129 protein-coding genes and 6 pseudogenes (2 of these 135 only partly in view) are annotated in these 105,915 nt (G+C 62.6%); 88 read left to right on the top strand and 47 right to left on the bottom strand.

Translation table 11 applies throughout. The features are described from left to right. A protein-coding gene (locus ACSHT2_RS12640) for an ATP-binding protein (protein ID WP_440641843.1) crosses the window boundary here: on the top strand, positions 1 to 796 show its 3' portion. It extends 308 nt beyond the left edge of the window; 796 of the gene's 1,104 nt are visible here — the last part of the coding sequence; its start codon lies beyond the left edge, outside the window; its stop codon occupies positions 794 to 796. 559 nt (positions 797 to 1,355) lie between these two features. Here the strand turns inward: ACSHT2_RS12640 and ACSHT2_RS12635 are convergent. Together ACSHT2_RS12635 and ACSHT2_RS12630 are read right to left on the bottom strand one after the other, a co-directional pair. Next, a complete protein-coding gene (locus ACSHT2_RS12635) occupies positions 1,356 to 2,264 on the bottom strand; it encodes an NAD(P)/FAD-dependent oxidoreductase (RefSeq protein WP_440641842.1) in 909 nt (302 codons plus the stop codon). After that, a complete protein-coding gene (locus ACSHT2_RS12630) occupies positions 2,254 to 2,772 on the bottom strand; it encodes an Rrf2 family transcriptional regulator (protein WP_440641841.1) in 519 nt (172 codons plus the stop codon). The genes ACSHT2_RS12635 and ACSHT2_RS12630 overlap by 11 nt, the downstream gene beginning before the upstream one ends. A gap of 19 nt (positions 2,773 to 2,791) precedes the next feature. Between ACSHT2_RS12630 and ACSHT2_RS12625 the strand changes: the two are divergent. Continuing rightward, a pseudogene (locus ACSHT2_RS12625) lies at positions 2,792 to 3,684 on the top strand (IS110 family transposase); the annotation flags it as partial. 27 nt (positions 3,685 to 3,711) lie between these two features. Next, positions 3,712 to 3,902, top strand: a pseudogene (locus ACSHT2_RS12620) (transposase); the annotation flags it as partial. 364 nt (positions 3,903 to 4,266) lie between these two features. Here the strand turns inward: ACSHT2_RS12620 and ACSHT2_RS12615 are convergent. The 3 genes and pseudogenes from ACSHT2_RS12615 to ACSHT2_RS12605 form a co-directional block, all read right to left on the bottom strand. After that, positions 4,267 to 5,333, bottom strand: a pseudogene (locus tag ACSHT2_RS12615) (AI-2E family transporter). A gap of 204 nt (positions 5,334 to 5,537) precedes the next feature. Then, positions 5,538 to 5,702: a DUF3309 family protein gene (locus ACSHT2_RS12610; protein WP_338693358.1), complete on the bottom strand. Its 165-nt coding sequence runs from the start codon at positions 5,700 to 5,702 to the stop codon at positions 5,538 to 5,540. Positions 5,703 to 5,820: 118 nt separating this feature from the next. Beyond that, positions 5,821 to 5,967, bottom strand: a complete 147-nt coding sequence (locus tag ACSHT2_RS12605; protein ID WP_440641840.1) for a hypothetical protein — start codon at positions 5,965 to 5,967, stop codon at positions 5,821 to 5,823. A 353-nt stretch (positions 5,968 to 6,320) separates the two neighbouring features. Between ACSHT2_RS12605 and ACSHT2_RS12600 the strand changes: the two genes are divergently transcribed. After that, positions 6,321 to 6,545, top strand: coding sequence for a hypothetical protein (locus ACSHT2_RS12600; protein ID WP_354270426.1), 225 nt, complete (start codon positions 6,321 to 6,323; stop codon positions 6,543 to 6,545). A gap of 91 nt (positions 6,546 to 6,636) precedes the next feature. Here the strand turns inward: ACSHT2_RS12600 and ACSHT2_RS12595 are convergent, their stop codons facing one another. The 5 genes and pseudogenes from ACSHT2_RS12595 to ACSHT2_RS12575 all read right to left on the bottom strand — a co-directional run bounded on the left by ACSHT2_RS12595 (position 6,637) and on the right by ACSHT2_RS12575 (position 10,533). Next, on the bottom strand, positions 6,637 to 6,930 hold the full coding sequence (locus ACSHT2_RS12595) for a hypothetical protein (protein WP_440641839.1): 294 nt from the start codon (positions 6,928 to 6,930) through the stop codon (positions 6,637 to 6,639). Between the two features lie 30 nt (positions 6,931 to 6,960). Continuing rightward, positions 6,961 to 7,194 carry a hypothetical protein gene (locus tag ACSHT2_RS12590; protein ID WP_440641838.1) on the bottom strand — a complete coding sequence of 78 codons (234 nt, stop codon included), beginning with the start codon at positions 7,192 to 7,194 and terminating at the stop codon, positions 6,961 to 6,963. A 141-nt stretch (positions 7,195 to 7,335) separates the two neighbouring features. Next, positions 7,336 to 7,793, bottom strand: a pseudogene (locus ACSHT2_RS12585) (Hsp20/alpha crystallin family protein). Positions 7,794 to 8,148: 355 nt separating this feature from the next. Beyond that, positions 8,149 to 8,313 carry a DUF3309 family protein gene (locus tag ACSHT2_RS12580; RefSeq protein WP_440641837.1) on the bottom strand — a complete coding sequence of 55 codons (165 nt, stop codon included), beginning with the start codon at positions 8,311 to 8,313 and terminating at the stop codon, positions 8,149 to 8,151. A 159-nt stretch (positions 8,314 to 8,472) separates the two neighbouring features. Beyond that, on the bottom strand, positions 8,473 to 10,533 hold the full coding sequence (locus ACSHT2_RS12575; protein ID WP_440641836.1) for an ABC transporter ATP-binding protein/permease: 2,061 nt from the start codon (positions 10,531 to 10,533) through the stop codon (positions 8,473 to 8,475). 90 nt (positions 10,534 to 10,623) lie between these two features. On the opposite strand from ACSHT2_RS12575, the gene ACSHT2_RS12570 reads away from it, so the two are divergent. Next, the gene (locus ACSHT2_RS12570; protein ID WP_440641835.1) at positions 10,624 to 11,679 is read left to right on the top strand and encodes an HWE histidine kinase domain-containing protein; all 1,056 of its coding nucleotides are present in this window, start codon (positions 10,624 to 10,626) and stop codon (positions 11,677 to 11,679) included. Beyond that, entirely contained in the window at positions 11,669 to 12,046 is a 378-nt protein-coding gene (locus tag ACSHT2_RS12565) for a response regulator (RefSeq protein ID WP_440641834.1), read from the top strand. Before ACSHT2_RS12570 ends, ACSHT2_RS12565 begins: the two co-directional genes overlap by 11 nt. A 299-nt stretch (positions 12,047 to 12,345) precedes the next feature. On the opposite strand, the gene ACSHT2_RS12560 is transcribed toward ACSHT2_RS12565, so the two are convergent. From ACSHT2_RS12560 to ACSHT2_RS12540, 5 genes are all read right to left on the bottom strand, one after another. After that, on the bottom strand, positions 12,346 to 13,122 hold the full coding sequence (locus tag ACSHT2_RS12560) for a sensor histidine kinase (protein ID WP_440641833.1): 777 nt from the start codon (positions 13,120 to 13,122) through the stop codon (positions 12,346 to 12,348). Positions 13,123 to 13,474: 352 nt separating this feature from the next. Next, positions 13,475 to 13,675 (bottom strand): CsbD family protein, encoded by a 201-nt coding sequence (locus tag ACSHT2_RS12555; protein ID WP_239621453.1) that lies wholly within the window; start codon positions 13,673 to 13,675, stop codon positions 13,475 to 13,477. A gap of 159 nt (positions 13,676 to 13,834) precedes the next feature. Beyond that, positions 13,835 to 14,218 carry a hypothetical protein gene (locus ACSHT2_RS12550; RefSeq protein WP_440642779.1) on the bottom strand — a complete coding sequence of 128 codons (384 nt, stop codon included), beginning with the start codon at positions 14,216 to 14,218 and terminating at the stop codon, positions 13,835 to 13,837. 175 nt (positions 14,219 to 14,393) lie between these two features. Then, positions 14,394 to 14,654 carry a hypothetical protein gene (locus ACSHT2_RS12545; RefSeq protein ID WP_440642778.1) on the bottom strand — a complete coding sequence of 87 codons (261 nt, stop codon included), beginning with the start codon at positions 14,652 to 14,654 and terminating at the stop codon, positions 14,394 to 14,396. A 180-nt stretch (positions 14,655 to 14,834) separates the two neighbouring features. After that, positions 14,835 to 15,251, bottom strand: a complete 417-nt coding sequence (locus ACSHT2_RS12540) for a BA14K family protein (RefSeq protein ID WP_440640779.1) — start codon at positions 15,249 to 15,251, stop codon at positions 14,835 to 14,837. Between the two features lie 226 nt (positions 15,252 to 15,477). Here ACSHT2_RS12540 and ACSHT2_RS12535 point away from each other — a divergent pair, with 226 nt between their 5' ends. Continuing rightward, complete coding sequence (locus ACSHT2_RS12535) at positions 15,478 to 15,696, top strand: hypothetical protein (RefSeq protein WP_440640778.1); 219 nt, start codon at positions 15,478 to 15,480, stop codon at positions 15,694 to 15,696. A gap of 125 nt (positions 15,697 to 15,821) precedes the next feature. Here ACSHT2_RS12535 and ACSHT2_RS12530 read toward each other — a convergent pair whose 3' ends face one another. Further along, positions 15,822 to 16,685, bottom strand: coding sequence for a transglutaminase family protein (locus ACSHT2_RS12530; protein ID WP_440641832.1), 864 nt, complete (start codon positions 16,683 to 16,685; stop codon positions 15,822 to 15,824). A 327-nt stretch (positions 16,686 to 17,012) separates the two neighbouring features. On the opposite strand from ACSHT2_RS12530, the gene ACSHT2_RS12525 reads away from it, so the two are divergent. Then, positions 17,013 to 17,183 carry a hypothetical protein gene (locus ACSHT2_RS12525; RefSeq protein ID WP_440641831.1) on the top strand — a complete coding sequence of 57 codons (171 nt, stop codon included), beginning with the start codon at positions 17,013 to 17,015 and terminating at the stop codon, positions 17,181 to 17,183. Here the strand turns inward: ACSHT2_RS12525 and ACSHT2_RS12520 are convergent. After that, positions 17,167 to 17,340: a hypothetical protein gene (locus tag ACSHT2_RS12520; RefSeq protein ID WP_440641830.1), complete on the bottom strand. Its 174-nt coding sequence runs from the start codon at positions 17,338 to 17,340 to the stop codon at positions 17,167 to 17,169. The genes ACSHT2_RS12525 and ACSHT2_RS12520 overlap by 17 nt on opposite strands. A 228-nt stretch (positions 17,341 to 17,568) precedes the next feature. Here ACSHT2_RS12520 and ACSHT2_RS12515 point away from each other — a divergent pair, with 228 nt between their 5' ends. Continuing rightward, on the top strand, positions 17,569 to 18,120 hold the full coding sequence (locus ACSHT2_RS12515) for an aminotransferase class I/II-fold pyridoxal phosphate-dependent enzyme (RefSeq protein ID WP_440641829.1): 552 nt from the start codon (positions 17,569 to 17,571) through the stop codon (positions 18,118 to 18,120). 568 nt (positions 18,121 to 18,688) lie between these two features. Here the strand turns inward: ACSHT2_RS12515 and benB are convergent. From benB to ACSHT2_RS12500, 3 genes are all read right to left on the bottom strand, one after another. Beyond that, a complete protein-coding gene (benB, locus tag ACSHT2_RS12510) occupies positions 18,689 to 19,180 on the bottom strand; it encodes a benzoate 1,2-dioxygenase small subunit (protein WP_440641828.1) in 492 nt (163 codons plus the stop codon). Between the two features lie 173 nt (positions 19,181 to 19,353). Continuing rightward, complete coding sequence (locus ACSHT2_RS12505) at positions 19,354 to 20,094, bottom strand: SDR family oxidoreductase (RefSeq protein WP_440641827.1); 741 nt, start codon at positions 20,092 to 20,094, stop codon at positions 19,354 to 19,356. Positions 20,095 to 20,147: 53 nt separating this feature from the next. After that, positions 20,148 to 21,485: a Rieske 2Fe-2S domain-containing protein gene (locus ACSHT2_RS12500; protein WP_440641826.1), complete on the bottom strand. Its 1,338-nt coding sequence runs from the start codon at positions 21,483 to 21,485 to the stop codon at positions 20,148 to 20,150. Between the two features lie 252 nt (positions 21,486 to 21,737). On the opposite strand from ACSHT2_RS12500, the gene ACSHT2_RS12495 reads away from it, so the two are divergent. From ACSHT2_RS12495 to ACSHT2_RS12475, 5 genes are all read left to right on the top strand, one after another. Then, positions 21,738 to 22,688, top strand: a complete 951-nt coding sequence (locus ACSHT2_RS12495; protein WP_440641825.1) for a helix-turn-helix domain-containing protein — start codon at positions 21,738 to 21,740, stop codon at positions 22,686 to 22,688. Positions 22,689 to 22,887: 199 nt separating this feature from the next. After that, complete coding sequence (locus ACSHT2_RS12490; protein WP_440642827.1) at positions 22,888 to 23,652, top strand: response regulator; 765 nt, start codon at positions 22,888 to 22,890, stop codon at positions 23,650 to 23,652. 170 nt (positions 23,653 to 23,822) lie between these two features. Further along, the gene (locus ACSHT2_RS12485) at positions 23,823 to 24,518 is read left to right on the top strand and encodes a DUF1127 domain-containing protein (protein WP_440641824.1); all 696 of its coding nucleotides are present in this window, start codon (positions 23,823 to 23,825) and stop codon (positions 24,516 to 24,518) included. Beyond that, positions 24,515 to 25,456, top strand: a complete 942-nt coding sequence (locus tag ACSHT2_RS12480) for a cytochrome-c peroxidase (protein WP_440641823.1) — start codon at positions 24,515 to 24,517, stop codon at positions 25,454 to 25,456. The genes ACSHT2_RS12485 and ACSHT2_RS12480 overlap by 4 nt, the downstream gene beginning before the upstream one ends. After that, positions 25,453 to 27,957: a two-component system VirA-like sensor kinase gene (locus tag ACSHT2_RS12475; RefSeq protein ID WP_440641822.1), complete on the top strand. Its 2,505-nt coding sequence runs from the start codon at positions 25,453 to 25,455 to the stop codon at positions 27,955 to 27,957. Before ACSHT2_RS12480 ends, ACSHT2_RS12475 begins: the two co-directional genes overlap by 4 nt. A 204-nt stretch (positions 27,958 to 28,161) precedes the next feature. On the opposite strand, the gene ACSHT2_RS12470 is transcribed toward ACSHT2_RS12475, so the two are convergent. Continuing rightward, positions 28,162 to 29,367 carry an MFS transporter gene (locus ACSHT2_RS12470; RefSeq protein ID WP_440641821.1) on the bottom strand — a complete coding sequence of 402 codons (1,206 nt, stop codon included), beginning with the start codon at positions 29,365 to 29,367 and terminating at the stop codon, positions 28,162 to 28,164. Between the two features lie 84 nt (positions 29,368 to 29,451). Beyond that, positions 29,452 to 30,804 (bottom strand): glycosyltransferase, encoded by a 1,353-nt coding sequence (locus ACSHT2_RS12465; protein ID WP_440641820.1) that lies wholly within the window; start codon positions 30,802 to 30,804, stop codon positions 29,452 to 29,454. Positions 30,805 to 31,351: 547 nt separating this feature from the next. Here ACSHT2_RS12465 and ACSHT2_RS12460 point away from each other — a divergent pair. Continuing rightward, the gene (locus ACSHT2_RS12460; protein WP_440641819.1) at positions 31,352 to 31,972 is read left to right on the top strand and encodes a DUF1127 domain-containing protein; all 621 of its coding nucleotides are present in this window, start codon (positions 31,352 to 31,354) and stop codon (positions 31,970 to 31,972) included. A gap of 173 nt (positions 31,973 to 32,145) precedes the next feature. After that, positions 32,146 to 33,384 carry a cytochrome P450 gene (locus ACSHT2_RS12455; RefSeq protein WP_440641818.1) on the top strand — a complete coding sequence of 413 codons (1,239 nt, stop codon included), beginning with the start codon at positions 32,146 to 32,148 and terminating at the stop codon, positions 33,382 to 33,384. 576 nt (positions 33,385 to 33,960) lie between these two features. Here ACSHT2_RS12455 and ACSHT2_RS12450 read toward each other — a convergent pair. From ACSHT2_RS12450 to ACSHT2_RS12440, 3 genes and pseudogenes are all read right to left on the bottom strand, one after another. After that, positions 33,961 to 35,034: a YeeE/YedE family protein gene (locus ACSHT2_RS12450; RefSeq protein ID WP_440641817.1), complete on the bottom strand. Its 1,074-nt coding sequence runs from the start codon at positions 35,032 to 35,034 to the stop codon at positions 33,961 to 33,963. A gap of 73 nt (positions 35,035 to 35,107) precedes the next feature. Further along, a pseudogene (locus tag ACSHT2_RS12445) lies at positions 35,108 to 35,457 on the bottom strand (ArsR/SmtB family transcription factor). 37 nt (positions 35,458 to 35,494) lie between these two features. Further along, positions 35,495 to 35,867 (bottom strand): annotated as a pseudogene (locus ACSHT2_RS12440) (thioredoxin). An 88-nt stretch (positions 35,868 to 35,955) separates the two neighbouring features. On the opposite strand from ACSHT2_RS12440, the gene ACSHT2_RS12435 reads away from it, so the two are divergent. Beyond that, on the top strand, positions 35,956 to 36,687 hold the full coding sequence (locus tag ACSHT2_RS12435) for a cytochrome c biogenesis CcdA family protein (protein ID WP_440641816.1): 732 nt from the start codon (positions 35,956 to 35,958) through the stop codon (positions 36,685 to 36,687). 2 nt (positions 36,688 to 36,689) lie between these two features. On the opposite strand, the gene ACSHT2_RS12430 is transcribed toward ACSHT2_RS12435, so the two are convergent. Further along, complete coding sequence (locus ACSHT2_RS12430) at positions 36,690 to 37,409, bottom strand: hypothetical protein (protein WP_440641815.1); 720 nt, start codon at positions 37,407 to 37,409, stop codon at positions 36,690 to 36,692. 86 nt (positions 37,410 to 37,495) lie between these two features. On the opposite strand from ACSHT2_RS12430, the gene ACSHT2_RS12425 reads away from it, so the two are divergent. The 14 genes from ACSHT2_RS12425 (at position 37,496) to ACSHT2_RS12360 (ending at position 48,255) form a co-directional block, all read left to right on the top strand. Continuing rightward, positions 37,496 to 38,077 carry a SoxW family protein gene (locus tag ACSHT2_RS12425; RefSeq protein WP_440641814.1) on the top strand — a complete coding sequence of 194 codons (582 nt, stop codon included), beginning with the start codon at positions 37,496 to 37,498 and terminating at the stop codon, positions 38,075 to 38,077. Positions 38,078 to 38,203: 126 nt separating this feature from the next. Continuing rightward, complete coding sequence (soxX, locus tag ACSHT2_RS12420; protein WP_440641813.1) at positions 38,204 to 38,659, top strand: sulfur oxidation c-type cytochrome SoxX; 456 nt, start codon at positions 38,204 to 38,206, stop codon at positions 38,657 to 38,659. 19 nt (positions 38,660 to 38,678) lie between these two features. Then, complete coding sequence (soxY, locus tag ACSHT2_RS12415; protein WP_271530169.1) at positions 38,679 to 39,131, top strand: thiosulfate oxidation carrier protein SoxY; 453 nt, start codon at positions 38,679 to 38,681, stop codon at positions 39,129 to 39,131. Between the two features lie 17 nt (positions 39,132 to 39,148). Beyond that, positions 39,149 to 39,475: a thiosulfate oxidation carrier complex protein SoxZ gene (gene soxZ, locus ACSHT2_RS12410; protein ID WP_271530168.1), complete on the top strand. Its 327-nt coding sequence runs from the start codon at positions 39,149 to 39,151 to the stop codon at positions 39,473 to 39,475. A 28-nt stretch (positions 39,476 to 39,503) separates the two neighbouring features. After that, positions 39,504 to 40,325: a sulfur oxidation c-type cytochrome SoxA gene (soxA, locus tag ACSHT2_RS12405; protein ID WP_440641812.1), complete on the top strand. Its 822-nt coding sequence runs from the start codon at positions 39,504 to 39,506 to the stop codon at positions 40,323 to 40,325. A gap of 27 nt (positions 40,326 to 40,352) precedes the next feature. Continuing rightward, positions 40,353 to 42,044: a thiosulfohydrolase SoxB gene (gene soxB / locus ACSHT2_RS12400; RefSeq protein WP_440641811.1), complete on the top strand. Its 1,692-nt coding sequence runs from the start codon at positions 40,353 to 40,355 to the stop codon at positions 42,042 to 42,044. Positions 42,045 to 42,050: 6 nt separating this feature from the next. After that, positions 42,051 to 43,322: a sulfite dehydrogenase gene (soxC, locus tag ACSHT2_RS12395; RefSeq protein WP_440641810.1), complete on the top strand. Its 1,272-nt coding sequence runs from the start codon at positions 42,051 to 42,053 to the stop codon at positions 43,320 to 43,322. Next, on the top strand, positions 43,306 to 43,998 hold the full coding sequence (locus ACSHT2_RS12390; protein ID WP_440641809.1) for a c-type cytochrome: 693 nt from the start codon (positions 43,306 to 43,308) through the stop codon (positions 43,996 to 43,998). The genes soxC and ACSHT2_RS12390 overlap by 17 nt, the downstream gene beginning before the upstream one ends. A gap of 38 nt (positions 43,999 to 44,036) precedes the next feature. Next, positions 44,037 to 44,459, top strand: a complete 423-nt coding sequence (locus tag ACSHT2_RS12385) for a DsrE family protein (RefSeq protein ID WP_440642826.1) — start codon at positions 44,037 to 44,039, stop codon at positions 44,457 to 44,459. A 14-nt stretch (positions 44,460 to 44,473) separates the two neighbouring features. Beyond that, complete coding sequence (locus ACSHT2_RS12380) at positions 44,474 to 45,379, top strand: alpha/beta hydrolase (RefSeq protein WP_440641808.1); 906 nt, start codon at positions 44,474 to 44,476, stop codon at positions 45,377 to 45,379. An 8-nt stretch (positions 45,380 to 45,387) separates the two neighbouring features. Then, positions 45,388 to 45,831, top strand: a complete 444-nt coding sequence (locus ACSHT2_RS12375) for a DsrE family protein (RefSeq protein ID WP_440641807.1) — start codon at positions 45,388 to 45,390, stop codon at positions 45,829 to 45,831. A gap of 107 nt (positions 45,832 to 45,938) precedes the next feature. Further along, complete coding sequence (locus tag ACSHT2_RS12370) at positions 45,939 to 47,030, top strand: YeeE/YedE family protein (protein WP_440641806.1); 1,092 nt, start codon at positions 45,939 to 45,941, stop codon at positions 47,028 to 47,030. A gap of 110 nt (positions 47,031 to 47,140) precedes the next feature. After that, positions 47,141 to 47,692, top strand: a complete 552-nt coding sequence (locus tag ACSHT2_RS12365) for a YeeE/YedE thiosulfate transporter family protein (protein ID WP_440641805.1) — start codon at positions 47,141 to 47,143, stop codon at positions 47,690 to 47,692. Positions 47,693 to 47,703: 11 nt separating this feature from the next. Next, entirely contained in the window at positions 47,704 to 48,255 is a 552-nt protein-coding gene (locus ACSHT2_RS12360) for a YeeE/YedE thiosulfate transporter family protein (protein WP_440641804.1), read from the top strand. 31 nt (positions 48,256 to 48,286) lie between these two features. Here ACSHT2_RS12360 and ACSHT2_RS12355 read toward each other — a convergent pair whose 3' ends face one another. From ACSHT2_RS12355 to ACSHT2_RS12340, 4 genes are all read right to left on the bottom strand, one after another. Continuing rightward, entirely contained in the window at positions 48,287 to 48,604 is a 318-nt protein-coding gene (locus tag ACSHT2_RS12355; RefSeq protein ID WP_440641803.1) for an ArsR/SmtB family transcription factor, read from the bottom strand. A 106-nt stretch (positions 48,605 to 48,710) separates the two neighbouring features. After that, positions 48,711 to 49,493, bottom strand: coding sequence for a sulfite exporter TauE/SafE family protein (locus ACSHT2_RS12350; RefSeq protein ID WP_440641802.1), 783 nt, complete (start codon positions 49,491 to 49,493; stop codon positions 48,711 to 48,713). A 103-nt stretch (positions 49,494 to 49,596) separates the two neighbouring features. Then, positions 49,597 to 49,908, bottom strand: coding sequence for a rhodanese-like domain-containing protein (locus tag ACSHT2_RS12345; RefSeq protein ID WP_319334803.1), 312 nt, complete (start codon positions 49,906 to 49,908; stop codon positions 49,597 to 49,599). A gap of 13 nt (positions 49,909 to 49,921) precedes the next feature. Next, positions 49,922 to 50,251, bottom strand: a complete 330-nt coding sequence (locus ACSHT2_RS12340) for an ArsR/SmtB family transcription factor (protein ID WP_440641801.1) — start codon at positions 50,249 to 50,251, stop codon at positions 49,922 to 49,924. 86 nt (positions 50,252 to 50,337) lie between these two features. Here ACSHT2_RS12340 and ACSHT2_RS12335 point away from each other — a divergent pair, with 86 nt between their 5' ends. After that, positions 50,338 to 51,222, top strand: a complete 885-nt coding sequence (locus ACSHT2_RS12335; protein WP_440641800.1) for an MBL fold metallo-hydrolase — start codon at positions 50,338 to 50,340, stop codon at positions 51,220 to 51,222. Positions 51,223 to 51,242: 20 nt separating this feature from the next. Here ACSHT2_RS12335 and ACSHT2_RS12330 read toward each other — a convergent pair whose 3' ends face one another. From ACSHT2_RS12330 to ACSHT2_RS12315, 4 genes are all read right to left on the bottom strand, one after another. After that, entirely contained in the window at positions 51,243 to 52,067 is an 825-nt protein-coding gene (locus ACSHT2_RS12330) for an IclR family transcriptional regulator (RefSeq protein WP_440641799.1), read from the bottom strand. A 113-nt stretch (positions 52,068 to 52,180) separates the two neighbouring features. Beyond that, positions 52,181 to 53,275 carry an extracellular solute-binding protein gene (locus ACSHT2_RS12325; protein WP_319334793.1) on the bottom strand — a complete coding sequence of 365 codons (1,095 nt, stop codon included), beginning with the start codon at positions 53,273 to 53,275 and terminating at the stop codon, positions 52,181 to 52,183. Between the two features lie 32 nt (positions 53,276 to 53,307). After that, the gene (locus ACSHT2_RS12320) at positions 53,308 to 55,098 is read right to left on the bottom strand and encodes an ABC transporter permease subunit (protein WP_440641798.1); all 1,791 of its coding nucleotides are present in this window, start codon (positions 55,096 to 55,098) and stop codon (positions 53,308 to 53,310) included. Continuing rightward, the gene (locus tag ACSHT2_RS12315; protein WP_440641797.1) at positions 55,095 to 56,249 is read right to left on the bottom strand and encodes an ABC transporter ATP-binding protein; all 1,155 of its coding nucleotides are present in this window, start codon (positions 56,247 to 56,249) and stop codon (positions 55,095 to 55,097) included. Before ACSHT2_RS12315 ends, ACSHT2_RS12320 begins: the two co-directional genes overlap by 4 nt. Before the next feature lie 245 nt (positions 56,250 to 56,494). Between ACSHT2_RS12315 and ACSHT2_RS12310 the strand changes: the two genes are divergently transcribed. From ACSHT2_RS12310 to ACSHT2_RS12240, 15 genes are all read left to right on the top strand, one after another. Beyond that, on the top strand, positions 56,495 to 57,304 hold the full coding sequence (locus ACSHT2_RS12310; RefSeq protein ID WP_440642825.1) for a CoA transferase subunit A: 810 nt from the start codon (positions 56,495 to 56,497) through the stop codon (positions 57,302 to 57,304). Next, positions 57,304 to 58,062 carry a CoA-transferase gene (locus tag ACSHT2_RS12305; protein WP_440641796.1) on the top strand — a complete coding sequence of 253 codons (759 nt, stop codon included), beginning with the start codon at positions 57,304 to 57,306 and terminating at the stop codon, positions 58,060 to 58,062. The genes ACSHT2_RS12310 and ACSHT2_RS12305 overlap by 1 nt, the downstream gene beginning before the upstream one ends. Beyond that, positions 58,059 to 60,371, top strand: a complete 2,313-nt coding sequence (locus ACSHT2_RS12300; RefSeq protein ID WP_440641795.1) for a molybdopterin-dependent oxidoreductase — start codon at positions 58,059 to 58,061, stop codon at positions 60,369 to 60,371. The genes ACSHT2_RS12305 and ACSHT2_RS12300 overlap by 4 nt, the downstream gene beginning before the upstream one ends. Before the next feature lie 14 nt (positions 60,372 to 60,385). Further along, positions 60,386 to 60,955 carry a peroxidase-related enzyme gene (locus ACSHT2_RS12295; protein ID WP_440641794.1) on the top strand — a complete coding sequence of 190 codons (570 nt, stop codon included), beginning with the start codon at positions 60,386 to 60,388 and terminating at the stop codon, positions 60,953 to 60,955. Positions 60,956 to 61,081: 126 nt separating this feature from the next. Beyond that, positions 61,082 to 61,741 (top strand): hypothetical protein, encoded by a 660-nt coding sequence (locus tag ACSHT2_RS12290; RefSeq protein ID WP_440641793.1) that lies wholly within the window; start codon positions 61,082 to 61,084, stop codon positions 61,739 to 61,741. 19 nt (positions 61,742 to 61,760) lie between these two features. Next, on the top strand, positions 61,761 to 62,453 hold the full coding sequence (locus tag ACSHT2_RS12285) for an L-fuculose-phosphate aldolase (protein WP_440641792.1): 693 nt from the start codon (positions 61,761 to 61,763) through the stop codon (positions 62,451 to 62,453). Between the two features lie 132 nt (positions 62,454 to 62,585). After that, on the top strand, positions 62,586 to 63,548 hold the full coding sequence (locus tag ACSHT2_RS12280; RefSeq protein ID WP_440641791.1) for a carbohydrate kinase family protein: 963 nt from the start codon (positions 62,586 to 62,588) through the stop codon (positions 63,546 to 63,548). Between the two features lie 51 nt (positions 63,549 to 63,599). Next, a complete protein-coding gene (locus ACSHT2_RS12275; RefSeq protein ID WP_440641790.1) occupies positions 63,600 to 64,346 on the top strand; it encodes an SDR family NAD(P)-dependent oxidoreductase in 747 nt (248 codons plus the stop codon). A 138-nt stretch (positions 64,347 to 64,484) separates the two neighbouring features. After that, complete coding sequence (locus tag ACSHT2_RS12270; RefSeq protein ID WP_440641789.1) at positions 64,485 to 64,577, top strand: hypothetical protein; 93 nt, start codon at positions 64,485 to 64,487, stop codon at positions 64,575 to 64,577. After that, positions 64,574 to 64,717 (top strand): hypothetical protein, encoded by a 144-nt coding sequence (locus ACSHT2_RS12265; RefSeq protein WP_440641788.1) that lies wholly within the window; start codon positions 64,574 to 64,576, stop codon positions 64,715 to 64,717. The genes ACSHT2_RS12270 and ACSHT2_RS12265 overlap by 4 nt, the downstream gene beginning before the upstream one ends. A 289-nt stretch (positions 64,718 to 65,006) precedes the next feature. Then, entirely contained in the window at positions 65,007 to 66,239 is a 1,233-nt protein-coding gene (locus ACSHT2_RS12260) for a branched-chain amino acid ABC transporter substrate-binding protein (protein ID WP_440641787.1), read from the top strand. Positions 66,240 to 66,348: 109 nt separating this feature from the next. Then, the gene (locus ACSHT2_RS12255) at positions 66,349 to 67,296 is read left to right on the top strand and encodes a branched-chain amino acid ABC transporter permease (RefSeq protein WP_440641786.1); all 948 of its coding nucleotides are present in this window, start codon (positions 66,349 to 66,351) and stop codon (positions 67,294 to 67,296) included. Continuing rightward, the gene (locus ACSHT2_RS12250) at positions 67,293 to 68,591 is read left to right on the top strand and encodes a branched-chain amino acid ABC transporter permease (protein WP_440641785.1); all 1,299 of its coding nucleotides are present in this window, start codon (positions 67,293 to 67,295) and stop codon (positions 68,589 to 68,591) included. The genes ACSHT2_RS12255 and ACSHT2_RS12250 overlap by 4 nt, the downstream gene beginning before the upstream one ends. Next, on the top strand, positions 68,588 to 69,337 hold the full coding sequence (locus ACSHT2_RS12245) for an ABC transporter ATP-binding protein (RefSeq protein ID WP_440641784.1): 750 nt from the start codon (positions 68,588 to 68,590) through the stop codon (positions 69,335 to 69,337). The genes ACSHT2_RS12250 and ACSHT2_RS12245 overlap by 4 nt, the downstream gene beginning before the upstream one ends. Continuing rightward, on the top strand, positions 69,337 to 70,032 hold the full coding sequence (locus ACSHT2_RS12240; RefSeq protein ID WP_124161889.1) for an ABC transporter ATP-binding protein: 696 nt from the start codon (positions 69,337 to 69,339) through the stop codon (positions 70,030 to 70,032). Before ACSHT2_RS12245 ends, ACSHT2_RS12240 begins: the two co-directional genes overlap by 1 nt. 227 nt (positions 70,033 to 70,259) lie before the next feature. Here ACSHT2_RS12240 and ACSHT2_RS12235 read toward each other — a convergent pair whose 3' ends face one another. Next, on the bottom strand, positions 70,260 to 70,478 hold the full coding sequence (locus tag ACSHT2_RS12235) for a (2Fe-2S)-binding protein (RefSeq protein WP_440641783.1): 219 nt from the start codon (positions 70,476 to 70,478) through the stop codon (positions 70,260 to 70,262). Further along, a complete protein-coding gene (locus ACSHT2_RS12230; protein WP_440641782.1) occupies positions 70,475 to 71,311 on the bottom strand; it encodes a xanthine dehydrogenase in 837 nt (278 codons plus the stop codon). The genes ACSHT2_RS12235 and ACSHT2_RS12230 overlap by 4 nt, the downstream gene beginning before the upstream one ends. A 318-nt stretch (positions 71,312 to 71,629) precedes the next feature. Here ACSHT2_RS12230 and ACSHT2_RS12225 point away from each other — a divergent pair, with 318 nt between their 5' ends. Further along, positions 71,630 to 72,469 (top strand): SDR family NAD(P)-dependent oxidoreductase, encoded by an 840-nt coding sequence (locus tag ACSHT2_RS12225; RefSeq protein WP_440641781.1) that lies wholly within the window; start codon positions 71,630 to 71,632, stop codon positions 72,467 to 72,469. 18 nt (positions 72,470 to 72,487) lie between these two features. Here ACSHT2_RS12225 and ACSHT2_RS12220 read toward each other — a convergent pair whose 3' ends face one another. After that, positions 72,488 to 72,631 (bottom strand): hypothetical protein, encoded by a 144-nt coding sequence (locus ACSHT2_RS12220; RefSeq protein WP_440641780.1) that lies wholly within the window; start codon positions 72,629 to 72,631, stop codon positions 72,488 to 72,490. A 93-nt stretch (positions 72,632 to 72,724) separates the two neighbouring features. Between ACSHT2_RS12220 and nifA the strand changes: the two genes are divergently transcribed. From nifA to ACSHT2_RS12185, 7 genes are all read left to right on the top strand, one after another. Then, the gene (gene nifA, locus ACSHT2_RS12215; RefSeq protein ID WP_440641779.1) at positions 72,725 to 74,464 is read left to right on the top strand and encodes a nif-specific transcriptional activator NifA; all 1,740 of its coding nucleotides are present in this window, start codon (positions 72,725 to 72,727) and stop codon (positions 74,462 to 74,464) included. Between the two features lie 147 nt (positions 74,465 to 74,611). Then, positions 74,612 to 74,806, top strand: a complete 195-nt coding sequence (locus tag ACSHT2_RS12210) for a 4Fe-4S dicluster domain-containing protein (protein WP_319334729.1) — start codon at positions 74,612 to 74,614, stop codon at positions 74,804 to 74,806. 63 nt (positions 74,807 to 74,869) lie between these two features. Then, a complete protein-coding gene (sufB, locus tag ACSHT2_RS12205; protein ID WP_440641778.1) occupies positions 74,870 to 76,366 on the top strand; it encodes a Fe-S cluster assembly protein SufB in 1,497 nt (498 codons plus the stop codon). Between the two features lie 34 nt (positions 76,367 to 76,400). Next, the gene (gene sufC / locus ACSHT2_RS12200) at positions 76,401 to 77,159 is read left to right on the top strand and encodes a Fe-S cluster assembly ATPase SufC (RefSeq protein WP_440641777.1); all 759 of its coding nucleotides are present in this window, start codon (positions 76,401 to 76,403) and stop codon (positions 77,157 to 77,159) included. A 4-nt stretch (positions 77,160 to 77,163) separates the two neighbouring features. After that, positions 77,164 to 78,483 carry a Fe-S cluster assembly protein SufD gene (sufD, locus tag ACSHT2_RS12195; RefSeq protein WP_440641776.1) on the top strand — a complete coding sequence of 440 codons (1,320 nt, stop codon included), beginning with the start codon at positions 77,164 to 77,166 and terminating at the stop codon, positions 78,481 to 78,483. Between the two features lie 4 nt (positions 78,484 to 78,487). Beyond that, on the top strand, positions 78,488 to 79,729 hold the full coding sequence (locus tag ACSHT2_RS12190) for a cysteine desulfurase (protein WP_440641775.1): 1,242 nt from the start codon (positions 78,488 to 78,490) through the stop codon (positions 79,727 to 79,729). Further along, positions 79,726 to 80,079, top strand: coding sequence for a nitrogen fixation protein NifZ (locus ACSHT2_RS12185; protein WP_440641774.1), 354 nt, complete (start codon positions 79,726 to 79,728; stop codon positions 80,077 to 80,079). The genes ACSHT2_RS12190 and ACSHT2_RS12185 overlap by 4 nt, the downstream gene beginning before the upstream one ends. A 13-nt stretch (positions 80,080 to 80,092) precedes the next feature. On the opposite strand, the gene ACSHT2_RS12180 is transcribed toward ACSHT2_RS12185, so the two are convergent. Then, positions 80,093 to 80,545 (bottom strand): SufE family protein, encoded by a 453-nt coding sequence (locus ACSHT2_RS12180; RefSeq protein WP_440641773.1) that lies wholly within the window; start codon positions 80,543 to 80,545, stop codon positions 80,093 to 80,095. Positions 80,546 to 80,899: 354 nt separating this feature from the next. On the opposite strand from ACSHT2_RS12180, the gene nifD reads away from it, so the two are divergent. The 9 genes from nifD to hspQ all read left to right on the top strand — a co-directional run bounded on the left by nifD (position 80,900) and on the right by hspQ (position 88,967). Then, positions 80,900 to 82,402 carry a nitrogenase molybdenum-iron protein alpha chain gene (gene nifD, locus ACSHT2_RS12175; protein ID WP_440641772.1) on the top strand — a complete coding sequence of 501 codons (1,503 nt, stop codon included), beginning with the start codon at positions 80,900 to 80,902 and terminating at the stop codon, positions 82,400 to 82,402. A 78-nt stretch (positions 82,403 to 82,480) separates the two neighbouring features. After that, a complete protein-coding gene (gene nifK, locus ACSHT2_RS12170; RefSeq protein WP_440641771.1) occupies positions 82,481 to 84,040 on the top strand; it encodes a nitrogenase molybdenum-iron protein subunit beta in 1,560 nt (519 codons plus the stop codon). A 116-nt stretch (positions 84,041 to 84,156) separates the two neighbouring features. Further along, positions 84,157 to 85,824, top strand: coding sequence for a nitrogenase iron-molybdenum cofactor biosynthesis protein NifE (gene nifE, locus ACSHT2_RS12165; protein ID WP_440641770.1), 1,668 nt, complete (start codon positions 84,157 to 84,159; stop codon positions 85,822 to 85,824). Between the two features lie 9 nt (positions 85,825 to 85,833). Next, positions 85,834 to 87,216, top strand: a complete 1,383-nt coding sequence (gene nifN / locus ACSHT2_RS12160; RefSeq protein ID WP_440641769.1) for a nitrogenase iron-molybdenum cofactor biosynthesis protein NifN — start codon at positions 85,834 to 85,836, stop codon at positions 87,214 to 87,216. Between the two features lie 22 nt (positions 87,217 to 87,238). Further along, positions 87,239 to 87,634, top strand: coding sequence for a nitrogen fixation protein NifX (gene nifX / locus ACSHT2_RS12155; RefSeq protein WP_025037822.1), 396 nt, complete (start codon positions 87,239 to 87,241; stop codon positions 87,632 to 87,634). Between the two features lie 12 nt (positions 87,635 to 87,646). After that, positions 87,647 to 88,117 carry a NifX-associated nitrogen fixation protein gene (locus ACSHT2_RS12150; RefSeq protein ID WP_440641768.1) on the top strand — a complete coding sequence of 157 codons (471 nt, stop codon included), beginning with the start codon at positions 87,647 to 87,649 and terminating at the stop codon, positions 88,115 to 88,117. 9 nt (positions 88,118 to 88,126) lie between these two features. Continuing rightward, positions 88,127 to 88,327 carry a CCE_0567 family metalloprotein gene (locus tag ACSHT2_RS12145; RefSeq protein ID WP_440641767.1) on the top strand — a complete coding sequence of 67 codons (201 nt, stop codon included), beginning with the start codon at positions 88,127 to 88,129 and terminating at the stop codon, positions 88,325 to 88,327. A gap of 15 nt (positions 88,328 to 88,342) precedes the next feature. Beyond that, positions 88,343 to 88,630, top strand: coding sequence for a ferredoxin III, nif-specific (gene fdxB, locus ACSHT2_RS12140; protein ID WP_188096640.1), 288 nt, complete (start codon positions 88,343 to 88,345; stop codon positions 88,628 to 88,630). A gap of 19 nt (positions 88,631 to 88,649) precedes the next feature. Then, a complete protein-coding gene (gene hspQ / locus ACSHT2_RS12135) occupies positions 88,650 to 88,967 on the top strand; it encodes a heat shock protein HspQ (protein WP_440641766.1) in 318 nt (105 codons plus the stop codon). Positions 88,968 to 88,992: 25 nt separating this feature from the next. Here the strand turns inward: hspQ and ACSHT2_RS12130 are convergent, their stop codons facing one another. Both ACSHT2_RS12130 and ACSHT2_RS12125 read right to left on the bottom strand, forming a co-directional pair. Continuing rightward, positions 88,993 to 89,307 (bottom strand): hypothetical protein, encoded by a 315-nt coding sequence (locus tag ACSHT2_RS12130; protein ID WP_440641765.1) that lies wholly within the window; start codon positions 89,305 to 89,307, stop codon positions 88,993 to 88,995. Continuing rightward, a complete protein-coding gene (locus tag ACSHT2_RS12125; RefSeq protein ID WP_440641764.1) occupies positions 89,307 to 89,753 on the bottom strand; it encodes a hypothetical protein in 447 nt (148 codons plus the stop codon). Before ACSHT2_RS12125 ends, ACSHT2_RS12130 begins: the two co-directional genes overlap by 1 nt. Positions 89,754 to 90,003: 250 nt before the next feature. Between ACSHT2_RS12125 and ACSHT2_RS12120 the strand changes: the two genes are divergently transcribed. Then, a complete protein-coding gene (locus ACSHT2_RS12120; protein WP_440641763.1) occupies positions 90,004 to 90,408 on the top strand; it encodes a Rieske (2Fe-2S) protein in 405 nt (134 codons plus the stop codon). 10 nt (positions 90,409 to 90,418) lie between these two features. On the opposite strand, the gene ACSHT2_RS12115 is transcribed toward ACSHT2_RS12120, so the two are convergent. Further along, positions 90,419 to 91,009 (bottom strand): hypothetical protein, encoded by a 591-nt coding sequence (locus tag ACSHT2_RS12115; protein WP_440641762.1) that lies wholly within the window; start codon positions 91,007 to 91,009, stop codon positions 90,419 to 90,421. A 337-nt stretch (positions 91,010 to 91,346) separates the two neighbouring features. On the opposite strand from ACSHT2_RS12115, the gene ACSHT2_RS12110 reads away from it, so the two are divergent. The 20 genes from ACSHT2_RS12110 to ACSHT2_RS12015 all read left to right on the top strand — a co-directional run bounded on the left by ACSHT2_RS12110 (position 91,347) and on the right by ACSHT2_RS12015 (position 102,101). Then, positions 91,347 to 91,667 carry an iron-sulfur cluster assembly accessory protein gene (locus ACSHT2_RS12110; RefSeq protein ID WP_194392707.1) on the top strand — a complete coding sequence of 107 codons (321 nt, stop codon included), beginning with the start codon at positions 91,347 to 91,349 and terminating at the stop codon, positions 91,665 to 91,667. Between the two features lie 39 nt (positions 91,668 to 91,706). Further along, complete coding sequence (locus tag ACSHT2_RS12105) at positions 91,707 to 92,000, top strand: NifU family protein (RefSeq protein WP_239625779.1); 294 nt, start codon at positions 91,707 to 91,709, stop codon at positions 91,998 to 92,000. Between the two features lie 13 nt (positions 92,001 to 92,013). Next, positions 92,014 to 93,210, top strand: coding sequence for a cysteine desulfurase NifS (gene nifS / locus ACSHT2_RS12100; protein ID WP_440641761.1), 1,197 nt, complete (start codon positions 92,014 to 92,016; stop codon positions 93,208 to 93,210). Next, positions 93,207 to 93,428 (top strand): putative nitrogen fixation protein NifT, encoded by a 222-nt coding sequence (nifT, locus tag ACSHT2_RS12095; RefSeq protein ID WP_061026926.1) that lies wholly within the window; start codon positions 93,207 to 93,209, stop codon positions 93,426 to 93,428. Before nifS ends, nifT begins: the two co-directional genes overlap by 4 nt. Next, on the top strand, positions 93,428 to 94,294 hold the full coding sequence (locus ACSHT2_RS12090; protein WP_440641760.1) for an SIR2 family NAD-dependent protein deacylase: 867 nt from the start codon (positions 93,428 to 93,430) through the stop codon (positions 94,292 to 94,294). The genes nifT and ACSHT2_RS12090 overlap by 1 nt, the downstream gene beginning before the upstream one ends. Before the next feature lie 289 nt (positions 94,295 to 94,583). Continuing rightward, complete coding sequence (gene nifB / locus ACSHT2_RS12085) at positions 94,584 to 96,146, top strand: nitrogenase cofactor biosynthesis protein NifB (RefSeq protein ID WP_440641759.1); 1,563 nt, start codon at positions 94,584 to 94,586, stop codon at positions 96,144 to 96,146. Positions 96,147 to 96,156: 10 nt separating this feature from the next. Beyond that, on the top strand, positions 96,157 to 96,381 hold the full coding sequence (locus ACSHT2_RS12080; protein WP_080136056.1) for a 4Fe-4S binding protein: 225 nt from the start codon (positions 96,157 to 96,159) through the stop codon (positions 96,379 to 96,381). Positions 96,382 to 96,394: 13 nt separating this feature from the next. Then, positions 96,395 to 96,703 carry a HesB/IscA family protein gene (locus ACSHT2_RS12075; RefSeq protein ID WP_061026928.1) on the top strand — a complete coding sequence of 103 codons (309 nt, stop codon included), beginning with the start codon at positions 96,395 to 96,397 and terminating at the stop codon, positions 96,701 to 96,703. 10 nt (positions 96,704 to 96,713) lie between these two features. Next, positions 96,714 to 97,247 (top strand): hypothetical protein, encoded by a 534-nt coding sequence (locus ACSHT2_RS12070; RefSeq protein ID WP_440641758.1) that lies wholly within the window; start codon positions 96,714 to 96,716, stop codon positions 97,245 to 97,247. Beyond that, positions 97,240 to 98,013 (top strand): 4Fe4S-binding leucine-rich repeat protein, encoded by a 774-nt coding sequence (locus tag ACSHT2_RS12065; RefSeq protein ID WP_440641757.1) that lies wholly within the window; start codon positions 97,240 to 97,242, stop codon positions 98,011 to 98,013. Before ACSHT2_RS12070 ends, ACSHT2_RS12065 begins: the two co-directional genes overlap by 8 nt. Further along, a complete protein-coding gene (locus ACSHT2_RS12060) occupies positions 98,010 to 98,327 on the top strand; it encodes a nitrogen fixation protein NifZ (RefSeq protein WP_319335254.1) in 318 nt (105 codons plus the stop codon). The genes ACSHT2_RS12065 and ACSHT2_RS12060 overlap by 4 nt, the downstream gene beginning before the upstream one ends. Then, positions 98,327 to 98,566, top strand: a complete 240-nt coding sequence (locus tag ACSHT2_RS12055; protein WP_440642824.1) for a nitrogen fixation protein NifZ — start codon at positions 98,327 to 98,329, stop codon at positions 98,564 to 98,566. Before ACSHT2_RS12060 ends, ACSHT2_RS12055 begins: the two co-directional genes overlap by 1 nt. Before the next feature lie 10 nt (positions 98,567 to 98,576). Then, positions 98,577 to 98,936 carry a DUF3024 domain-containing protein gene (locus tag ACSHT2_RS12050; protein WP_440641756.1) on the top strand — a complete coding sequence of 120 codons (360 nt, stop codon included), beginning with the start codon at positions 98,577 to 98,579 and terminating at the stop codon, positions 98,934 to 98,936. 14 nt (positions 98,937 to 98,950) lie between these two features. Next, positions 98,951 to 99,220 carry a hypothetical protein gene (locus tag ACSHT2_RS12045; RefSeq protein ID WP_440641755.1) on the top strand — a complete coding sequence of 90 codons (270 nt, stop codon included), beginning with the start codon at positions 98,951 to 98,953 and terminating at the stop codon, positions 99,218 to 99,220. Further along, on the top strand, positions 99,217 to 100,425 hold the full coding sequence (locus ACSHT2_RS12040; protein ID WP_440641754.1) for a DegT/DnrJ/EryC1/StrS family aminotransferase: 1,209 nt from the start codon (positions 99,217 to 99,219) through the stop codon (positions 100,423 to 100,425). Before ACSHT2_RS12045 ends, ACSHT2_RS12040 begins: the two co-directional genes overlap by 4 nt. 33 nt (positions 100,426 to 100,458) lie before the next feature. Then, positions 100,459 to 100,767, top strand: coding sequence for a 2Fe-2S iron-sulfur cluster-binding protein (locus ACSHT2_RS12035; protein ID WP_061026965.1), 309 nt, complete (start codon positions 100,459 to 100,461; stop codon positions 100,765 to 100,767). Between the two features lie 16 nt (positions 100,768 to 100,783). Continuing rightward, complete coding sequence (locus ACSHT2_RS12030; RefSeq protein WP_061026935.1) at positions 100,784 to 101,005, top strand: hypothetical protein; 222 nt, start codon at positions 100,784 to 100,786, stop codon at positions 101,003 to 101,005. A gap of 18 nt (positions 101,006 to 101,023) precedes the next feature. Further along, positions 101,024 to 101,473 (top strand): Rieske (2Fe-2S) protein, encoded by a 450-nt coding sequence (locus ACSHT2_RS12025; RefSeq protein WP_440641753.1) that lies wholly within the window; start codon positions 101,024 to 101,026, stop codon positions 101,471 to 101,473. Between the two features lie 11 nt (positions 101,474 to 101,484). Then, the gene (locus ACSHT2_RS12020) at positions 101,485 to 101,652 is read left to right on the top strand and encodes a hypothetical protein (protein WP_319335272.1); all 168 of its coding nucleotides are present in this window, start codon (positions 101,485 to 101,487) and stop codon (positions 101,650 to 101,652) included. A gap of 20 nt (positions 101,653 to 101,672) precedes the next feature. Next, positions 101,673 to 102,101: a group II truncated hemoglobin gene (locus ACSHT2_RS12015; protein WP_440641752.1), complete on the top strand. Its 429-nt coding sequence runs from the start codon at positions 101,673 to 101,675 to the stop codon at positions 102,099 to 102,101. Positions 102,102 to 102,113: 12 nt separating this feature from the next. On the opposite strand, the gene ACSHT2_RS12010 is transcribed toward ACSHT2_RS12015, so the two are convergent. Genes ACSHT2_RS12010 through ACSHT2_RS11995 form a run of 4 tightly spaced genes read right to left on the bottom strand, consistent with a single transcriptional unit; the run spans position 102,114 to position 103,994 of the window. Further along, positions 102,114 to 102,359 (bottom strand): hypothetical protein, encoded by a 246-nt coding sequence (locus ACSHT2_RS12010; protein ID WP_440641751.1) that lies wholly within the window; start codon positions 102,357 to 102,359, stop codon positions 102,114 to 102,116. A gap of 15 nt (positions 102,360 to 102,374) precedes the next feature. Beyond that, the gene (locus ACSHT2_RS12005) at positions 102,375 to 103,139 is read right to left on the bottom strand and encodes a dienelactone hydrolase family protein (RefSeq protein ID WP_440641750.1); all 765 of its coding nucleotides are present in this window, start codon (positions 103,137 to 103,139) and stop codon (positions 102,375 to 102,377) included. 38 nt (positions 103,140 to 103,177) lie between these two features. Further along, on the bottom strand, positions 103,178 to 103,507 hold the full coding sequence (locus ACSHT2_RS12000) for an iron-sulfur cluster assembly protein (RefSeq protein WP_440641749.1): 330 nt from the start codon (positions 103,505 to 103,507) through the stop codon (positions 103,178 to 103,180). Between the two features lie 7 nt (positions 103,508 to 103,514). Then, entirely contained in the window at positions 103,515 to 103,994 is a 480-nt protein-coding gene (locus ACSHT2_RS11995; protein WP_440641748.1) for a hypothetical protein, read from the bottom strand. Between the two features lie 357 nt (positions 103,995 to 104,351). Here ACSHT2_RS11995 and ACSHT2_RS11990 point away from each other — a divergent pair, with 357 nt between their 5' ends. The 3 genes from ACSHT2_RS11990 to ACSHT2_RS11980 are packed head-to-tail and all read left to right on the top strand — an operon-like array spanning position 104,352 to position 105,289. Then, the gene (locus tag ACSHT2_RS11990) at positions 104,352 to 104,585 is read left to right on the top strand and encodes a BolA family protein (RefSeq protein ID WP_440641747.1); all 234 of its coding nucleotides are present in this window, start codon (positions 104,352 to 104,354) and stop codon (positions 104,583 to 104,585) included. Between the two features lie 18 nt (positions 104,586 to 104,603). Beyond that, positions 104,604 to 104,939: a Grx4 family monothiol glutaredoxin gene (gene grxD / locus ACSHT2_RS11985; protein ID WP_440641746.1), complete on the top strand. Its 336-nt coding sequence runs from the start codon at positions 104,604 to 104,606 to the stop codon at positions 104,937 to 104,939. Next, positions 104,936 to 105,289 (top strand): (2Fe-2S) ferredoxin domain-containing protein, encoded by a 354-nt coding sequence (locus tag ACSHT2_RS11980; RefSeq protein ID WP_440641745.1) that lies wholly within the window; start codon positions 104,936 to 104,938, stop codon positions 105,287 to 105,289. The genes grxD and ACSHT2_RS11980 overlap by 4 nt, the downstream gene beginning before the upstream one ends. A 3-nt stretch (positions 105,290 to 105,292) precedes the next feature. Here the strand turns inward: ACSHT2_RS11980 and ACSHT2_RS11975 are convergent, their stop codons facing one another. Both ACSHT2_RS11975 and ACSHT2_RS11970 read right to left on the bottom strand, forming a co-directional pair. Continuing rightward, positions 105,293 to 105,703, bottom strand: a complete 411-nt coding sequence (locus ACSHT2_RS11975) for an ArsC/Spx/MgsR family protein (protein WP_440641744.1) — start codon at positions 105,701 to 105,703, stop codon at positions 105,293 to 105,295. A gap of 10 nt (positions 105,704 to 105,713) precedes the next feature. After that, positions 105,714 to 105,915, bottom strand: the 3' end of a protein-coding gene (locus tag ACSHT2_RS11970; protein ID WP_440641743.1) for a response regulator. The gene runs 233 nt beyond the window's last position; 202 of the gene's 435 nt are visible here — the last part of the coding sequence; the start codon falls outside the window, past its right edge; the stop codon is at positions 105,714 to 105,716.

Below are 105,915 nucleotides of genomic sequence, written 5' to 3'. Positions count from 1 at the left end.
CGCATCTCCCGGCGACCGGTCGCTCGGCGAAACAGCTCAGCTGGTGGACGATTTCAATGCGATGGCGCAAAGGCTCCAGGATATCGCGGAAGACATGGTCGCGTGGAATGCGACCATCGCACACGAGCTCAGAACGCCGCTCACCGTCCTGAAGGGGCGTCTCCAAGGTATCGCTGACGGTGTTTTCGCCCCCGATGAGGCATTGATCCGCAATCTCCTGCTGCATGTCGACGGGCTCTCACGGCTCGTCGAAGACCTGCGCACGGTCACACTGGCCGACGGCGGGCGTCTGGATCTCAGGATCGAGAAGATCGGACTCGCCGCGGAAATTAGTAGTGTCACCGACCTATTGGAACCTTCTCTCCTGAAAGCCGGCTTTCTCCTCGACGTCACTCTGCTTGATCTGGTGGTTCGCGGCGATGGAAGCCGCATTCGTCAGGCGCTGCTCGCCCTTCTCGACAACGCACAGCGCTATGCGCGGCCCGGCTCCATCGAACTCTCGACGTTGAAATCAGGCAACTCCGCAGTCATCCGGATCGAGGACGAAGGTCCAGGGTTGCCGCCGGAATTCGCCAGGCGAGCATTCGAGCCGTTCGCGCGTGGCGAGCCATCGCGCTCCCGGCGCTTTGGCGGATCGGGGCTGGGACTGTCCGTCGTTCGTGCCATTGCCGAGGCACATGGTGGGCGCGCCGCGTACCGAAGATCCTCGCGCGGCGGCGCCGTTTTTGAGATCCAACTTCCGCTGATGGAAGACTGTGGGCCCGACGTTGCGCCGGGGGAGGCGCTTGGAAATTAGTCCGTCATGGCTCGACGAGCATCCGGGGCGGAACTATTTCGCGGAGACTGGTGGTTTATCACCCCTCCTTACCGCGCAAGCTATCGCTTCTGAACGTGAGTAGGTGATCGTCTTCTTCACTACCATCGGTTTCCCTTGGTCGAATAGAAGTTTCAGATCTCCGTCGCGTGATCTGAGAAACCACAGCGCATTGCTCAGTGACACCACATAACTGTCCGGAGTGATTATTTTCTGGGAGATGGGCTGGCGCGCGGGCCAGCGTGTCGAAAGCCGTTCGGCAATTGTCAGGCTCTGAAGGTCATGGGTTCAAATCCTATCCCCAAACATCCCTACAGACTCTTGCTATCAGCTGCGGCATTTGGGCGATCCCTCTTTAGCATTGTTCGACGCAACCTTTGCACGTGAGCTGAAGCTTACATCCAGACTTGGTCTGGACCAAGTCGGTCAGCGATCCAGATCAAGGCCAGAGACGGCTTATTAAGCTGACGGTTTGTTCAAACGGGCGATTCGAACGCAAGGGCAATCCAATGTCGCGATGACAGCCGATCATCTATCCTCCTCAGGATTCGAGCGGTTCGAAAACCAGAGACTGTTGCAACGAGATGCCGGCGGTGACTCCGTCGGCCGCCGCCCAACTCGCATTGTGCGGCACTCGGGCAACATCGCCGGCAGCATAGATCCCCGACACGGTGGTCAGCTTTGCTGCGTCGGTCTGGATAACGGGACCAAAAGGTCCGTCCTCAAGCGCGCAACCGAGTTGTTCGGCAATCGGACTGTTGATGCGCGTACGCGGCGCAAGGTAAAGGGCGTCAACCGGTACGTTTCGCCCGTCGTCCAGCAACAACGACGACAGGCCTTCCCCCTCGCCCTGCAGCGCCAAGACGCGCGCAGGCTCGATCGTCACGCATCGGTGCGCAAGCGTCCTTTGGGTCTCGGCATCTGGAAAGTCGTCTCCATTAAGATAGAGCGTGGTCGGCCCCCAGTCTGCGATGAGCAAGGCCTGATGCGAAGATATCGGCATCGTCTGGAGCACGCCCAGACGTTGGCCGCCATATTCGAAGCCGTGGCAATAAGGACAATGGAGCACGCTCTTGCCCCAGCGCTCTGCCATCCCCGGCAAATCGGGCAGCAGGTCGGAGATTCCGAAGGCAAGTATGAGCTTTGCTGCGGTCAGCGTCTCGCCATCGTCCACCATCACGGCGAAACGGCCGTCGATCGCACGCGCCCCAGTCGCTTCGCCCATCACGGTACGCACCGAGGGATAGGAGCGAAGTTGCGATCCTGCACCGGCGATCATGGCCAAAGGCTGATTTCCGTCCTGCCCGAAAAAGCCATGGGACGCAGCGGCGAAGCGGTTGCGGGGACGTCCTGCATCGATGACGCAGACGGAACGGCGTGCACGGGCGATGTGAATGGCAGCGGACAGGCCCGCAAAGCTGCCGCCGACAACGATAGCGTCATGCTGCATGAACAGTCTCCAGATCGAACGACAAGCCGCTCGCGGCCATGCGAGCGCGAAAATCGGCGCGTAACTGCGCCAGCGTCACCATGCCGAAGCGCGCGTGCAAGAGTGCTTCAGCTTCATCGAAGGCACCGTCTAGCGCATCATTGACGGCTTGTTCAAGCAAGCAGCCGGGAGCTTCCGTGCGGTTTCCCATGGCAAACAAATGCTGACTGCCGAGCGCGGCATGGACATCGCGCAGCGTGATCAGGGCGGGATCGACCCTGATCGTCCAGCCACCGCGAGCGCTATGCCAACTATTACACGTTCCGTGTCGGTCAGGTGCCGGAACGGTCAGCGGTTGCCGCGTCCTCTTGAAGAGGCCGCACCTCCGGAAAGTGTTGTCGCGTATCCTCATTGCGGGACCGATTTGCTCCAGATCAAGAATGTCAATCGGCGTTTGCAGACGATGACGTAATTGCGGTGGGCGCCCGCGGCTCAAAAAAGGTCCGCTATCTTCGAGTCTTCCCGCCATCTCACGAATCCGAGGGGCTATGAAGCAATATGTTGGGCTGGACGTCTCACAAAAGGAAACCTCGGTATGTGTGGTCGACGAAGTGGGTCAGGTCCTGTTCGAGGGAAAGGCAAAGTCCGACCCAGGGGCACTCGCGGCTTTGCTTCGCAAGCGGGCGCCACAAGCGGAGCGGATCGGATTTGAGACTGGGGCGATGGCGAGTTGGCTATGGCATGAACTTCGCAGGGTCGATCTCCCGGTGGTTTGCATCGACGCGCGGCATGCCCACGCCGCTTCATCCGTACGCATGAACAAGAGCGATCAGAATGATGCTCGAGGTCTGGCCGAACTGGTACGGGTTGGCTGGTATCGAGAAGTCAAGGTCAAGAGCGAGGAAAGTCAGAAGATTCGCGCGATGCTCGTCGCGAGATCCCGGCTCGTGTCCATGCGCCGAGACATCGAGAATCAGGTCCGCAGTCCAATCAGACCAATCAGAGAATGCGGCTTGCTGTTCCCACGCGCAATCGGCCAGCAGTTCCGCAACCAGGTCGGCGAGCTATGGGTGATAGTCATCCACTCCTCAGCGTGATCTCGCCGCTCCTGTTGATCCATGAGAAGTCTGTCAACAGCAAAGTAAGTTCGACGATGAGGTTCGCCAATTGGCGAAGGCGGATGAGACGACGCGCCGCCTGATGACCGTTCCCGGTGTGGGCGTGGTGACCGCCTTGACCTTCCGCCATACGATCGATGATCCATTGTGCTTCCGATCGGCCTTGACAGTCGGCGCCTACCTCGGCCTTACACCCCGGCGAAGCCAATCTGGCGAAACTGACATCAATGGCAAGATATCTCGATGGGGCGACCGGCTTCTCAGAACCTACCTTGTTTGAGGCCGCCACCGTACTTCTCTATCGGACAAAGAAGTGGTCATCCTTCGCACAGCGGCGGATCAAGGCTTTCATCCCGCCAGATCCGACCCGCAAACACCCACATCGCTACGACAAACGCGCATACGAGGGCCGAAACGTCATCGAGCGCATGTTTTGTCGCCTGAAGGACTTCCGCCGCATCGCCACCCGATACGACAACGCGCCGATATATTCCTCTCCGCTATCTTCCTGGCTGCCGCATTGCTCTGGTGGCTCAATTGAGTCCAGACCCTGGTCCATCGCAACGGGGCGCCTGTCACCAGGCGCCGTCTCATATCCAACCGTACGACCACCAGATGCCCAAGGATGCAGCGAGAAGCAGCGTCGCGATCCCAACGAGAACCCAGCGCCTCATCGCAACTCGCGGCCGTGCGAGTGGTTCCCCGGCCGGGCGCCCAGCCGATGTCAGCGGCACATAAAGCAAAGCGTCCCTGCGCTCGCTCGTTGCACTAGTCCCGAGCTGCGTGTTCATTACACTTCGGCTCCAGGCGTCGGATGATCGCCATTGCCACAATAGGCTACCGCTGGGCCGAATTGTTGATTGGGATCAAGGTCTGCGGTTCGGAGCGTGATGGACGGTCGGCCACTAACGAATGGTGCCGTCGTTCTCGGCGATTTGCCTCGATGCCGAGAATATATCCCAAGCCGCGATGAACATGGCCGCGATCACCGGACCGATGACAAATCCGTTGAGACCGAAGGTGGCGATTCCGCCCAGCGTGGAGATGAGAACGACATAGTCGGGCATCTTCGTGTCTTTTCCCACCAGGACAGGACGCAAGAAATTATCCACGAGGCCGATGACGAGCGCGCCAAAGGCGATCAAGACGATGCCCTGCCACACTGCACCGGTCACGAGAAGATAGACGGCGACCGGAATCCAGATGAGGCCTGCACCGATCGCCGGCAACAATGAAAGACGGCCATCACAACGGCCCATAGCAGCGGGGCGCTAATCCCAAGGAACCAGAATATCAGGCCTCCGAGCGCTCCCTGCAGAAGGGCCACAAGCATGTCGCCCTTGACCGTGGCACGGATGACGACCGTGAATTTGAGGAGGAAGGCGCTCTGTTGTTCGGCATGTAGCGGAATGGCATCCCTGATGCGCTTGGACAGCGCGTCCTCGTCGCGGAGCAGGAAGAACAACAGGTACAGCATGACGAACAGGTTCGCGATGAAGTCGAACGTGCTCTGGCCAATATTGAGCGCCTGTGTCGCGATGTATTCGCTGCCGGCCATGAGGGCGGCGGAGAGTTTTTGCTGGGCCGCACCGAGGCTCGCAAGGCCGAAGCGATCCAGCAGATTGATTGTCCATGCAGGCAAGATGTCATGGACCTGCTGAAAAAATCGGGCGAGATCCAGCTCTCCCGATTGGACTTTTCCATAGAAGCCCAACGCTTCCTGCGTCAATGCCGCGGCGATCAGCGTCATTGGCAGGATCACGATCGCTATGATGATCATGACGGCAGACAGGGCAGCAAGGGTGCGCCGCTGCCCCATTGATTTCAACAGCCATCGATGCAATGGCGCAAATAATACGGCCGTGACGGTTCCCCAGAGAACTGCTCCATAGAACGGCAGCAAGATCCACGCGAACGCCGCCGATATCGCAATGGTCAGCAGCAAAAACGAGTTGTTTTCAATGGTACGCATGCCGCCATTCCATCGGGTAAGCGGAGCCGTTCAGGCCAGACCCGTGCTCCGCCATGCGGCTGCTCTGAAATGCTCGAACAACACATGAGGACAACGGACGGAAAGCCACGACCAGGTGTCTTGTCGGGGCTGGCCGGGACCCGTTGCGCCGATGACAGGATGTTCCGGGATTGCGCCCGGTCGACGCAGCCGACACCGACAGGATCAGAGTCGACCCAGCAGCAGCAATACGAGCAGGATGACCAGGATGATACCGATGACACCCATTCCACCGTGGCCGAAGCCGTAGCCGTAGCCGCCAAAGCGGCCGCTGAAGCCACCGAGCAGGAAGACGATGAGGATGATCACGAGGATAAGTCCGATCGACATTGTCCGACTCCTTTGGTGGGACCTTGTGGATATTGGGTCGTTTGGCAGTCCGAATTGTGCGCGCGGTCCTCAGGCTTCCGGCGACGGCTGTCGCCGGCATCACCGGAAAACGGCCGTGCTACTTCTTTTCGATCGAAATGCCACGTTCGCCGATGTTGATCTCGACGCCAGTGGTTTTCTGTCGCTCCCGGTAGACTTGGTAGCCTAGTGTCACCGCGACGACGGCGAGTGCGCCGATGACGAGGTAGAGCATATTGCGAGACATTGTCCGGGAATCCTGATTGGCGTGCTTGGCTTTGATGTGCCAGGATTTGGCCAATCGAAGCTTATGAGGCAGTCACCAAATCATTTTGATGCAAATCAACGGACCCAAACGAGGACCTCTGTTGCAGTCCGAAGAAGCCCCCTCTGCGATGAAGAAAGGGAGGAAACTGAATCAAACAAAACGTGCCCCCTCAATCAGTGTTGATCGAGCGGCAGCGGATCAAAGTAGGCTTGATACGGCGAGCCGAAGAAGACTCAAGGACCTAGTAGTCTAGCCCCGAGATTGGCTTATCTGGTAATCTATCTATGGGTTGCAGAGTGTCATCTGACGAGAAGCGCAAACAGGAGTTGAGAATGTTCGGGCTGAAACGACCAACTCGCATTGAGCTCCGTTCCAACGACGCGGCTATCGTCGTTCGCGAAAATGGCGAGATGGAAATGTTCATCCGGCAGGCGAAGAGTGACGAGGAACTTCCGCCAGGCCAGGTCGTCCTGGCTCTTTTCGGAATGGCATTTCACGATGTGCGGGTACGCAAGCTGTTAGCGGAAATCGTAAAAGAGAAGCAAAGCCTGACATGACACGGCCGCAAGTCATCGTGCGCGAGGCGCCGTGTCAGTCGGCTTGAGCGCGCAGCTTGGCGGATGATGGTTGTGCAGAGGTGCGGCGAAGTCATATCTCACAAGAGGAGCCAGCACCGTCGCTGCCCTCATTGAAGAGCGCTCTCAGCAGACGCCAAAGTTCGCGGTGACCAGCGGTTTGGCCGCCCTGTGTTAGATAGTCCGCAATATCCATTGTCGATGTTTGGAATTCGACTGTGCCCCCGAGTCCTGTCTCCAAATGCGCCACCTCCCGCTCGACATACAAGTTCTTGGTGTCGGTATCGAAGACAAGAAAAGAACGATCCTCGTGTGGGATCTCGGGGCCTTTCACCTGACGGTATAGCTCTCTTTTGAGGAAGGCCATTCTCCGCTCCCGATGAGGACGGTGCGATAGCTAGGTTTCGGAGTTCAGTAAGGCTCGGACCCTCGTGGCGGCGTCATAGATTTCGATCTTGAGCATCGGATAGGTCGATTTCAGTTTGCGACCGGCTGATTTTGCCGCTTCGGCCGTCTCAAACTCCGACTTGAAGTGTCCGTCGACAACGACCACAAATCCTTCCGACGGCGGCCTGTCGGCACGTGGCGCCTTCGGCTCAGGCTCGTCAGGTGAGCGAACTGGCTTTTTCATCGGAACTCTCATCGGATCGCAGAAGCATGACAGGGGGCCTCTATATCATTCGATCACAGCGGAAAAGGCGACGACGAAATCCGGAGACCGCAACCACCCTATCTGGCTCGGCCTCCGGATTGCTGCGACGACCGCACGTGACTAGGCGGCCTTGCCAGGTGCCGCGGCTTTGCTCGGCACGGGGCTCGCGCTCGGCGGAGCTCCTGTCTTGATATCGATTGTCTTGGTGGTCTTCACGGCCTTGGCGGGCTTCTTGATGGCGAGATGCAGCACGCCCTTGTCGAAATGAGCTTCGATGGCTCCCTCGTCCGGCTCGAAAGGCAGAGACATCGATCGATAGAAGAGCCGTAGCTGCGCTCCTCGACGTGCCAGTCCTTTTCGTCTCTCGTGCTCTCCGCCTTTTTCTCGCCGGAGATGACCAACTGGTTGCCGTCCAGGCTGACCTTGATATCCTTGTCGTCCACGCCGGGAAGTTCGGCTGTCACTTCAAAGGCATCCTTGGTTTCCGCCACATTGATTGCCGGCGTGCCCGCCCCAATGCTGGAAGAAGGCGACCCCTGATCGATAGTGCGAAGGGCGTTTTCCACGTCACGCCGCATGGCCCTGAACGGATCGAAGGCAAGCTCCTGGCTGGTGGTCCATAATCTCGGAAGGCTCATCTGGTTTCTCCGCAGGTTGAAAAACGCCAGCGTGCTCCTCGCGGTCGCGGCGGCCTTGATATAGCGCAATTAGGGCCGGGTATTTCGAAGCGGGAAGACCGGCCATGATGATTAAAAGAGAGCGCGTCAACGAAGTTGACCTAATGACACAAAGCGAGATTGCATCGCTGTACTGAACGCCGGCAGGCCGAGCGCATGCGCCATGACAAGCAGATGCGGCAGAAGCAATCTCAAAGCCGCCCCTGTGGAATGAGCGGCATTTCAACCCGTCACCTGCTCACCGGCCGCCGCATGGTCAGAGTTTGCCGAGCAAAAGCAGAATCACCAGGATGACAATCACAAGACCAAGACCTCCACCGCCGTAGTAGCCAGTACCGTAGAACGGACCGCCGCCGATCCCACTGAAGCCGCCCAGCAGCGCGATGATCAGAATGATCAGAATGATGGTCCCGATTGACATTTCGATATCCCTTTGCGATTTGGTCGCGACTGGCTCGAACATTGCGCAGCCAGCCGTCGATTCCAGGCAGGTTCCCAGTAAGGAACTCATCTTGTCACGAAGATAGCAAAGCCTGGTTGACTCAAATCAAAGATGTGGGCGGTTCGACTCGGCCGCCCGTTATGGCCGGATAGTCAGCAGCCAGTCGTCGAGCCGTTGCAGCCAGCGCCGCGGGGGAGGTGGCGCCGGGGGCGGCTTGAGCTTGAGGCGGTCACCGTCACGTCCATGAACAAGCTGAAGCGTTCGGGTGTGATAGACGGCCAGATCCGGGCGGTGACCGATGCTCAACACGGTGGTTTGCTTCAGTTCATCATCGAACAGAGCCATGACGCGACGCTGGCTGTCTTCGTCAAGCGCGGCTGTCGCTTCGTCCAGAAAGACCCATGCCGGCTTGTGCAGGAGAAGGCGCGCAAAAGCGAGGCGCTCCTGCTCGCCCAGCGAAAGTTCTTTGTCCCAGCGCTCGGTCTTGTCGAGCTTGGGAACGAGATCGCCGAGATCGCAACGCACCAAGGCCTGTCGCACATCCGCATCAAGGAAGGCGTCGGGCGGGCTCGGATAACTCAGGGCGTTGCGCAGCGTGCCGAGCGGCAGATATGGGCGCTGCGGCAGGAACGCCATGGCCTCGGGTGGAGGCGTGAGGATTGTCCCCGAACCCCATGGCCAGAGACCCGCCACGGCGCGGAACAGCGTCGACTTTCCTCTTCCGGTGTCGCCGACAATCAGGACCCGCTCGCCTGGGGTGATGCTGACCGTCGCGTCATCGATGACGATGTGTCCGTCAGGCAAGAGGATGCGCACGCCCTCGAAAGCAAGATGTCCTTCCGGGTGCAGCGCGCGTTTGATTTCCTCTGCGCCTTGTTCGATCGCAGGGAGATTGTCGAGCGCTTCGCGAAAGCGCGCGACCCGGTGGACCGCTGCACGCCAGTCGGCGAGCCGTGAAAAATTATCGACGAACCATCGCAACGCCAATTGTACCTGGGTGAATGCGCCCGCCACCATGATCAGGCCGCCCAGCGTCAGGTTGCCGCCGAAATAGGCCGGTGCGGCCACCAATATCGGTACGACCAGCGATAGCCAGCCAATGCCCGATGTGATCCAGGTCAGGTGAGCAAGCGAGGAGGATATTCGTCGCATCGTGTCCACGACGGCCGCGAGCGCGGCCTCGAGATGGCGACGTTCGTCGGTCTCCCCGCCATGCAGTGCGATGCTCTCGCCGGATTCGTTGACCCGAACGAGCGCGAAGCGGAATTCAGCCTCTCGCGCATATCGCTCGCCGTTCAGGGCAATCAGGGGCCGCCCCACGATCCAGGTCAGAGCCGAGCCGGTCAAGGCATAGGCGAGCGCGCACCAGACCATGTAACCGGGAATGGCGATGTCATAGCCCGCGACTTGGAACGTGACTTGCGCCGATAGAGTCCAAAGCATGCCGACGAAAGCGAGGAGCTGGAGCAAGGAATAGACGATGCCGCAGCCGAGGTCGGCGGTGTAGTCGCCCAAGAGGCGCGTATCCTCCTGGATGCGCTGGTCCGGATTGTGACCATACTCGCCGGCAAAGCTGAGCTGATAGACGCGCAATGGCTTGAGCCACTCGGCCAGGAGGTGACGGGTGATCCATTCGCGCAGTCGAAACTTCAGGCGCTCCTGGAGAAAGGTGTTTGCGACCGTGAGCGCCAGCAAAATGGCGATGATGACAACGAACGTCTGGAGATCATGGACGAAGCCCGACAGATCCTTGCGGCCCACGGCGTCGAAGAATCGGCCGTTCCAATCATTGAGTTGGACTTGTCCCAACATGTTGGCAATGGTGACGAGGGTCGAGGCAACGAAGATTGCCATCACCCATCGCCCGCCTTCGGCCTGCCGAAGCACGCGCGCGAACAAGCTCAGGTCACGGGCAAGATTGAAGCCGCGTATCGGTGTAGCTTTGACGAGTGCGTCCGCGAGAGCGGGTCTGGCCACCACGCCCGGCATGATCGGTAGCAGAGGATGGGCGGCCTGCGGCAGCTTCTCAACTGCCTCCGCCGGAGAGGGAACGGGGGCCTGAGGAGCCTCAGGTGATGCAACGTCCGCCTTCATACGCCCGCTTCGCCCCCCCCCATTTCGTCCGTCGGTTCGCCGCAAGCAGATCCAGGTGAACTGGATTTTGACCGCCGCAATGATTTGCTCCGGCAGCAGCATCATTATGCTATCATGAAAATGCTCGGCTGAGGAAGAAGCCCTCAGCACCGTCATCTCAGCGCTGGCCGCAAGGCGCATCGATCGGTTGGGGACATGTCGGACATAACGGAAAAATCTGACCGGCAGAAGGGCGCCGAAGCCGCAGTCGACAGCTTCCGGAAGGACCTCGGTCCGTTTGTCGTCGCCGCTGAAACAACCCGGATGCCCATGCTGTTTACGGACGCGGCAAAGCCCGACAACCCGATCATTTTTGCGAACGACAGTCTTGTCGCCCTGACCGGCTACGACCGGGACGAAGTGCTAGGCAAAGGATTCAATTTCCTGATGGCTGACGGTTCGGATGCCGAGGCCCTGACACGAACCAAAGCCGAGTTCGAGGGTTCGTCCAGCGGCGGCACGGAGGTCCTCTGCCGCCGCAAGGACGGCAGCGAATTCTGGGCTGCGCTCTTCGTCAGTCCTGTACGCGATGGGGGCGGCGCCATCGTTCAGTATTTTGCATCCCTCATCGATCTCACCAAGCACAAGGAGGAGGAAGTCCGCTCCAGGATGCTGATCGACGAGCTGAACCATCGCGTCAAGAATACCCTTTCCACGGTGCAATCGATTGTCTGGCAGACATTGCGAGCAACCACCGATTCTAAGGAGATCCGACGATCCATCGAATCGCGGTTGTTTGCGCTCTCCCGGTCGCACGACCTGCTGACACGCGAAAGATGGGAAGGCGCCGGTCTGCTCGATATCGCGCACGATGCCCTGGAGCCATTCGGAGTTTCGGGCGGCCGGGCGGATCGCATCGTGATCACGGGTGAAAACATCCGCTTTTCACCGAAATCAGCTTTGGCCCTCGGCATCGCGTTTAACGAGCTTGCGACCAATGCCGTGAAATACGGCGCCTTGTCCAACGCGGCCGGATCAATCCAGATTGCGTGGACGGCAGAGAAGACACCGGCTGGAAAACGGCTCTTGCTGAGCTGGAAGGAGAGTGGCGGGCCCCTGGTCACGCCGCCGGCACACAAGGGATTTGGTTCGCGGGTGCTTGAGCGTGGCCTCGCCCATGAGCTGGAAGGCACGGTGCAGCTCGACTATCGGCCCGACGGTCTTATCTGCACGATAGACATTCCCTTGGCAGGAGACGCTCGTGGTGGATAAGTTCCTTTACGGCCGGCGAGCCCTCGTGGTCGAGGATGAGATGCTGATTCTCATCATGATTGAAGACATGCTTGCGGACCTCGGCTGCAAGTCGGTGACATCTGCCGCGACCGTCGATAAGGCGCTCGCGCTGATCGAGGCGCAAGCTTTCGACGTCGCCTTGCTCGACGTGAATCTGGATGGCAACGATAGTCATCCTGTGGCGGACGCACTCTCCGCGCACGGTGTGCCGTTTGTCTATGCGACCGGCAACTCCGGTCATAACTTGAGAGACGGTTACGCGGGCCGGCCGGTGCTGAAGAAGCCCTTCAAATTCGAAGATCTGGTGGCGACACTGACCCGCCTCAAGCTTGCGCCGACCGGTTGATGATATCGTCGATGATCGAGTTTCCGGAAATGATGGATTCTTGAGGTATACTTTCGTCAGATCTGTGAAGCCGATTTATGTTCGGTGATCAGTGATGAGGTCGATTATTCTTCCGCTGCCGAACGTGCCACGATCGGTGACCGTACGAGTGCCGACTGTCCGCTTTCCGGATTGCGGACGAGGGTCCCAAACGGGAGTGACCGATGCTCCGAGGTTCGATCGTTAACGCTGGTTTCTTGTCCGGCTGGCGTCTCTCCGCTCAGGGTTGCGGTCCTTGTCCATAGGGGTATCCTCGATGCTCAGTCACTGGAGAACAGCACGGTAAATTGCGCACCCTGACCGTCGGCGCCACGGCCGATCCGTAACTCACCGCCGATCTGGTCGGTAAAGGATCGAACAATTCTCATCCCCAGCCCTTTGCCGGCGCCGGGGTCGAAACCCTCGGGCAATGCCGGGCCATCATTGGAAACCGACAGCGCGCAGCCATGTTTCGGATCCGGTGCCAGCCTGACGGCGATCCTACCCTTGCCGTACTTTGCCGCGTTCGTGATCAACTCGTTGGCGATAAAGCCGAGCGGAATGGCGGTGACGGCAGGCAAATTGATCTCACGGCCTTCGACGCTAATTTTTCCTGCGGAGGCGTCCGACGACGACATCGCTGCAAACTCACGTCCAAAGTCCTCAAGGAATTTCTTGAATTCGATTGTTCTCACACCATCGTGGGAATTGAGGCGATGGTGGATTCGGGCGATCATGGAAACGCGACTAGCCGCCGCGGCCAATTGTGAGGCCGCTTCCGGACTCGTTGAATTGCGGCTCTGCAGCGTAAGAAGGCTGATCGTCATCTGGAGATCGTTCAGCAGGCGATGATCGGATTCCGCCTTCAGCAGTTCTTGTCGGTGGATCAGCTCGTCCCGTTGACGAAGCCGCGCCTCGGTTTTTGCAAGCGCCTTTCGCAATTGGACTGCAACAAGCCGGTAGTCCGTCAGCTCCGCACGGGGCAAATATCGACCCGAGCTCTGAGCAAGCACGCCCGGAGGAAGACCGGGATCGCCGGACGAACGTTCCTCATCCATGATACCAACTCCCAATGAGAGGGTTCTTCTCATTGCACTCAACTATTGGATGAGTTTAGAGCGGCGGGAAAACGCTAGATTGATGCAGGTCAATTTGCTCCACATCTCGGCATTGTGCTTTGCGTTCCATGCGGATGGCGCTACTGCGTTCGGCTATCATCATGAGACGCTACTTTGTGAGCCGCGCTGTTGATAACGGACCTGCAATTCACCATTGCCTGCAACGAATGCCTCTTCCGACTAACGCCTCGTTACGGCAAGCCGAAGATGGCCCCCCGGCGAACGCCGGGGCGGATTGGTCTTGCGTGCATCATTCGCCCGGGAGCAGGATCCCCCGGCCTCGGTTGGCAACCTACTTGAGGGAAGAGAACCAGCTATCGATGTCCTTGCGAACCTGATCTTTCGCAAAGCCATATCGCTGTTGAAGCCGACCCTCGAGCTGCTCGCGTTTGCCGTTGATCGCGGTGAGATCGTCGTCGGTAAGTTTGCCCCATTGCTCCTTCACCTTGCCTCGGAGCTCCTTCCAGTTTCCTTCAATTTGATTCCAGTCCATGGTGTGTCTCCAAATTTCAGATTGAATACGCTGCCACGTCATCGCGTTCGCTGAACCGCAGCGCTGATCGTTTTTTCGAGCGACCGCCGCTTGAGAGCGCGTTCAGTGGCGCGGGCCTGCGCCCGAGCCTGCCGCGCCCAAACGGCGTCAAAGTTGCCCTTAGTACGGGGCGTAGTATTGGCGGCGATACGGGTAGGGACCGCCGTAGTAACCTGGTGCGTAGCCCGGCGCGTAACCCGGACGGTAGTAGCCGGGGCCGTAGGCCCCATAGGCGGCGGCTCCGGCCGCGGCACCAAGAACTCCAAGACCAATGGCCGCCCCGGGAGCACGCCGATAGACGCGACCGCGGTAATGGCGTCGATAGCGGACCTCCGTCACTCCGGACGAGGACGTCCCTTCTGTCAGAAGAGGCGCGCTCGGCGAGATCGGAGCTGCCCCCGAAGGGAGTACCGAGCCGAGCATCGCGGCGCCGAAGAGCGCTGCGCCAATCGCGCATATCCTGGTCTGCCTGTTCATCGCTGTATCCTCTCGAACTTGGAGTATCTCAAGCGGCAAGTGGCTTGCGTGTCGCTGGCCTGCTTGATGGTTGGCCCTTGTTGCAGTTGTTGACGCAGAGCCCCAACGCAGAGTGCTCTGAAGGTCACGTGGCAGGTCTAAGGTCTCGTGCTTCCAGCGAGGCAATAGACCCGCCGCTGTACTCGCGCCGCGACTTGATCGATCACTTGGCGCAGGTCCTGTCGGCTTTCAAAGCCGCTTCTGCGGAAGCCTTTGTCGTGTGGGCGGCGCCGACAACCTTCATGTTGCTGCCGGTCGCAGGCTGGCTCTCGACGATCTGGCATTTCATGGTCGCGCTATCCTGAGCCAGGTAAAAAGATGAGGGCGATTGCCCAACGGTCTTGCCCTTCTCAGCCGCGAATGACGGCGAAGCGAGCGCAAGGACTGCGACCGTCGCCAATAGGGTGCTTTTCATGGAATCCACCAATTCTTGTTCGTCCGGAACTGGACAATGAACGAATAGAAACGGCGGGCAGGCGTTCCAGTTATGGCGGATTTGTTTTTGCGCGTCAGTTGACGTGGATCAATGACAATTGCGAACGCCTGTCGGCAGCCTGATTTAAGATCACTTACATCAAACTGCCGAGACATTAGGTCGCCCTCCTCACGGGCAAGGATGCCTTAGGCCGTCGTAGCCGAGATAAGTGCCGGAATAGGGGTCGTAGGACCTGAAGCGTCGCGCGCAATAGCCGACCGCGTCGCCACCAACATAGGGGGGCGGAACGACATAGGCCGGCCCGTAATAGCCGGGAGCGTAGCCGTAATAGCCGTAGGGCTGCGTTGCGCCAACAATTGCCCCGCCGATCAGCGCGCCAGCGATGCCTGCACCAATTCCAATGCCTGCGCCGCCACGATAACCACCGCGCCAGCCGCGGCGATATTGCACGGTCTCCACCGGCGGCGCCACCGCGTCGCGTAGCATCAGCGCGGAGGTGACCGGCGCCGCTGTGACTGGCGCGACGAACCACGGTGTGGCGGCGACGATGAGCGCAAGAAGCACAGTCTTGGACGTCTTGTTCATGACAGCATCTCCAGTTGCATTTTGGCAGAGCGGCTGCCTTCAGCGCAGCCGGCCATCTCCGGGAAGGGACGCGTCATAATGATCCAGGAAAGCTTACGTATATTGATTCAGCGCAACGTGAGCGCGCATCGATTGGACAGACTTAGTTTGATCGTCGGAGACGTCCGCGAAGCAGCGCCCTGCGCATGAACGAGCGCTGATCTCTTCCTTTCATCCGCAGTGGCGCATGCGTGTCGCTGCCACGACAGAACAAGGGGCTTCCATGCTTTCACTCATCATCGGGATCTTGATCATTTGCGTCGTCGGGGCAATTTGTTTCTGGGTCATCGACAAGTTCGTCAATGAATCCCGTTTGGCGGGTCTTCTCAAATTGTTGGTGGGGCTGGTCTGCCTGGCCGCGATCCTCCAACGGCTGTTGCCGCTGGCGGGGATCAATTGGCTATAGCCGGCCCGCAACTCGTCACCGATCTGCTGCGTGGGGGATGCGGCACTCACGCAACCGGTCGAGCCGGCACGCGAGGCGATTCAGGAAAAGCGAAGCTCAACGGCGATCGCCAAAGTTCCGTCGACTTATGACGTGACAAGAACTTCTACGGACATCCCGGCGAAGGCGCCGGTGCTTCCGACGAAGTTGCCGGACACTGGGGTCGTCTGTCGGATATCGCGCGCGACCGCGACCGGGATCAGATTGAAGCCGCCGAGGCTGCGATTGGTTGGGTCGAATGTGATCCAGCCGGCTCCCGGTACGAACACCTCCGCCCACGCATGGGTTGAACCCGCTCCGCTCGATCCGACGCTCTGTTGTTCTGGATTGTGAAGGTAGCCGGAGACGATTCTGGCTCCGAACCCGAGCATGCGTGCCGCTTCGGTGAAGAGCACCGCGAAATCCCGGCATGACCCCCAGCCGCGATTCAGGGTTTCTACCGGCGTTTGGGTGCCCTCGTCCTCACGGCTCTGATATCGGACAGCCTCGGAAACGCCGACGCTGAGGTCCTTTAGCAGTGACAGCGTATCCGTCCGACTTCCTCGAACGAACATTCTTGCCCAATTTCGCAGTACCCCAGCCGTGTCCGAGAACTGGGGGAGAGCGAGGGCGCCGAGATCAGTCCAATCGTCATCGGAATAGCGGAATGGGTAAGACATGGCCGGGACCGAGATATCGAACACCGGCCATGCAACCGCGTCGAGCTGAAGCTCCGCGACGCTGGCGATCACCAGGTTGGAGGCTGTCATCTGAAACGTGGCGGTTGCGATTGCATTGCCAAACACATCGTGCGCCCAGGTCAGGGCGGCAGGGGGCGTCATCGTGATGTTGAACGAAATCAAACGAAGCTCGCGGCTTTCGCGCGGACGAAGCATCAGGCGGTGCGGCAACAGGCGCACGGGTTCGTTGAATCGATAGGTCGTCGTGTGAAGAACCTTCAGTGTAGTCAACGAAAGCTCCAATAGGGGCAGCCTCTTAGTCGGCCCCTTATCCGGTAGCCCCCTTCGGGAAGGGTGGCCGAGTTGACGAGCCCATGCAAATGTCGATCCAGATGACCGAAACCCGGACGGATTTGCGGCAGAGGCATCGGGCAAGAGCGCTGCGATTCATCCATGCGGCCATGTTGACGGGTATCGAAGTGCAAGCACAACATCGGTTTCGCGATGCCACGTGATCCGATAGGTGTAACGCGACCACTGGTCGGAGGGTTGCAAATGTGTGGACGTCGCGTCGGCGCGCCGACCTTGGATGGTTGAGGCGACCGGGAGGAACGAACCATGAAGAACCGGCCACCGCTTCCGAAACATTTGAGCCGCCATAGGTATCACACGCTGCTGATCCGGCTGCAGATCGAACTCGTGAAGCTGCAGCGCTGCGTGATTGAGCGCGGTCAGCGTATCCTTGTCATCGTCGAAGGTCGCGACGCCGCCGTCAAGGATCGAGAATGATCAGGCTGGGCCGGCCGGCCTCGAGATGATGGTTGAGTTCGGACCTGTTGCACGCCGCCCTAGTCGGGATATTGTGCTCCTCCAGATATTTGATCACCATCTGTCGCAAGGTGGGATCGTCATCGACAACAACGACGTGGCCAGTATCTGCAAGCATACTCTACTCTTAGAATTTGCGGTCATGTCCCGAGCCCTGAGGATACCAAGGTCGAGCCCAAGCGATCGCAACCGGCCCGGCAGGCCGCCGGTGAGATCCTTGCCGTGACATTCACGGAAATCTTCATAGAGCAAGAGGCAGTTGCCATAGCCGAGCGGGCTCGCCCTTCCTCAACCCTCACGATTAAAGCGGCGCGACATATCAGTCATCAACTGTCGCTTCCAACCAATGTCGCGGCCTTATCTCTGCGGCGTGCCGAACGGCGCTCTTCGGACTACGAGCGCAGAATTACCGTCCCATTTCAGGTCCAACCTCGTCCGGGCGGGCGAGAACGTGGTCGTTTTCCGGACCTTCGACAAGATGTTCGGATTGGCGGGTCTCGGGCTTGGCTATGCGGTTGCGCCTCCGGCGCTTGCAACGTCGCTCAAGCGGGCCGGGTTCGGCCGGGTCGACGCACTTGATCGGCTCGCACTCGTGGCGGCGGCAGCAAGCATGCGGGATGCCGATTACGTGGCGACGACGCGTACAAAGGTCGCCGCCGAGCGAGACAAATGGCACCAGTTGCTCACCAGTCTGAATCTTCGCCATTCCGGCTCTCGGGGTAACTTCATCTTCTTCGAAGCCGATCGTCCACAGACCGAAATAGCGGCGGCCCTGCGGGGCAGAGGCATCGAGATCGGCCGCGCCTTTCCGCCGCTCAAGCGGTGGGTCCGTATTACGATCGGTCTGCCACACGAGAACGCGGCGGCGCGTTCTGCCGTTGCCGAACTACTGCGGTGAGGCCACATCGATCGCGCCTTTTGGCGGCGCCCGAATGGTGCCGCGGCCGCTCGACCGCCCCGGCCGTGATCCGACTGCCCCCTCTGCCCGGGAGCGCCCTCGTATCCTCCGCCTTGCCTGACAGAGACGTGAGTTGATCGCGATCGCGGTCATGACTACGTGAAGCGTCTCAACAGTTCCTCGGCACTCGCCTTCTGTGACAATGGAGTGTCATACTGAATGAACGTTGTGGAGTATCCGATCGGCGGCGATGCGACCATTTCGGCGCAGGGGCAGCCTGGCGTTCTGAGGTGTTTTCGATCGTTCCCGCCATCCGACATCATCGAAGCAATCTGGGACAGTGACATTCCCGATGGCGATCTAGCCAAGTCGCTTACGATCAAGTGCCCGCCCGGCACATCTCTGCAACTGATCGGCCAGTACCGGAAGCCGGCGAGAATTGCACAGAGCGAGACGGTCCTTCCGTCAAATCCATCCGGCCCGACTGCATCCAACGGTCGGGGGCCAACTACGCAAGTTCGCGTCGATGCGCGGAGGTGCGTGCCGGACGTCGACCTGCCTGGCGGCGTCAGATGTGATAGATGTCGATCACGTGATGAATGTAGTCGTTCTTCAACACGACTTTCTTCGCTTTGATCAGCGGACGATCGCCCGTCGCATCGATCGTGTAGAACGACACGCCGAAATAGCTGTCGATCGTCTTGTACCGATAGCTCAACGTCAGCCAGTTGAAACGGAGATCGACGATTCCATCAGCCTGGGCGCTGATCTCGACATTGGAGATGTTGTGGAGCGTGCGTGGCTCCGGGGTGCTGGCGCTCGATCGCTCGGTCTTGATGCGGAAAACCCGATCCTCGAGGCCGCTGCGGTTGGCGTAGTAGATCAGGGAAATGTCGGTCTGAGGATTTTCGACGAGGCAGTCGTCGTCATCCCAGGCGGGCATCCAGAACCGTACATCCGGAGCGTAGAATGTCAGCCAGGTGTCCCAGTCACGATCGTCGAGGGCGCGGGCCTCGGCATAGAGAAATGCTTCGAGTTCGGGGAGGGGGATCGTGGTCATGCGTCATCGCCATCAAGTTGTGCCGCGCGCCGTCGCAAGTCTCACGGCTTCCCCGCAGCGCTGCGCTGAATTGTGTGAGGTGTGGCCGGTCACCAACGAGTCACCGGCGGCGAGGTTGAGTTTCTCTTGTCCGTCGGCCGATGCGGCAACCCTTGCGTCGATTGCCTGCCCACCTACAGCGGCTGACCGGTGGAACGAACGACGATTTCGCTCATATCCACGTCGGCCGGCTGCTCGATCGCATATGCGATCGCCCGTGCCACGGACATTGCGGGAATGGCTTGCTGGTAGAAGCCCATCACCATGTCCTTTGCGGCGCCGGTGGTATTGTGTTTGAGCTCGCTATCGACGATGCCGGGCTCGATCGATGCGACCCGGATGCCGTCCCCAGCTTCGACGCGCAGGCCGTCGGAGATCGCCCGGATCGCAAATTTCGTTGCCGAGTAGACGGTCCCGCCCGGCGCGAAGACCTTGAAGCCGAGCACAGAACTGAGGTTGACGAATTGTCCTGACTTCTGTCTCTGGAAGACGGGCAAGGCTGCCGCAATGCCGTGGAGGACGCCACGTATGTTGACGTCGATCATGCGATCCCACTCGTCGATGCGGCACTCGGACAGCGCAGCGATTGGCATGACGCCGGCATTGTTGACGAGAACGTCGATGCGGCCGAAATCCTTTACTGCGCCTTCGATGAAGTTAGCGACGTCGAGCCGTTTCACCACGTCGACGGTATAGGCCTTGCCTTTCCCTCCCCCGTTTTCGATCTCTGCGACGATTGCGTCGAGCCGTTGACGGCGGCGGGCACCTATGGCCACGATGGCTCCCTTGGACGCCAGCAATTTGGCCGTCTCCGCGCCGATCCCGCTGGAGGCCCCGGTGATCGCTACGATTTTTCCTTCGATGCCTTCTGACATGTCGTGCTCCTGTTGCCTTGGTGATCATGAAGACGGCTGATGCCGCCATGTGCTCATATTCCCTCGCCGTGCAGCACCGCTTGTCGCAGCGTGTCCAGCCAGTAGCGGTGCTGGACGAGGAAAAGACCTTCGCTATCGGTCTTGGTCCCGCTCCTCAGTGGGTGAAGGTCAATCGCTTCGGCTTCTTCGTCGGCTCCCTCGATCCATTGTGAGGAGCCCCGCGACAGGTCGTTCCAACGCATGGTTCTTGCCATGTAGGCCTGTTGGCAGGCCCGGAATTCCTCGAGGTCGTCCGGCGTTGCCATGCCGCTGGCATTGAAGAAATCCTCATACTGACGAATGCGTCGTGCCCTCTCTGCCGGCGGCTCGTTCTTCGGTGCGATGCAATAGATCGTCACCTCGGTCTTATCCGTTGCCAGCGGCCGGGCTACGCGAATCTGGGAGCTCATCTGATCCATCAGGTAAAGGTTTGGATAGACGCAGAGATTGCGCAAGTTTTCGACCATCCATTGCGCTTTGGCCCGTCCATGCCTCGCCGTGAGATCGTCGAGGTGCGCGTAAAGCGGACGTGATGAAGGGTCGGCCCATTTGGACCAGAGCACCAGATGGCCGTTTGCGAATGAGTAGTAGCCGCCCCTTTGTTTGCTGAGCTTGCTGACGTCGATGGCCTTGATTTTGTCCGTCGCCGCGTTGCGACGGCCTGTCGTCGCCACGTAGTTCCAATGGACCGAGGACACGTGATAGCCGTCGGCACCATTCTCGGCCTGCATCTTCCAGTTTCCGTCGTAGACATAGGTCGATGAACCGCGCAGAACTTCGAGACCATCGGGAGACTGATCGACCATCAGGTCGATGATCTTTCTGGCCTCGCCGAGATATTCCGTAAGCGGCTTGACCGCTGGGTTGAGGCTGCCGAAGATGAAGCCGCGATAATTGTCGAGCCTGGCAATCGCCTTTAGGTCATGCGAGGCTGCCTTGTTAAAGCGCTCCGGATATCCTGCATTGTCCGCATCCTTGACCTTCAGCAGCTTGCCGGAATTGCTGAAGGTCCAGCCGTGAAACGGACAGGTAAATGTTATCTTGCGCCCACGCTTATAGCGGCAGAGCATCGCACCGCGATGGCTGCACGCATTGATAAAGGCGTTGATCTCGCCATCCTTGCTGCGTACGACGAAGACGGGCTGGCGCCCCATCCACGTGGTGAAGTAGTCGTTGTTGTCGGCGATCTGGCTTTCGTGCGCGAGATAGACCCAGTTCCCCTCGAATATGTGCTTCATCTCCAGCTCGAAGAATTCGGGGGAGGTGAATATCTCGCGGTCGCAACGGAAGAGCCCATTGACGGCGTCCTCGACAACGGATGCGTCCAGGCGCTCTAGGATGCTCGATGACATGACGGGACTCCCCGAAAAATGACTGATATGTCGCTGTCGAAGCGGGCACGGCGACGTTGCCGAGTGACCAGAATAGGGACGGCTCAAGGCGCACGTCACTGGACTGCCGCGCCCTTTGTGCTTGGACGGAGACGACCGGCTTGATGTCCAGATGCGATGCGGAGTGTCTATGTCGTGAACGATTGTGATGCGACGCCTACTTTGGCCCGCGTGCTCCGCTGATTAAACTTTAGCTGTCCTAGGAGGATGGCCATGTATTCGGGCGGTGTGAGTAACGACTTTGTCGGCGCGCCAAGTCTGGATTACGATGCTTGGCGGGATGCGGTCCGTACGATCTGCGGCCGCTATAGTCCCGGCGGAATCGAGCCCGGGGCCTTCTCGGGCCAGGCGCGTGCGCGAGATATCTGCGGGTTCAAGTCCGTGGACGTGAGTTTCAACGCCCGCAGACTTGAGCGCTCGCGTCGCGACGTCCGTGCCGACGCCGTCGACCACTACTATGTCCTGTTTCAGATGGCCGGCCGATCCATGGTCGTTCAGAACGATCGGACGACGGAGCTTGACGTCGGTGACGTTGCGCTCGTCGATGCGGCGCTGCCCACCACATATCTGGCGGAGGCGGGCGGCCATTGGGCTTCACTGCAACTGTCGCGTCGATCGGTGGCGTCCCATCTCGGGTCGGAGCCCCGATGCCCTTGCGAGGGCAGGGGCGCGGCTGCCGCTCGTTTGCTCCGCCAGTTGCTTCATGAGGGCGTAGAGAACGGGGCCTCAACTTCGGCGGATGCTTATATGCGTCTGGCAGTCTATGATTTGACGGGCGCGCTTTTTGCGCCATCCGAAGGCGAGGACGTTCTCCGGCATACCGACAAGCTGTTCGCGCGAATTTGCGCAATCGTCAGGGATGGCTTTGCCGATCCGGCGTTCGGTCCCTGTGACGTCGCGGACCAGGCCGGAATTTCGTTGCGCTATCTCCAGAAACTCTTCACGCAGAGAAACTCGACGTGCAGTCAGTTCATCAACGCAGTGCGTCTCGATCATGCCCTGGCCCTCTTGAAACGCAGGTCGGCCTTGAGAAGCAGCCAGTCCATCAGTGATATCGCCTACGCCTCCGGCTACAGCGACTATACCAACTTTCATCGCAGGTTTCGCTGCCGGTTCGGTCAAACGCCGGGCTCGATCGGCGGTAAACAGGACGCCGTCGCGTGAATGCCCTGGATGTGATAGTTCGAATCGTCGCGCGTGCCTCGCTGCGAGCGGAGGCCAAACATGAAATGCTTTCTGACAGCAACTCTCAGAAATGTGTGCTGCAGTTCCGGGGGGCTTCCTGTAGCCTTGAGGCAGCCGCGAGATGGAATATCAAAAGGACTGCGAGACCGACCGCGCTTGCCACCTACCTTCGGAATTGATGCGGTCAGATCGTCCATTGCCTCCAAGCGACACCTCAAAGCGCCGGGTGCCACTATGTCTTGTCGTCGAGGACGACATGACCATGCGGCATCTGGTGACCAATTATCTCGAAGACCATGACATTCGGACCCTCTCTGCTTCGCGGCGAGAGGAGGTCCCGGCTCTTCTTCTCCGCAGTTCACCGGACCTCGTGGTGCTCGATCTTCGCCTCGGTCAGGAGGACGGTCTGGATCTGCTGCGTGAGATACGCGCGCAATCGGATGTGCCGGTCATCATCACGACGGGGCATCGGCGAGATGAGATCGATCGCGTGATCGGCCTTGAGCTGGGCGCGGACGACTATTTGACGAAGCCCTTCGGCCTGAGGGAACTCGTTGCTCGCATCAAAGCCGTTCTCAGACGACGAGAGGCCGCCCCGTCCGTGGCCCAGCAGCGTGATGCCGAGAAAGGCCGCTGGCGTTTTGGCAACTGGCAGGTCGATCGGCGCTTGCGTCGGCTGACAAATTCGCTCGGCGAACCAATCGGCCTCACGAAAGGCGAATATGCCCTGCTGATGGCCTTCCTCGATGCGCCGCAAAAGCCGCTGTCCCGTGAGCATCTCTTGCAGGCGACGCGTCTGCACGAGGATGTATACGACCGGAGCATCGACGTGCAGGTGCTTCGGCTGCGCCGCAAGCTCGAAACAGATCCAAGTGTGCCGTCCATCATCCGGACCGAACGTGGCATTGGCTATGTCTTCACGCTATCGGTGGAGCGGCTTTGACGATCGGGGCAGTGAGGAGCCGTCCATTCGGCGGCGGGCTGGCAACACGGCTCGCCGTTTCGGATGTTGCCGGAACTTGTAATACAGATGTAGCCGTTTTGGCTCGCGTTGGAATGCCCCGGAAACTTGACGGCGGCAGAGTCTCCCATGCAAACGACATGGAGGCGATCATGCTGATGGTCAACAAGACAACATGCGATGGTCCACGAAGCAGGATACAGGAGCGACCTGACGAACCTGCCCGCGACAAACAATCTCTGCCCGGAATAAGGCGCTCATCCTGGCCCGAGCGAATCGATGAAGGGGCACCTCAACCGAAGGTGACGGGGCGTATCACGCATGTCCTCGCACGATCGGCGATGGTCCCAGCCAAGGCGTTTATCGATCTCACGCTGACCGTTGGTTCCGTGCTGACTGCCGAGTTCCTTGCCGGTTGTGCCGCCTACGCTTGTGCGATGTATCCATACTATGCTGTGGCGGAAGAACGCGAAGCGCCAGTCGAGCTCGAGGCCGTTTCCGATGAGCCGAAGAGCGATCGCTCGCACGGGGGGCGGGGAAGCCTGCGCTTGATCGCGCGTCAGGTGAGCCCGCCGGTCGAGGACGTGGAATTGCATCGGCCGCTGCCGGATGCGCTGCCGTTCATGTCCGACGTCCCCCTCGTCAGTCGCTCCGCGCAATCGTCCCCAGCCTGGTATGAATCGATCGGCGCGGCGGCGCTGGCGCTGGGCAGATCGATCCGCGAACGCAGGGCCGTGCGGCGCGCCGTGGCCGAACTGCGTCAGCTCGATGATCGGCTCCTGCGGGACATGGGGCTCTGTCGTCTCGATGTCGAAAACGCAGTCAGAGGTGAAATCGATCTGAGATGAAATCGATTGTGGCAGCCGTCTGCGCGACAGCGCTACTTGCAGGGGCGTTTGCCGGGCTCGGGCCGTCGACGGTATCGTCTTCGACGGCTCCGACCGCAGCCGATGGCGAGCCGATCACGCCGATCCCGCCGCCGCCGCCGGCTGATCCCCGAAAGCTCGCTCTGGGCGAGCGCCTGTTTGGCGATACGCGGCTGTCCGCCGACGGGAGATTTGCCTGCTCATCCTGCCACGACCTCCGCACCAATGGAGCGGACGGAGGCAGGAGCCGGAATCCAGCGTCAGGCCAGCTCGACACGCTCACCGTATTCAATGCAGCTCTGAGCTTTCGTCTGACGTGGGAAGGCCGTTTTCGCAGTTTTTCCGATCAGACGGAAGATTCGATCGGCAGCCCAGCCAGCATGCGCAGCACCGTTGCCGACGTCGTTCTGAAATTGAAAGCCGATACGGCCCTGAACAAGCAATTTCGTGCCGCCTATGGCCGCGACGTCGATCGTGACAGCCTGCTCGATGCCATCTCGACATTCGAACGGTCCCTGCTCACGCCGGACAGCCGCTTCGATCGGTGGCTCGCAGGCGAAGCATCCGCGCTCTCTCCGGCCGAACTCGAGGGCTACAGAACCTTCAAGGCGTTCGGCTGCAGCGCGTGCCATCAGGGCGTCAACATCGGGGGAAATCTGATCGCCCGTCAGGGCATCTTCCGTCCCCTGGTTGCACGCGGGCCTTTCCGGGTTCGTGTGCCGAGCCTGCGCAATATCGCCGTTACCGCACCCTATTTCCATGACGGAAGCGCCGCCACTCTCGAAGACGCTGTGCGCCGGATGGCGGCTGCGCAGCTCGATCGGACATTGAACGATGATCAGGTTGCCTCGCTGGCAGCCTTCCTCGGAACCTTGACGGGCAATTACCGTGGCAGACCCGTGACCGGAGCGGCGCCATGAAGACCGAGCGATGGGCGGCGGTCGCGATCGGGCTGTCGGCTCTGCTGACCTGGTTCTCATGGCGTGCGGTGAATCCGGAGGCGGAGCTTTATGACCGTGCGTTGATCGAGATCGATCGCTTCGGCATGATCGAGGATACGCTGTACCGTGACCTCTTCACTGCTCGCGCAGGCCTGTTACTCAACTATGACCCATTAGTTAGCGAGATCGATGGGCTGCACCAGGCCATCGCCCGCTTGCGCGCAACCACCCAGGTCGACGGCCAGACCGCCGAGATGGTCGATCGGCTCGCCGCCTCGGTGGACCGCCAGGAGGAATTGGTCGAGTACTTCAAGAGCCAGAATGCGGTCCTGCACAACTCGCTGTCCTTCTTCGCGCGTTTCGCAGCGAATTCGGACCAGCGCGATCTGGACCTTGCCATCAGGTCGGCCGGGACGGCCATCCTCCACTTGACGCTGGACACGTCGTCGACTGCGGTCAAGGAGGCCGAGGAGCGCCTGGACGAACTGGACGGGCAGGCGACCGGATCGGGGCAGGTGGTCCTGGTCGAGCCCTTCCTCGCTCATGGCCGTTTGCTGCACAGGCTGCTGCCTTCGGTCGACGGCATCCTGAAGAAGATGCTGACGCTGCGGCGCAAGCAGGATCAGGAGGCCTTGCGCGCGACCATCCTGGATCGGCAGGTCACCTCACGAAATTCGGCCCGCTTCTATCGCGCCATGCTCTACGGCTCCTCGATCGCGCTGATCGCGTTCCTGATCTATCTCGGCCTCCGGTTGAGATCACGCGCCAACGCGCTGCATCGGCGCGCGGCGCTGGAACACATTATCGCGGACATATCGATGAATTTCATCAATGCGTCTCCGCAAGGCATCGAAGCCGAAATCCAGCGAGCCATTGCTTCGTTCGGAACTTTTGCAGGATCTGATCGCGTCTATGTCGTTGTGTCCGGCGCGACGACACGGTCGTATCTCTGGCATCAGCCGGGCAAGGAGTTTCCGCCTGGCTGGCCTGAAGGCGCGCTCGATCTGGCCTGCCGGATGGTCGACGGGGAAGGAGTCGTCCACGTGCCAGACGTGCGCCGCATGCCCGTGGGCGACGACAAGTTCTTCCTGGAGGGCATGGACCTCGGGGGATGGGCATGTGCGATCAATAGCGATCGTCAAGGCCGCATGGTCGCGTTCGGCTTCGATGCTGTCGGCTGCAAGTGTCGCGTTGCTCACGCCGGCGAACTTGTTCTCCTGCGTATGGCCTTGGACGCTTTCATTCATGCGATCGAGCGGCGAAGTGTCGACGAGGAGCGAAATCGCCTGCAGAAGCGCCTGCAGCAGGCGCGCCGCATGGAAAGGATCGGCACCTTCACCAGTGGCATCGCTCACAATTTCAACAACATCCTGGGCGGAATCCTCGGGTACGCCGAAGTAATGGAAGAGCACGCCCGCTTCAGCCCGGTACTGGCGCGCCATCTCGCTGGAATACGGCGAAGTGCAGACCGGGCCCGCGATCTCGTCGGTCAAATCCTCATGTTCGGTCGTCGCAGCGACATTCGTCGCGATTCCGTCAGCATAGGTGCGCTCGTCGCCGAAACGGTCTCGCTGTTGCGCGTTGCGCTGCCGCCTCGGATTGAAATCGTCGTCAGACAGCATCCAGCCGGATTGATCGTCTTTGGCGAGAGCGTGCAGCTGCAACAGGTCATTATGAACCTGTGCAACAACGCGGCGAACGCGATACCGGAGACGGGACGAATTGAGATCGAGATCGAGCTGCATGAGATGCTCGATCCCATCTGCCTCAGCCACGACAAGATCGAGCCTGGCCAGTATGTGCGGATTTCCGTTTCGGACACGGGGAGGGGTATGGACGGGTCGACATTGGACCGGATATTCGAGCCGTTCTTCACGACGAGGTCCAGCGGAAACGGATTGGGACTCGCGACGGTAAAGGAGATCGTTCTCGACCACAGCGGAGGCATCAACGTGCGCAGTTGTCCAGGCGAGGGCAGCCAATTCGACGTCTGGTTACCGCGGGTCGAGGCGGCGGCCTTCCCGGAGCAGCGCCCGCCTGCGCATATGACGGGACAAGGCAAGGTCGTGATGCTCGTGGCCGGCGACCGTCACCGTCTGCTTGCCGACGAGGAAACGTTTGCTGCGCTCGGCTTCGAAGCCGTGGGCTTCGCTACGGCCGAAGCTGCACGTTCCGCGTCCAAAGCAGCTCCCGACCGGTTCGACTTCGTGGTCGTCGGCCCGGTCGGCTCGCTCGGGCAATCCCTTGAACTTGCGACCGTGCTGCATCACGAGCTTCCGTCCGTTCCGATCGTCCTGGCGACGAGAACGGCATTCGAGATCGGTGCCGATGCATTATTGGGGGCCGGTATTTCTGACGTCGTGCGGTGGCCCATCGTCGCCGAGGAGATTACGATTGTCCTGTCGCAGATCTCCGGAGCCGGCGGGCTCGGGGTCTCGAGCCGCCCGAAATCGCAGGCCTCAATAGCGCTCCCAACCTGATCGCGATGCGAGGTGATTGACGAGACGGAGGGCCCGGCGGCCGCCGGCCGTCGCCCAATGCCAACAGGATCAGGCGGGCTCTGAACCGGCAAGATGAGAGATGGATCCAAAGGGACAAGCGGGTGAAGCGCGGTCGCGAAGCGAAAGGCAAGTTGCACGATGTTCCAGGCGAGGGCTCCGGATCGCTGCGCTGGCATCGATCGTCTATGATTGCAGACGACGGTCGGCGGGACGTGCGACCAGGAAATACAGGACGAGTGCGAGGAGCGCGGACGCAGCCATGACCGCCGTCGTCGAGAGCGCGGTCCGGCCGTCGAAGCAGGCCGCCACCAGTCCGCTCGATAGGGCACCCGCGACCAGCTGGATGCTTCCGGCAGCAGCGCTGACGGCGCCGGCGATGTCAGGAAAGTGCTGCATCGTCGCGCTCACCACGTTCGGCACGCTGAGTCCGAAGCCGAGCGCGACCGCCATCAGCAGCGCGGTGACAGGCACCGTGGGCATCCAGCCGGTCAATGTCATCGCGAGCAGGGCGACGCTGACCACTGACGACAGCGTCAGCCCGGTGGCGAGCATGCATGCCGAAGATATCCCGCGCCGGCCGAGCTGTCCGTCGAGGAAGGCGCCGCCCATGACGGAAGCCGAGCAGGCGCTGAAGATCAGGCCGTATTGCTCGGGCGAGAGCCCGACGGCCCCGATGAAGAAGAGCGAGGCGCCGGTGACGTAGGCAAACACCGTCGCGCCGCCCGCCGCACCGACCAGGATGTAAGGAAGAGAAACCGGATGCGTCAGGACGCGGCGATAGCTGTCAATCACGGCCGCGGGCACCAGGCGGGCGGATGGAGCGATGGTCGCCGTTTCGGCGAAGCGAAACATCACCACCACCAGCAGCGTGAAGCCCATCGCAGCCTGGGTCGCATAGATCGATTGCCAGCCGGCAGCCGCCAGCAGGGCAGCCCCCGCGGTGGGCGCGATCACGGTGGCAACGTTGACTGCGACCATGACGTTGGCGATCCTGCCTCGTGCGGCGGTGCCGTCGAAGAGGTCGCGTATGATGGCAAAGGTAGTGGCGGTTGCGGCGGCGCCGATGCCTTGAACGAAGCGGCACAGCAGCAGAGCCGGCAGCGAGGAAGCAAGCGCGCAGCCGAAATTGGCGGCGACGAACAGCGCGAGGCCGAATGCCAGGATCGGCTTGCGGCCAAGGCGGTCCGAGGCGGGTCCATAGATCAGCGGCGCTGTTGCGAGGCTGAGCATGAAGGCACTCGTCGTCAACCCGACATCCGACGCGCTCACGCCAAACGTGGAGCCGGTGGCCGCCAGTGCCGGCAGATTGATGTCGATGCTGGAATATGGCACGGCCGCCAGCAGCCCGAGCAGCACCGTGAAGGCGAAGGAGTCAGGTTCGATGCGCATGAACATCCGATTGCATTTGACGAACTCCGAGGGAACGACGGAGGACGGCCGCACCGCCCTCCATAGCTCCGTTCGGCAATCTGATCATCCGCGCCGCCCGGCGCGCCGACCCCGGCTCGGCATGGCCGCGCGGAGGCGTGACAGCTTGGCTTCGTCGGCAACGAGTTCGCTGATGATCCGGAGAATCTTCTTCCGTGTATCGATCCCTGCGAACTCGTCCGCGATCTGCAACGCGCGCAATCGATAGCGCGGCTGGTCGAGCACCGTCCGCACTGCCTCGCGCAAGGCTTCCGGCGTCGGCTCGTTGGTCGCCAGGTTGATGCCGACCCCGGACCACGCGACCCGCGCGTTGACGTCGGCCTTGTCTTCGGTCAGTCCCGCAGCAACCAGGGGAATGCCGTAGCTCATGGCCTGGTTGACACTGCCATAGCCGCCGTTGGTGACGAGCACGTCGACTTTCGGCAGCAGCCATTCGAACGGCAAATAGCTGGCGACGCGGGCGTTCGCCGCCACCTTGCCGGGAATGGCGTCGATCGGACGGCCACCCGCCGTCGCGATCACGAGGATGTCGGCCTCGTTGGCGAGCGCCGCCAGCGTCGGGGCGACCAGCAGATTGAGGTTGTGATTGGCCACCGTCCCCTGCGTCACGAGCACGACCTTGCGCGAGCCATCGAGGTCCTCGGCCCAGGGCGGCGGCGAGACTTGATTGGCAATGATCGGAGGCGTGCCGACGAAATGCACCGAAGACAGCATGTCGCGTGGAAATTCGAAGCTCGGCACCGACAATTGCAGATAAGAATCGGCGAGAGCGACCACGGAATGGAATAGCGGCATCGCTATCGGCCCGACCCCGAGACCCTTCAAGGCGCGGTTCAGGCGCAGCAATACCGGCTGATCGACCGTCGCGTCATAGTCCCGCGCCAGGGCCGCATACCGATCGCGGTCCTCGTCGGTGTTTGCCGGCGGCAAGCCGAGAAAATTCGGCGCGCCGTCCTCGCGCGGCCAATGCAGGATCGAGGTGCCGCAGAGCGCGACGGGAGGCCGATGCGATCGCGGTCCGAGCAGGAGCGGCAGTATGCCGAACAGCATGTCGTCGGCGAGAATGACGTCCGCCGGAAATTGCCGCAACGCATCCAGCAGCCCCTGGTGCTGGGCCGGAATGGCGTCGACGAAGATGCGTTCGCAAACAACACGCAGCCATTCCAGTCCCGGGGGAATGGTCTTGAGTTCGGGGACCAACGAGAAGACGTCGTTCGGATCGAAGTCCGCGCCCTCGGGAAGAGGAAAGAACTTGATGCCGTTGGCTTCGACGCGGGCGCGAAAGGCGGTGCCTGTCACAAGGGCAATCTCGTGGCCTTCGGCAGCCAGGATCTGCGTGATCGCCAGCAGTGGATTGAGATGGCCCGTCGCAGGCGTCGAAGCGATAAGAATCTTCATGGGAGCTGACCTCTTGATGAATCGGTGCACGGTCGCTGGAGGGCGGCCGAGCGATTACGCAGAGCGAATTGACGGGATCGCCGTTACAGCAGTGCTTCCGCGGGCTATCGAATGGTTACATCGGTAACGCATCGTGGCGTGACCGGGCCTCGCGCCACGCGGACGTCGATGGAGTCGCCGCGCAAGGACCGCGATTGTGACGCGATCGGCGAGGCGTGAAACGGAGCGACAACGTTGCCATCCTCATCCGGCAATCCACCGGTCGGGCGCCGCAGACATTCGGCTCGGCTCGGATCACAATGCTTCACGCTCCCGGCATCCGGCGGACTTGGCCGCGGACTTGGCCGCGGAAGCGGGAGGCCGATCCGAGTGCGCTACGCGTCATTCAGACCGAGCGCGGCGTCGGTCGCGTCTTCGCGGTACACCCGTAGATCCGATCCAAACGGGCCGGCTGATTGCAGCTGTAACCCCTTTGCCGATGACGGTGATCTCGGTGTAACGGCCGGCCTGCACTTTGGCCCCACGAACAGCGTGTGGGAGATCTACGATGAAGACGCATTCTCACAGTGTAGTCCGGCTTGTCCGCCCGGGGGACACGGAACTCGATGGTCAAGACGTGGCTGCATGGTCCGATCGCCGCGGCACAGTTCGTCTCAGTGCCAGCCGCATCGGGAGGCAGGGCCCCACGCACACCGGTTCTCATCCGGCGCCGGCCGAAGCCGGGTCGAGCCAGGACGCCGGCATATTGTCGTCGGTGATCTTTGCCTTCACGGAAGGGCTTGCGCTTTATGGTGCGGCGTTCCATCCGGCCGCGGCGCTGCCGGCTCACATGATACTGGCAGCACGGAGATGTTGCGAGCCGGACCGGGAGACTGGCGAACCGGCGGAGCCGGTGCACAGCAGCGGTCGCGATGGCGTCGAACGCAACGGCAAGGTCGTCAAGTGCGGCCGTGCCCTGCCGCACGACGCGCAACCGGGGCGACGTTGGAATTGGCTGCGCTCGGCCGGTGAGATGCTGACGGTCTTGCGGGTGCATTTTCGCCGAGAGCGGGAGATCAGAAGGGCCGTTGCCGCTCTGATGGAACTCGACGACCGGACCTTGCGCGATCTTGGAATCCACGGCCGATCGGAGATCGAGTGGGCGGTGAGATACCGTCATGATTGCTGAGGCTGTCATCATGCTTTGGCCGGACTGAGCCTGGGTCATGTCGCGCTGGCGGAACAGCAGGCGATCGCGCGGCCGCCCGTTACGATTGCAACGAAGTTCGACCGTCCAGCAATCGAGACGTAACGCGCCACATCTAGGAAGGAGAAATCTCGGTCAAGGACAAGAGAAACCCAGTGGCAGAAGTTATCGGCGCCGACGATCGGGCGGCTCTCGCCGCCGTTGAAGGCCTGCCCGTTCTCAGTGTGGCAGACCTCGACGCAGATCCCCACGGCATGTTCCGCAGGTATCGTGCCGCCTATCCCTTTGTCAGGCATGAGGCGGGAGGTTACCTCGTGCTCCGCCATGCCGACATCGAGCGGCTTGGCACCGATGACCGTATTGCCGCATCCGAAACCGCCCACCCGGAATTGTTCGGTGTCACGGAGGGAGCGCTGTTTGACCTCTTCAAGGAGGGAATGCTCACCGCGAACGGTGCCGTTCATCGTCGCCGACGCTCTCCGTTCTCCAGAAGCTTTGCGGCTCGAACGATGGCCGATCTGCGGCCGCACATACGGCGCTCCTCGGAGCAGTTGATTGATAGCTGGTATGCCGATGGTCAGGTCGAATTTGTCGGTCGGTTCGCAGCTGAACTTCCCGCCTGCGTCATTGGCGATCTTCTCGGCCTGCCGCGAGCCGATATCCCGTCCTTTACAGAACTCGTCTACGCGGTGACCCGATTTATCAGCGCGAGCATATTGCCGGACGAAATCGCCGAATCGGAGGCGGCGTGCCAGCGATTGCGCGACTACGTGGAGAAGACGCTTGAAGACCGGCGGCGCGCTCCTCGGGACGATCTCCTCTCGGATTTCCTGCGGAACGCGGACGCAGCCGGCGAGTTGTCACCTCTCGAGATCATATCCCAGATTGTGCAGTTGATCCTCGGCGGCACCGATACGACCCGCGTCGCGATGGTCATGCAACTGGCGCTTCTGCTCCAGCACGGGGAGCAATGGGACGCTGTGTGTCGGGATCCCTCGCTCATCCCGGGCGCGGTTGCGGAGGCGATGCGATTCGAGCCGAGCGTGGCGTCGTTCATCAGGGTGACGACTGAAGACATCGAGGTCGGCGGAGCTGTTCTTCCGGCCGGGCAATTCGTCATCCTGTCGACCATGTCCGCCGCGCGTGACGAAGAGGCCTATGAACGGCCCGACGTGTTCGACATCCGTCGAACCGACCAACCACGGTTGCTTCCCGCCTTCGGGGCCGGCGCCCATCGCTGCATCGGTGAGGCGCTGGCGCGTATGGAACTCGAGGAGAGCCTGGCAGCGCTCGCGGCCCGCATTCCTCAACTCCGACTGGATGAAGCGCCAGCGATCAAGGGGCACAGCGGCATCCGTCGCGTCGAAACCATGCGAATAGCCTGGCAGCCGTGACATCCGGACACGAGGCGTGCACGGGCAAAAACCTGCCGGAATTCGATTGCACCGGTAAAGCCGGTACTTATTTGGTCGCGAATTTGCGATTGAGTCCGGTGCGCGAGCGCATGAGCGCGGCCTCCAGGGGTCTACAGAGTGTGACACAAGCGTCGTGCCCGGTTCTGTAATTTGTGGCATTTGGCTTCGTTGAAAGTTGTCTGCGGACCAGATCCGCACTGGAATCTGTCTCGCGGCACAGGGGATGGTCGGATCCAAGGCTGGTCTGCGTCGCTTCCCCGGCAGGTCGGCGCAAGACTTGCTTCAGCCACTCCAGACGACGGCGACTTTGGACCTCTTAACTCCATCCTCGTTGTATTCGGCCTGAAGCTGGTTCTCTCCGGCGTGCAGTTTCGCGCGTGAGGCTGGTGCGGGCCAAGGAAGGATGAGTACTTTCTTGGAGACGACCTAGCGAAAGCGTTGCGGCCGCTCGAAGTCTGTGTGACTGGACCGATAGCTGAATTCTCCGACGCAATGTCTGGCGAGCATGATGGGTTCGATGTCGCCGTGATCGACGTAAATCTACGAGGAGATACCTTACGTGCCGAAGAGCTTGCGCACTGCTGGCAGCCACTCGCCGGTCATCGTGAACTCGAGCCCGAGCCGGGCGCCGGCGGCAATCGCCAACATTGTGATCGGCGCCGAGAGAGCGAGCGATGAGAATGCGGTCAGTCCCTGGCCAATGGTGCACCCCATTGACATGATCCCGCCGATGCCCATCAGAAGCGCGCCGGTCAGATGCCGCTTTAGTTCGCGAGCGTCATCGCAGGCTTCCCAGCGGAAGCCGCGCGAGAGCAATGCGGCGCCAAGAGACCCCGCCACGACACCGGCGACCGACCCGATGCCAAAATTCAACCGCGCGCCAGAGAAGGTCGCGATGTAGAGAATCGCGTCGCCGAGTGGGGCGACGAAGGTGAGCGAGGAGACCCGCGCCGGGTCGAATTCATCATCTGCCAGCCATCCGGTCGCAAACCAACCGAAGGCGACTGCGGCGCCGACTGCAAAGCCAGAGGCCAAGAGACGCGGCGATCGGACTAGTCTGCCATCTACGAGGGCCCAGAAGGCAAGCGCAGCGGCAATCGAAACGACGAGGAGTGCTCGCATCGTGCTCCCCGCGCCGAGCAGCGAGGTCAGCGTCTGGTTGTTGCCTTCCGAGAGTCTTAGCGACAATGGCTCGATCAGCATCACGCGCAGGACGCCAGTGATGCCTCTCATGGTGGCGAGTGCCGAAAGGCCGAGCACGAGAAAGACCACGATGGCCCGTAGATCTCCGCCGCCGACGCGCACCAGTGTGCCGAAGCCACAGGTGCCTACGAGCGCCATGCCTACGCCGAACATCAGTCCGCCGATGATCGCGCCGCCAAATCCGATCGACGATGTCAGGTAGATCGAACGCGACAGGTCGACTACGCCGAATTCGGTGAGACCCTGCGTGGCCAGCAGGGCCACAGCGGCCGCCAGCGCATAGGATTTGAGCCGGCGAAAATCCGCCCCGAAGAATGCATCCTCGAGCATTGCAAGCGTGCAAAATCGACCCGCCCGACCCGCAACGCCGAGCACGCCCCCGGCGGCAAGTCCGCATGCAAAAGCTATGGTCGAAGGGCCCAGCATTCCTCCCGGGGGATGTTCGTTCTTGTTGCCGGGCAGTCTGCGCCGGGTGGGCACGAAAATCCAGTGCGGAATGTTACCGGCGGCGCCGCCGCACCGGCTCGCAGAAGACGTCGTAGACGGCGGTGAGAATCTTGCGAACGTCCTCGCTGGCAAGGCTGTAATAGATCGTTTTGCCGTCGCGGCGGGTCGTCACCAGCCGATCGAGTTCAGCCGCGCGAGCTGCTGCGAGACGGTCGACTGCCGCTCGCCCAGGAACTGCTCGAGCTCGGTCACCGATTTCTCGCCCTCGGCGAGGATGCAGAGCAGCAGCAATCGGGACTCGTGCGACAGCGCCTTGAGCATGTCGCTCGCCTCGCGCGCCTTCTCGATCATCTGCTCGAGTTCGGCGGAGCCCTCGATCTCCTTCAGCTTTGGCAACGGCATCGCGTCAAATTCCCCTGAGCAAAATTCGCAAGAACGGTTACGACCTGTCCAATTCCGATCCCGTGTTTGACAGGATTCGGTCCAAGAGGCCGAAGAAGAAGGCATCTCCAGGATAGCCGCGAATGCGCCCGATCTCACGGCCCTCTTGTACCACGACAAAGGTCGGCGTGAAGGCACCCGGATCGATTCCGGCGAGATCGGCGGGAAGGGGGCTGTTCAGGTCGACCCGGCGCAGGGGGGGCGGCTCGGCCTTCCCCGGTCTTGCCGTAGATCGGCGCGATCTCGGCGTTGAAGCGCGCGCACCAGGCGCAGCCGGCCCGCTCGAACATGACGAGCTCGGCCGCGCGCGATGCCGTCGTCGGCAGTGCTAGCCCGACAGCGACTGCGAGCAAGGTGATGATTCCGTTCATGCTGCGTACCGAACCCCTGGACTTGCTTGTAACGTCCTTGGCGCTTTATATCATTAAATTCAGATATGTGATAGGGATGGGGAACGGAATGACCTTGGACGTCACGCTTGGTGCGGCCTTTGTCGCGGGCCTTTTGTCGTTTCTGTCGCCCTGCATCCTGCCGCTGGTGCCGCCTTTCCTGTGCTACATGGCCGGCGTCTCGGTCACGGATCTGTCCGGTGACAGGCCGGACCTGCGGCCGCGCATCCTGCTCTCCGCGCTCTCCTTCGTGGCGGGCTTTTCGCTGGTCTTCATCGCGCTCGGCTCGACCGCCTCGATCGCGGGACGCTTCGTCTCCGCGCATCTGTCGACGCTCGGCATCGTCGCCGGCGGGTTGATCATCGTCATGGGCCTGCATTTTCTAGGGCTGCTCAGGATTCCGCTGCTCTATCGTAGTGCGACCGTGCAGGTCGACAGCCGTCCAGCCGGCCTGCTGGGGGCTTTCGTCATGGGCCTGGCCTTTGCGTTTGGCTGGACGCCCTGTGCAGGCCCGATCCTGGCTGCCGTCTTGCTGATGGCAGGCTCGGAAGACACCACCGGACGGGGCGCACTGCTGCTCCTCGCCTATTCGATCGGGACCGGCATTCCCTTCCTGATCGCGGCTGCCTTCACCGGTCGCTTCATCGCCGCGCTTGGCCGTGTGCGCCGGCATCTCGGTCTGGTCGAGAAGACGATGGGCGTCTTCCTGGTCGCGACCGGTCTGATGTTCCTGACCGGATTGATGCCCGCGATCTCGGAATGGCTGCTCGAGCGTTTTCCTGGACTGACCAGCATCGGCTGAGGCTAGCCGTAACGGAAGTCGAGCAACTGGGCAAAGGACTGCAACTCGACAAGGTAACGGTGGACGAGGGATGCATCGCCCGCCATCGCAGCATGAGCGATCTCTTGGCTGCTGGCGATGGCCCCATCGATCAGGCGGCGGAATTCGCCTTGCGCAGCGATCTCGCTGTTTGCCCATTGATTGCAGCGCACAAGGCGATCGCGGAACGCTCTTGCGGCGGCGACGGTCTCCTCGGCGTTCGCCGGCGCCGGCCGATCGTCGTACCTGGTAGCCGCAACACGCAGTGCTTCCATGGCGGGCGCGAACTCGAAGATGCAATCGCCGAGATCGTACAGGCCTGCGTGACGCCTGAGCGCGTGAAAAGACTGCCGAAGTGCGAGCAACTCGCGGCCGGCGGCGACATTGTCACCGCGGTCCAGCGCGCCCGTAATCGTCGCGAGTTGGTCGTAACCCCGGTCGAGAAATCCCGCCAATTCGGCCGGCGTGTAAGCGGGCAGGGGACCGGATGTGCTCGGTGCGAATCGTTTCCAGCGGGCGACTGCCTCGTCGGTCTCGATCTGTGCCAGCGCGACGTTTCCGGTGCGGACGTAGCTCGCGGCCGTGCGCAGGTTTGCCATGATCGGCGCCATCGCCGATGCGAAGTCCGCAGCCTTGTCGGCCTCCGCGCCGAGCGCGAGCGCGTTCGAGGCCAGCCATGCCAGCAGCACGATGGTGCAGCGCAAGATCGGAACTCCTTGTCACATTCGTGTATTCGAATATCATAATGAAAATGAGCAAGGCGCAAGATCTTCCAACGCACGAAACCCTGATGTCGCTTCGCACGCCGACCCGACGCGGCCTCATTGCATTCGCGGCAGGCGCGGCTTTGGCCGGCCGCGGCGCGGCGGCGGCGGAGCCCGCCGTCGGAGAGGACGGACTTTATCACGAGCCCTGGTTTCTGCAGAGCTTCCTCGATCTGCGCGAGGACCTTGAGAGCGCTGCTGCCAGCGGCAAGCGCTTCGCCATCATGTGGGAGCTGCGTGGCTGTCCCTATTGCCGCGAGACGCATCTGGTGAATTTCGCCGATGCCGGCATCGCGAGCTACATTCGCGACAATTTCGAGATCTTGCAGCTCAACCTGATCGGCGCACGTAAGGTTACGGATTTTGACCGCGAGGAATTGTCCGAGAAGGACCTCGCTCGGAAATACGGCATCAGGTTCACTCCGACCCTTCAGTTCTTTCCGCCATCTTCCGGTGGCCTCGAAGCGAAGGATGCGATGGCGCGCGAAGTGGCGAGGGCACCCGGTTATCTCAAGCCTCCGCACTTCCTGGCGATGTTTCGCTTCGTGCGGGAGCGCGCCTATGAGCGCGGCTCGTTCCGGGATTTCTTGCCGCACATGGCTGACTGAAAGCGTCTTTCGAATTTCGCTTGACGTCGCTCAGATCGTATGAACATATCATAATAAATGAATTTGATGGACCGTTAGTCCATCGTGATCAAGAGCGGGCGTCACCCCGCGATAAGGGTAGGAAACATGCGACGCTCGCTTGCGGCTGCGTTTGCACTTTGTCTGTCGGCCGGAGGCGGTCTTGCCCAAGAGCCGAGCAAGGAGCCCATCCGGCTCGACGTCGTCAACGATTCCCTGCCGAAATCCCTGACCGGCGCGCCCGGAGATGCCGCCGCCGGAAAGAAGGTGTTTCTGACGCGCACGCTTGGCAACTGCCTGGCCTGTCATCAGGTCACCAGCCTGAAGTCCGAGGAATTCCACGGCGAGTTCGGTCCCTCTCTCGACGGTGTGGCCGGTCGCTACAGCGAGGCGCAGCTCCGCCTCATCGTCGCCGACCCCAAGCGCATCTTCACCGACACGGTCATGCCGGCGTTCTTCAGGAACGACGGCTTGAGCCGGGTGCGCCCGCAATTCGTCGGCAAGTCGATTCTGACGGCCGCCCAGGTCGAGGACGTGGTTGCTTATCTCAAGACGCTGAACTGACGGCGAGGAGGATCAAGGAATGAAAGCCATCAATCGACGGCAGGCATTTGCGCTCGGGGGCGGCTTCGTCATGCTGACGCTGATGCCCATGGCCGCTGATGCCGAAGTGACGGGCGACGCGGCGAAGTGGATCGAGAAGTTCACCGGCGGCAAGCAGCCCGTCAAAGGCAAGATATCGCTCGATCTGCCGGAGATCGCGGAGAACGGCAACACCGTGCCGCTGTCGATCAACGTCGAAAGTCCGATGACCGCGGACTCCTATGTCAAGGACGTTCTGATCATCGCAGACGGCAATCCGAATGCGGGTGTCGCGACGCTGTCGTTCACGCCGTTGTCGGGCAAGGCGGAGGCTTCGATCCGGATCCGGCTCGCCACCACGCAGAACGTGGTTGCGGTCGCGAAGATGAGCGACGGCGCGCTGTTCACGGAGCAGAAGACCGTCAAGGTCACAATCGGCGGCTGCGGCGGCTAAAGCTAAGGAGACGGACGATGGCAGAGAAACCGCGCCTCAAGCTTCCCAAGGAAGCGGCCAAGGGCGAAATCATCCAGATCAAGTCCCTGGTCTCGCACGTCATGGAATCGGGACAGCGCAAAGATGCGCAGGGCAAACCGATTCCGCGCAAGATCATCAACAAGTTCACCTGCGAGTTCAACGGCAAGCCGGTCTTCAGCTGCGCCCTGGAACCCGCGATCTCGGCCAACCCCTACATCCAGTTCAATGCAAGGGTGGACGAGGCAGGGACGTTCAAGTTCGCCTGGACCGACGACGACGGCTCGGTGATCACGGCCGAAGAGAAGATCGCGCTCAAGGCGTAGTGCCATAGAGCTTCGAGGGAGAGGGCGGATGCTGTCGCGATATATTGGACTCGCCGTCGCGATCGCCGCGGCCGCATCGGTGGCGACGTGTGCCTCTGCGGAGGAGGCCGAACGCAAGGGCATCCCCGCGCCTCCCGGACACGTCTTCGAGACCATCATCTCCGGCTACCAGTTCCGCAGCAAGGAGACGCGCGCGCTTCAGGACGACGATCTCGAAAACCCGGGATTCCTCGCCGTCGAGCGCGCGGCCGATGCCTGGAAGAAGGTCGAGGGCAGTGAGGGCAAGTCCTGCATGAGCTGCCATGGGGATGCCGAGACGAGCATGAAGGGCGTCGGCGCGGCGATGCCGAAATGGGACGACAAGCTGAAGAAGCCGGTCAATCTCGAGCAGCGCATCAACATCTGCCGCACCGAGAACATGAAAGCGGAGCCCTGGAAATTCAAATCCAGGGAGCTGACCGACATGACCACTTTCGTGCGCTACCAATCGCACGGCATGCCGGTGGCGGTGAAGACGGACGGGCCGATGTCGCCGTGGTTCGAGCGGGGCAAGCAGACCTACTACACGCGCTACGGTCAGCTCGATCTCGCCTGCGCGTCCTGCCACGAGCGCAACAACGGCAAGTTCATGCGTGCGGACTTCCTGAGCCAGGGTCAGATCAACGGCTTCCCGACGTATCGGCTGCGCGATCAGCGTGTGGTGCCGCTGCATGAGCGGTTCGAGGGCTGCATGTTCGACGTGCGCGCCGAGCCGTTCAAGCCGCTGTCAGATGACTTTCTTGCGCTTGAACTCTACGTCGCCTGGCGTGGCATCGGGTTGCCGGTCGAGACGCCGTCGGTGCGCAACTGAAACGATGAGTTTGCAGGAGTATTGCGCATGATCTCTCGCCGCGAGTTCATTCAGGTTGCTGCGGCAACGGCGGCACTCTCGACTGGCGTAGGCCCCGGCCTGGCCCGGGCGGTCGCCCAGCAGCGCTTGACCGAGAAGGAATTGCTGGCATTCGAGCCCCTCGGCAACGTCACGCTGGTGCACGTGACCGATATCCACGGTCAGCTGATGCCCCTCTACTTCCGCGAGCCCTCGACCAATCTCGGCGTGGGCGAGGCCAAGGGCCTTCCGCCGCACGTCACCGGCAAGGAGTTCCTCTCCCGTTTCGGCATCGCGCCCGGCTCGTCGGCGGCCTATGCTCTGACGTCGGAGGATTTCGAGGCGCTGGCCAAGACCTATGGCCGGATCGGTGGTCTCGACCGCGCCGCGACCGTGATCAAGTCCATTCGCGCCGAGCGCGGCGACAAGGTCGCGCTGCTCGACGGCGGCGACACCTGGCAGGGATCGTGGTCGTCGCTGAAGACGCGCGGCCAAGACATGATCGATTGCATGGCGCTGCTCAAGCCCGACGCCATGACTGGGCATTGGGAGTTCACTTACGGCACCGAGCGCGTCAAGCAGGCGATCGAAGGCCTCGGCTTTCCGTTCCTCGGCCTCAATATCCGCGACACCGAATGGAACGAGGCGGCGTTTGACGGCTCGACCGTGATCGAGCGCGGCGGCGTCAAGATCGCGGTGCTCGGCCAGGCTTTCCCCTATACGCCGGTCGCCAATCCGCGCTGGATGATCCCGAACTGGTCGTTCGGCGTGCGCGAGGAGGACGTTCAGGCACAGGTCGACAAGGCGCGCAAGGACGGCGCGCAACTCGTCGTGCTGCTGTCGCATAACGGTTTCGACGTCGACCGCAAGCTTGCGAGCCGCGTCAGGGGCATCGACGTCATCCTGACCGGCCACACCCATGATGCGCTGCCCGAGGCAGTGAAGGTCGGCAAGACCCTGCTGATCGCGTCGGGTTCCTCAGGCAAGTTCGTGTCGCGGCTCGACCTCGATGTCCGTGACGGGGAGGTCAAGGCGTTCCGCTACAAGCTGATTCCGTTGTTCTCCGATGTGATCACGGCGGACGCCGAGATGGCCGCGAAGATCGCCGAGGTGCGCAAGCCCTTCGCATCCGACCTCGCCAAGGTGCTCGGCAAGACGGATTCGCTGCTCTATCGGCGTGGTAATTTCAACGGCACGTTTGATGACCTGATCTGCCAGGCGCTAATGCAGGAGCGTGACGCCGAGATCGCGCTCTCACCCGGCTTCCGTTGGGGCACCAGCGTGCTCCCGGGGCAGGACATCACCTTCGAGGACGTCACCAATGCAACCGCGATCACCTATCCCGCGGTCTACCGCATGGGTATGACAGGTGCGCGATTGAAGGAGATCATCGAGGACGTCGCCGACAATCTCTTCAATGTCGACCCTTACTACCAGCAGGGCGGCGACATGGTGCGGATCGGTGGGCTCTCTTACGCGATCGATGTCACCAAGCCGCAGGGCAGCCGTATCTCGGACATGCAGATGGCCAAGACCGGCGCGCCGATCGATCCCGCCAGGGAATACAAGGTCGCCGGCTGGGCCAGCGTCAACGAAGGAACGGAGGGGCCGCCGATCTGGGACGTCGTGGGCAATTATCTGACCCGACAAAAGACCGTTCGCCTCGAACCCAACAGAGCCGTCAAAGTCACCGGAGCGTAAGAAGCGATGTCGAAGATGGACAGTCCCCGGCAATCCCGACGCAGTTTCCTGGCCGCTGGCGCCGGTGTTGCGGCTTCGGTGCTCGCAAAGCCCGCCTTGGCCGGCGGCGGCAATCCGGCGAACCAGCCTCCAAACGTGCCGGAATGGACCAAGTCCCTCGGCGAAGGCGTCGCCGTGCGTCCGTACGGCAAGCCGTCGAAATTCGAGAAGGACGTCATCCGGCGCGACGTCGAATGGCTGACTGCCTCGCGCGAGTCCTCGGTGAGCTTCACGCCGCTGCACGAACTCGAGGGCATCATCACCCCGAACGGCCTCTGCTTCGAGCGGCATCACGGCGGCATTGCGGAGATCGATCCGGCCGATCATCGCCTGATGATTCATGGGCTGGTCGAACGTCCGCTCATTGTCACGCTGGACGAACTGAAGCGCTATCCGCGCGTCAACCGAATCCACTTCATGGAATGCGCGGCGAATTCAGGCATGGAATGGCGGGGCGCCCAGCTCAATGGCTGCCAGTTCACCCACGGCATGATCCACTGCGTGCAGTATACCGGCGTCTCGCTGCGCACCCTGCTGGAAGAAGCCGGCGTCAAGACCAACGGCAAGTGGCTGCTGGTCGAAGGGGCCGATGCAGCCGCGATGGACCGCAGCCTGCCGATCGAGAAGGCGCTTGACGACTGTATCATCGCCTACAAGATGAACGGCGAGGCGCTCTATCCCGAGCAGGGCTATCCGATGCGGCTCGTGGTGCCGGGCTGGCAGGGTAATCTCTGGGTCAAGTGGCTGCGCCGTATCAAGGTCGGTGACCAGCCCTGGCACACCCGCGAAGAGACGTCGAAATACACGGATCTCATGCCGAGCGGCAAGGCGCGCCGATTCACCTGGTCGATGGACCCCAAGTCGGTGATTACGAGCCCGAGCCCGCAGGCACCGATCAGGCACGGCAAGGGCTTTACCATCGTCTCGGGGCTTGCCTGGAGCGGCAACGGCAAGGTCAAGCGCGTGGACGTCTCGCTCGACGGCGGCCGCAACTGGTGGCCGGCGCGGCTCGACGGGCCCGTTCTCGACAAGGCGCTGACGCGCTTCTACTACGAGTTCGACTGGAACGGCGAGCCGCTGCTGCTGCAATCGCGGGTCCAGGACGAGACCGGATACGTGCAGCCGAGCAAGGCCGAGCTGCGCAAGATTCGCGGCGTCAACTCCATCTACCACAACAATGGCATCCAGACCTGGCATGTGCAGGCCAACGGTGAGGTCGAGAATGTCGAAGTCGCTTAAGTTCATTGCAGCCGCGCTGATGACTTGCGCGCTGAGCGCTCAGGCGCTTGCGGAGCAGAAGACGGACGCCAGGAGCGCTCCCCGCTATCACATCGGCCGCGCGCCAACCGCGGACGAGATCCGCGGCTGGGATATCGATGTGAGGCCCGACGGCCAGGGCCTGCCGGCGGGCAAGGGAACGGTCGCCCAGGGCGAAAAGCTGTACATGGATAATTGCTCGACCTGCCACGGCGAGTTCGGCGAGGGTAACGGCCGCTGGCCGGTGCTCGCCGGCGGCAAGGGCTCGCTGACCTCGGACAACCCAGTCAAGACGGTGGGCTCGTACTGGCCTTACGCGTCCACTGTTTTCGACTACGTCAGTCACGCCATGCCCTATGGCAATGCCCAGTCGCTCTCGGTCGACGAATACTATGCGCTGGTCGCCTATGTCCTCTACCTGAACGACGTCGTCACCGACCAGAATTTCGAGCTGAGCAACAAGAATCTCGCCACGATCAAGATGCCGAACGAGCAGGGCTTCGTGATGGACGATCGCGCCACGAGCGAGAAATCGTTCTGGCAGAAGGATCCCTGCATGAAGAATTGCATCGCGCCGGTGAAGATCACCGCGCGTGCCGCTGCGATCGACGTGACGCCCGAGGACGCCAAGGACGGGAAGTCGCGGGGCGTGGAGTGAGAAGCGGCGGGGCGAGCCGCCGCGGATTCTTTCGCGGTCTGATTGCCGCCGCCTTCATCGTGACAAGTCCAGCGACCCCGTCCCGGGCGACCGAGCCGCACAAGCTCGCGCTGCAGATCAGCGACGACGACCCGGGCAAGATGCGCGCCGTCCTCGATGTTGCAGCCAACGTCTCGCGGCATTATTCCGGGCAGGGCGAGGATGTCGAGATCGTGGTGGTTGCCTTCAATGGCGGCCTCGACATGCTGCTCGAGGACCGCTCGCCGGTGAAGGAGCGCCTGCTGAACTTCCTGAAATCGATGCCCAATGTGAGCTTCATCGCCTGCGGGAATACGCTTCAGACGCTGGCGGCGAAGGAGGACAAACGACCGCCGCTGATCGAGGGCGTCAGCGTCACGCAGGTCGGGGTTGCCGCGTTGATGGATCTTGCGGAGAAGAACTGGACGATTGTCCGGCCCTAGGGAGAGAGCAGCTGATGCGATGGTTGATGGGACTGGCAGTCTTGCTCGCGCTCGCGGGGCCCACGAGTGCTGCCGAGCAGGAGCTCGAACTGTCGGTCGACGGCCGCGCGACGCTCGCGACACTGCGCTCACCCGCTGCGATGACGCCGGAGACACCGCTTGTCGTGATGACCCACGGCACGCTCGCGCACAAGGACATGGAAGTCATTCAGGGCGTTGCCAAGGCGCTGGAGCAGCGCGGCATCGCTTCGATTGCCCATACGCTGTCGCTGGGGCTCGATCGCCGCAAGGGCATGTATGACTGTGCCGAGCGGCACGACTACGTCGTCGAGGATGCGGTCGCCGAGATCGGCGCCTGGGTCGCGCGGGCGAGGGGCATGTCCCGGCTCGTCATCGCGTTCGGACATTCCCGCGGCGGCAACCAGGTCGCGCGGTATCTCGCGGCAAGCGAAACCCCACCGGTGGCGGGTGCGGTGCTGCTGGCGCCGGTGACCGCAAAGGCCGAGACCGACTTGCGCGCCTCCTATGCCCGGACCTATGGCAAGCCGCTCGAGCCGTTTGTGGAGCTGGCGACGAAGGCGATCGCGGCGGGCCGCGGCGGGGAGTGGATGGACGTACCGGGCTTCATCTATTGTCGCAATGCCGTGGTCACCGCGCGGGCCCTGATGTCTTTCTACGGTCCCGATGCCGGCCAGGACACGGCCGCACTCGTAGCCCGTGTGAGGTCGCCGGTGCTGGTGCTCGCCGCGACCAAGGATACCGTTGTGCCCGACGTGGCAGCTTCCTTTGCTTCGCTTGCAGGGTCGAGCGGGGGCAGGGTTCAGCTCGACACGATCGAGGATGCCGATCATTTCTTCCGCGACCTGTTCGCAGAAGACGTCGCCGACCGAATCGCCGTGTTCGTCAAACAGATACGATAGGAGAGGCCATGCAGCGTCGATCCATGCTTCGCGCGAGCTTTGCCGGACTATTTGGTGCCTTCGGGATGCGCCAGGCGTCCGCGGCGACGGAGACACCGGCGCGACAGCGCGCCGTCTATCATCTTGCCGATGCCGATCGTGTCGTCTTCGTTCTGGGCAATCTTCAGAACCACGTCGACGGCGTTGGCGGACCCGGCAAGGCCGACATCAGGCTGGTCGTGCATGGGCCGGCGCTGCGTGCCTTTCACGCGCTCGCGGCCCAGGACCACACCGTGGCGATGATGTCGAAGCTCGTCGATGCCGGCGTCGGCTTTGACGCCTGCGCCAACACGATGAAGGCGCAGGGCGTCAAGCTGGACGACCTCACGCCCGGCTTCGTGGTGGCCGAGAAGGGCGGCGTGGTGCGGCTCGCCGAGCTGCAGCAGCAGGGATATGCCTATCTGCGTCCCTGAGGCCGCTCTGATCCGGCATCCTGCGGCGTCGGAGCTTTGATCTGGCTCATAGAACGCGCCGACGAGATCGCTAGAACTGCAAGCTCGCAGGAACAGCCGAGGCGGACGTGCTGACGCCGATCATCGATCTCTTGGGTGAGGACCGGCTGTCATGGCTCGGCGGCCTCCTGGTCGGAGGAATGTTCGGGTTCTTCGCCCAGCGCAGCCGCTTCTGCCTGCGCGCCGCGGCGGTCGAATTCTCCCGTGGCGAGGGCGGACCGCGCCTTGCGGTCTGGCTCCTGACCTTTGCCGCGGCGCTGGTCGGCACGCAGGCCCTGGTCGCGCTCGGCTGGCTCGACGTATCCGAGGCGCGCCAGCTCGCTCAGCAGGGCAGCATCTCCGGCGCGCTCGCGGGCGGCGTGATGTTTGGCTGCGGGATGATCTTGGCGCGCGGCTGCGCCAGCCGATTGCTCGTGCTCTCAGCCAATGGCAATCTGAGAGCTCTGCTTTCGGGTCTGGTGTTTGCAGTAACCGCCCAGGCCGCTTATCGCGGTCTGTTGTCGCCCGCGCGCGAATGGGTGACCAATCTTTGGCTGGTCGATGGCGGACCGTCGCGCGACATCATGGCCGTGTTCGGCGCCGGTGCCCCCGAGAAGCTCGCATTTGGGGGATTGTGGTTGATTGCCGGATTGGCGTTCGCCTTTCGCAGCAACCTGCCACGCGGTCTCATCCTCTCCGCGCTTGCCACGGGAGCGGCAGTCGTTGCCGGTTGGCTCTTCACCTACCAGCTCTCGCAGGCCTCATTCGCGCCCGTGACGCTGAAGAGCCTCACCTTCAGCGGGCCGTCGGCCGAGTTGCTGATGTTGGTGCTGAACAGTTCGCAGCTCCGGCTCGGCTTCGACCTCGGCATTATTCTCGGCGTATTCCTCGGCTCATTCGCCGCAGCGGCGCGCGCGGGTGAGCTGAAGCTGGAAGGATTTTCGGACGGGCTCGGCATGAGACGCTATCTATTCGGCGCAGTGCTGATGGGGTTCGGCGCGATGCTCGCGGGCGGCTGCGCGGTCGGCGCCGGGGTGACCGGTGCCTCGGTATTCGCGCTCACGGCTTGGCTCGTGCTTGCTGGCATGTGGCTCGGGGCAGGGCTGACCGATCATTTTGTCGACCGCGCCGGCATACCGCGACCGCGCCAGGCGGCAAACTCGCCGACGTCGGGCGCCTGACCTATATTTTAGAGATTGCTAAATAAAAATCCTTGAATATGATTTTCCCCGATGCGCGCCGATCGAGCCGCAGGAACGCGGTAATGCGCCGCTGCCCCGGGGAAAGGCACATGACCACCATCACGGAAAGCTACGTACGCGAAGCGCCGCGCACCGCGCGGATCGACTGGTCGCCCTATCTCGTCGGCGCCGGAATCGGACTGTTGAGCTGGATCGCTTTTGCAGTATTCGGAGATCCACTCGGCGTCACCACCGCCTATTCGCGCATCGCCTCGCTGTTCGCCGTCCCGATGATCGGGCCGGAGGCTGTGGCGCAGAATTCTTACTGGAAGAGCATGCCGCTAAAGTGGGATTACGGCGTCTGGTTCCTCGTCGGCATACCGTTCGGCGCGTTCGTCTCGGCGGTGATATCGGGCACATGGCGCCTCGAGCTCGTGCCTGATGTCTGGAAGGAGCGGTTCGGCCCGTCAGTTGCGAAACGTTTCGCCGCCGCGTTTTTCGGTGGCATCGTGATCATGTACGGCGCCCGGCTCGCCGGCGGTTGCACCAGCGGGCACGGCATCTCCGGCGGTTTACAGCTTGCGGTCTCAAGCTGGCTGTTCCTGGCGGTCATGTTCGCCACCGGACTCGCTGTCTCCGCACTCATGTTCCGTACACGGTGAGGAGAATTGAAATGACCGCAATGATGACATTCCTTGGGCCGGTACTGATGGGTGCAGCCTTCGGCTTCCTCCTGCAGCGGGGCAAGGTGACGAGCTGCAACGTGATCGAGAATCAGTTTCGGTTGCGCGACTTCACCGTGCTGAAAGTGATGGGCACGGCGATCGTGGTCGGCGGCCTCGGCGTGTTGCTGCTCGTCGATACCGGCAACACGAAATACTACGTGAAGGATGCCAACATGCTGGCGGTCGCGCTCGGCGCCGCGCTGTTCGGCGTCGGCATGGTAGTCTACGGCTACTGTCCTGGGACGGCGCTTGGCGCCATCGCAACCGGCAGTGTCCATGCTCTCGTCGGCGCACTCGGTATGGTCGCCGGCGCCATCCTCTACGCGCTGAGCTTCGACTGGCTGAAGGCCCACGTGCTCAACGTCGGGGCGCTGGGCAAGGTTCGCCTCCCGGACGTGACGAACATCCCCGATATCGTCTGGTTCGCCGCACTGGCAGTCGGTGCCGGGCTGTTCTTCTGGTGGATCGAATCCACTGAAGCCAGGCAGAAGAGGGGCTAGGCAGAGTCCTGCTTCCCGCGCTGAGGCAAGCTCATCGTTTGCGAGGGCGACAGAAGAGCCGGTGCAGGTTTGAAAACAGCTCTTCGACCCGCCGGTCGGCGATGCGATACCACATCGTTTGCCCGTCGCGTCGGGCTGCGACGACGCCCTCTGCCTTCAGCTTGGCGAGGTGCTGGGACAGTGCCGAGGCGGAAAGGCCGACGTCGTCGGCGAGAGCACTTGCGGCAACCTCGCCATACTCCACCAGCCTGCAAAGGATGAGCAGGCGGTGCTCATTGGCGAACATGCGCATGAGCGCAGCCACCTCTTTGGCCTGTCGCTCCAGTTCGGTCGTGTTCAGTTGGCGCATGACAGCGGCTTCAATAGCATCTGTATTGCCGCAGTCAAACACGCTCGCACGAGGTACTTTTGATCAGTGGCGGCCACAAGGAGATCGCGATCCGGGCCGGTTGGCCTCAAGTTGCCGACAGGTACCGGAACAGGACATAGATCGCGACCGCGAAGATCAGCCCGGAAAAGACCGAGGTCAGAAGGCCACGGCGAGAGCCGAGCGACTTCGCCAACCGCGCACCGATCAGGCCGCCGAAGATTCCGCCCGTGACGAAGAGGAAGGCGATCTGCCAGTCGATCAGTCCGGAGATGGCGTAGTTCGCCGCCGTGGTCAGCCCGAACGCTGTGACAGCAACCAGCGACGAGCCGATGGCATACAGCATCGGCATGCCGGTCGCCAAGACGAGCGCAGGGACGATCAGAAAGCCGCCGCCGATCCCGAAGAAGCCGGACAACACCCCGACTCCGAGACCTGACGCAATCAGCTTCGGCAAGTTTTCCTTGGACAATCTGACGGCGGGATCGCCGAGATCGGCTCGATTTCGCAGCATCAGGCCGCCTACGACCATCATCAATACGGCGAACAGGGCGAGCAGTCGCTGCCCGTCCATGATCTTGCCGAGGGTCGAACCAAGATAGGCGCCGACCACACCGGCGCTCGCGAAAATCGCGGCGCAGCGCCATTTCACATTTCCATTGCGGGCATGCGTCGCAAGGTTGGCGGCCGCATTAACGGCCACGGCGATCGCGCTCGTGCCGATGGCTACGTGCGGATCATTTAGGCCGACCACATAGACCAGGAGCGGAACGGCGAGGATCGAGCCGCCTCCGCCAACAAGTCCAAGCGAGAATCCCACGAGGACGCCGGAGGCCGCGGAGAGAGCGGCTTCCGTCAAGAGCGCATGCATTGCGGAACTCCAGGGGCCAGCCCTTCCAGTTCGGCGGCTTGGCTTCGATGACCGGGTACGCGGACCCTACGGGCCGCGTGCCGGCTTCGGTCGGATCGGATCGTTACACGGGCAGTCCGGATCGCTTCCAAGCGTCCAGGCCGCCGTCGAGGATGTAGGCTTCGCACGCCCCGTTCAGCTTTGCTGCAAGGCGGGAGGCGTTCATCGAAGTTCGGGCGCCGCTCTTGCAGTGGAAGATTACGGCTGCTCCCGCTCTTACGGCCAGTTCCGCTTCGTGCAGTCGGGACAGCGGAAAATGATGAGCGCCGGTGATGTTCTCGCGGGCGAATTCGTCCGCTTCGCGGATGTCGACGAGGATAGCGCCCTGGTCGACGAGACGGCGCGCGGCCGCGGGATCGATTTTCGGAAGTGACATCACATGCTCCTTTTCAACGTGGTTTGATTGGCCTGCAGTACAGTTCGTGTAAGGTCGCCAACAGCTTTTCGATGCTAGGATCAGCGATCCGGTACCAGGATGTCTGGCTTTCGCGCCGGTATGTCACCAGGCCTTCATCGCGCATCTTTGCGAGATGCTGCGACAGTGCCGACTGCGACAGGCCGACGGAATCGGCGAGGGAATTGACGGTGGCCTCTCCCAGTTCCACGAGCCTGCAAAGGATCAGCAGCCGCCGCTCGTTGGCCACGGCTCGCAGCAAGTTCGCGATATCGCGGGCAGCGCTTTCGATGCCTTGCGAATTGAAGACAACCGTCACATCCATCTCGTGAGTTATTAGGTATTGCTAAATTAGGAGATGCTAATATATTTGTCAAGACCGGGGCATCGAAACCATTGGGAGATGAGCTGATGGCGAAGCCGATCATCAAAGCCTTTTTCGACGAGCCGACGAATACGATCAGCTATCTGGTGGCCGATCCTGCCACCAAAGGAGCCGCCGTCATCGATCCCGTGCTCGACTACGACCACAACGCGGGCGCGGTCGATACGCGGTCCGTCAAGGCCATCCTTCGAGAGGCCGAAGAGGAGGGCTTTCGTATCCTGTGGGTGTTGGAGACGCATGCTCATGCCGATCATCTCTCCGGCGCCCCCTACATCAAGGCCAAGACCGGCGCCCGTATCGGCATCGGCGAGCACATCAAGGATGTTCAGCGCATCTTCCGGCCCGTCTTCAACGCCGTCGACCTGGCGACGGACGGCAGTGACTTCGACCACCTGTTCAAGGACGGCGAGCACTTCCAAATAGGTGAGCTCGTCGTCGAGGTTCTGCACACGCCGGGTCACACGCCGGCGGATGTCTCTTACAAGGTCGACGACGCGGTGTTCGTCGGCGACACACTTTTCATGCCAGATTACGGCACGGCGCGTGCCGACTTTCCCGGGGGCGACGCGCAGCGATTGTATCGCTCGATCAGGCGGCTGCTCGCGCTGGCTCCCGAGACCCGGCTGTTCATGTGCCACGACTACAAGGCTCCGGGGCGCGACGAATACGCCTGGGAAACGACGGTCGCAGAGCAGCGGAGCAAGAACGTTCACGTGAAGGAGGGCATCCCCGAGGACGACTTCGTGCGCATGCGCGCAAAGCGCGACGCCACGCTTGCCGCGCCGCGTCTGCTTCTGCCTTCGATCCAGGTCAACATCCGGGCAGGGAAATTTCCTCCCAAGCAGGCCAATGGTGTGCGCTACTTGCAGATTCCGGTGAAGATGAAAGACGATGCCGAACTCGGGCTATGACGGTCTGAGGGGCAGCAGGATCAAGGGGCGCGTCGTGTTTGATGTGAAGGCGGAGGATCCGCAGGAGCGCTTCTGACGCCGGAGTAGGCCGTCAGCCTGTTGGAATAGCCGAGAGCGGCGCCGATGGTTCGCGCTGCCTCCATCACGTGAACCGAATATTCCCTGATCTGCTTGCGCTTGATGCGGGTGTCGGGGCCGGACATGCCGATCGCCCCCACGAGTTCGCCGGAGCGGCCGAGGATCGCACAAGCGCAGGCCGCGATGCCCTCGCGCCACTCGCCGTGCAGCACGGCGGAGTAGCCTTGCGCGCGAGCCAACTCGATATCTTCGCGCAGCTCCTTGATCGTCGTTCGCGTGGTCTCGGTGTAGCGCCTGAGATGTGGCCGGAATCGCTCCAGGTAGTCATCAGGCATATGTGCGAGCATCGCCTTCCCTGTCGCCATGGTGAAAGCGGGTGCGCGCATGCCCACGCTCGTATGGGCGCGGATATGGTGAGCGCTTTCGATCTTGTCGACGTAGACGACGTCGGTATCTTCGAGCACGGATAGGTGAATGGTTTCGCCGGTGATCTCGGCAAGCTTCGTCATTGCCGGTCGCGCGACGTTGATGAGATCCATCCGGTGGATGACATGGCTGCCGAGCGCCCAGATCTTGGTCGTGAGCTCGTAGGTGCTGTGCGGAGGGATCTGGCGCACATAGCCTTGGGACTGCAAAGTCATCAGCAGCCGATGCACGTTGCTCTTGGTGAGCTTCAGCTCACTCGCGAGGTCTGTGACCCCACGGGGTTGCTCGCTCAGAGCAAGTGCTTCCAGGAGACGCAGTCCCTTGGTAAAAGCCTTATCCATCCACCGGCCAAAATAGAATGATCTTTCTCTCGATCTAGCATGGTCGCGCGATCGGCAATAGCCCGTGTGTGGATCGGCCCCGATCCTTTCTGGATCGGGGCCGATCAGTCTGCCTACTGGGCCAGCAGGGCGTTGAGCTTCTCCTGCCCGTACTCCTCGTTGGTCGAATTTCCGGCCGGCGAAGGTCCGCCCCAGTAATCCGGGCTCCATTCGATCGCCTTCGAGATGTTGTCCGGGTTGTTGGCCCAGTAGCGGGCGAGCTTCTTGTCGGTGGCGGCCTCGAATACGACCCGGGAGGGAAGAGCGACCGGGAAGGTCGAGGTGAGCTGTGCCGCGCGCTTGGGCTCGAGCCGCCAGGAGAGCAGTTTCAGCGCGTTGTCGTAGTTCGGCGCGCCCTTGGGGATCGAGAAGAAGTCGTAGTAGACGAAGCCCTGGTTGAAGGTCAGATCGATCGGCGCGCCTTCAAGGGCGAGCTTGCTCATCGAACCGGTGTAGGCCATGCACATGTCGGCCTCGCCATCGAGCAGGAGCTGCGGCGGCTGTGCGGCCGTCGTCCACCATTTGGCGATGTGTGGCTTGATCTCCTTGACCTTCTTCAGCGCCCGCTCCATGTCGAGCGGGTAGAGCTTGCTCTTCTCCACGCCGTCGGCCATCAGCGCCGCTTCGAACACGAAACGCGGCCATGCCGGCATGCAGCGCCGGCCGGGGAATTTCTTCACGTCCCAGAAGTCGGCCCAGCTCGTCGGTACGTTCTCTCCTTTGTATTTGTCCTTGTTGTAGACGAGGCCGACGCCGATCACCTGCAAGGCCACGCCCTTCTTGCGCTTCAGATTGTCCGGCATCGCCGCCAGCGTCTGCTTCGCCCCGTCCGACAGCTTGGAATAGTCGATATCGGCCAGGCAGCAGTCGCCGAGCAGCTTCGTCTCCTGGTCGAAGATGAACGTCAGGTCCCATTGCGCCTTGCCGGCTTCGGCCTGAGCCTTGATGCGCGGGCCGCTACGGGCTTCCTGGACGGTGACGACCTTGATGCCGGTCTCCTTCTCGAACGGGTCGTACATGACCTTGCGCAATGCATCGCCATATCCGCCGCCCGGGTCCTGCATGATCACGACGTTGCTCTGCGCTTGAGCCAGACCCGTTCCCATCGCGACAAACAGGGCCGAGGCCAGTACGGAAGCCGATAGTCGCCAGCGTTTCATTCCCAGCATTTTCTCTTTCCTCCAGTTGAAATTGATCTGCGTCACGCCGCCTTCCGCGACGGGGCGAGAACGGGTCGTGCAAGGACGAGCCCCGCGACCACCAGCAGCACCTCCAGCGTCGAGACCACGGCCAGCACCGGATTGAGCCGATAGTTGATGTCGCCCCACAGCATGAGCGGGAGCGTCTTCAGCTCCGCGCTCGACAGGAATAGCGTCAGCACCAGTTCGTCGAACGAGTGCAGGAAGGCGAAGAATGCCGCTGCAGCCAGGCCCGGCATGATGGCAGGCAGCGTCACCAGGCGGAACACTGTCAGGGACGATGCGCCATGGACGGCGGCCGCCTGTTCGAGCCTGGTATCGACGCCTTGAAGCGATGCGGACAGGATCACCACGACGATGGGAAGGCCGCCGATCGCATGCGCCGCGGCAAGGCCGAAGACGGAGCCGACGAGATCGAAACGCAGGAACAGGCTGTAGAGAGAAAGGCCGAGCACGACCGGAGGAACGATGATCGGACTTACGAGAAGCAGCATGATGGCGGACTTGCCGCGAATGCTGCTCCTGACGATGCCGAGGGCCGCCGAGGCGCCCAGCACGATCGCGATGCCGGCGGACATCGCCGCCACGACCAAGGATGTCCAGAACGCCCGCATCCAGTTCGAGTCGGAGAAGAACTGCTCATACCAGCGTAGTGAGAAGCCCGGCGGCGGGAAGGTCAGATAGCTCGCGCTGCTGAAGGAAATGATCATCACCACGATGATCGGCAGAATGAGAATGGCAATGACCAGGCCGCCCATGATGCGGACGGTCCAGGTCCCGCAGCTCGCCGGCAGGCGCCCGAACAGCCTCAGAAGCGGCCAGCCGATCAAATCGGCAGCCGAGCCGCCGAAGCTGCGGCGGCCGACATCGCCCGTGTAGCGGTCTGTGGCTCTTGGCGTGGCCTCCGTCAGCTTGCGGCCGCCCCAAATGAACTCGAAGCCGAGGAAGCGTCCGGCCACCGCGACCACCGCCAATGTGATCGTCAGCAGCACAACGCCCAAGGCCTGCAGGAATCCCTCCGACGTGACCGAGTCCGCCTGCTGGGTGATATGCATGGCAAACATCTGGTCACCGGGTCCCCCGAGCAGGGTCGGCGTAATGAAGAAGCCGATCGCTGCGACGAAGACCAGCAGGAAGCCGGCGCCCATGCCGGGCAGGGTCAGCGGCAGCAGCACGCGCCAGAAAGCCGCAATGGGCCCGGCGCCGCTGGCCAGCGCCGCGCGGGTCAGGCTTTGATCAAGGCGCGCCACGCTGGAATAGATCGTCAGCACCATTAGCGGCAGAAGCACCGCGGTCATGCCGAGAAGCACCGTGCCGCGATTGAAGAGAAGCTGCACGGGCTCGCTCAATATGCCGATCGAAACCAGCAGCTTGTTGACCGGCCCGTTGCGGCCGAGCAGGACCATCCAGGCGTAGGTTCGGATCAGGATGGCGATGAAGTAGGGTAGCACGATCGCGGTCGCGATCAGGACCTGGGCAATGCCGCGACTGCGGTGAATGAGCAGCGCAGTCGGATATCCGAACAGCAGGCACAGGCCCGCGACGGTGACCGATATCTGCATCGTGCGGACGAGTGATTCCCAATAGAGCGGTATCGCGAATACCCGCGCGAAATACGACGACCACGATGGTCCGCTGACACTGATACGGATGAGATCGATCAGCGGGAGGAGATAGATGAAGGCCAGGAAGGCAAGCGCCGGCAGGAGCAGCAGCGCGGGATCTTTCAACCTCCTGACGAGATCAAGCTCCGCAGGACGGTCCGCCTGGACGCCGATCGATGCCGAGGTCATGCAAGCACCCAGCAGTCCGCGGCGCCCCAGCTCACGTGCAGGCGATCCCCGACGGAGGGCAGGGGCCGGTCCGCCATGTCGGTACACCTGATCAGGAGCGGCTCTCCGCCCTCCATGTTCGCCTCGATCCGCAGGATCTCGCCGAGGAAGATCGCAGACGTGACGCTGACGGGCGTGGAATTCGCGGTTGACTCGTTCGACACGGCGATGCGTTCCGGGCGCACCAGCACGGTTGCGCGCCCGACGTCGATCGTGTCCCGGCTTTCGGCGTTGAACACGTATCCCGCGCGGTTCTTCATCGTCAGCGTCGATCCGCGCTTCTGCAGAATCTCCGCCTCGATCAGGTTGCTCTCGCCGACGAACGAGGCGACGAAGCGATCGGTCGGATGCCGATAGATGTCCAGCGGGCGGCCGATCTGGACGATCTTGCCGGCGTTGAGCACCGCGATGCGGTCGCTCATGGTCAGGGCTTCGCCCTGGTCATGGGTGACGAATAGGATCGTGCTGCCGATGGTCCGGTGCAGGTCGCGAATCTCGATCTGGATCGACTCGCGCAGCCGCCTGTCGAGGGCGCTGAGCGGTTCGTCCATCAGCACGACCCTCGGCCTCCTGACGATGGCGCGCGCGATCGCGACGCGCTGTTGCTGTCCGCCCGACATCTGCGAGGGGGACTTCGTCGCGTGCTCCGTCAGGCGCATGATTTCCAGCGTCTCGGCGACGCGTCGATCGGTGGTTGCCCGGTCGACGCCCGCCATGCGGAGCGGAAACGCGACGTTCTGGCTCACCGTCATGTTCGGAAACAGCGCGTAACTCTGGAAGACCATGCCGAAGCCGCGCTTGTGCGTGGGCACATTGTGGACGGGCTTTCCGTCGACGAGAATTTCGCCGCTGTCGAGGCTCTGGAATCCGGCCACGAGGTTGAGCAGCGTCGTCTTGCCGCTGCCGGAAGGTCCGAGAAGCGTGATGAATTCGCCCGGCTCGATGTCGATGCTGATCCGGTCGACCGCATGAAAGCTGCCGTATCGCTTCACCGCGTCGCGGACGGCGATGCTCGATCCGATGGTGCCGCGCTCCAGGGGGCGGCCGCTTGGCGCCGTCCGAGCGCCTACATCGCCGGAGCGCGTCGTGCGCAGAGCCGCGGGCTCACCCATTTTCTCCTCCCCACTTGTTCTATATTGTAGAACGCTATTCCAATTATTGTTGGCGCAGCGCGCGCACTTGTCAAGTCGCGACGTTCAGTCGCGACGCAGCGGCGCGTCGCCGCGATTGCCTGAGCAGACGAGATCCTCTGCAAACAAAGGCCTCTCCGGTGAAGCCAGATTGACAGTCGCGTTCAAATCCGTCTAACATTTATTTGGAATGGTGTTCTACAATATAGAACGATCACGGGAGGATGATGGTGTTGAGCGAGCCTCGCGCAATGGCGAAGCACATCGAGCCGGGCATGCGCGTGGCGCTGCCGGTCGATTACGCCGGCGTCTCCATGGCCATGACGCGGCCGATCATCGAGCATGGCGCGGGCGATCTCGATCTCGTGTGCGTGCCGACCGGCGGATTGCAGGTCGACCAGCTTGTCGGCGCAGGTCTGGTCCGGACGGTGGAGACCAGCGCCGTCTCGCTCGGCGAAGCCGGTGGAGCGCCCCGGTTCAACGCGGCCGTCAAGGAAGGCGCGATTCGACTGAAGGACGCGACGTGTCCTGCCATCCATGCGGGCCTGATCGCGGCGCAGAAGGGCAGTCCCTTCATGCCGCTCCGGGGGTTGATCGGAACGGATCTGCTGCGCCATCGCGACGATTGGCGCGTGGTCGACAATCCGCTGGCGGACGGGGGCGATCCGATCGTGCTGATTCCGGCCATCAAGCCCGACGTCACGATCTTCCACGTGCCCATGGCTGATCGCTTCGGCAATGTCTGGATCGGACGGCGCCGCGAGCTTGCCGCCATGGCCTACGCTTCGCGCACCGTTCTGGTCACGGTGGAGCGAGTCGTCGAAGAAAATCTGCTCGCCGATGAGATGAGCGCTGCCGGCGTGCTGCCCGCGCTCTACGTCACGGCAGTCGCGCGCGCTCCGAAGGGGGCGTGGCCCTACGGACTGTGGGGTGAATATCCGGCCGACAGCGCAGAGATCGCACGCTATGCGAAGGCCGCGCGAACGGCCGACGGTTTCTCTGCCTATATGGCGCAGGCGCAGATGGAGCCCGCGTGATGGCCGAGGTTCTCCCTCGCGAAGTGCTGATCTGCACGATCGCGCGGCTGCTCGACGGGGTCAGGCATGTCGCCGTAGGGGCCTCCTCTCCGATTCCTGCCGCCGGCGCGATGCTGCTGCGTGCAATGAAGGAAGCGGGCGGTGACGTCGGTCCACGCATTTCCATTCTCGGCTCTGTCGAGCATAATTTCTTCACCAACGGTTCGGCGGAGCTGTTCGATTGTGCTGGTCAGGGCCGGATCGACGCGTTCTTCCTTGGCGGGGGGCAGATCGACGGCTACGGCAACGTGAACCTCGTCGGGATCGGTGATTATCCGCGCTCTAGCGTGCGCTGGCCCGGCTCGTTCGGGTCGGCCTATCTCTACTTTGTCGTGCCGCGGGTCATCCTCTTCCGCGAAGAGCATACGCCGCGCGTCTTCGTCGAGAAGGTGGACTTCATCAGTGCCCCGGGCGTCAGTCCTGAGGGAGTCTTCCGGAGCGGCGGCCCCGTTGCCCTCTTGACCGGCAAGGGTCTCTTTCGGTTCGACAAGACGCAGCCGGGGTTCGAGCTGGAGAGCGTTCATCCCGGGCACGATCTTGCGGAGATCAAGCAAGCGACCGGTTTCCGGTTTGCGCATGACGCCGAGCCGCGGCAGACCCCGCTGCCCGATCGATCGACGCTCGACCTGCTCCGCGGCCGTGTCTTCGACGAACTCGCCGAGACCTATCCCGAATTCGCTGCGCAGATGCGGCGCGATCTTGTGGCGGTCGACGCATGAGCAGGATCAAGCGGGTCCCGCATTGCAGCCATTGGGGTGCGTACACGATCCTCGTCGAGGACGATCGCATCGTGGGCGTCGAGCCGTTCGAGCACGATCCGGCGCCTTCCCCGATCATCCATTCCATTGCCGAATGGGCCAACCCCGAGCGCCGCGTGCTGCGACCGATGGTCCGCTCGGGCTGGCTCGACAAACGCGAGAAGAGCGATCGCCGGGGCCGTGGCCGCGAGAAATTCGTGCCGGTGAGCTGGGACGAAGTGACGACGCTGGTCGCCGACGAAGTGCGCCGCGTGGCCGGCACTTTCGGCAACGCGTCGATCTTCGCAGGCTCCTATGGTTGGACCAACTCCGGCCGCCTGCATCATGCTTCTTCGCTTCTGAAGCGCATGCTCAATCTGGTTGGCGGCTTCACCAGGCACGTCGACACCTATTCCATCGCGGCAGGTCCGGTGATCTTGCGCCACACGCTGGGCAGTGACGATGCATGCGGCGGCCGCGCCAATACGCTCGACACGATCGCGCAGCACACCGAGACGCTGGTGGTGTTCGGCGCTCTGTCGCCGCGAACCGCGCAGAACGAGGCCGGTGGAATTGGCAGCCACCGCCTTGAGACTTATCTTAGGAAAATCGTCGAGCGCCGTGTCAAGGTTATCCACGTCTCGCCGCTGAAGGACGATCTGCCCGACTGGGTCAATGCCGAATGGTGGCCGATCCGGCCGAACACGGACACTGCGCTGATGCTCGGCCTTGCCGGCGAGATCGTGAAGGCGGGCCGGCATGACAGGGATTTCCTGGCGCGCTGCACCAGCGGCGCGGATCGCCTTCTTCGCTATCTCGAAGGCAAGGCGGATGGCGGACCCAAGGACGCTGCGTGGGCCGCCGGCATCTGCGGGCTCGATGCGGGTCAGATTGCCGAGCTCGCAAGGCGCCTGGTCGACACGCGGAGCATGCTGACGGTGAGCTGGAGCCTGCAGCGCGCCCATCACGGCGAACAGCCGTTCTGGGCGGCGCTCGGACTTGCATCGATCGTTGGCCAGATCGGATTGCCGGGCGGCGGCGTCGGCTACGGCTACGCCTCGCTGGGGGGCGTGGGGGCACCGCTCAATCTGGGCCGCTCTCCTGCCATTTCGCAACTGACCAGGCCGATCGACAGCTTCATTCCGGTGGCGCGGATCAGCGACATGCTGCTCAATCCCGGCAGGCCGTTCAGCTACGAAGGCGAGATCCACACCTATCCGGATACGAGGCTGGTCTATTGGGCGGGCGGCAATCCCTACCACCATCATCAGGACCTCAATCGCCTGTCGGAAGCCTGGACGAGGCCCGAAACGATCATCGTGCAGGACCCGATGTTCACGGCGACAGCCCAGCGCGCCGATATCGTGCTGCCGGCAACCACGTCGATCGAGCGCAACGATCTTGCCGGCAACAGGCGCTCCGACTTCATTCTGGCGATGAAAAAGGCCATCGAGCCGCTGGGCGAATCCCGTTCCGACTTCGAGATCTTCAACGCGATTGCAGGCAAGCTCGGCGTGGCCGATCGGTTCAACGAGGGCCGGGACGAAATGGGCTGGGTCCGGCATCTCTACGAAGCCTGCCGCAGCGACGCCTCGCAGCGCTTCGGCTTCGCGATGCCGGATTTCGATGCGTTCTGGGAGGCCGGCTACACCCGCTGCCCAGTGAAGACAGAGCATACGTTCCTGGCCGACTTCCGCAACGAGCCGGAGGCGCATGCGCTCAGGACCGAAAGCGGAAAGATCGTGCTCGGCAGCGAGGCCCTGGCCAGGCTGGACTATGCCGACTGCCGTCCGCATCCCGCGTGGATCGAGCCGGCTGAATGGCTCGGCAATGCCGCCGGGCCCGGCCAAATGCACCTCATCTCGCACCAGCCGGCCGGCCGTCTTCACAGTCAGCTCGAAACCGGCGCATCGAGCCGGGCGATGAAGCGCAATGGCCGTGAACAGGCTCGCCTTCATCCTGACGACGCGGCAGCTCTCGGCATCGCTGACGGCCAGACGATCCGCATCTGGAACGGTCGCGGGGAGTGCCTTGCGACGGCAGAAATCACCGACAGGGTCCGTCAGGGCGTACTGGTGCTTCCGACCGGCGCCTGGTTCACGCCGACAGGCAATAGCGGCCTGGAAATCGCCGGCAATCCGAACGTGCTCACGCTCGATATCGGCACGTCCCAATTCGGACAGGGCTGCTCGGCCCATACCAGCCTCGTGCGAGTCGAGCCCTACGCCGCCGACCGGCGCGATGCGTTCGAAGCCTATCAGGAATCGCTCGTCGCGCTCGCGGCAGTCTAACAGGAGCTTGGAACATGTCTGCGCCCGCCATCAGCCGCTTTCCCGTCCCCGACATCGCAACGCTCCCCGAGGATATCCGCTCGCGGATCGAGGCGGTTCAGGAGAAGTCCGGCTTCGTCCCCAACGTCTTCCTGACGCTCGCGCATCGTCCTGACGAGTTCCGTGCGTTCTTCGCCTATCACGACGCTCTGATGGACAAGCCCGGGCCGATCACCAAGGCCGAGCGCGAGATGATCGTTGTCGCGACCAGCAGCGCCAATCAATGCCAGTATTGCGTCGTCGCACACGGCGCCATCCTGCGCGTGCGCGCGAAGAATCCGCTGATCGCGGATCAGGTCGCCGTCAATTACCGAAAGGCCGATATCACCGCCCGGCAGAGGGCGATGCTCGATTTCGCGATGAAGGTTTCGGCGCGCGCCTATGAGGTGGACGACTCCGATCTCGAGGATCTCAAGGGGCACGGATTCACCGAGGAGGACGTCTGGGACATTGCGGCCATCGCTGCATTCTTCGGCATGTCGAACCGCCTCGCCAACGTCACCAGTATGCGTCCGAACGACGAGTTCTTCGCGATGGGACGCTGAACGCCGCGGACGAGAACTGCAATGGTATCGCTGGTTATCGACAGACGCTTCCGGGGCCCGCCCAACTCCGGCAACGGAGGCTACGTTTGCGGATGTCTCGCAAGGCACCTCGTCGGAGACGCCGAAGTGACGTTGCGCGCCCCGCCGCCGCTGGAGCGGCCGCTCGACATTCTGACTGGGGCCGACGGCGGGATCGAGTTGCGCGAAAACGACAGGCTGCTCGCGACGGCGCGTGCAGCAGGCATCGATGTGCCGGACGTTCCCAGGGTGAGCTACGAGGCGGCCGAAGAGGCGGTCGGCAGAACACCCTATGATGAGCAGACCCACAACCTCCCGGCATGCTTCGTCTGTGGGCCCGCACGTGGCCATGGCGACGGTCTCCGGATCTTCGCAGGTCCGCTGCAAGCGGGGTCAGTTCCGGGCAAGCCCGTCGTGTTCGCCGCCTCCTGGGTGCCTCATGCCAGTCTGTCCGGCGAGGACGGCTATGTCGCGCCCGAATTCGTCTGGGCCGCTCTCGATTGCCCGACCGGCTATTGCAGCGTGGGCGCCCGTCACCTCGGATTGAACGGTGACGAGACGGCCCTGCTCGGACGCATGGCCGCTCGGGTCGATCGCCGGCCGCGTCCCGGAGATCGATGCGTGGTGGTGGCGTGGCCGACCGGGCGGGAAGGCCGCAAGCTCTTTGCCGAAAGCGCCTTGCTCAATGCGGAGCAGGAGGTGTTGGCGACCGCGCGAGCCACCTGGCTGTTGGTCGACCGGCAGGTCCAGCTCGGAGCAAGTGCATGAACGTGAACTGGAAGCAGATATGAGTGGCTGCGATACAGAGCTCGAACTTCGTCAAGCCATTATCGACGCGTGTCGCGAGATGGCAGCGCAAGGCATCAACCAGGGAACGTCCGGAAACATCAGCGTCCGAACCGACGACGGCATCCTGCTCACGCCGTCCGGTCTTCCATACGACCGCATGAAGCCCGAAGACATCGTGGCCATGAAGTGGGACGGTTCGTGGACCGCGTCGGCCGGCAACGTTCCGTCGACGGAATGGCGTTTTCACCTCGATATCCTGAGATCGAAGCAGGAGGTTGGCGCCGTCGTTCACGCTCATCCGATCTTCTGCACGATCATCGCGATCATGAATCGCTCGATCCCCGCGATTCACTACATGATCGCCGCTGCCGGCGGAAACGACATTCCTTGCGCGCCCTATGCGCAATACGGTACGGCGGAGCTGTCGCAGGCGGCCCTGAACGCGCTCCGCTATCGCCGTGCCTGCCTGCTCGCACATCACGGGTTGATCGCCGTCGGTCCCAACCTGCGCAAGGCCATGTGGCTCGCGGTGGAGGTCGAGGTGCTCGCCAAGCAGTATCACGGCTGTCTTCAACTCGGCTCTCCTCCGCTGCTGCCGGACGAGGAAATCGACAGCATCCTGAAGCGATGGGGGCAGTACGGCCTGCGCGATAACGACGGCACGCCCAAGATTCCCCAGCGGTCGAGCTAGAGCATGATCCGGAAAAGTGTGAAGCGGATTTCCGAGAAGATCATGCTCAAACAAAGACCTAAAGCGCGATGACTATTCATCCAAATCTCATCGCGCTTTAGATTACGATCAAACCACTGTCTGCGAGAAATCATGGCTCACTCTCACGACGTCAGCGTCTGCGGTACTTACATTCTGGATATTCTGGGGGTCCCTGTGACCGAGATTCCGCCCGGTGGCGGCCGCTTGCTGATCGAAGAAATTCGGCTCGCGGTCGCAGGCACCGCGGGCGGAACGGTCGTTCCTTGCGCGCGTCTCGGTCTGAAAGCGCTCGCGGTTGGCGCCGTCGGCTCCGACGAGAAGGCCGATTGGATGCTGAACGCGCTGGAGCGTGAAGGCATCGACATCTCTCTCATGGAGCGGATGGCCGACAGTCCGACCTCGGCCACGATCCTGCCGATCCGGCCCGACGGCTCGCGTCCGGTCATGCACGCAAGGGGCGCCTCCGCTCGCTGGCGTATTGCACCCGAAGTGCAAGCGGTCGCCTGCCGCAGCAAGATTCTGCATCTCGGAGGGGTTGGCTCCCTGCTCGCGATGGATGGAGCGCCTTCCGTCGCTTTGCTGCGCGACGCGAAGGCGGCCGGTTCTACGACGACGCTCGACCTCATCCAGGCGCGGCGTGAAACGCTGGCGCTGGTCGAGCCGCTGCTGCCCTACGTCGACTTCTTCATGCCGAGCATCGATGAGACCAGTGCCATGGTCGGAACCGACGATCCCGCCGCGTGCGCGCGGTTCTTCATCGACAAGGGAGCGGGGGCCTGCGCTATCTCTCTCGGTGCCGAAGGTTCCTTCGTGATGACGCGCGACGGACGACAGTTCACGGTGCCGGCGTTCGAGGTCGCGGTCCGCGATACCTCGGGATGCGGCGATTCCTATACGGGCGGCTTCATCGCGGGTCTCGCCCGCGACTGGGATCTGCTCGACTGCGCCAAGCTCGCGACCGCGACGGCGGCGATCGTGGCGACGGGGCTGGGTTCGGGCGCCAATCTCGTATCGTTCGAGGATACGGTCCGGGCCATGAACACGCTGCCGGTCCGCAAGCCTGCTCGCGCCTGATCTTTCACACCAGTAAAAACCATTCATTCGGACAACAGGGGAGAACGCAACATGGCCCGACATGCGATCGTGACGGGAGCAAGCCGCGGAATTGGCCGCGCGATAGCCATTGGCCTCGCCAAACGCGGCTACGATCTCGCGCTGACCGACATCGCCGCCCAGGAGAAGGTTCTCCTTGAGACCGTCGCCGAAGTCAGGGAGCTGGGCGGTCGCTGCATCCCGGTGCTGGGCGACGTCAGCGACATCGGCGACTGCAGGCGGGCCGTGGCCGAAGCGGTGAGTGGCCTTGGGCAAGTCGACGTTCTCGTCAACAACGCAGGGATACTGAGGCTGGCGACGATCGACGAACTGACGCCCGACACGTGGGATCAGACCTTCGCCGTCAACACGCGCGGCGTCTTCCAGATGACCCAGGCCGTGGTGGCGCATATGAAGGAACGCAGGTACGGGCGGATCGTCAACATCGCTTCGCTCGCCGCCCGAACGGGCGGTCCGGGACAGTCGCACTACGCTGCATCGAAGTCGGCCGTGGTCGGCTTCACGCGGGTCTCGTCCATGGAGTTTGGAGGCTACGGCATCACCGTCAATGCCGTGTGTCCAGGCATCATCGTGACTGAGATGGGGATGAACAATCTCCGCGATCCCGAACGAGTTGCCTATTTCGAGAAGGTTACGGACCTGCACCGGCTCGGGCAACCGGAGGACGTCGTCGGTCCTGTGGCGTTCTTCGCATCGGACGATTCCGCGTTCGTAACGGGGCAGGCTCTCAATGTGGACGGCGGCATATTCTACAGTTAGAACAGTAGGAGCAGGCAGCGACCTCCAGACTTGAAGCCGCCCGCCAGGCGGAATTCAGCGCGGCTTCCTGCGGGTGCGAGCGCTGGTGCGACCGCCGCACTGCCTCGATGATCCAAGCCGATCACCTCGGTCGCGGCGTTGACGCTTGTCGAGCAGGGCAGGATCGCGCTGGCCGACCCGATCTCGCGGTGGATCCCGAGTTCGGCACCCGGTGGCAGGCGGATCCCGTGAATGGCCTGGTCATGATCTACCTGATCCCGCACCAGGTGCCGGTGTCGGCAAATTCAGGAGCAACAACCGCGACCGGACGCGGCGCAGCCGGTCGTCGCGCCTTGCCCGTCTACCAGCGTGGCACCTATGCCGCGCTGTAGCGGGGGCTCGCGCGCTCGGAGCGGGGACACGCATCGGTCGGCATGTCGAAGCCGGCGGCAACCCCCTGGCCGGCGATCACATTGATATGCCCGAGCGTAGCGATGGCCGGGCGCGGGAACCTCTTGGCCCAAATCCGCCTGGCGCCTTCACATTTTGCCGTATCTGCGGCCTGAGCTATGCCGGGTCGAGCTTGTCAGCCAGAGTTTATTCTGCTCAGTGTCCATCCAAACTTTGCCGCGATACGCGCATGCACGCATCGACTAAAGTCGAGGATTAGGAGGAAACATAATGCGTAAACTGATTTGGACCCTGGCCGTGATCGCTCCGATGCTCGGCTCCGCGGCGCGGGCGGAGGACACGATCAAGCTCGGCTACATCGACCCGCTGTCCGGAGGCGGAGCCAGCGTGGGCGAGGGTGGTCTGAAGACATTCCAGTATCTGGCCGAGGAGATCAACGCCAAGGGCGGCATTCTCGGCCGAAAAGTCGAGATCGTCCCCTTCGACAACAAGACCAATCCGCAAGAGACGCTGGTGCAGGCCCAGAAGGCGATCGACGCTGGGGTTCGTTACATTACACAAGGCAACGGTTCATCCGTCGGCCTGGCGCTCGAGGATTTCGTCACGAAATACAATACGCGTAATCCCGGCAAGGAAGTGCTCTACTTCAACTATGCTGCCGTCGATCCGGCCATGACCAACGAGAAGTGCAGCTATTGGCATTTCCGCTGGGATGCCAGCTCGGACATCAAGATGGAGGCGCTCACCAGCTACATCAAGAACGTCGCTTCGATCAAGAAGGTGTACCTGATCAACCAGGACTATTCGTTCGGCCAGTCGGTACGCAGCGATGCGCGCAAAATGTTGACTGCGAAGCGGCCTGACATCCAGATCGTCGGCGACGAGCTGCATCCGCTGCTCAAAGTCACGGACTTCTCGCCCTACATCGCCAAGATCAAGGCTTCCGGTGCCGACAGCGTCATTACGGGCAACTGGGGTCAGGACATCGCACTGCTGCTCAAGGCCGCCGCTGATGCTGGTCTGAAGGTCAATTGGTACACTTACTATGCCGGTGGCGCCGGTGGGCCGACCGCGATCAAGCAGACGGGTCTCGACCATCAGGTGTTCCAGCTGACCGAAGGTTTTGCCAATTCGGGCCACCAGGCCGCGATGGATTACGAGAAAGCCTTCCGTGCCAAGGTCAACATGTCGCTTTGGTATCCGCGTGCGGTCAACGAGATGCGCATGTTCAAGGCCGCGGCAGAGAAGGCCAACTCAATCGAGCCCGTGAAGGTAGCGGCGGCGCTCGAGGACCTGAAGCTCGAGGTCCTTGATGGCGGTACCGGCTTCATGCGCAAGGATGACCATCAGTTCTTCCAGCCGATCTACATCTCCTCCTTCGGCAAGCTTGCCGCGAACGAGCCGTTCGACGAGGAGAACACCGGTTGGGGCTGGCATCTGGTCACCAAGGTCGATACCCCCCAGGCCATGGTCTCCACGACCTGCAAGATGACGCGACCGTAACGGCCACACACGCCGCCAGCCCGCAGCATTCTCGTTGCGGGCAGGCGGCGGCCGAAACGCTTCCTGGATGGAAACCGGGGCTCCGCCTCGGATAGTTCACGAGTGTGCTGTGCTTGAACTCATTGTTATTTCGACCCTGAACGGTGTGCTGTTCGGCATGCTGCTGTTTCTGCTGTCGAGTGGGCTGACGGTCATCTTCAGCATGATGGGCGTACTCAACTTCGCCCACGCCAGCTTCTACATGCTTGGCGCCTTCTTCGGTTATCAATTGACGAAATGGATCGGGTTCTGGCCGGCTTTCGTGCTCGCCCCGCTGCTGGTCGGTGCGATCGGCATGGTGGTAGAACGCTATGGCCTGCGCAACACCCACAAGCACGGTCATGTCGCGGAATTACTGCTGACCTTTGGCCTCGCATTCGCGATCGAAGAGATCGTATCGATGATTTGGGGCAGGAGCCCGGTCGACTATCGCGTGCCGGCACTGCTCGACTTCCCCGCCTTTACGATCTTCTCCACCAACTATCCCGCCTACAAGATCTTCATGCTCGCGGTATCGGTCGCTATCTTCGTCGCGCTATTGCTGGTGCTGAAGCGTACCAGGGTCGGTCTGATCGTGCAGGCGGCGCTGACGCATCCTCATATGGTCGGACACCTCGGCCACAACGTGGGGCGCGTGTTCATGGTGGTGTTCGGTGTGGGCAGTGCGCTGGCAGGCCTTGCCGGTGTCATAGCCGGACCCGCACTGGTGACGCAGTCCGACATGGCGGCCTCGCTCGGGCCTATCCTGTTCGTGGTCATCGTCTTTGGCGGCCTCGGCTCCTTGCCCGGCGCCTTTGTCGCCTCGCTCGTCATCGGCCTGGTGCAGACTTTTGCAGTCGCGTTGAATGGCTCGCTGGCCAGCGTCTTCGGTCCGCTCGATTCATCGGGGGGACCTTCCGCTCTTGCCGACATCTGGAACGTCACGATCGCACAGGTCGCGCCGATCATTCCCTATCTTCTGCTGGTCATCATCCTGATCGTTCGCCCCATGGGCCTGATGGGGACGCGCGAATCATGACTACGGCAACGACATCGGTATCGGGACCCTCAGCGAACGCCGCCGGCGAGAACATGCGCTTCTACGGCATCTGGCTGGCCGGCGTGATCATCCTTATCGTGCTGCCGCTGGTGTTCTCCTCCGGCGGCTCCCTCACGTCCTTCAGCCTGATCGGGATCGCGATCGTGTTCGCGCTCTCTTACAACATCCTGCTTGGACAGACCGGATTGTTGTCGTTCGGCCATGCCGTACACTACGGCCTCGGCGGCTTCGCGGCCTGCCATATGATGAACGCAGTCGTCTCCCACGGCTGGCCGATCCCGCTTCCATTCATCCCGCTGTTCGGCGGCCTCGGTGGCCTTGCGTTCGCCATCCTCGTCGGCTGGCTCATGACCAAGCGTGCCGGTACCGTGTTCGCCATGATCTCGCTGGGCATCGGCGAACTGGTGGCGTCTTCGTCTCTGATCCTCCGGTCGGTCTTCGGCGGCGAAGCCGGCATCACGACGGACCGCACAGCGCTGCCGCGCATGTTCGGCTGGACCTTCGGGCCGCAGATCCAGGTCTACTATCTGATCGCGTTCTGGCTGGTGGTATCGGCGATCGCAATGTACGCACTGACCCGAACCCCGTTGGGGCGGATCAGCAATGCCGTCCGTGACAATCCCGAGCGCGTCCAGTTCATAGGCTACGACCCTCACGTGGTCCGCTATCTCGCGTATTGCTTCGCAGGGTTCTTCGCCGGCATTGCCGGAGGGCTTGCCGCGATCAGTTTCGAAATCGCGAACTCGGCCTATCTCGGTGCGATCCAGTCCGGCCTCGTGCTGTTCGCGACCTTCATCGGCGGCACCGCATATTTCTTCGGGCCGATCCTCGGCGCAATCCTGGTGACCTACCTGCAACTCGGGCTGACCAGCGTCACCAGCGTCTGGCAGCTTTACTTCGGCATCATCTTCATCGGCATCGTGATGTTCTCGCCCGGCGGCATTGCCGGGCTGCTGATGATGCATCGGCCGCTGCTTCGCGCCGGAACGTTATGGACGGTCATTCCATCCTATCTCGTCGCGATCGTGCCGACCGTGGCGCTCGGTTGCGGCGTCATTCTGGTGATCGAGACGATCGCGCGTCATTCCGGCGGGGAGGACAATGCGATCAACCTGTTCGGCATTGCCTTCAATCCCAAGTCTCCAGCCACCTGGATTGCCGCAGCGGTTCTCGTGGCCGGTGGTTTCGTCATCGCGCGATTGACGTGGCGGCGGATTGGCGAAGCATGGGATCGGGCGGCCATGGTCGCGCGCGATCGGGGGTATCTGGCATGACTGCAGCCATCGAAGTCCGCGCCGTCGAGAAGCGCTTCGGCAACGTTGGCATCATTCGCGACCTGAACCTCAGCATCGCGCAGGGCGAACGGCACGCCATCATCGGTCCGAACGGCGCGGGGAAGTCGACGACGTTCAATCTGATCAGTGGGCATATCAAGCCGACTTCGGGTGAGGTCCGGCTCAATGGCGACGTGATCTCCGGCCTGCAGCCGTTCGAGATCAACCGGCGCGGCTTGTCGCGCTCGTTCCAGGTGACGAACGTGTTCGCCCGCATGACTGTATGGGAAAACGTTCGCTGTGCCGTGTTGTGGGCCACAGGGCATCGCTATGCGTTCTGGAAGAACGTGGACAATCTGCCCGAAGTCCGCGAGCAGACCGCCCGGATTCTGGAAGACATTCACCTCACGCACCGGCGCGACGTCCCGGCCGGCCTTTTGACATACGCCGAGCAGCGCGAGCTCGAGATCGGCGTCACGATCGCAGGCGGCGCGACCGTCGTCATGCTTGATGAGCCGACTGCCGGAATGAGCCATGCCGAAACGGAGCGTGCGGTGTCCCTGATCCGGCGCCTGACCGAAGGTCGCACACTGGTCATCGTCGAACACGACATGAGCGTCGTATTCGGACTCGCCGACCGCATCTCGGTGCTGGTCTACGGTCATATCATCGCATCCGGCACGCCTGAGGAGATCCGGCGCGATCCGAAGGTCAAGGAAGCCTATCTCGGTGAGGAGGCGCACTGATGCTGGAGGTCAGGAATCTCCACGCCTATTACGGCAAGAGCCACATTCTCCAGGGCGTCGACCTCGACGTCGCTGCCGGCGAAGTGGTGAGCCTGCTCGGTCGCAACGGCGTCGGCCGGTCGACTACGGTCAAGGCCATCATGGGCGAGGTCAGTCCGCAGGGTACGATCCGCTTCAAGGGCAAGAACATTGCCGGCCTGCCAAGCTACAAGATCGCGCGCCTTGGTCTCGGCTACGTTCCCGAACATCGCGATATCTTCCCGAGCCTGACAGTTCGGCAGAATCTGCTGCTTGGCGTCAAGGACACGCGACGGCCGGGGAAATGGCGGCTGCAGGATATGCTCGACATGTTTCCGAATCTTGCTGCGCGCGCCGACACGCCGGCTGGGGTCCTCTCGGGCGGCGAGAAACAGATGCTGACCACCTGCCGGACGCTCATGGGTGATCCCGATCTTATCATGATCGACGAGCCCACCGAGGGACTCGCCCCCCTGATCGTGCAACAGGTCGGCGATCTCATTACCCGGATCGCGGAAGCGGGTGTCGCAATCCTTCTGGTCGAGCAGAAGCTTTCGATCGCAATGCGAATCTCGAAGCGCCTCTACATCATGGGACACGGCCGCGTCGTCTTCGAAGGTACGCCGGACGAGCTCAAGTTGAACGCTGCAGTGCGCCAGGAGTGGCTGGAGGTGTGATCTGACGCCAGCCCCGCACGATCCACGAATGGCAATCTTGACCGGAGATCGCGCCAGCGCATGGACGAGAGCGCCGGTCGGAAGCAGCGGCGGCTGCGCCATGAGGCGCGGCTGCTTGCCTCGGCGAGGCTGCGCACCGTGAACGAGGAACGGGTCGCATAGATAGACCGTGCCCAGCCGGTCGCCAATTCCAAGATCGCTTGGATGCACTCCAGATACGAGGCTCGCTATGGTTGGGAGTAACTCTCTGACATTCCCGCGTAGCGTCCGCAGCGCGGCGGCCGTTCCTCGAGGATCTGCCGTACGGATTGCGAACATCGCCCGCACCTGACGGTGCAGCCCAGGCAGTCGTAGACTTGTGCAGCCGAAAAGAGTTCGTCGTCAGTCGAGCCGACCGCACCCCTGATGTCGTGATCGCTGATGATGTTGCAGGAGCAGACGATCATGCTGGATTCCGCTGCGCGATGCGATGTGCGGTGTGGGACCTGACCGCGGCGGCCGTTGCGTTGGCAATAGCGCGCCCGCGCTGATCCGTTCCGGTCCACTGGGCGTCCCGCCCGCGCGGATCGATCTCCAGCAGCTTGACGCCAGCCGGAACTTCACTGCCGTCGCGAGCGATGCCGCGCAGAACTCCGTCGCGCGGCGCGAGCACGGGAACGCCGGAAAGGTGGCCGAGCACGAGACCCTTGTAAACGCGGGTGCCGATCTCGACCGGCGTGTGCCATCGCCCTGCGAACGGCGAATAGACGAACCGTTCTGCGCCCACATCGCCCAGTGAACTTGCAATGCCATCGGCAGTGTCGGTCCAGCGCGCGTCGGCGACAAGCCCGATCTTGCCGGGCCGGGTCTCCACCGCGATGTCGCAATTGGAGTTCGACGAGAATCCGGGGCCCAGCCCGATAGCGAGCCGGGCGAGCCGCCTCAGATCGGGCGTAACCCGGCGCTTCTGCAGTCGCGCATCGATCAGGAGGTCAATGTGGCGGACCGGAAGTAGGTCGAGTAGGCCAAGCCAGGTGACCAGGATTTGCGCCGGCCGGCGGAGCGCCTGGTAGACCTGCACGCCGTCGTCGACGCGCTCGGCGACGACGTCCTCGAGCTGCGCAGTATCGGTGAAGAGCGCGTCGTGAAAGGCCATCTTGCGCCGGATCACCGGAGGATCGGGGTCGTGGGAGAGTACGACACAATATCCAATGCGCACGAGCTGCAGGCCGATCGCAGATGCGATCTCATTGGTGCCGAGGATAACGGCAAAGGGTCGATGGTCGTTCGGCTGGGGCATCTGAAACTACGTTTGCGGAGTAAGTGCAGCAAGGCGCGATCAAGCTTGGAACAGGATGAGCAAGAGCCGGGCCATTTGGAATGATTGAAAAACAGCTCTCAACTGCTGGCCAGCATTCAGAAAGGAGAAACGCACCGTAATGGCGCCGCCTGGTCCGAAAGCGAACATGCGCGTGTTGTGAACCTTGCAGCGTGTCGCGAAGTCGACATTCGGTCGCGAAAACTGCAGCGATTGGGCGGCAGGGTGTGGCCCAATTCCTGCAAAGTTGCTTCTATCGTCATTGTCTGGCGTCCGGTGCGGACGCGGTGAGGAGTTTTGGTGGCACTCGATCTTCTGGATCGCGATAGTGCACCGGGTGGCACGTCGGCACCCGACGTCGCACTGTGCCCGTTTCATGGCGACAGGTCGCGAGCACAAAGTGGCGAGCGGAAAACGCTCGTGCTGACTGGCGCGTCCCGAGGAATCGGCCATGCAACGGGAAAGCTGTTCTCCGAAGCCGGCTGGCGCATCATCACCTGCTCGCGGCAGCCATTCGACACCGGTCGATGTCCCTGGGACGCCGGGACGGACAACCATGTGCAGGTCGAATTGAGCGACCATCGCGCGCTGCCCCGGGCCGTCGCCGAGATCAGGGAGCGGCTCAACGGCGGGCCGCTGCATGCACTGATCAACAACGCGGGCATTTCGCCCAAGGCTGCCGACGGCACGCGGATGAACTCGCTGACGACGCCGGTCGAAACCTGGATGAGCGTGTTCCACGTCAACCTGCTCGCACCGGTTCTTTTCGCGCAGGGGCTGGTCGATGAGCTGAAGCGAGCCGCCGGCGCGATCGTCAATGTCACCTCGATCGTGGGCTCCCGGGTGCATCCCTTTGCCGGCACCGCCTACGCGACGTCGAAGGCAGCGCTTGCATGCCTGACACGCGAGATGGCGCACGACTACGCGCCGTTCGGAATTCGCGTCAACGCGATCGCGCCAGGCGAGATCAAGACCGACATCCTGTCGCCGGCGACCGAGGCTCAACTTGCGCCGATCATCCCGTTGCATCGCGTGGGCACGCCGGACGAGGTCGCGAAGGTGATCTTCTTCCTGTGCTCCGATGCGGCCAGCTACGTCACAGGTGCGGAAGTACCGATCAACGGAGGGCAGCACGTGTAGTCAGGGGGCGGCGGTCCGTCACGGAAGAAGTTTCGCGGATTTGCGCTGGATCAATGCGGCGACCTCGATCTTGAGCATGTCGCGTATCCCGATGGCAAATTCCGTGAAGCGGATGACAAAGCGTGCAAGTGCGACGGAATCTTTTTGCAGCAATGCCGACAAGTTGAGCGCGACTCTCGACACGACATGAATGAGAATAAGACAAATTCCAGAGAACGCGGCCGGGAGGATCTAACAGGCAACGGAGATTCCGTCATGCTGAATGCTGCTCCGTCGGTTGAACGACACAGGGCCGATCAGACGGCACCGATCGTACCGCTCAGTGAGATCGCGCTGACCGGCATCTTCGAAATCTCGAAAATTCTGACGGCGCCAACGCGGCTGGAGACGACGCTCGCGAACGTCGTCAATCTCCTGCAATCCTTTCTCCAGATGCGCCACGGCGTGGTCGCGCTACTCGCCGACGACGGCATTCCCGACCTCGCGGTCGGAGCCGGATGGAGCGAAGGCAGTGACGAACGCTATCGCGGGCGGTTGCCGCAGAAGGCTGTTGATCAGATCGTCGCGACCGCAATGCCGCTGGTTGCAGAAAATATTGCCACCCATCCCGCCTTCAGCCCGGCGGACGTGGAGACCCTCGGAGCCTCGGAGACGATCCGCGTGTCTTTCATCGGCGTCCCGATCCGCATCGATGCCAATGTCGTAGGCACCCTGACCGTCGACAGGATCTGGGACGAGCGATCGATGTACCGGCTCGATTCCGACGTGCGTCTGCTGACGATGGTCGCCAATCTCGTTGGCCAGACCGTGAAGCTGCATCGGATCGTCGCGCAGGATCGCGAACGGCTGATGCATGAGAGCTACCGCCTTCAGAAGGAACTATCCGAGCTCAAGCCGGCTCGCGATCGTCGCAAGGTTCACGTCGAAGGCATCATCGGTGACAGTCCGGCGCTGCGTGGGCTGCTGGAAAAGATCGCCGTCGTGGCCAAGTCGAACTCGACTGTCCTGCTGCGGGGTGAATCCGGCACCGGCAAGGAGCTGATCGCGAAGGCCATTCACGAACTTTCGCCGCGAGCCAAGCGTCCGTTCATCAAGATCAACTGCGCGGCTCTGCCGGAATCGGTGCTGGAGTCCGAGCTGTTCGGCCATGAGAAGGGCGCCTTCACCGGTGCGCTCAATTCACGGAAGGGCAGGTTCGAGCTGGCCGACAAGGGCACTCTGTTCCTGGACGAGATCGGTGAGATATCCGCGTCGTTCCAGGCCAAGCTCCTGCGCGTGCTCCAGGAGCAGGAGTTCGAGCGCGTGGGTGGCAACCAGACCATCAAGGTCGATGTTCGCGTCATCGCAGCGACCAACCGCAACCTGGAAGAAGCCGTCGCGCGCAACGAATTTCGTGCCGACCTCTATTACCGAATCAGCGTGGTCCCGATGATGCTGCCGCCGCTGCGCGAGCGGCGCACCGATATTCCGCTGCTTGCCAACGAGTTCCTGAAGAACTTCAACACCGAGAATGGCCGTGCGCTGTCCTTCGATCGGCATGCGATCGAGGTCCTGATGAGCTGCGGTTTTCCGGGCAACGTGCGGGAGCTCGAGAATTGCGTGCAGCGCACGGCGACACTGGCACCAGGCCCGGAGATCGTCAGGAACGATTTCGCGTGCTGTCACAGCCAGTGCCTGTCGGCCATGTTGTGGAACGGCGCATCCGAGGGCGTGGCGCAGCGCTCGTTGCCCATCGTGCCACTCTCGGTCCTTCCGGCCTCCGCTGCGCGAGAGGGGGGCGTCGGCGGCTCTCCGTCGGCTGTTGAGCCGGTGTCGCCGGCGGCGAGCGCTTCTCCCCTGTCGCTGAGCGGGAGCGTGGCCGAGCGCGAGAGCGTCATCGCGGCCATGGAGAAATCCGGCTGGGTCCAGGCCAAGGCTGCGCGCCTGCTCGGCCTGACGCCGCGGCAAATCGGATACGCGCTGAAGAAGCACGGCATCGAGGTCAAGCGGCTCTGACGACGACTGTCGCAGATGCGACATGCTGTCGGGGCCACGACAACCGGCCTCGCGCAAAATTACGCTTGAATTTCAGGCCTTTCAGGGTTGGCACGGCGCTTGAAAGAAGGTGTCCGACGGCATCGTCTGCTCAAGGAGTCGGAACACATGTCTTACAAGATTGTCGCCTCGCAATGCACGGTTTGCGGCGCATGTGAGTTCGAGTGCCCGAACGCCGCGATCAGCCTCAAGCGCGACATGTACATCATCGATCCCAAGAAGTGCACGGAGTGCGAAGGAAGTTTCGACGCACCGCAATGCGCGGCCGTCTGTCCGGTGCCCGACACCTGCATCCCGGCCTGAGGCGCCTCCATGATGCGGTCGAGGGTGGCGGACTGGAAATCTCATTCGCGGACGGAGTGATAGATGGCGGCGGTTCAGGAAACCATCGAACGGGTTCGCGACATCGACGTCGATCAGTATCGTTATGGGTTTGAGACCCTGATCGAGTCCGACAAGGCCCCCAAGGGGCTGTCGGAAGACACCGTCAGGTTCATCTCCGAGAAGAAGAACGAGCCCGCCTGGATGCTGCAGTGGCGGCTGGAAGCCTATCGGCGCTGGCTGACCATGACTGAGCCGACCTGGGCCCGTGTCGACTATCCCAAGATCGACTTCCAGGATCTCTATTACTATTCGGCGCCGAAGCCGAAGAAGACGGTGTCCTCGCTCGACGAGATCGATCCGGAGATCCTGAAGACGTACGAGAAGCTCGGCATCCCCTTGCGGGAAGTCGCCATGCTCGAAGGCGTCGAGCCGAAGGTGGGGGAGGAAGACCCGGCCCGCCGCAAGATCGCGGTCGATGCCGTCTTCGATTCGGTGTCGGTTGCGACCACGTTCAAGGCCGAGTTGAAGAAGGCCGGCGTGATCTTCATGCCGATCTCGGAGGCGATCCGCGAGCACCCTGAATTGGTGCAGAAATATCTCGGCTCCGTGGTTCCGACCTCGGACAATTTCTACGCGACGCTGAACTCGGCGGTGTTCTCCGACGGCTCGTTCGTCTACGTGCCGCCGGGCGTGCGCTGCCCGATGGAGCTGTCGACCTATTTCCGCATCAACGAGCGCAACACCGGCCAGTTCGAGCGCACGCTGATCATCGCCGACAAGGGCTCCTACGTCTCCTATCTCGAAGGCTGCACCGCGCCGCAGCGCGACGAGAACCAGCTGCACGCCGCCGTGGTCGAGCTCGTCGCGCATGACGACGCCGAGATCAAATATTCGACGGTGCAGAACTGGTATCCCGGCAATTCGGAAGGCAAGGGCGGCATCTACAATTTCGTCACCAAGCGTGGCGACTGCCGCGGCAACAATTCCAAGATCTCCTGGACCCAGGTCGAGACCGGCTCTGCCATCACCTGGAAATATCCGAGCTGCATCCTGCGCGGCGACAATTCCCGCGGCGAGTTCTACTCGATCGCGATCTCGAACGGCTATCAGCAGGTCGATAGCGGCACCAAGATGATCCATCTCGGCAAGAACACGACGAGCCGGATCATCTCCAAGGGCATCGCCGCCGGCAAGTCGCAGAACACCTATCGTGGACTGGTGACGGCACACCGCAAGGCAACCGGCGCGCGCAACTTCACGGCCTGCGATTCGCTGCTGATCGGCGACAAATGCGGCGCGCACACCGTGCCGTACATCGAGGCGAAGAACTCGTCGGCGACGTTCGAGCACGAGGCGACGACCTCGAAGATCTCCGAGGACGTGCTGTTCTACTGCATCCAGCGCGGGCTTTCGCAGGAGGAGGCGGTCGGCCTCGTCGTCAACGGCTTCGTCAAGGACGTGCTGCAGCAGCTGCCGATGGAATTCGCGGTGGAAGCGCAGAAGCTGATCTCGATCTCGCTCGAAGGGAGCGTCGGATGACTGTCTTTGGACCTACCAGGCAAGGAGAAGTGTGATGACGGCGCTCCTCGATATCCGCGGGCTCAAGGCCGAGATCGACGGCCGCCAGATTCTCAACGGGCTCGACCTCACCGTCAACAAGGGCGAGATCCACGCCATCATGGGTCCGAACGGCGCCGGCAAGTCGACGCTGTCCTATGTGCTGTCGGGCAAGCCGGGCTACGAGATCACCGGTGGCGAGGTGTTCTTCAACGGCGAGGATCTCCTTGCCATGGACCCGGACGAGCGGGCGGCAAAAGGGCTGTTCCTGGCCTTCCAATACCCGCTCGAAATTCCCGGTGTCGCAACACTGACGTTCCTGCGGACGGCGCTCAATGCCCAGCGCAAGAAGCGTGGCGAAGAGGAATTGTCTTCGCCCGACGTGCTGAAGCGGGTGCGCGAGCTCGCCAAGCAGCTCAGCATCGACCCCGAGATGCTGAAGCGACCGCTCAATGTCGGCTTCTCGGGTGGCGAAAAGAAGCGCAACGAGACGCTTCAAATGGCGCTGCTGGAGCCCAAACTTTGCGTGCTGGACGAGACCGATTCCGGCCTCGACATCGACGCGCTACGCATCGTCGCCGACGGCGTCAATCGCCTGCGTGCGGCCGATCGCGGCATGATCGTGATCACGCACTATCAGCGGCTGCTCGACTACATCGTGCCTGACGTCGTGCATGTGCTGTCTGCGGGCCGCATCGTCAAGACCGGCGGCAAGGAGCTCGCGCTCGAACTGGAGGCGACGGGCTACGCGCAGTATCAGAGCGAGGCGGCGTGATCCCATGAATGCCGAGATCCGTCCCGTCAAGACCGCCGCCGAGGTCGGTTTCGTCGATCTGTTCGCGGCCGCGCGCGAGAGTCTGCCCGGCGGGCACAAGGTCGGGGCGGTCCGGCGCGATGCCTTCGACCGCTTCGCGGCGCAAGGCCTGCCGCATTCCCGGATCGAGAACTGGAAGTATACTGACCTGCGGCGCCTGTTGCGTGATGCCAAGCCGTTGGCTTCGCGCTCCGATGCGGCAGCCGGGAGCGTCGCTCACGAGGCGGGTGCGGTCTTCGGCGGCCTCGACCTCCGGCGGCTGCTGATCGTCGACGGCGCCTTCGCGCCCGAACTCTCCGATCTCGCCGGGCTCGAACCCGGCGTCGTCGTTCGCGCGACGGCCGAAGCACTGGCGGCGGACGAAATGGTTCTTCCGCTCGACATGACCGGAAGCGATCCGGTCGCTGCGCTCAACACCGCATTCGCCGCCGACGGTGTCGTGATCACGGTCGCCCCCGGCGTCGTCGTCGAGCGGCCGATCCATCTCGTCTTCGTGACTACGGGCGGCGCGCCCGCGGCGATGTTCACACGGTCGCGACTGGATCTCGGCAGCGGTGCGGCCCTCACGCTCGTCGAGACCCACGAGGGCCCGGATCAGTCAGATTACCAGGTCAATGTGGCCTTGCAGGTGGATGTCGGAGACAGGGCCCGTCTGGACCACGTCACGATCACCGGCGAAGGCGCAGCTGCGCTGCATATCTCGACGCTCGAGGCCTCGACAGGGGCGGGCGCGAGCTATCGCAACTTCGGCTTCACCATCGGTGGTGCCGTGGTGCGCAATCAGCTCTTTGTGAAGCTGGCGGGTGAGGGTGCCGTCGCCAATGTGCATCAGGGAAGCCTTCTGGCCGGCCGCCAACATGCAGATACCACGCTCGTCGTCGACCATGTCGCCGCTGCTTCGCAGAGCCGGGAGGTCTTCAAGGCGGTCGTGGACGATGAGGCTCGGGCCGTGTTCCAGGGCAGGATCACGGTGCAGCCCGGCGCGCAGCAGACCGATGCCAGGATGATGGCGAGGGCGCTGCTCCTGTCCGACGAGGCCGTCGCCAATTGCAAGCCGGAGCTCGAGATTTTCGCCGACGACGTTCAGTGCGGACACGGCACCACCACGGGCGCGCTGGACGATCAGTTGAAGTTTTTTCTGATGGCGCGCGGCATTCCGGAAAAGGAAGCCGAGGCGCTGCTGATCCAAGCCTTTGTCGGCGAGGTGATCGACGCCGTCGCGCGCGACGATCTGCGCGAGGCATTGACGCAGGTATTGCTCAACTGGCTCGAGGGGCGGGATTAGTTCCATGCATCCGGCGGTCGCCAACGGAAGTTACGACGTAAATCGCGTCCGCCAGGACTTTCCAATCCTGTCGACGCAGGTGCATGGCAGGAAGCTGGTCTATCTGGACAATGCCGCCTCGGCCCAGAAGCCCAATGCCGTGCTTGACCGGCTGACGCAGGCCTATACCAGCGAATACGCCAACGTGCACCGTGGCCTGCATTATCTCGCCAATGCCGCCACCGAAGCTTATGAAGGCGCGCGCGATAGGATTGCCCGCTTTCTCAATGCAGAGCGGCGCGAGGAGATCATCTTCACCCGCGGGGCCACGGAGGCGATCAATCTCGTGGCGCAGACGTTCGGTCGCGAAAGGATCGGCGAGGGCGACGAGATCGTACTCTCGATCATGGAGCACCACGCCAATATCGTGCCATGGCACTTCCTGCGCGAACGGCAGGGGGCCGTGATCAGATGGGCTCCGGTCGACGATGAGGGCAATTTCCTGATCGACGAGTTCGAGAAGCTCTTGAGCGCAAAGACCAAGCTGGTCGCAGTCACCCAGATGTCGAACGTGCTGGGCAGTGTCGTTCCGGTCAAGGAGATCGTCCGGCTCGCGCATGCCCGCGGGATTCCCGTCCTGGTCGACGGTTCGCAAGGCGCGGTCCACATGGATGTCGATGTGCGCGACATCGGCTGCGACTTCTACGTCGTCACCGGGCACAAGCTGTACGGGCCGACCGGCATCGGCGCGCTCTACGGCAAGTATGAGCATCTGGCGGCCATGCCGCCCTTCAACGGCGGCGGCGAGATGATCCGCGAAGTCTCGCGCGATGCCGTCACCTATGGTGAACCGCCGCATCGCTTCGAGGCCGGCACGCCGCCGATCGTGCAGGCCATCGGCCTCGGCGCCGCCATCGACTATGTCGAATCGATCGGCAAGGAGCGGATCCGCAGGCACGAGAGGAGCCTGCTTGCCTATGCCGAGAAACGGCTGCGCGGGATCAATTCGCTGCGGATCATCGGGGCCGCCGCCGACAAGGGCGCGATCGTGTCATTCGAGATGAAGAGCGCCCACGCCCACGACGTTGCGACCCTGATCGATCGCTCCGGCGTCGCGGTACGCGCTGGAACCCATTGCGCAATGCCGCTGCTCGACCGCTTCGGCGTGACCGCCACCTGCCGCGCTTCGTTCGCGCTCTACAACACCTTGGAGGAGGTCGACGCGCTGGTCGAGGCCCTGACCAAGGCCCAGGAGCTGCTCTCATGAGCGAGCAGATCGGCACCAGGCCACGTCCCGTCAAGCCGCGGCCAGTTGCCCGCATCGTCTGCGATGCCCATCGTCGCCGAACGGCGCGGAACATGGAGCGGCGCTTCACCGGCGAGTTCTCGGTCGGTGAACCGATCCGCGCCGCGGCGCTGATCAGGAACGACGGCATGTATCCGCACAAGGATGTCGGCGAGCCGCTCGTGCACCCCGGCGATGCCGGCGTTGTGCGCGAGAGCTGGCGCTTTCTCGGCGAGGTCTACTACACGGTCGAATTCACGGCCCGGTCGGTGTTCGTCATCATGGCGGACCACGAGATGATGCGGATGGGAACCGCGTTCGACGTCGCCTGACGTTCTCCAGGTTTCATACGGCTTCCGCCAGCGCGGCCGTCGCATCTGCGCGCGTTCTCGCTACCATCGATCGGAATCCGTTCGAGCGCTGCGGCGTCAGGTGCTCGCCGAGCCCGAGCCGCTCGAACAAGGCGAGGGGATTCTCCCCTGAGATCTCGGAGGCCGATCGTCCCGACAGCAGCGCGATCAGGATCGCGACCAGGCCGCGGACGATGTGAGCATCGCTGTCGCCGGCAAAGGTGAGGAACGGCCGCCCGTCGCGGTGCTCGATGGTGGTCGCAAGCCAGACCTGGCTGACGCAGCCCTGCACCTTGTTCGCGTCCGTCCGGTGCTCGTCCGGAAAGGGCGTCAGCTTGCGGCCCAATTCGATGACGTAGCGGTAGCGGTCGTCCCACTCTTCGAGGAGCGAGAAGTTCTCGATGATGTCGTCGATCGGCGTTGGCTGAGATCTTGTTTCAAACTGCATGATCGCCTCGATGCACTGGTGAGATGCGTCAAGCAAGCTCCATACCGCGGCGCGGAGCGATGCTTCCCTGCAAGAAAATGCATGGTCGATGCCGTCTGGCCGCGACACGCATTGTTTTGTTTCGAACAGCCCTCCGCGCACGCACATGTCGACATGATGTGATGTCGGGTTTGCAACAATCGAGAGCTTCGAGGCTATCTGTCTCCAATCGCTTCGCTTTTTGACATCGGCAAACGCTGGCACACTCGTTGCAAAAGTCCTCGTGCAAGGCGACCTCGCGGAAAGAGATCGCGAGAGCGGCGCGCCGGTTGAGGCGTCCGATCGTTCACACAGGGATAACCGAGGGATATTCGTATGAGCCTAGCAACCACCCAGAGCGTCGCCGAGATCAAGGCCCGCAACAAGCAACTGATCGACGAAGTCTTGAAGGTCTATCCGGAAAAGACCGCCAAGCGCCGCGCCAAGCACCTTAACGTGCACGAGGCCGGCAAGTCCGATTGCGGCGTCAAGTCGAACCTGAAGTCCATTCCCGGCGTGATGACCATTCGCGGCTGCGCTTATGCCGGCTCCAAGGGCGTTGTATGGGGTCCGATCAAGGACATGATCCACATCAGCCACGGCCCGGTCGGCTGCGGGCAGTACTCCTGGGCGGCTCGGCGCAACTACTACATCGGCACGACCGGCATCGACACCTTCGTCACCATGCAGTTCACCTCCGACTTCCAGGAGAAGGACATCGTGTTCGGCGGCGACAAGAAGCTCGCGAAGATCATCGACGAGATCCAGGAATTGTTCCCGCTCAACCACGGCATCACCATCCAGTCGGAATGCCCGATCGGCCTGATCGGCGACGACATCGAGGCGGTGTCGAAGGTGAAGTCCAAGGAATATGACGGCAAGACCATCGTCCCGGTGCGCTGCGAAGGCTTCCGCGGCGTCTCGCAATCGCTCGGCCACCACATCGCCAACGACGCGGTGCGCGACTGGATCTTCGACAAGATCTCCCCGGAGGCGAAGCCGGCCTTCGAGGCGACGCCCTATGACGTGGCGATCATCGGCGACTACAACATCGGCGGCGATGCCTGGTCGTCGCGCATTTTGCTCGAGGAGATGGGCCTGCGCGTGATCGCGCAATGGTCCGGCGACGGCAGCCTCGCCGAGCTGGAGGCGACGCCAAAGGCGAAGCTCAACGTCCTGCACTGCTACCGCTCGATGAACTACATCTCGCGCCACATGGAGGAGAAATTTGGAATTCCCTGGTGCGAGTACAATTTCTTCGGTCCCTCCAAGATCGCAGAATCGCTACGCAAGATCGCGAGCTTCTTCGACGACAAGATCAAGGAAGGCGCCGAGCGCGTGATCGCGAAATACCAACCGCTGATGGACGCGGTGATCGCCAAATATCGCCCGCGCCTCGAAGGCAAGACGGTGATGCTGTTCGTCGGCGGCCTGCGTCCCCGCCACGTGATCGGCGCCTATGAGGACCTCGGCATGGAGGTGGTCGGCACCGGTTACGAGTTCGGTCACAATGACGACTATCAGCGCACGGCCCAGCACTACGTCAAGGACGGCACACTGATCTATGACGACGTAACCGGCTACGAGTTCGAGCGCTTCGTCGAGAAGGTCCAGCCCGATCTGGTCGGCTCAGGCATCAAGGAGAAGTACGTCTTCCAGAAAATGGGCGTGCCATTCCGGCAGATGCACTCCTGGGACTATTCCGGTCCCTATCACGGCTACGACGGCTTCGCGATCTTCGCGCGCGACATGGACATGGCCATCAACTCTCCGATCTGGAAGAAAACCAAGGCACCCTGGAAGGATGCCCCGCGGCCGAGCCTGATGGCGGCGGAATAACAAGGCAAGGTCCGGTTCCTCCCGTTCAGGGAGGAGCCGGGACAGGCGATCGAACACGAATCCAACAAAGGTGCCACGATGACACAGAATGCCGAACACGTGCTCGATCACTTCGAGCTGTTCCGAGGCCCGGAATACCAGCAGATGCTGGCCAACAAGAAGGCGCTGTTCGAGAACCCGCATGATCCCGCGGAAGTCGAGCGCATCCGCGAATGGGCGAAGACGCCCGAATATCGCGAGAAGAATTTCGCTCGCGAAGCCTTGACCGTCAATCCCGCCAAGGCCTGCCAGCCGCTCGGCGCCGTGTTTGTCGCGGTCGGCTTCGAGGGCACGCTGCCCTTCGTGCATGGCTCGCAAGGCTGCGTCGCCTATTACCGCAGCCATCTGTCGCGCCACTTCAAGGAGCCGAGCTCCTGCGTCTCCTCCTCGATGACGGAGGATGCGGCGGTGTTCGGCGGCCTGAACAACATGATCGACGGGCTGGCCAACACCTACAACATGTACAAGCCAAAGATGATTGCGGTCTCCACCACCTGCATGGCGGAAGTGATCGGCGACGATCTCAACGCCTTCATCAAGTCCGCGAAGGAGAAGGGTTCAGTTCCGGCGGAATACGACGTTCCCTTCGCCCATACGCCGGCCTTCGTCGGCAGCCACGTGACCGGCTACGACAACGCCCTGAAGGGCATCCTGGAGCACTTCTGGGACGGCAAGGCCGGTACCGCGCCAAAGCTCGAGCGCAAGGAGAACGGCAAGATCAACTTCATCGGTGGATTCGACGGCTACACCGTCGGAAATATCCGTGAGATGAGGCGCATCTTCGAGTTGATGGGGATCGAGTACACGATCCTCGCCGACAACAGCGACGTGTTCGACACTCCGACGGACGGCGAATTCCGCATGTATGACGGCGGTACCACGCTGGAGGACGCGGCGAACGCCATCCACGCCAAGGCGACCATCTCCATGCAGCAATACTGCACGGAGAAGACGTTGCCCTTCATCGAAGGGCACGGCCACGAGGTCGTCGCCTTCAATCATCCGGTTGGGGTCAGCGCCACCGACGACTTCCTGATGACGCTGTCGCGCATCACGGGCAAGCCGATTCCAAAGGCGCTGGAACAAGAGCGCGGCCGCCTGCTCGACGCCATGGCGGACTCGAGCGCGCATATCCACGGCAAGAAGTTCGCGATCTACGGCGATCCGGACCTCTGCTACGGGCTGGCGGCCTTCCTGCTCGAGCTCGGCGCCGAGCCCACCCATGTGCTCTCGACCAACGGCAACAAGGCCTGGGCGGAAAAGATGCAGGCGCTGTTCGCCAGCTCGCCGTTCGGCAAGAACTGTCATGCCTATCCGGGCAAGGATCTCTGGCACATGCGATCGCTGCTGTTCACCGAGCCGGTCGATTTCCTGATCGGCAACACCTACGGCAAGTATCTGGAGCGCGACACCGGCACGCCGCTGATCCGCATCGGCTTCCCGGTGTTCGATCGCCACCACCACCACCGCTATCCGGTGTGGGGGTATCAGGGCGGCATGAACGTTCTGGTGAAGATCCTCGACAAGATCTTCGACGAGATCGACAGGAACACCAACGTACCTGCCAAGACGGACTACAGTTTCGACATCATCCGCTGACGTCTATGAGAGCTGCCGCCGTCCGACGGGGCGGCGGCAGACCACCAGTCTAGCCAGAGCGATCGAGACTGCGGGGCATGACGCTCGCGCAGCGGGTCAGGGAATAGGAGAGACGCATGAGCTCGCTGTCGGCCACCATCCAGGACGTCTTCAACGAGCCGGGTTGCGGCAAGAACGCCAACAAGACGGAGGCCGAGCGTAAGAAGGGCTGCACCAAGCAATTGCAGCCGGGAGGGGCCGCCGGCGGCTGCGCCTTCGACGGTGCCAAGATTGCGCTGCAGCCGTTCACCGATGTCGCCCATCTCGTCCACGGCCCGATCGCCTGCGAAGGAAACTCCTGGGACAATCGCGGCTCGGCATCGTCGGGCTCGGACCTCTGGCGACGCAGCTTCACCACCGACATGAACGAGACCGACATCGTGTTCGGCGGCGAGAAGCGGCTCTACAAGGCGATCAAGGAGGTCATCGAGAAATACGATCCGCCGGCGGTCTTCGTCTACCAGACCTGTGTGCCCGCCATGATCGGCGACGACATCAACGCGGTCTGCAAGGCTGCGGCCACGAAGTTCGGCAAGCCGGTCATCCCGGTCAATTCGCCAGGTTTCGTCGGGCCGAAGAACCTCGGCAACAAGCTGGCCGGCGAGGCGCTGCTGGAGCACGTCATCGGCACGGAGGAGCCCGAATACACGACACCTTACGACATCAACATCATCGGCGAATACAATCTGTCCGGCGAGTTCTGGCAGGTCAAGCCGCTGCTCGACGAACTCGGCATCCGCATTCTCTCCTGCATCTCCGGTGACGGAAAGTATCGTGAGCTGGCTTACTCGCATCGGGCCAAGGCCGCGATGATGGTGTGCTCCAAGGCCATGATCAACGTTGCGCGCAAGATGGAGGAACGCTACGGCATCCCCTACTTCGAGGGTTCATTCTACGGCATCCAGGATTCCAGCGAATCGCTGCGCGAGATCGCGCGGCTTCTGATCGAGCGTGGCGCGCCGGCGGAATTGATGGACCGCACCGAAGCGGTGATCGCGCGCGAGGAGGCTAGGGCCTGGGCCGCGATCGAGCGCTTCAAGCCGCGCTTCAAGGACAAGAAGGTGCTGCTGATCACCGGCGGCGTGAAGTCATGGTCCGTGGTCGCCGCGCTTCAGGAAGCGGGTCTCGAGATCGTCGGCACCTCCGTGAAGAAGTCCACCAAGGAGGACAAGGAGCGGATCAAGGAGCTGATGGGGCAAGACGCCCACATGATCGAGGACATGACGCCGCGTGAAATGTACAAGATGTTGAAGGACGCGCGCGCCGACATCATGCTGTCCGGTGGCAAGTCTCAGTTCGTCGCGCTGAAAGCGGCGATGCCCTGGCTCGACATCAACCAGGAGCGCTCCCATGCCTATATGGGCTACATCGGCATGGTCAAGCTGATGGAGGAGATCGAGAAAGCGCTCTACAACCCGATGTGGGCCCAGCTCCGCCGTTCCGCGCCGTGGGACGATGCGGGCGTCAACTGGCAGGCCAAGGCGATGGCGCAAATGGATGCGCAGGCGGCAGAGATCGCCGCCGATCCGGCGCGTGCGGAGGCGGCCCGCCGCGCCAGGAAGATCTGTCACTGCAAGACCGTCGACCTCGGCAGCATCGAAGATGCCATCGCCGCGCACGGTCTTTGCACCGTCGACGGCGTCAAGGAACACACCAACGCCTCGGGCGGCTGCGGCGCCTGCAAGGGACGGATCGAGGACATCCTCGCCGCTCAGCCGGCGCCCATCCTCCAGGCGGCGGAGTAGGCGCAGCCGATGGCAATCGTCACCACCTCGAAGAAGGCCTGCTCGGTCAATCCGCTCAAGATGAGCCAGCCGATCGGCGGCTCGTTCGCCTTCATGGGGTTGCGCGGAGCGATGCCGCTGCTGCACGGTTCGCAAGGCTGCACCTCGTTCGGACTGACCCTGTTCGTGCGGCATTTCAAGGAAGCCGTGCCGATGCAGACCACTGCGATGAGCGAGGTCGCGACCGTGCTCGGCGGCTATGAGAACGTCGAGCAGGCGATCCTCAATATCTACAATCGCACCAAGCCCGAGATCATCGGCATCAACTCGACCGGCGTCACCGAAACCAAGGGCGACGACGTTGAGGGCTTCATTCGCACGATCCGGCAGAAGCACCCGCAGTTCGAGAAATTCCCGCTGGTCTATGTCTCGACGCCCGATTTCAAGGACGCTTTCCAGGACGGCTGGGAGAAGACCGTCGCGCGCATGGTCGAGGTGCTCGTCGACCCGGTCGGGGCCGGAGCGGCGCGATATCCCGCACGCGTCAATGTTCTGCCCGGCTGCCATCTCACGCCCGGAGATCTCGACGAGCTGCGTACCATCATTGAGGATTTCGGCCTCAAGCCGTCGTTCCTGCCGGACCTTGCCGGCTCGCTCGACGGGCACATCCCGGACGAGTTCACGCCGACCACGATCGGCGGCATCGGGGTTGACGAGGTCGCGACCATGGGGCAGGCGGCCTGGACGATCGCGATCGGGGCGCAGATGAAGCGCGCGGCGGAAGCCATGCAGCAGAAGGCAGGCGTGCCGTTCCGCCTGTTCGAGCGGCTCTGCGGCCTGATCCCCAACGACGAATTCATCACATTCCTCAGTGAGATCAGCGGAAGGCCGGTGCCGGCGAAGTACCGCCGCCAGCGCGGCCAGCTCGCGGACGCGATGCTGGACACCCATTTCCACATCGGCGGCCGCAAGCTCGCGATCGGCGCCGAGCCGGACCTGCTGTTCGATCTCTCCAGCATGCTGCATGAGATGGGTGCCGAAGTCGCGGTCGCCGTGACCACGACGGCCTCGCCGGTGCTGGAGCGCGTCAGGACGCAGGAGGTCCTGATCGGCGATCTTGAAGACCTGGAAGAGCTTGCCAAAGTGCGCGACTGCGATCTCCTCATCACCCACTCCCACGGCCGCCAGGCTGCCTCGCGCCTGAAGATCCCGTTCTACCGTGCGGGCTTTCCGATGTTCGACCGTCTCGGCGCCGGGCACCAGCTGTCGATCGGCTACCGCGGCACGCGCGATCTGGTCTTCGATCTCGCCAATCTCGTCATCGCCGACCGCGAAGCCAACCACCAGCCGACGCCAGATACCTGGCGGTCGACGGACAGCGGGCTCCAGGTCGTCCCGCCGCAACTGCACTGACGCAAGAAGAGGGACCAGATCGATGAAAGTCGCCTTTGCCACCCAGGATCTGAAGCGCGTCGATGCGCATTTCGGCTGGGCCAAGAACATCGCCATCTACGACGTCAATCCAGATGGCCATCGCTTCGTCGAGGCCATCCAGTTCGACGGCGACCTCAAGGAGGACGGCAATGAGGACAAGCTGGCGCCGAAGATCGAGGCGATCAAGGATTGCGTGATCCTGTACGTTGCCGCGATTGGCGGCTCCGGCGCGGCGCGGGTCGTGGCCAACAACATCCATCCGATGAAGGTGACCCAGCCCGAGGCGATCGACGACCTCTGCGTCAAGCTCGAGGACGTGCTGAAGGGATCGCCGCCGCCCTGGCTGCGCAAGGTGCTCGCCAAAGGCCAGGAACGCAGCTTTGATTTCGAAGACTGAAGGAAAGCGATCATGTCAGAGGCGGCTGAACTCGTCCAATCCAACGCAGCGGCTGAGGCGCCGTTCATCAAGGAGCTCGTCAGCATCTGGCGGGCCCAGGACACCCATGGCGCCTGGGAGGGCAAGAAGGATCTCGACCTGCTCGAGCCCTACATCCTCGACAAGGAGAAGCGCCGTGCGCTCCCGATCGTCGGTGATCCCGACCCGGACACGATCTGGCGCATGGAGCTGTTCTTTAACGCTGTCGCGCTCTCGATCGAGAAAGCGACCGGTGTGATGATCTCGCCGATGCTGAAGATGCACCATGAAGGCTTCGGCCGCATGGTCCTGATCGGCGGGCGGCTCGTCGTCATCAACAAGCAGCTGCGCGACGTGCATCGGTTCGGCTTCGACAATCTGGCCAAGCTTGCGGCCGAGGGCGACAAGTATGTCGTGGGCGGGGTCGAGATGATCCGCAAATTTCCCGATGTGGCGAATTACTGAGGCATGAGCATGAGCGATCTTGAAACCCTGAAGGCCGAGATCAAGAAGCTGTCGGCCAGGGCGATGCAGGCCAAGATGGACCTCCACGATCTCTCGGAGGAGCTTCCGATCAACTGGACCTCGATCCTGAGCGTGGCCCAGAAGGCCCACGACGCTTTCGCCGAGCTCGAGCGCAAGCGCGAGGATCTCAAGGTGCTGGAAAAGGCCTGAGGCGGGCTTCCGATCATGTCCTACGCAACCCGCGACGGCCGCGACTGGAAGCCGGACTATCTGGTGTCGATCGATGCCCAGAAGTGCATCGGCTGTGGCCGCTGCTACAAGGTCTGCGGCCGCGAGGTCATGACGCTGAAAGGCATCAACGAGGACGGCGAGATGATCGACCTCGATGACGATGATGACGAGGTCGAGAAGAAGGTCATGGTGATGAACGACGACGGCGCCTGTATCGGCTGTGGCGCCTGCGCGCGGGTCTGTCCGACCAACTGCCAGACCCACGCCCCCGCGGCGGCTTGAACGCCGTGCCGGACCAGCGATGACCAAGACCAGGTTCGCCAGGTACAATATCGGCCAGGTGATCCGTCACCGTCTCTATGCGATGCGGGGCGTCATCTTCGACGTCGACGAATCGTTCGCCGGCACGGATGGCGAACCGGTGCCTGACGGGTCGGCGACGGGCCTGATCTACCGGCTGTTCGCCGAAGACGGTGAAATTCCCTATGTGGCCTGCATTGCGGAGCGCGACCTCGAGCCCGATGATTCCGGCGAGCCGGTCAGCCATCCCGGGATCGGGGCCATGTTCGAGGTCGAAGAGGCTGGCGGCTATCGCCGGCGCAGGCTCGCGTTGAACTGACGCGCGAGCGACGCCGCGATCCGCCTTACTCGATCCCCTGTTCGCGTGCCTTCATCATCGTGGCGATGCGGAAACGTTCGTGGATGGCGACCGGATTGGCAAGCATGTCGGCTTCCGCCTGCCTGAACGCGGCGAGGACGATATCGGCTTCCTCGCGCGTCAGGGGCACGCGCCCGGCCATGTGGGTCGCCTCCGGCGCGGCGTCACGGATCGCGCGGCGATAGGGATGATCCTTCACCTCGATCAGCTCGTTCGCTTCGAGCTTTCCGCCGAGCGTAATCGCCAGGCCGACGACCTCGAGCTTGCGGCCGTCCTGCGTGGTCTTGACCAGGATCGCCATCACGGCACCATGGGCATGGCAAAGCCGGGGCGGGGATGTGCGTCGTAGTAGTCCGGGCGTTCCGGCCAGCCGCCCTCGGCGATGAACTTGAACGCGGTGATCTTCACCGGCGCACCTTGCGAGCAGGAGACTTCGGCGAACTTGATCTCGCGCGGGCCGGGCCCGGCAGAGAAGTCCACCACGACGGTCCCGTCGGCCTTGCAGGCTCGCGCAAAGCCCGGTGTGCCGACGCTGCTTGCCAGCACCGGATTGGCCGAGAAGTTTACGCCGGCGTCGCCGCTGAAAGCGGGGCTCGCAAACTTGAACGTGGCGAGGACGCCGCTGCGGTCGACAGGGCGATCGGCGGTGATCGGGCGCGCGACCGAATAGACGGTCAGCGTGCCGCCATCGAGCAGCGCCTTGATCTCGTCTTCCGAGCAGGCGGCGAATTCAGACGCGACGTTCATGTCATTCTCCATGCCAGGGGGCCTGACTGAACAACATCAATTTCCGTGCCACCCCGCACGCGCCCGCCGAAAGCTACGACGTCGTCGAAACCACGAGAATCGGCGTGCAACTGGCCCCACATGCTGAACCGGGCGGGTGACAGCGCCGTCGCATGTCGGATTTCCGACCTGACGCGATCGCCACATCACGTGTCTCGGCCTAGCGCGATTCTTGCAACGATCGAGCGATCCGACCGCGAACGAGGACAGCATGGACCACAATACCGCCTATGCGATCTGCGCCTTCAACGACATTCCGAGCCAGCGGGCGATCGGCTTTCATCTCGTGATCGTCGGCGAAGACGGGGCGCCGCGGCCCTGGCCGATCGTGATCGTGCGCTGGGGCAAGCAGGTGTTCGGCTATCTCAACCGCTGCCCGCACGATGGGGTGAATCTGGACTGGGAGCGCAACCATTTTCTGGACGGCAACGGCACCAGGCTGATGTGTGGCAAGCATGGAGCCACATTCGAGCTCGGTACCGGCCATTGCGTGGACGGGCCGTGCAAGGGCGAGAGCCTGACGCCGATCGCGCTCGCCGTGCTCGACGGCGATATCTGCGTGACCGGTGTGACGCTGGTGGAGGACGATGAGACGGCCTGCGAGGAAGAGGTCTGACGTCAAAGCGTCAGACCGGGCGGTTCTCGTTGCGGTTCCTCACCGGCTCCATCTTCGCTACGCCGTCCTCGAAGGAGATCTCGGTATAGGAGCCGTCGAGCTCCCTGGCGGCATCGAGCAGATAGTCGAGCTTGCCGGCGGTATCGAGCTTCTTGATGTCGTTCTTGTCCACGCCGGCGAGGTCCATCATCTCCTTCCACACCGTCGATTCGTCGCACGGCAGGATGCGGAATTCGATGTCGCCGATTCTGGTTCGGTATTTCGCCAGCAGGTCGATGTTGTTGCAGAAAATGAAGTAGCTGCCTTTCGGGCTCAACGCGCCGTCCAGCACCTTGGCGACGTCGGCGAGATAGGCGTAGGAATGCAGATAACCGGCGAGCACCGGAATGGTCTCTTCGCCCTCCTGCGCCACGGTCAGGACCTGCTCGATTGAATACTCCGGCGGACGCTTCTCGTCGGCGACCTGGGCCTGGAACTTCAGCGCAATGTCGCCGCGAAAGCCGAAGCGGCCCGGCTTGGTGGTGTCGCCCTTCAGCACCGCGTTCAGCAACCGTCCCTCCTTGTCCAGGCGGCCAAGGGCGGTGTTGTCGATCGACGTCATGAATGTCTCCTTGTCTCATCTGCCGCGCGGCCGTCTGGCCGGCGCGAAGGTCTCGATCGCCCTTATGCAAGGAGTTTGCCGCCTGCCTGCGTATCCGCCGAAAGTTCGAATGCAGCGGGAATCCGGACGGCTCGGCGCGGCCCCCGCACGTCGCCCGGTATGGCGTTGCCATCCCACCTGTCCAAGCGACGCGAATGCCCCCTGTCGCAAACCCGACAAGCGTCGCAAAGGCAACAGCCCGGTGGTGGAACGAAAATGCAGCAATTTCAGACATATGTGCTTTGGCACGAGACTTGCGATCCCTCATTGCAACAGACCCAGATAGCGAGGGCGAGCGATGATCAACCTGACGGACAGCGCGGTGAATGCGGTGAAGACCGCGATCTCCTCGGCGGCGCAGCCGGCGAGCGGCCTGCGCATCATGGTCGAAACCGGCGGCTGCGCCGGCTTCAAATACATGATGGGCCTCGCTGAAGAAGCCAAGCCCGACGACACCGTGATCGAGCGCGGCGGCGTGAAGGTGTTCGTGGACAACCAGAGCCACGAGCATCTCAACGGCACCACGATCGACTTCGTCGTGGCGCTGGAGGGCTCCGGCTTCACCTTCGACAATCCAAACGCCAAGTCGAGCTGCTCTTGCGGCAAGTCGTTCAGCTGAGTGGCGCTGGTCGCCGATCCGCAAGAAGGAGAATGTGAAATGCTCGTCGAATCCGAACACCACAAGCAGTTGCCGGCCGCCGAACCCAATGAACGTGAACGCATCGTTCGCGCCGTGCTCGACGAGATCCGGCCCAATCTCAAGCGCGACGGCGGCGATTGCGAGCTGCTCGAGATCGATGGCAACAAGATCATGGTCAGGCTCACCGGGGCCTGCGTGTTCTGCAAGCTGGCGAGCGCGACCCTCGAGGGTATTCAGGCCCGACTGATCGAACGGCTCGGCGAGTTCGTTCGCCTGATTCCCGTTGCCGGAGCGGCCAAAGCGCGCCATTGAGGAGAGGGGTTCCGTGCGGCCGATCTACCTCGACAACAACGCGACGACCCGCACGGACCCTTCCGTCGTCGCGGCGATGCTGCCGTTCTTCTCCGACCAGTTCGGCAACGCGTCCTCAATGCACGCCTTCGGCAGCGACGTCGCCGGGGCGGTGAAGGAGGCGCGGCGCAGCGTGCAGGCGCTGATCGGCGCCGCCTTCGACCACGAGATCGTGTTCACCTCGGGTGGCACCGAGTCGGACAATGCGGCGATCCTGTCAGCGCTCGCCACGCAGGAGGGACGGGACGAGATCGTCACCACCGCCGTGGAGCATCCCGCCGTGTTGTCGCTGGTCGAAGAGCTGGGCAGCCGCGGCATCAAGAGCCATCTCATCCCCGTGGATACACGTGGCCGCCTGGACATCGAGGCCTTTCGGCGCGCGCTGGGACCACGCACCGCGATCGCGTCGGTAATGTGGGCCAACAACGAGACCGGCACGGTCTTCCCGGTCGAATTCCTCGCCAAGATGGCGCGTTCGGCCGGCGCGCTGTTTCATACCGATGCGGTGCAGGCGGTCGGACGACTTCCGATCGATCTCAAGACCAGCGAGATCGACATGCTCTCGCTCTCCGGCCACAAGCTGCACGGTCCCAAGGGCATCGGCGCGCTCTATGTGCGCAAGGGAACGAAATTCAAACCGCTGATCCTGGGTGGTCCGCAGGAGCGTCGCCGCCGCGCCGGCACCGAAAACATTCCGGGGATCGTTGGTCTCGGCAAGGCAGCCGAGCTTGCAGCGGTGACATTCGAGCAGGAACGGGCGCAGATCGCCGCGTTCCGCGACCGGATGGAGCAGGGCATCCTGCGGCTCGGCCATTGCACGGTGCTGGGCGACATCAAGTGCCGGCTGCCGAACACCTCGAACATCGCCTTCGAGCATGTCGAGGGCGAAGCCATCATCCATCATCTGAACCGTGCCGGCATTGCCGCCTCGCTGGGATCGGCGTGCGCCTCCGGATCGATGGAGCCCTCGCATGTACTGCGTGCGATGAACGTGCCGGCCGCGTCGTTGCGCGGCGCGATCCGCTTTTCCTTGTCGCGCGAAACCACCGGCGACGAGATCGACCGCGTCCTGCACGCATTGCCGGACGTCCTATCGAAACTGAGAGCATTGTCTCCGTCGTGGCAAGGGCGCGCGAGCGACACCTCTCGTCCTGCGGAGATGAGCCTATGAAAGTCATGATTCGCCGTTCACCGGAGACCGGCCTGTCGATCTACGTGCCGAAGAAGGATCTCGAGGAGCCGATCGTGGAAGCCGAGCACGAGACGCTGTGGGGCGGCTGGATCCGGATCGCGAACGGTTGGGTGCTCGATCTGCCGCAGATGGCCGCCGATACCAACCTGCCGATTACGATCAACGCCAAGAAGCGTGGCGGCGAGGGAGACGAGTGATGAACGCGCCGGTCCCGCAGATCGATTTCGCCGCTCCGGCGGACGCCGAAGCCATCCTCAGCGACGTTGTTGCGCGGCTGCGTGGCGGTAACGTCATTCCCTATCTCGGGCCGGGCGTCGCCGAGCTCGGCGAACCAGCCGTGCCGATGAATCCGGAAGCGTTGGCGGCCTTTCTCGGCACCAAGGTCGCCCTGCCACGCCGCGCCCGGGGCAATGCCTGGGCCTCGGCGCAGCACATCGAGAGCACCAGGCACCGCGCCACGGTGACCGCGCTGATGGCGGAAGCTTTTGCGACCCCGGTCGCACCGACCGCGCTCCATCACCATCTCGCCACCATGCCGCTGCCGCTGGTCGTCGACAGCTGGTACGACGGTGCGATGCGCAGTGCGCTCGCCGGGCGCGTTGATTGGGGCGAGATCCAGGGCATCACCCGCGCCGGCATCGGTGAGGACCGCTGGTACAGGTTTTACGACGCCGCGGGTCAGGAGGTCGACCGCGCGCAGGCCAAGGACTGGACCACGATCCTCTACAAGCCCCATGGCAGCGTCGCGCCGGCCAAGAACTTCCTGATCTCCGACGCCGACTATGTCGAGGTGTTGACCGAGATCGACATCCAGACGCCGATCCCGGACGAAGTGAAGGCGCGGCGCACCGGCCGCAGCTTTCTGTTCCTCGGCTGCCGTTTCAACGACCAGCTCCTGCGCACCTACGTGCGACAGGTCTCGAAGCGTTCCGGGGATATCCACTATGCCGTCGTTGAGCCAGATGCGCTCTCGAAGAACGAGCTGCGCTTCCTGGTGAACCAGGGCCTGACGCCCCTGGCCATTCCGCTTGCACGCGCTGTCGAGATCGTGCTGGCGGGCTGAACCTCTATCGAGTTGCTGATCTGGTGATCTCCGCGCGAGAAGTCTTCGCGCGGAGATCGCGCGTCCATCGATGCGTCTCGTCGAGCATGTCGTGTCTGTCACCTTTCCAACATGCGTTGGCAACCCGACATTCTTCCGCACGAGCGCTAACTCCTTGAAGCAAGCCAGGAAAGTCGGCGGCGCGACGGTGGCATGCGGGTTGCTAATACCTTTCTAGAACCACTCTTAGGACGTTTCTCGAAATCCGGGTCCCGCAAAATCCGTTCGGCCTGCAAGGAGAACTGAGCACATGGACGTTTCAGCGCAACACGACGCGAGCAGCAATGGCAACGGTGCCGATGTCGGTGAGATCATGCAGGCCATCGCCGAGCACAAGGGCTGCGGCACCAGCGGCGGAAGCGGCAAGGCGAGCTGCGGATCGCAGGCCGGGCAGGGCGATCTGCCGACCGAGATCTGGGAGAAGGTGAAGAACCATCCCTGCTACAGCGAAGAGGCGCATCATCATTACGCACGCATGCACGTCGCGGTCGCGCCGGCCTGCAACATCCAGTGCAACTACTGCAATCGCAAATACGACTGCGCCAACGAATCGCGCCCCGGCGTGGTCAGCGAGAAGCTGACGCCCGAGCAGGCCGCCAAGAAGGTGCTGGCCGTCGCCTCCACCATCCCGCAGATGACCGTGCTCGGCATCGCCGGCCCCGGCGATCCCCTGGCGAACCCCGAAAAGACATTCAAGACGTTCGAGCTGATCTACAACACGGCGCCCGACATCAAGCTGTGCCTGTCGACCAACGGCCTCATGCTGCCCGACCACGTCGACACCATCGCCAAGTACAACGTCGATCACGTCACCATCACCATCAACATGGTCGATCCCGAGATCGGTGCGAAGATCTATCCCTGGATCTTCTACAAGCACAAGCGCTACACCGGCTATGAAGCCGCCAAGATCCTGACCGACCGGCAGCTCCAGGGCCTGGAGATGCTCACCGAGCGCGGCATCCTCTGCAAGATCAACTCGGTGATGATCCCCGGCATCAACGACCAGCACCTGGTCGAGGTCAACAAGGCCGTGAAGTCGCGCGGCGCCTTCCTGCACAACATCATGCCGCTGATCTCCGCACCGGAGCACGGCACCGTGTTCGGCCTGAACGGCCAGCGCGGCCCGAGCGCGCAGGAGTTGAAGGCGTTGCAGGATTCCTGCGAGGGCGAGATGAACATGATGCGGCATTGCCGGCAGTGCCGCGCCGACGCGGTCGGTTTGCTCGGTGAGGACCGCAGCGCCGAGTTCACCACCGAGAAGATCATGGCGATGGAGGTGAAGTACGACGCCGACACGCGCAAGGCGTATCAGGAGAAAGTCGAGGAGGAACGCATCGCCAAGGTCGCGGCCAAGCAGGAGGAACTCGCCGAGCTCGCGGGCGCCTCCAGCGACATCAAGGTGCTGGCGGCGGTGGCGACCAAGGGCTCCGGGCTGATCAACGAGCATTTCGGTCATGCCAAGGAGTTCCAGGTCTACGAGCTCTCCACGGCGGGCGCGAAATTCGTCGGTCATCGCCGCGTCGATCTCTACTGCCAGGGTGGTTACGGCGAGGAGGACGGTCTTGAAACCATCATCCGCGCCATCAACGATTGCCATGCGGTCTTTGTCGCCAAGATCGGCGGGTGCCCAAAGGGCGACCTGATCAAGGCCGGCATCGAGCCGGTCGATCAATACGCCCACGAGTTCATCGAGAAGTCGGCGATCGCCTGGTTCAAGGCCTATCTCGACAAGGTCAACGGCGGCGAGATCGAGCATGTGGAGCGTGGCGACGCCGCTATCCGCCAGGGCGCGCTGATCTCGGCGGCTTGAGGAGAGACCGATGCCGTTCAAGATCATCGCCTCGCAGTGCACGAGCTGCTCGGCCTGCGAGCCGGAATGTCCGAACGTCGCCATCCGCGAGAAGGGCGGGACGTTCGTGATCGATCCGAAGAAATGCACCGAATGCATCGGCCATTTCGACGAGCCGCAATGCGTGGCGGTCTGCCCGGTCGACAATACCTGCGTTATCGATACGTCGCTGCCGCGCTATCAGGCGCCTGCTTAAGGGGGGGAATGGAATGAACTTCACGATCACGCCGGCTGCGCAGAAGTTCATGCGCATGATGCTCCGCGTCGACGGCGGCGCGGGTAGCGGCTTCCGCCTCGCGGTCAGCCCGGGCGGCTGCTCCGGCCTTGCCGCCGACATCAGCGTGCGTACCGAACCGCAGGCCGGCGACGCGGTGGTCGAGCGTGACGGCGTCAAGCTGTTCCTGCCCGCCGAAAGCCGCCTGCTGCTCGACGGCGTAACCATCGATTTCGCGGATACGGCGACCCAGACCGGGCTCGTGTTCCATGATCCCAAACAGGTCTCCTGCGGACATCATTGAACAGGCGACGATGATGCCCGACACGTTTGTCAGCCCGCAGGTCGAGATCAACGAGGCGCTCGTCACCGGCGCCTTGCTCGGGCGCGGGCTGCCGAGCGAGGTGGAACATCATTTGGGGGAAGCTGGCCTTTCCTATCACCTGGACGACATCGCGGAACGTCATCTGCGTGAAGCCGCGGCGCTCGCGCCCGACCACGCCGCTGTGCTGATCGGCCTCTATCGATTCTATTTCTACAAGGGCCGTCTCGCCGAGGCGCTCGCTGTCGCCCGTCGCTGCCTGCTCAAGGCGGCGCAGGAAAACAACCTCCCCGACGATTGGCGCTCCGTGCGGGCTGACGACGCCGAGTTCGGCCGCTACGAGAACATCCTGCCGCGCTTCTTTCTGTTCTCGCTGAAGGGCTACGCCTATTTGCAGATGCGTCTCGGCGAGACCGACGAGGGGCGGCTCGCGGTCCAGAAGCTGCTGGAGCTCGATCCCACCGACAAGATCGGCGCCAAGGTGCTGCTGGGCGTGCTCGAGCGGATGGGGCACGACGATGAGTGACGACATCGACGAGGCCCTCGACTGGCAGGGCCAGCAGATCGATTGCACGGCCTGCGCCCATCTGGCGCTCAGCCATGCCGGCGGCTGCCGGATCAAGCGTGCCTGTGTCAACGATCGCTACGCGCGCCGTATCGATCGCTTCTTCAACTGGAATCCGGGCCTCGCCGACGCCTATCTCGGCCATCCGCATTTCGAGGTTCGCGCGATCGCCGCAAAGTCTGCGAATCTGTTCCTGCTTCCGCCGTTGCTTGGCGACGTCGACGAGACGGTGCGCTGGAACGCAGTTCGCCGCCTGCCCAGGCGCTATGCGCTGCAGTTGCGCAAGGACCCGCACCGCGAGGTCCGGATGCGGGTCGCAACGCTGATCGATGGCGATGATCTGCTGCCGATGGCCTCCGACGATGACTATTACGTCCGTCTCGTCGTTGCGCGCCGGCTCGCGCCGCTGTTGCTCGGCCGGATGATCGACGACGAGGAGGCGGAGGTTCGCCGCGTCGTGGCCCGGCGCATTCCGGACGAATGGCTGCTCGGCATGATCAACGACCGCGACGCCGCCGTGCGGCTCGACGTCGCGCAGCGCCTGTCGCCGGAGCCGCTGGCACTGATGCGCCGCGATCCGGATTGGCGCATCCGCTACGAGGTTGCGAGCCGTGCTGCGGCCGGCGAGATCATGGGGCTCGTCGAGGACCAGGACGGCCTGGTGCGCGAAGTTGCGCGGTCGCGGGTCACGGTGCGGCTGGAACGAGGAACGGGAGCCTCCCTATGAGCAATATCGTCCGCGACAGCGACGTGGTCGAGCTGACGGCGCCTCCCTTCTTCAGCTTCGGCGAGAAGGTGCGCGCCAAGCGCACCATCCGCAACGACGGCACCTATGCCGGCAAGGAGATCGGCGACATCCTCGCGAAGAAGGGCGAGGTCGGTTACGTGGTCTCGATCGGCACCTTCCTGCAGCAATTCTACATCTATGGCGTCGAATTCCTCGAAAGCGGCAACCGCGTCGGGATGAAGCGGAAGGAGCTCGACCCCGTCACCCCGCGCGACGCGGTCGAGGACATTCCACTGCCGGAGACCGTGTCATGATGATCGAACCCAGAGTGCCGAAGTATCAATGGGGCCAGCGCGTGAAGGCGGCGGTGGACCTGCACAATGATGGCTCGTTTCCGGATGCGCCGGCCGAAGGTCTCCTCGTCTGCGTCGGCGGCACCGGGGAAATCGTCCAGGTCGGCAGGCATACCGACGCCAACCTGCCGATCTACCTCGTCGAGTTCGGCGAGCGGCTGGTGGTCGGCTGCCTCGAGGAAGAAATCAGTCCGCTCTAGGGATGTCACGATGAACGCCGCGGTGCTCAGACAACCGGACATGCACTTGCCCCCGCATCCCAACGAGCTCGATCGCAGACGGATCGAGCGCGCACTCGGATCGCGCAAGCGCTATCGCTATGTCTCGCCGGTGGTGAAGGGCGTGACCGGCGGGTATCTCGTGGAGAGTCCGTGCTGCTCGCGGAACATCGATACCCAGGGCGGTGTCATCGACGTCGCGCTCCTGCATTACGACGCGGCGGGCGCGAGCTGGAAGCTGTTCCGAAAGGATCACGAGACCGGGTCCTGGAAGCTGCACGGCGTGCATCAGCGGCTCGTGTCGGCGACGGAGGTCCTGAACGCCGATCCCGAGCGCGTGTTCTGGCAATAGCGGGAGTTGGAAAGATGTCGCTGGCAGCAATCGAACTGGCTGAAATCGAGCAGGTGCTGGCATCCTCGGATGCGGCGCCGCAGGCTTATGTCGAGCTGCGGCAAAGATTCCCTCATCTTGCCTGTATTCGTTGCGACGCCTCCGACGTGACGGAGACGCCATACCGCAGCTTTGGGACGTTCGACCTGCATCTGCTCGACAGCGCCGATCATTGCGCCGCGATCACCGACGATCCGGCACGCGCCACCGGCATCGTGCTGGCGAAGCGGGCAGTCGCGTCATGACGGAGCCTGCTCTCGCCTATGACGGCGTTGCGGAGACGGACGAACTCGCGATCGAGGCTGGTCATGACTTCATTCCGCTCTCCGACCCCGACGTTACGCTGGCGGAGATCGCCGCGGTGGACGCCGTCCTGCGCTCGCCGCGGCTGTCCAGCGGGCCGCTCGCGGAAGAGTTCGAGGCCGCGTTTGCGAGCTATGTCGGTCGGGCTTATGCGATCGCGGTGCCGAGCGGCACCATTGGCCTCATGCTCGCGCTGAAGGCTTACGGCATCGGCGCAGGCGACGAGGTCATCGCCTCGTCCTATTCCTTCCGCGAGACCGCGCATGCGATCAGCCTCGCTGGCGCACGGCCCGTGTTCGCCGACATCGACTATTGGTCGGGGACGCTGGCGCCGCAGAAGGTGGAAGAGCGCATCACTCCCGGCACGCGGGCCATTCTTGCAGCCAACACCAACGGCCATCCGGCGCCCTGGTCGGACCTGCGAGACATCGCGGCACGGCATGGCGCTCTCCTGCTGGAGGATTCCACCGAAGCGATCGGCTCGCGCTACAAGGGCAGGTTGGTCGGCAGCTTCGGCGACGTCGCCGTGTTCGATTTCGCACAGCCCTCGCTGCTGACCTGCGGCGAGGGCGGCATGATCGTCACCGACGACATCGATCTTGCCGTGACCTTGCGACGTCACCGCTCACATCGGCTGAACGAGCGATCCTCCGTTGTAGTGAGCTCGACGGCGGCCCATCAGGCCGGGATCAGCGATCTCGCGGCCGCGCTTGGGCTGGCCCAGCTCAGGCGCATCGACGAGATCATCGAGCGTCGCCGGTTGGTCGAGCAGCTCTATGCGACGCACGTGCAGTCGTTCGAGGGCATCAAGCCGCCCTATGTCGGTCCCGATGTGACCGAGGTGAACTGGTTCCTCTATCTCGTGCATCTCGGTACACGTTTCACCCGCTCCAGCCGGGATGCCATCGCCGAGGATCTCCGGGTCGAGCAGGTCGAGGCTGCCGCCTACAGCCATCCGCTGCATTTGCAGCGGCACTATTTCGATCTCGGCTACCGGCGCGGCGACCTGCTGGTGACCGAGAAGATCGCGGATCGCGCTCTCGCGCTGCCGTTCCATACCCATCTGACGGATAGCCAGATCGAATTCATCGTCGAGACCATGAAGGACGCCTCGATCAACGTGGGCGCAGGCGCGGCGATCTACTGAAGAGCCGATCACCAACGAGAGAGGATGACGACCATGACCACACTGACCGTTCTGCCCGCAGGCAAGACCATCGAGGTTTCCGAGGGAACGACACTTCTGGCTGCGCTGCTCGGCGCCGAAATCGCGATCCCGCACAAATGCGAGGGTCAGGCGAAATGTGGCTCCTGCCACATCTTCGTGCAGGAGGGGCGCAAGGGGCTGTCGAAGATCGCGCGGCTCGAAAACGAGAAGCTCGACACCATTGTCGGTGTCGGATCGAAGTCGCGCCTCGCCTGCCAGGCCACCGTGCTCGGCACAGAGGATGTCAAGATCGAGCTGCTCGGCTTCTCGTCGGGCATCTGAGCGCGGGAGCAGGACGATGGATACGCAGAAGCTCATTCTTCACACGCGCTTTGCGCCGAACGGCACCGTGGTCGAGATCAGCGAGCGGCCCGAGGGCCTTACGCCGCAGGCTTGGTTCAACTTCCTCAGCGACAAGGCCGGCGACGTCTATCAGACGCTTGCGGGCGGCCGGGGTGTGTTCCGGCTAACGCGCGAAGAGCTGACGGCACTGAGGCAGGCGGCTACGCCGGCGGCCTGACCGGCTGGAGGAGTGACCATGGAACCGGGAGAAATCGACGTCTTCGTCATCTGCGCGAGCGACGGGATCGAGCGCGGCGGCGCGAGGGCGTTCAGCCTGTCGCGTTTCGATGCGTCAGGCGAAAGCAGGCCGTTCCCGATCGTCGTGATCCGGACCCATGGCAACGACTATGTCGGTTACGTCAATGCCTGTCCGCATGAAGGTGTCTGGCTCAACATCGGCAGTGGTGACTTCTTCACGCAGGACCGCGCGTTCCTCAAATGCGGTCGCCACGGCGCCACGTTCGAGATCGACAGCGGGCTCTGCATTGACGGTCCCTGCAATGGCAAGAGCCTCCAGCCGATCGCGCTCGCCGTGGTCGACGGTGAGGTCTGCTTGTGCGGCGAACGACTGGTCGAGGACGACCGTCCGTTCGGCGCCTTCGACGACCATGACGAGACCATGGACATCATGATCCATCCGGATTAGGAGGGCAGGACGTGACCGTCGCGCAATTGCTCGACCGCCTCAAGGATCTGCCGGAGGACGCCGTGGTGCTGATGGACAGCGGCGATGGACTGTCGCGCGTTTCCACGCTGGAATTTGTCGCCGATCAAGGCCCCGGCGCGCCGGCAGAGGTTATCCTGTCGCCGAGCATGGACGAGTAAGTACAACAGAAGGCGTCGGCATGAGCGATACGGTGGTTACTGTTTCAATGTTCGAGCGGGTCGGCGGGCTTGTTGCCATCGACCGCCTGGTGGAAAGTTTCTATCGCCGGATGGACGCGCTCCCCGAAGCCGCCGGCATCCGCGCCATGCATGCGGACGACCTGACGTCGACCAAGCAGGTGCTGAATCGGTACCTCACCGAATGGACCGGCGGGCCAAAGCTCTATTCGCCGGAGAAGGGCCACCCGCGGCTGCGCCAGCGCCACATGGGCTTTCCGATCGGTAGCGCCGAGCGTGATGCCTGGCTGCTCTGCATGCGCGGCGCGCTGGCGGAAACGGTTGCCGACGCCGTGGCGCGAGAGGAGCTCGATGCCGCCCTCACCAAGCTCGCCGACTGGATGCGCAACCAGGCCGGCAATCCGCATGATGCGCGCGGCGGGCATGGCTGAAGGGCCGCAGCGTCAGTCCGACAGCGGCAATCCAAAAAACTCCTCATCGGCGCCGCCCCATGCCTTGTGCAAGGCAAGGCCGCTCTGCCACTTGCCGATCTCGATATCATTTGCCAGGCGGTGTGTGATCTTGCCTTCCGGCTTCTCGGCCAGCAGGAAGGTCTTGCCGTTACGGATGAAACGATTGAGATCCTTGGTATCTGTCGGTCGCACGACGCAGCGCGGCGCATCGTCGATGAGAATGGTGGTCGGCAGCATCGCGCGGGGACTCCATCAATCCGTGGGCGGTCCGAGATCGTCGTTTCCCTTCTTTGTCTTCTTCTCGGTCTTTGCCTGGGCATAGGTGCCGGCATTCTTCAACAGGATCGGCTTCTGTCCCTCGACATATTGCGAGATCCAGAACAGAGTCCGTTCCAGCGCTTTCCTCGCGTCGTCCCCGCGAAAACTGCCGCGCTCGTCGCAGCCAAAACCCTGGGTCGCGTCCGGATAGGTGAAGGCGCTGACATCAGGGCGCCAGGCGCGGAATTGCGTGATGGCCTCCAGCGGGAGTTCGGGATCGCTCTCGCCGAAATGCAGCAGCGTCGGCACCTTGCGCTTCTCGCGATAATTGGCAACGGTGTCGCTGCCGTCATAGCCGATCGCGCAGGCGATGCCGTTGACCTTGTTGGCCGCGGTGTAGGCGAGATCGCCGCCCCAGCAATAGCCGAGGACCGCGACCTTGCCGGCATCCTTCACCGCGTCGACGGTTGTCTGGATGTCCGAGATCGCTTTCTCCTTGTCGATCTGCGCGCCGATCGCGGCGCCCTCGGCCTTGCCGCTGTCGTCGTGACCAAGGCTGATGCCCGGCCTGACCCGGTCGAACAGGGAGGGCGCGATCGCGACGTACCCTTCGACTGCGAATGCATCGACGACCCTTCGGATCTCGGGGGTGAGGCCGAAAACATCCTGGAGAATCACGACGGCACCCTTGGGCGTGTCCGCGGGCTCGGCACGATAGGCGGAGAAACTCGCTCCGTCCCTGGCGGTCAGTTCGATCATTGCATCCTCTCCTCTCCGGTGGGTCTCTGGTTGTTCCGCTAGAGCAGGCCGAGCTCGAGCTTGACGTCGTCGGTCATCCGCGATGAGTCCCAGGGCGGATCGAACACCAGCTGCACCGCGACTTTCTCGATGTCGCCGACCTCGATCACAGCCTTCTCCACCCACGACAGCATTTCGCCCGCGACCGGACAGCCCGGCGCGGTCAGCGTCATGTCGATCTCGACCAGGCCGTCGTGCTTCGGCTCGATCCGGTAGATCAAGCCGAGGTCATAGATGTTCACGGGGATTTCGGGATCGTGCACCGTCCGCAGCGCGGCGATGATATCCGCGATCAGCGTCTCGTTGTCGGCAAGCTCTGTGGTCGTCATCGCCACCTCACTGAAGTCCCTCCGCGAGTGCCGCAACGACCGGCCAGCCGACCGCCCCAGTCGGGTCGAGCCGGCGCAGGGCTGCCAGCAATTCGTGGGCCTGCTTTCGTTCGTCCTTGCGCAGATGAATGAAGGCGAGCGCCTTCAACGTGTAGAGCGCGAAGCGGCCGGCGCCGTCCGGCAGCTCGGCCTGCGGCTGCCAGCCACGCCAATCGGGACTCCAGCCGGCCTGGTGAGCGGCCTCACGCAGCCCGCGCTCGGCGATGCTCTGGGCCTCGTCGAGACGGCCGCGATAGGTGTGGGTCTTGTAGAGGCAGAAATAGACTGCGAGTTCGGTCGGGGCCGCATCCAGGGCCTTGCGAAAGATCCGATCGGCCTCGAGAGGGTCGCGCCGATAGCTGACCACGCCCTGCTGGAGCAGCGAGTCGATCTCGGGTGCGAGCTCGCCGAAATTGATACCGTCGGAGTCGACGAGCACGGCCGTCACGATGCGCTCGCCATCGTCGGGATTGGGCGCCGATCGCCCAATCTGCTGGAGCCTGTGTGAGACAATTCGAGTTCCTCTTGTGGCGTATCGCAATACGGATGCAACCCTCGCAAAGCAAAAGCCGGGCCGAATGAGAAACGCCGCGAAAGCGCGTCGTTTCGAGGCGCTGCGAGGCATGGTCGCCGTGTCCGGAGCGAGGCCGTCGGCGTTCGTCACGTCATCGACATGCACGCAGGCGGCGTTGTCGCAAGTCGGACATCGCGGCGGCGGCCGGGGCAGGCAAGGCCCTCTGAACGCACATGTTCCAAAACTGGTTTGGCGCTTGCATGGAGTAGGCGCAGAGCAGGAGTGTGCGACATGGCGATGGCGGGACCGGATATCGAGCAATTGATCAGGGAAGCGTTTCCGGACGCCCATGTGATCGTGACCGACCTCGCCGGCGACGGCGATCACTATGGCGCGCGCGTCGTCTCGCAGGCGTTTGCCGGCAAGAGCCGGATTCAGCAGCATCAGATGGTCTACGCCGCCTTGAAGGGACAAATGGGCGAGGCGCTTCATGCGCTCGCGCTCGAAACGGCGGTGCCGACGTGAATATGGAGGGATAGAAACATGAGCGAAGCGACTGAACAACGTATCAGGGACATCATCGCAGGCAGCGACGTCGTGCTGTTCATGAAGGGCGTTCCAGCCGCGCCGCAATGCGGCTTCTCAGGCGCCGTCGTGCAGATCCTGAACGGTCTCGGCGTGCCCTTCACCGGCATCAACGTGCTCGCCGACGCCGATATCCGCGAGGGCATCAAGGTGTTCTCGAGCTGGCCGACCATTCCCCAGCTCTACGTCAAGGGCGAGTTTCTCGGCGGCTGCGACATCGTGCGCGAGATGTTCAAGCTGGGCGAGCTGGCCGCAGTGCTGAACGACAAGGGCGTAGCGGTGGCGGCGCCATGAGCGACGGAATGACGGAGAAGTTCGAGCTTCCGCAGCTCTATCGCCATCACGTCTTCGCCTGCCACACCCAGCGGCCTCCTGGTCATCCGCGCGGAAGCTGCGGAGCGTCCGGCGGCGGGCCGCTGTGGGAGCGGCTGGGCAAGGCCATCGAGGCGACGGGGCTTACGGTTGTCGGCTTCACCGCATCGGGTTGTCTCGGCTTCTGCGCCGCCGGTCCCCTGATGGTCGTTTACCCGGACGGCGTCTGGTACCGGCCGACGACGCCAGAAGATATTGACGAGATTGTCGAAGAGCACCTGAAGCAGGACCGGCGCGTTGACCGCCTGGTGATGGTCCTCGCGCGGAGGTGAGATTCACGGCCCGTCGCAGCCGGGCATCGCCTCCGGCCGTGTGCAGCCCTGAAGGTCGCTTCGCTCGCCGCCCAGCAGTGACGGAATGGGCTCGCGGTCGAAGCCGGCGCATCTGGCGCCGTCAACGTCGATCAGCGGACGCCGGATCAGCAGGGGATCGTCCAGCATCAAGGCGATCGCACCTGCTGCGTCGATTTCCGCCGGCTTCAACTCACCGGATTTGACCCGCGGCGCGGCCGGGTTGAACCAGGAGGCGACGGGCGTCGCACCGAAGAAAGCGAGCAGACGCTCTGCCGTCCAAGGCTCGGTGAGCAGGCTCTTCGCGATCACCTGATGACCTGCCGCCTCCAGCGCGCGAATTTGCCGAGCGTTGGTCCCGCAACCGGGCTTCTGGTAGAACAGGATGGTCGCCACGCGGGCGCTCCTATTTCATCATGCTGAGCTGGACCAGTGGCGCAGCACCGCCACGCCCGAGGATGGTGTCCACCTTCCTGCGGACGCCTTCCAGCGTCAGCGGCTTCACCACCGCGCCGTGGGCACCGGCCTTCATCGCTTCGACTGCGGTGGTCTCGTCGGATTTGTCGGTGACGATGAGAATGCGCACGCCCGGAAATCTCGCGCCGAGC

Source organism: Bradyrhizobium sp. PUT101 (assembly GCF_052043945.1).
Lineage (GTDB): Bacteria > Pseudomonadota > Alphaproteobacteria > Rhizobiales > Xanthobacteraceae > Bradyrhizobium.
This window is presented reverse-complemented; position numbering and strand designations above follow the sequence as displayed.

What these genes read in the sequence shown, in the direction of transcription:
- ACSHT2_RS12635 (WP_440641842.1), bottom strand. Translation starts at nt 2,264, where the DNA reads ATGCAGCATGACGCTATCGTTGTCGGCGGCAGCTTTGCGGGCCTGTCC.
- ACSHT2_RS12630 (WP_440641841.1), bottom strand. Translation starts at nt 2,772, where the DNA reads ATGGCGGGAAGACTCGAAGATAGCGGACCTTTTTTGAGCCGCGGGCGC.
- ACSHT2_RS12610 (WP_338693358.1), bottom strand. Translation starts at nt 5,702, where the DNA reads ATGTCGATCGGACTTATCCTCGTGATCATCCTCATCGTCTTCCTGCTC.
- ACSHT2_RS12605 (WP_440641840.1), bottom strand. Translation starts at nt 5,967, where the DNA reads ATGTCTCGCAATATGCTCTACCTCGTCATCGGCGCACTCGCCGTCGTC.
- ACSHT2_RS12600 (WP_354270426.1), top strand. Translation starts at nt 6,321, where the DNA reads ATGTTCGGGCTGAAACGACCAACTCGCATTGAGCTCCGTTCCAACGAC.
- ACSHT2_RS12595 (WP_440641839.1), bottom strand. Translation starts at nt 6,930, where the DNA reads ATGGCCTTCCTCAAAAGAGAGCTATACCGTCAGGTGAAAGGCCCCGAG.
- ACSHT2_RS12590 (WP_440641838.1), bottom strand. Translation starts at nt 7,194, where the DNA reads ATGAAAAAGCCAGTTCGCTCACCTGACGAGCCTGAGCCGAAGGCGCCA.
- ACSHT2_RS12580 (WP_440641837.1), bottom strand. Translation starts at nt 8,313, where the DNA reads ATGTCAATCGGGACCATCATTCTGATCATTCTGATCATCGCGCTGCTG.
- ACSHT2_RS12575 (WP_440641836.1), bottom strand. Translation starts at nt 10,533, where the DNA reads ATGATGCTGCTGCCGGAGCAAATCATTGCGGCGGTCAAAATCCAGTTC.
- ACSHT2_RS12570 (WP_440641835.1), top strand. Translation starts at nt 10,624, where the DNA reads ATGTCGGACATAACGGAAAAATCTGACCGGCAGAAGGGCGCCGAAGCC.
- ACSHT2_RS12560 (WP_440641833.1), bottom strand. Translation starts at nt 13,122, where the DNA reads ATGGATGAGGAACGTTCGTCCGGCGATCCCGGTCTTCCTCCGGGCGTG.
- ACSHT2_RS12555 (WP_239621453.1), bottom strand. Translation starts at nt 13,675, where the DNA reads ATGGACTGGAATCAAATTGAAGGAAACTGGAAGGAGCTCCGAGGCAAG.
- ACSHT2_RS12540 (WP_440640779.1), bottom strand. Translation starts at nt 15,251, where the DNA reads ATGAACAAGACGTCCAAGACTGTGCTTCTTGCGCTCATCGTCGCCGCC.
- ACSHT2_RS12535 (WP_440640778.1), top strand. Translation starts at nt 15,478, where the DNA reads ATGCGTGTCGCTGCCACGACAGAACAAGGGGCTTCCATGCTTTCACTC.
- ACSHT2_RS12525 (WP_440641831.1), top strand. Translation starts at nt 17,013, where the DNA reads ATGAAGAACCGGCCACCGCTTCCGAAACATTTGAGCCGCCATAGGTAT.
- ACSHT2_RS12520 (WP_440641830.1), bottom strand. Translation starts at nt 17,340, where the DNA reads ATGCTTGCAGATACTGGCCACGTCGTTGTTGTCGATGACGATCCCACC.
- ACSHT2_RS12515 (WP_440641829.1), top strand. Translation starts at nt 17,569, where the DNA reads ATGTCGCGGCCTTATCTCTGCGGCGTGCCGAACGGCGCTCTTCGGACT.
- benB (WP_440641828.1), bottom strand. Translation starts at nt 19,180, where the DNA reads ATGACCACGATCCCCCTCCCCGAACTCGAAGCATTTCTCTATGCCGAG.
- ACSHT2_RS12505 (WP_440641827.1), bottom strand. Translation starts at nt 20,094, where the DNA reads ATGTCAGAAGGCATCGAAGGAAAAATCGTAGCGATCACCGGGGCCTCC.
- ACSHT2_RS12500 (WP_440641826.1), bottom strand. Translation starts at nt 21,485, where the DNA reads ATGTCATCGAGCATCCTAGAGCGCCTGGACGCATCCGTTGTCGAGGAC.
- ACSHT2_RS12495 (WP_440641825.1), top strand. Translation starts at nt 21,738, where the DNA reads ATGTATTCGGGCGGTGTGAGTAACGACTTTGTCGGCGCGCCAAGTCTG.
- ACSHT2_RS12490 (WP_440642827.1), top strand. Translation starts at nt 22,888, where the DNA reads ATGCGGTCAGATCGTCCATTGCCTCCAAGCGACACCTCAAAGCGCCGG.
- ACSHT2_RS12485 (WP_440641824.1), top strand. Translation starts at nt 23,823, where the DNA reads ATGCTGATGGTCAACAAGACAACATGCGATGGTCCACGAAGCAGGATA.
- ACSHT2_RS12480 (WP_440641823.1), top strand. Translation starts at nt 24,515, where the DNA reads ATGAAATCGATTGTGGCAGCCGTCTGCGCGACAGCGCTACTTGCAGGG.
- ACSHT2_RS12475 (WP_440641822.1), top strand. Translation starts at nt 25,453, where the DNA reads ATGAAGACCGAGCGATGGGCGGCGGTCGCGATCGGGCTGTCGGCTCTG.
- ACSHT2_RS12470 (WP_440641821.1), bottom strand. Translation starts at nt 29,367, where the DNA reads ATGCGCATCGAACCTGACTCCTTCGCCTTCACGGTGCTGCTCGGGCTG.
- ACSHT2_RS12465 (WP_440641820.1), bottom strand. Translation starts at nt 30,804, where the DNA reads ATGAAGATTCTTATCGCTTCGACGCCTGCGACGGGCCATCTCAATCCA.
- ACSHT2_RS12460 (WP_440641819.1), top strand. Translation starts at nt 31,352, where the DNA reads ATGAAGACGCATTCTCACAGTGTAGTCCGGCTTGTCCGCCCGGGGGAC.
- ACSHT2_RS12450 (WP_440641817.1), bottom strand. Translation starts at nt 35,034, where the DNA reads ATGCTGGGCCCTTCGACCATAGCTTTTGCATGCGGACTTGCCGCCGGG.
- ACSHT2_RS12435 (WP_440641816.1), top strand. Translation starts at nt 35,956, where the DNA reads ATGACCTTGGACGTCACGCTTGGTGCGGCCTTTGTCGCGGGCCTTTTG.
- ACSHT2_RS12425 (WP_440641814.1), top strand. Translation starts at nt 37,496, where the DNA reads ATGTCGCTTCGCACGCCGACCCGACGCGGCCTCATTGCATTCGCGGCA.
- soxX (WP_440641813.1), top strand. Translation starts at nt 38,204, where the DNA reads ATGCGACGCTCGCTTGCGGCTGCGTTTGCACTTTGTCTGTCGGCCGGA.
- soxY (WP_271530169.1), top strand. Translation starts at nt 38,679, where the DNA reads ATGAAAGCCATCAATCGACGGCAGGCATTTGCGCTCGGGGGCGGCTTC.
- soxZ (WP_271530168.1), top strand. Translation starts at nt 39,149, where the DNA reads ATGGCAGAGAAACCGCGCCTCAAGCTTCCCAAGGAAGCGGCCAAGGGC.
- soxA (WP_440641812.1), top strand. Translation starts at nt 39,504, where the DNA reads ATGCTGTCGCGATATATTGGACTCGCCGTCGCGATCGCCGCGGCCGCA.
- soxB (WP_440641811.1), top strand. Translation starts at nt 40,353, where the DNA reads ATGATCTCTCGCCGCGAGTTCATTCAGGTTGCTGCGGCAACGGCGGCA.
- soxC (WP_440641810.1), top strand. Translation starts at nt 42,051, where the DNA reads ATGTCGAAGATGGACAGTCCCCGGCAATCCCGACGCAGTTTCCTGGCC.
- ACSHT2_RS12390 (WP_440641809.1), top strand. Translation starts at nt 43,306, where the DNA reads ATGTCGAAGTCGCTTAAGTTCATTGCAGCCGCGCTGATGACTTGCGCG.
- ACSHT2_RS12380 (WP_440641808.1), top strand. Translation starts at nt 44,474, where the DNA reads ATGCGATGGTTGATGGGACTGGCAGTCTTGCTCGCGCTCGCGGGGCCC.
- ACSHT2_RS12375 (WP_440641807.1), top strand. Translation starts at nt 45,388, where the DNA reads ATGCAGCGTCGATCCATGCTTCGCGCGAGCTTTGCCGGACTATTTGGT.
- ACSHT2_RS12365 (WP_440641805.1), top strand. Translation starts at nt 47,141, where the DNA reads ATGACCACCATCACGGAAAGCTACGTACGCGAAGCGCCGCGCACCGCG.
- ACSHT2_RS12360 (WP_440641804.1), top strand. Translation starts at nt 47,704, where the DNA reads ATGACCGCAATGATGACATTCCTTGGGCCGGTACTGATGGGTGCAGCC.
- ACSHT2_RS12355 (WP_440641803.1), bottom strand. Translation starts at nt 48,604, where the DNA reads ATGCGCCAACTGAACACGACCGAACTGGAGCGACAGGCCAAAGAGGTG.
- ACSHT2_RS12350 (WP_440641802.1), bottom strand. Translation starts at nt 49,493, where the DNA reads ATGCATGCGCTCTTGACGGAAGCCGCTCTCTCCGCGGCCTCCGGCGTC.
- ACSHT2_RS12345 (WP_319334803.1), bottom strand. Translation starts at nt 49,908, where the DNA reads ATGTCACTTCCGAAAATCGATCCCGCGGCCGCGCGCCGTCTCGTCGAC.
- ACSHT2_RS12340 (WP_440641801.1), bottom strand. Translation starts at nt 50,251, where the DNA reads ATGGATGTGACGGTTGTCTTCAATTCGCAAGGCATCGAAAGCGCTGCC.
- ACSHT2_RS12335 (WP_440641800.1), top strand. Translation starts at nt 50,338, where the DNA reads ATGGCGAAGCCGATCATCAAAGCCTTTTTCGACGAGCCGACGAATACG.
- ACSHT2_RS12330 (WP_440641799.1), bottom strand. Translation starts at nt 52,067, where the DNA reads ATGGATAAGGCTTTTACCAAGGGACTGCGTCTCCTGGAAGCACTTGCT.
- ACSHT2_RS12325 (WP_319334793.1), bottom strand. Translation starts at nt 53,275, where the DNA reads ATGCTGGGAATGAAACGCTGGCGACTATCGGCTTCCGTACTGGCCTCG.
- ACSHT2_RS12320 (WP_440641798.1), bottom strand. Translation starts at nt 55,098, where the DNA reads ATGACCTCGGCATCGATCGGCGTCCAGGCGGACCGTCCTGCGGAGCTT.
- ACSHT2_RS12315 (WP_440641797.1), bottom strand. Translation starts at nt 56,249, where the DNA reads ATGGGTGAGCCCGCGGCTCTGCGCACGACGCGCTCCGGCGATGTAGGC.
- ACSHT2_RS12310 (WP_440642825.1), top strand. Translation starts at nt 56,495, where the DNA reads ATGGTGTTGAGCGAGCCTCGCGCAATGGCGAAGCACATCGAGCCGGGC.
- ACSHT2_RS12305 (WP_440641796.1), top strand. Translation starts at nt 57,304, where the DNA reads ATGGCCGAGGTTCTCCCTCGCGAAGTGCTGATCTGCACGATCGCGCGG.
- ACSHT2_RS12300 (WP_440641795.1), top strand. Translation starts at nt 58,059, where the DNA reads ATGAGCAGGATCAAGCGGGTCCCGCATTGCAGCCATTGGGGTGCGTAC.
- ACSHT2_RS12295 (WP_440641794.1), top strand. Translation starts at nt 60,386, where the DNA reads ATGTCTGCGCCCGCCATCAGCCGCTTTCCCGTCCCCGACATCGCAACG.
- ACSHT2_RS12285 (WP_440641792.1), top strand. Translation starts at nt 61,761, where the DNA reads ATGAGTGGCTGCGATACAGAGCTCGAACTTCGTCAAGCCATTATCGAC.
- ACSHT2_RS12280 (WP_440641791.1), top strand. Translation starts at nt 62,586, where the DNA reads ATGGCTCACTCTCACGACGTCAGCGTCTGCGGTACTTACATTCTGGAT.
- ACSHT2_RS12275 (WP_440641790.1), top strand. Translation starts at nt 63,600, where the DNA reads ATGGCCCGACATGCGATCGTGACGGGAGCAAGCCGCGGAATTGGCCGC.
- ACSHT2_RS12260 (WP_440641787.1), top strand. Translation starts at nt 65,007, where the DNA reads ATGCGTAAACTGATTTGGACCCTGGCCGTGATCGCTCCGATGCTCGGC.
- ACSHT2_RS12250 (WP_440641785.1), top strand. Translation starts at nt 67,293, where the DNA reads ATGACTACGGCAACGACATCGGTATCGGGACCCTCAGCGAACGCCGCC.
- ACSHT2_RS12245 (WP_440641784.1), top strand. Translation starts at nt 68,588, where the DNA reads ATGACTGCAGCCATCGAAGTCCGCGCCGTCGAGAAGCGCTTCGGCAAC.
- ACSHT2_RS12240 (WP_124161889.1), top strand. Translation starts at nt 69,337, where the DNA reads ATGCTGGAGGTCAGGAATCTCCACGCCTATTACGGCAAGAGCCACATT.
- ACSHT2_RS12235 (WP_440641783.1), bottom strand. Translation starts at nt 70,478, where the DNA reads ATGATCGTCTGCTCCTGCAACATCATCAGCGATCACGACATCAGGGGT.
- ACSHT2_RS12230 (WP_440641782.1), bottom strand. Translation starts at nt 71,311, where the DNA reads ATGCCCCAGCCGAACGACCATCGACCCTTTGCCGTTATCCTCGGCACC.
- nifA (WP_440641779.1), top strand. Translation starts at nt 72,725, where the DNA reads ATGCTGAATGCTGCTCCGTCGGTTGAACGACACAGGGCCGATCAGACG.
- ACSHT2_RS12210 (WP_319334729.1), top strand. Translation starts at nt 74,612, where the DNA reads ATGTCTTACAAGATTGTCGCCTCGCAATGCACGGTTTGCGGCGCATGT.
- sufB (WP_440641778.1), top strand. Translation starts at nt 74,870, where the DNA reads ATGGCGGCGGTTCAGGAAACCATCGAACGGGTTCGCGACATCGACGTC.
- sufC (WP_440641777.1), top strand. Translation starts at nt 76,401, where the DNA reads ATGACGGCGCTCCTCGATATCCGCGGGCTCAAGGCCGAGATCGACGGC.
- sufD (WP_440641776.1), top strand. Translation starts at nt 77,164, where the DNA reads ATGAATGCCGAGATCCGTCCCGTCAAGACCGCCGCCGAGGTCGGTTTC.
- ACSHT2_RS12190 (WP_440641775.1), top strand. Translation starts at nt 78,488, where the DNA reads ATGCATCCGGCGGTCGCCAACGGAAGTTACGACGTAAATCGCGTCCGC.
- ACSHT2_RS12185 (WP_440641774.1), top strand. Translation starts at nt 79,726, where the DNA reads ATGAGCGAGCAGATCGGCACCAGGCCACGTCCCGTCAAGCCGCGGCCA.
- ACSHT2_RS12180 (WP_440641773.1), bottom strand. Translation starts at nt 80,545, where the DNA reads ATGCAGTTTGAAACAAGATCTCAGCCAACGCCGATCGACGACATCATC.
- nifD (WP_440641772.1), top strand. Translation starts at nt 80,900, where the DNA reads ATGAGCCTAGCAACCACCCAGAGCGTCGCCGAGATCAAGGCCCGCAAC.
- nifK (WP_440641771.1), top strand. Translation starts at nt 82,481, where the DNA reads ATGACACAGAATGCCGAACACGTGCTCGATCACTTCGAGCTGTTCCGA.
- nifE (WP_440641770.1), top strand. Translation starts at nt 84,157, where the DNA reads ATGAGCTCGCTGTCGGCCACCATCCAGGACGTCTTCAACGAGCCGGGT.
- nifN (WP_440641769.1), top strand. Translation starts at nt 85,834, where the DNA reads ATGGCAATCGTCACCACCTCGAAGAAGGCCTGCTCGGTCAATCCGCTC.
- nifX (WP_025037822.1), top strand. Translation starts at nt 87,239, where the DNA reads ATGAAAGTCGCCTTTGCCACCCAGGATCTGAAGCGCGTCGATGCGCAT.
- ACSHT2_RS12150 (WP_440641768.1), top strand. Translation starts at nt 87,647, where the DNA reads ATGTCAGAGGCGGCTGAACTCGTCCAATCCAACGCAGCGGCTGAGGCG.
- ACSHT2_RS12145 (WP_440641767.1), top strand. Translation starts at nt 88,127, where the DNA reads ATGAGCGATCTTGAAACCCTGAAGGCCGAGATCAAGAAGCTGTCGGCC.
- fdxB (WP_188096640.1), top strand. Translation starts at nt 88,343, where the DNA reads ATGTCCTACGCAACCCGCGACGGCCGCGACTGGAAGCCGGACTATCTG.
- hspQ (WP_440641766.1), top strand. Translation starts at nt 88,650, where the DNA reads ATGACCAAGACCAGGTTCGCCAGGTACAATATCGGCCAGGTGATCCGT.
- ACSHT2_RS12130 (WP_440641765.1), bottom strand. Translation starts at nt 89,307, where the DNA reads ATGGCGATCCTGGTCAAGACCACGCAGGACGGCCGCAAGCTCGAGGTC.
- ACSHT2_RS12125 (WP_440641764.1), bottom strand. Translation starts at nt 89,753, where the DNA reads ATGAACGTCGCGTCTGAATTCGCCGCCTGCTCGGAAGACGAGATCAAG.
- ACSHT2_RS12120 (WP_440641763.1), top strand. Translation starts at nt 90,004, where the DNA reads ATGGACCACAATACCGCCTATGCGATCTGCGCCTTCAACGACATTCCG.
- ACSHT2_RS12115 (WP_440641762.1), bottom strand. Translation starts at nt 91,009, where the DNA reads ATGACGTCGATCGACAACACCGCCCTTGGCCGCCTGGACAAGGAGGGA.
- ACSHT2_RS12110 (WP_194392707.1), top strand. Translation starts at nt 91,347, where the DNA reads ATGATCAACCTGACGGACAGCGCGGTGAATGCGGTGAAGACCGCGATC.
- ACSHT2_RS12105 (WP_239625779.1), top strand. Translation starts at nt 91,707, where the DNA reads ATGCTCGTCGAATCCGAACACCACAAGCAGTTGCCGGCCGCCGAACCC.
- nifT (WP_061026926.1), top strand. Translation starts at nt 93,207, where the DNA reads ATGAAAGTCATGATTCGCCGTTCACCGGAGACCGGCCTGTCGATCTAC.
- ACSHT2_RS12090 (WP_440641760.1), top strand. Translation starts at nt 93,428, where the DNA reads ATGAACGCGCCGGTCCCGCAGATCGATTTCGCCGCTCCGGCGGACGCC.
- nifB (WP_440641759.1), top strand. Translation starts at nt 94,584, where the DNA reads ATGGACGTTTCAGCGCAACACGACGCGAGCAGCAATGGCAACGGTGCC.
- ACSHT2_RS12080 (WP_080136056.1), top strand. Translation starts at nt 96,157, where the DNA reads ATGCCGTTCAAGATCATCGCCTCGCAGTGCACGAGCTGCTCGGCCTGC.
- ACSHT2_RS12075 (WP_061026928.1), top strand. Translation starts at nt 96,395, where the DNA reads ATGAACTTCACGATCACGCCGGCTGCGCAGAAGTTCATGCGCATGATG.
- ACSHT2_RS12070 (WP_440641758.1), top strand. Translation starts at nt 96,714, where the DNA reads ATGATGCCCGACACGTTTGTCAGCCCGCAGGTCGAGATCAACGAGGCG.
- ACSHT2_RS12065 (WP_440641757.1), top strand. Translation starts at nt 97,240, where the DNA reads ATGAGTGACGACATCGACGAGGCCCTCGACTGGCAGGGCCAGCAGATC.
- ACSHT2_RS12060 (WP_319335254.1), top strand. Translation starts at nt 98,010, where the DNA reads ATGAGCAATATCGTCCGCGACAGCGACGTGGTCGAGCTGACGGCGCCT.
- ACSHT2_RS12055 (WP_440642824.1), top strand. Translation starts at nt 98,327, where the DNA reads ATGATCGAACCCAGAGTGCCGAAGTATCAATGGGGCCAGCGCGTGAAG.
- ACSHT2_RS12050 (WP_440641756.1), top strand. Translation starts at nt 98,577, where the DNA reads ATGAACGCCGCGGTGCTCAGACAACCGGACATGCACTTGCCCCCGCAT.
- ACSHT2_RS12045 (WP_440641755.1), top strand. Translation starts at nt 98,951, where the DNA reads ATGTCGCTGGCAGCAATCGAACTGGCTGAAATCGAGCAGGTGCTGGCA.
- ACSHT2_RS12040 (WP_440641754.1), top strand. Translation starts at nt 99,217, where the DNA reads ATGACGGAGCCTGCTCTCGCCTATGACGGCGTTGCGGAGACGGACGAA.
- ACSHT2_RS12035 (WP_061026965.1), top strand. Translation starts at nt 100,459, where the DNA reads ATGACCACACTGACCGTTCTGCCCGCAGGCAAGACCATCGAGGTTTCC.
- ACSHT2_RS12030 (WP_061026935.1), top strand. Translation starts at nt 100,784, where the DNA reads ATGGATACGCAGAAGCTCATTCTTCACACGCGCTTTGCGCCGAACGGC.
- ACSHT2_RS12025 (WP_440641753.1), top strand. Translation starts at nt 101,024, where the DNA reads ATGGAACCGGGAGAAATCGACGTCTTCGTCATCTGCGCGAGCGACGGG.
- ACSHT2_RS12015 (WP_440641752.1), top strand. Translation starts at nt 101,673, where the DNA reads ATGAGCGATACGGTGGTTACTGTTTCAATGTTCGAGCGGGTCGGCGGG.
- ACSHT2_RS12010 (WP_440641751.1), bottom strand. Translation starts at nt 102,359, where the DNA reads ATGCTGCCGACCACCATTCTCATCGACGATGCGCCGCGCTGCGTCGTG.
- ACSHT2_RS12005 (WP_440641750.1), bottom strand. Translation starts at nt 103,139, where the DNA reads ATGATCGAACTGACCGCCAGGGACGGAGCGAGTTTCTCCGCCTATCGT.
- ACSHT2_RS12000 (WP_440641749.1), bottom strand. Translation starts at nt 103,507, where the DNA reads ATGACGACCACAGAGCTTGCCGACAACGAGACGCTGATCGCGGATATC.
- ACSHT2_RS11990 (WP_440641747.1), top strand. Translation starts at nt 104,352, where the DNA reads ATGGCGATGGCGGGACCGGATATCGAGCAATTGATCAGGGAAGCGTTT.
- grxD (WP_440641746.1), top strand. Translation starts at nt 104,604, where the DNA reads ATGAGCGAAGCGACTGAACAACGTATCAGGGACATCATCGCAGGCAGC.
- ACSHT2_RS11980 (WP_440641745.1), top strand. Translation starts at nt 104,936, where the DNA reads ATGAGCGACGGAATGACGGAGAAGTTCGAGCTTCCGCAGCTCTATCGC.